97 protein-coding genes, 1 pseudogene and 1 riboswitch (2 of these 99 cut by a window edge) are annotated in these 115,343 nt (G+C 64.3%); of the genes and pseudogenes, 45 read left to right on the top strand and 53 right to left on the bottom strand.

The window, feature by feature from the left end; genetic code table 11:
* Positions 1-864: the 5' portion of a methionyl-tRNA formyltransferase gene (locus AABD04_RS11485; RefSeq protein WP_341441241.1), read on the bottom strand. Its footprint begins 81 nt before the window's first position; only the first 864 of its 945 coding nucleotides appear in the window; its start codon is at positions 862-864; the stop codon falls past the left edge of the window.
* A gap of 184 nt (positions 865-1,048) precedes the next feature.
* Here AABD04_RS11485 and AABD04_RS11490 point away from each other — a divergent pair, with 184 nt between their 5' ends.
* Positions 1,049-1,513, top strand: coding sequence for an SRPBCC family protein (locus AABD04_RS11490; RefSeq protein WP_243596124.1), 465 nt, complete (start codon positions 1,049-1,051; stop codon positions 1,511-1,513).
* A gap of 21 nt (positions 1,514-1,534) precedes the next feature.
* Here the strand turns inward: AABD04_RS11490 and AABD04_RS11495 are convergent, their stop codons facing one another.
* From AABD04_RS11495 to AABD04_RS11535, 9 genes are all read right to left on the bottom strand, one after another.
* The gene (locus tag AABD04_RS11495) at positions 1,535-2,107 is read right to left on the bottom strand and encodes a hypothetical protein (protein ID WP_341441242.1); all 573 of its coding nucleotides are present in this window, start codon (positions 2,105-2,107) and stop codon (positions 1,535-1,537) included.
* Complete coding sequence (locus AABD04_RS11500; protein ID WP_341441243.1) at positions 2,107-4,035, bottom strand: DEAD/DEAH box helicase; 1,929 nt, start codon at positions 4,033-4,035, stop codon at positions 2,107-2,109. Before AABD04_RS11500 ends, AABD04_RS11495 begins: the two co-directional genes overlap by 1 nt.
* A 74-nt stretch (positions 4,036-4,109) precedes the next feature.
* Positions 4,110-4,928, bottom strand: coding sequence for an Fpg/Nei family DNA glycosylase (locus tag AABD04_RS11505; RefSeq protein WP_341441244.1), 819 nt, complete (start codon positions 4,926-4,928; stop codon positions 4,110-4,112).
* 246 nt (positions 4,929-5,174) lie between these two features.
* Complete coding sequence (locus tag AABD04_RS11510; RefSeq protein WP_341441245.1) at positions 5,175-5,402, bottom strand: hypothetical protein; 228 nt, start codon at positions 5,400-5,402, stop codon at positions 5,175-5,177.
* A gap of 476 nt (positions 5,403-5,878) precedes the next feature.
* Positions 5,879-7,942: an AMP-binding protein gene (locus AABD04_RS11515; protein WP_341441246.1), complete on the bottom strand. Its 2,064-nt coding sequence runs from the start codon at positions 7,940-7,942 to the stop codon at positions 5,879-5,881.
* Between the two features lie 175 nt (positions 7,943-8,117).
* A complete protein-coding gene (locus tag AABD04_RS11520) occupies positions 8,118-9,722 on the bottom strand; it encodes an SLC13 family permease (protein ID WP_341441247.1) in 1,605 nt (534 codons plus the stop codon).
* Between the two features lie 74 nt (positions 9,723-9,796).
* Positions 9,797-11,263, bottom strand: coding sequence for an alanine/glycine:cation symporter family protein (locus AABD04_RS11525; RefSeq protein ID WP_243596131.1), 1,467 nt, complete (start codon positions 11,261-11,263; stop codon positions 9,797-9,799).
* A 111-nt stretch (positions 11,264-11,374) separates the two neighbouring features.
* Positions 11,375-12,709 carry a flavin monoamine oxidase family protein gene (locus tag AABD04_RS11530; protein WP_341441248.1) on the bottom strand — a complete coding sequence of 445 codons (1,335 nt, stop codon included), beginning with the start codon at positions 12,707-12,709 and terminating at the stop codon, positions 11,375-11,377.
* A 30-nt stretch (positions 12,710-12,739) separates the two neighbouring features.
* A complete protein-coding gene (locus AABD04_RS11535) occupies positions 12,740-14,083 on the bottom strand; it encodes a serine/threonine-protein kinase (protein ID WP_341441249.1) in 1,344 nt (447 codons plus the stop codon).
* A gap of 185 nt (positions 14,084-14,268) precedes the next feature.
* Between AABD04_RS11535 and AABD04_RS11540 the strand changes: the two genes are divergently transcribed.
* Both AABD04_RS11540 and AABD04_RS11545 read left to right on the top strand, forming a co-directional pair.
* Positions 14,269-15,486, top strand: coding sequence for an EAL domain-containing protein (locus AABD04_RS11540; RefSeq protein ID WP_341441250.1), 1,218 nt, complete (start codon positions 14,269-14,271; stop codon positions 15,484-15,486).
* Positions 15,487-15,575: 89 nt separating this feature from the next.
* The gene (locus AABD04_RS11545; RefSeq protein WP_341441251.1) at positions 15,576-17,120 is read left to right on the top strand and encodes an alanine/glycine:cation symporter family protein; all 1,545 of its coding nucleotides are present in this window, start codon (positions 15,576-15,578) and stop codon (positions 17,118-17,120) included.
* An 18-nt stretch (positions 17,121-17,138) separates the two neighbouring features.
* Here AABD04_RS11545 and AABD04_RS11550 read toward each other — a convergent pair whose 3' ends face one another.
* Positions 17,139-18,656 (bottom strand): PucR family transcriptional regulator, encoded by a 1,518-nt coding sequence (locus AABD04_RS11550; protein ID WP_341441252.1) that lies wholly within the window; start codon positions 18,654-18,656, stop codon positions 17,139-17,141.
* A 119-nt stretch (positions 18,657-18,775) separates the two neighbouring features.
* Between AABD04_RS11550 and AABD04_RS11555 the strand changes: the two genes are divergently transcribed.
* The 4 genes from AABD04_RS11555 (at position 18,776) to AABD04_RS11570 (ending at position 23,778) form a co-directional block, all read left to right on the top strand.
* On the top strand, positions 18,776-20,221 hold the full coding sequence (locus AABD04_RS11555) for a purine-cytosine permease family protein (RefSeq protein ID WP_341441253.1): 1,446 nt from the start codon (positions 18,776-18,778) through the stop codon (positions 20,219-20,221).
* 52 nt (positions 20,222-20,273) lie between these two features.
* A complete protein-coding gene (locus AABD04_RS11560; RefSeq protein ID WP_341441254.1) occupies positions 20,274-21,794 on the top strand; it encodes an amidohydrolase family protein in 1,521 nt (506 codons plus the stop codon).
* A 66-nt stretch (positions 21,795-21,860) separates the two neighbouring features.
* Positions 21,861-22,493: a GyrI-like domain-containing protein gene (locus AABD04_RS11565; protein WP_341441255.1), complete on the top strand. Its 633-nt coding sequence runs from the start codon at positions 21,861-21,863 to the stop codon at positions 22,491-22,493.
* 13 nt (positions 22,494-22,506) lie between these two features.
* Complete coding sequence (locus AABD04_RS11570; RefSeq protein ID WP_341441256.1) at positions 22,507-23,778, top strand: MFS transporter; 1,272 nt, start codon at positions 22,507-22,509, stop codon at positions 23,776-23,778.
* Positions 23,779-23,794: 16 nt separating this feature from the next.
* Here AABD04_RS11570 and AABD04_RS11575 read toward each other — a convergent pair whose 3' ends face one another.
* From AABD04_RS11575 to AABD04_RS11585, 3 genes are read right to left on the bottom strand one after another with little or no spacing between them, the layout of a single operon-like run.
* The gene (locus AABD04_RS11575; RefSeq protein WP_341441257.1) at positions 23,795-24,259 is read right to left on the bottom strand and encodes a VOC family protein; all 465 of its coding nucleotides are present in this window, start codon (positions 24,257-24,259) and stop codon (positions 23,795-23,797) included.
* A gap of 44 nt (positions 24,260-24,303) precedes the next feature.
* Positions 24,304-24,600, bottom strand: coding sequence for a hypothetical protein (locus AABD04_RS11580; RefSeq protein ID WP_341441258.1), 297 nt, complete (start codon positions 24,598-24,600; stop codon positions 24,304-24,306).
* 19 nt (positions 24,601-24,619) lie between these two features.
* Positions 24,620-25,771, bottom strand: a complete 1,152-nt coding sequence (locus tag AABD04_RS11585; RefSeq protein ID WP_341441259.1) for an NAD(P)/FAD-dependent oxidoreductase — start codon at positions 25,769-25,771, stop codon at positions 24,620-24,622.
* An 81-nt stretch (positions 25,772-25,852) separates the two neighbouring features.
* Between AABD04_RS11585 and AABD04_RS11590 the strand changes: the two genes are divergently transcribed.
* A complete protein-coding gene (locus AABD04_RS11590) occupies positions 25,853-26,416 on the top strand; it encodes a dihydrofolate reductase family protein (protein ID WP_341441260.1) in 564 nt (187 codons plus the stop codon).
* 16 nt (positions 26,417-26,432) lie between these two features.
* On the opposite strand, the gene AABD04_RS11595 is transcribed toward AABD04_RS11590, so the two are convergent.
* Positions 26,433-26,729 (bottom strand): DUF503 domain-containing protein, encoded by a 297-nt coding sequence (locus AABD04_RS11595; protein ID WP_341441261.1) that lies wholly within the window; start codon positions 26,727-26,729, stop codon positions 26,433-26,435.
* Between the two features lie 104 nt (positions 26,730-26,833).
* On the opposite strand from AABD04_RS11595, the gene AABD04_RS11600 reads away from it, so the two are divergent.
* From AABD04_RS11600 to AABD04_RS11615, 4 genes are read left to right on the top strand one after another with little or no spacing between them, the layout of a single operon-like run.
* The gene (locus tag AABD04_RS11600) at positions 26,834-27,508 is read left to right on the top strand and encodes a GntR family transcriptional regulator (RefSeq protein ID WP_243610246.1); all 675 of its coding nucleotides are present in this window, start codon (positions 26,834-26,836) and stop codon (positions 27,506-27,508) included.
* Between the two features lie 57 nt (positions 27,509-27,565).
* A complete protein-coding gene (gene atzF, locus AABD04_RS11605) occupies positions 27,566-29,398 on the top strand; it encodes an allophanate hydrolase (protein ID WP_341441262.1) in 1,833 nt (610 codons plus the stop codon).
* Positions 29,399-29,418: 20 nt separating this feature from the next.
* Positions 29,419-30,108, top strand: a complete 690-nt coding sequence (locus tag AABD04_RS11610) for a cysteine hydrolase family protein (RefSeq protein ID WP_423228225.1) — start codon at positions 29,419-29,421, stop codon at positions 30,106-30,108.
* Between the two features lie 8 nt (positions 30,109-30,116).
* Complete coding sequence (locus tag AABD04_RS11615) at positions 30,117-31,697, top strand: regulator (RefSeq protein WP_341441264.1); 1,581 nt, start codon at positions 30,117-30,119, stop codon at positions 31,695-31,697.
* A 42-nt stretch (positions 31,698-31,739) separates the two neighbouring features.
* Here AABD04_RS11615 and car read toward each other — a convergent pair whose 3' ends face one another.
* On the bottom strand, positions 31,740-35,267 hold the full coding sequence (gene car / locus AABD04_RS11620; protein ID WP_341441265.1) for a carboxylic acid reductase: 3,528 nt from the start codon (positions 35,265-35,267) through the stop codon (positions 31,740-31,742).
* A gap of 317 nt (positions 35,268-35,584) precedes the next feature.
* Between car and AABD04_RS11625 the strand changes: the two genes are divergently transcribed.
* Both AABD04_RS11625 and AABD04_RS11630 read left to right on the top strand, forming a co-directional pair.
* Positions 35,585-37,381: an acyl-CoA dehydrogenase gene (locus AABD04_RS11625; protein WP_341441266.1), complete on the top strand. Its 1,797-nt coding sequence runs from the start codon at positions 35,585-35,587 to the stop codon at positions 37,379-37,381.
* Between the two features lie 25 nt (positions 37,382-37,406).
* Positions 37,407-38,168: an SDR family NAD(P)-dependent oxidoreductase gene (locus AABD04_RS11630; protein WP_243596153.1), complete on the top strand. Its 762-nt coding sequence runs from the start codon at positions 37,407-37,409 to the stop codon at positions 38,166-38,168.
* 3 nt (positions 38,169-38,171) lie between these two features.
* Here the strand turns inward: AABD04_RS11630 and AABD04_RS11635 are convergent, their stop codons facing one another.
* The 3 genes from AABD04_RS11635 to AABD04_RS11645 form a co-directional block, all read right to left on the bottom strand.
* Entirely contained in the window at positions 38,172-39,428 is a 1,257-nt protein-coding gene (locus AABD04_RS11635) for a cupin domain-containing protein (protein ID WP_341443018.1), read from the bottom strand.
* Positions 39,429-39,433: 5 nt separating this feature from the next.
* The gene (locus AABD04_RS11640; RefSeq protein WP_243596154.1) at positions 39,434-39,691 is read right to left on the bottom strand and encodes a BatC protein; all 258 of its coding nucleotides are present in this window, start codon (positions 39,689-39,691) and stop codon (positions 39,434-39,436) included.
* A 103-nt stretch (positions 39,692-39,794) separates the two neighbouring features.
* A complete protein-coding gene (locus tag AABD04_RS11645) occupies positions 39,795-39,953 on the bottom strand; it encodes a hypothetical protein (RefSeq protein WP_243596155.1) in 159 nt (52 codons plus the stop codon).
* Between the two features lie 44 nt (positions 39,954-39,997).
* Between AABD04_RS11645 and idi the strand changes: the two genes are divergently transcribed.
* From idi to gcvP, 12 genes are all read left to right on the top strand, one after another.
* Positions 39,998-40,606 (top strand): isopentenyl-diphosphate Delta-isomerase, encoded by a 609-nt coding sequence (gene idi, locus AABD04_RS11650; protein WP_243596156.1) that lies wholly within the window; start codon positions 39,998-40,000, stop codon positions 40,604-40,606.
* Between the two features lie 27 nt (positions 40,607-40,633).
* Entirely contained in the window at positions 40,634-41,269 is a 636-nt protein-coding gene (locus AABD04_RS11655; protein WP_341441267.1) for an NUDIX hydrolase, read from the top strand.
* Between the two features lie 70 nt (positions 41,270-41,339).
* Positions 41,340-41,942, top strand: a complete 603-nt coding sequence (locus tag AABD04_RS11660; protein WP_341441268.1) for a CDP-alcohol phosphatidyltransferase family protein — start codon at positions 41,340-41,342, stop codon at positions 41,940-41,942.
* 2 nt (positions 41,943-41,944) lie between these two features.
* Positions 41,945-42,817, top strand: a complete 873-nt coding sequence (locus tag AABD04_RS11665) for a DUF881 domain-containing protein (protein WP_341441269.1) — start codon at positions 41,945-41,947, stop codon at positions 42,815-42,817.
* Positions 42,814-43,242, top strand: coding sequence for a small basic family protein (locus AABD04_RS11670; protein WP_341441270.1), 429 nt, complete (start codon positions 42,814-42,816; stop codon positions 43,240-43,242). The genes AABD04_RS11665 and AABD04_RS11670 overlap by 4 nt, the downstream gene beginning before the upstream one ends.
* Before the next feature lie 6 nt (positions 43,243-43,248).
* Positions 43,249-43,995 carry a DUF881 domain-containing protein gene (locus tag AABD04_RS11675; protein ID WP_341441271.1) on the top strand — a complete coding sequence of 249 codons (747 nt, stop codon included), beginning with the start codon at positions 43,249-43,251 and terminating at the stop codon, positions 43,993-43,995.
* 41 nt (positions 43,996-44,036) lie between these two features.
* Positions 44,037-44,441 (top strand): glycine cleavage system protein GcvH, encoded by a 405-nt coding sequence (gene gcvH, locus AABD04_RS11680; protein WP_243596162.1) that lies wholly within the window; start codon positions 44,037-44,039, stop codon positions 44,439-44,441.
* 213 nt (positions 44,442-44,654) lie between these two features.
* Positions 44,655-45,152, top strand: a complete 498-nt coding sequence (gene odhI / locus AABD04_RS11685; RefSeq protein ID WP_057479400.1) for an oxoglutarate dehydrogenase inhibitor Odhl — start codon at positions 44,655-44,657, stop codon at positions 45,150-45,152.
* Positions 45,149-45,886, top strand: a complete 738-nt coding sequence (gene ftsR / locus AABD04_RS11690) for a transcriptional regulator FtsR (RefSeq protein WP_243596163.1) — start codon at positions 45,149-45,151, stop codon at positions 45,884-45,886. The genes odhI and ftsR overlap by 4 nt, the downstream gene beginning before the upstream one ends.
* A 100-nt stretch (positions 45,887-45,986) precedes the next feature.
* Positions 45,987-46,460, top strand: a complete 474-nt coding sequence (locus AABD04_RS11695; protein WP_243596164.1) for a bifunctional nuclease family protein — start codon at positions 45,987-45,989, stop codon at positions 46,458-46,460.
* Between the two features lie 415 nt (positions 46,461-46,875).
* Positions 46,876-47,415 carry a MerR family transcriptional regulator gene (locus tag AABD04_RS11700; RefSeq protein ID WP_157226114.1) on the top strand — a complete coding sequence of 180 codons (540 nt, stop codon included), beginning with the start codon at positions 46,876-46,878 and terminating at the stop codon, positions 47,413-47,415.
* Positions 47,416-47,426: 11 nt separating this feature from the next.
* A riboswitch (glycine riboswitch) is annotated at positions 47,427-47,524 on the top strand.
* 193 nt (positions 47,525-47,717) lie between these two features.
* Positions 47,718-50,570, top strand: coding sequence for an aminomethyl-transferring glycine dehydrogenase (gene gcvP, locus AABD04_RS11705; RefSeq protein ID WP_341441272.1), 2,853 nt, complete (start codon positions 47,718-47,720; stop codon positions 50,568-50,570).
* A 62-nt stretch (positions 50,571-50,632) separates the two neighbouring features.
* Here the strand turns inward: gcvP and AABD04_RS11710 are convergent, their stop codons facing one another.
* The 9 genes and pseudogenes from AABD04_RS11710 to AABD04_RS11750 form a co-directional block, all read right to left on the bottom strand.
* The gene (locus tag AABD04_RS11710; RefSeq protein WP_341441273.1) at positions 50,633-51,772 is read right to left on the bottom strand and encodes a metallophosphoesterase; all 1,140 of its coding nucleotides are present in this window, start codon (positions 51,770-51,772) and stop codon (positions 50,633-50,635) included.
* 3 nt (positions 51,773-51,775) lie between these two features.
* Positions 51,776-53,440 carry a substrate-binding and VWA domain-containing protein gene (locus tag AABD04_RS11715; RefSeq protein ID WP_341441274.1) on the bottom strand — a complete coding sequence of 555 codons (1,665 nt, stop codon included), beginning with the start codon at positions 53,438-53,440 and terminating at the stop codon, positions 51,776-51,778.
* A 66-nt stretch (positions 53,441-53,506) separates the two neighbouring features.
* The gene (locus AABD04_RS11720; protein WP_341441275.1) at positions 53,507-55,681 is read right to left on the bottom strand and encodes a malate synthase G; all 2,175 of its coding nucleotides are present in this window, start codon (positions 55,679-55,681) and stop codon (positions 53,507-53,509) included.
* Between the two features lie 65 nt (positions 55,682-55,746).
* On the bottom strand, positions 55,747-56,661 hold the full coding sequence (locus AABD04_RS11725; RefSeq protein ID WP_341441276.1) for a 3-methyladenine DNA glycosylase: 915 nt from the start codon (positions 56,659-56,661) through the stop codon (positions 55,747-55,749).
* Entirely contained in the window at positions 56,662-57,798 is a 1,137-nt protein-coding gene (locus tag AABD04_RS11730; protein WP_341441277.1) for a hemolysin family protein, read from the bottom strand.
* The gene (locus tag AABD04_RS11735; protein ID WP_341441278.1) at positions 57,791-59,170 is read right to left on the bottom strand and encodes a hemolysin family protein; all 1,380 of its coding nucleotides are present in this window, start codon (positions 59,168-59,170) and stop codon (positions 57,791-57,793) included. The genes AABD04_RS11730 and AABD04_RS11735 overlap by 8 nt, the downstream gene beginning before the upstream one ends.
* A 330-nt stretch (positions 59,171-59,500) precedes the next feature.
* On the bottom strand, positions 59,501-60,937 hold the full coding sequence (gene guaB1 / locus AABD04_RS11740; protein WP_341441279.1) for a GMP reductase: 1,437 nt from the start codon (positions 60,935-60,937) through the stop codon (positions 59,501-59,503).
* A gap of 11 nt (positions 60,938-60,948) precedes the next feature.
* A pseudogene (locus tag AABD04_RS11745) lies at positions 60,949-61,847 on the bottom strand (DMT family transporter).
* Positions 61,844-63,148, bottom strand: coding sequence for a DEAD/DEAH box helicase (locus AABD04_RS11750; RefSeq protein ID WP_341441280.1), 1,305 nt, complete (start codon positions 63,146-63,148; stop codon positions 61,844-61,846). The pseudogene AABD04_RS11745 and the gene AABD04_RS11750 overlap by 4 nt, the downstream one beginning before the upstream one ends.
* 145 nt (positions 63,149-63,293) lie before the next feature.
* Between AABD04_RS11750 and AABD04_RS11755 the strand changes: the two genes are divergently transcribed.
* Positions 63,294-63,764, top strand: a complete 471-nt coding sequence (locus AABD04_RS11755; protein ID WP_243596175.1) for a DUF4262 domain-containing protein — start codon at positions 63,294-63,296, stop codon at positions 63,762-63,764.
* Positions 63,765-63,832: 68 nt separating this feature from the next.
* Here AABD04_RS11755 and gndA read toward each other — a convergent pair whose 3' ends face one another.
* From gndA to AABD04_RS11775, 4 genes are all read right to left on the bottom strand, one after another.
* Positions 63,833-65,284, bottom strand: coding sequence for an NADP-dependent phosphogluconate dehydrogenase (gndA, locus tag AABD04_RS11760; RefSeq protein WP_341441281.1), 1,452 nt, complete (start codon positions 65,282-65,284; stop codon positions 63,833-63,835).
* A 159-nt stretch (positions 65,285-65,443) separates the two neighbouring features.
* Positions 65,444-67,165: a DEAD/DEAH box helicase gene (locus AABD04_RS11765; protein ID WP_374230318.1), complete on the bottom strand. Its 1,722-nt coding sequence runs from the start codon at positions 67,163-67,165 to the stop codon at positions 65,444-65,446.
* A gap of 277 nt (positions 67,166-67,442) precedes the next feature.
* Entirely contained in the window at positions 67,443-68,399 is a 957-nt protein-coding gene (locus AABD04_RS11770) for a M56 family metallopeptidase (RefSeq protein WP_341441282.1), read from the bottom strand.
* 23 nt (positions 68,400-68,422) lie between these two features.
* The gene (locus tag AABD04_RS11775) at positions 68,423-68,839 is read right to left on the bottom strand and encodes a BlaI/MecI/CopY family transcriptional regulator (protein WP_243596178.1); all 417 of its coding nucleotides are present in this window, start codon (positions 68,837-68,839) and stop codon (positions 68,423-68,425) included.
* A 191-nt stretch (positions 68,840-69,030) separates the two neighbouring features.
* Between AABD04_RS11775 and AABD04_RS11780 the strand changes: the two genes are divergently transcribed.
* Entirely contained in the window at positions 69,031-70,332 is a 1,302-nt protein-coding gene (locus AABD04_RS11780; RefSeq protein ID WP_341441283.1) for an alpha/beta hydrolase, read from the top strand.
* A gap of 68 nt (positions 70,333-70,400) precedes the next feature.
* Positions 70,401-72,968, top strand: a complete 2,568-nt coding sequence (locus AABD04_RS11785; protein ID WP_341443019.1) for a bifunctional lysylphosphatidylglycerol flippase/synthetase MprF — start codon at positions 70,401-70,403, stop codon at positions 72,966-72,968.
* Between the two features lie 9 nt (positions 72,969-72,977).
* Here AABD04_RS11785 and AABD04_RS11790 read toward each other — a convergent pair whose 3' ends face one another.
* The 3 genes from AABD04_RS11790 to AABD04_RS11800 all read right to left on the bottom strand — a co-directional run bounded on the left by AABD04_RS11790 (position 72,978) and on the right by AABD04_RS11800 (position 76,416).
* The gene (locus AABD04_RS11790) at positions 72,978-73,847 is read right to left on the bottom strand and encodes an ABC transporter ATP-binding protein (protein ID WP_341441284.1); all 870 of its coding nucleotides are present in this window, start codon (positions 73,845-73,847) and stop codon (positions 72,978-72,980) included.
* Positions 73,844-74,839: a FecCD family ABC transporter permease gene (locus AABD04_RS11795; protein WP_341443020.1), complete on the bottom strand. Its 996-nt coding sequence runs from the start codon at positions 74,837-74,839 to the stop codon at positions 73,844-73,846. Before AABD04_RS11795 ends, AABD04_RS11790 begins: the two co-directional genes overlap by 4 nt.
* Before the next feature lie 101 nt (positions 74,840-74,940).
* A complete protein-coding gene (locus AABD04_RS11800) occupies positions 74,941-76,416 on the bottom strand; it encodes a FecCD family ABC transporter permease (protein ID WP_341441285.1) in 1,476 nt (491 codons plus the stop codon).
* Positions 76,417-76,598: 182 nt separating this feature from the next.
* Here AABD04_RS11800 and AABD04_RS11805 point away from each other — a divergent pair, with 182 nt between their 5' ends.
* The 8 genes from AABD04_RS11805 to AABD04_RS11840 all read left to right on the top strand — a co-directional run bounded on the left by AABD04_RS11805 (position 76,599) and on the right by AABD04_RS11840 (position 83,846).
* Positions 76,599-77,360, top strand: coding sequence for a hypothetical protein (locus AABD04_RS11805; RefSeq protein ID WP_423228139.1), 762 nt, complete (start codon positions 76,599-76,601; stop codon positions 77,358-77,360).
* A 223-nt stretch (positions 77,361-77,583) separates the two neighbouring features.
* Positions 77,584-78,045 (top strand): PaaI family thioesterase, encoded by a 462-nt coding sequence (locus tag AABD04_RS11810; protein ID WP_374230319.1) that lies wholly within the window; start codon positions 77,584-77,586, stop codon positions 78,043-78,045.
* Between the two features lie 5 nt (positions 78,046-78,050).
* Positions 78,051-79,331 (top strand): DUF6986 family protein, encoded by a 1,281-nt coding sequence (locus tag AABD04_RS11815; protein ID WP_341441286.1) that lies wholly within the window; start codon positions 78,051-78,053, stop codon positions 79,329-79,331.
* An 85-nt stretch (positions 79,332-79,416) separates the two neighbouring features.
* Positions 79,417-80,049: an urease subunit gamma gene (locus tag AABD04_RS11820; protein ID WP_341441287.1), complete on the top strand. Its 633-nt coding sequence runs from the start codon at positions 79,417-79,419 to the stop codon at positions 80,047-80,049.
* Positions 80,049-81,770: an urease subunit alpha gene (locus AABD04_RS11825; protein WP_341441288.1), complete on the top strand. Its 1,722-nt coding sequence runs from the start codon at positions 80,049-80,051 to the stop codon at positions 81,768-81,770. The genes AABD04_RS11820 and AABD04_RS11825 overlap by 1 nt, the downstream gene beginning before the upstream one ends.
* Positions 81,770-82,426, top strand: a complete 657-nt coding sequence (locus AABD04_RS11830; RefSeq protein WP_341441289.1) for an urease accessory protein UreF — start codon at positions 81,770-81,772, stop codon at positions 82,424-82,426. Before AABD04_RS11825 ends, AABD04_RS11830 begins: the two co-directional genes overlap by 1 nt.
* Positions 82,427-82,466: 40 nt before the next feature.
* Positions 82,467-83,171, top strand: coding sequence for an urease accessory protein UreG (gene ureG, locus AABD04_RS11835; RefSeq protein ID WP_094641747.1), 705 nt, complete (start codon positions 82,467-82,469; stop codon positions 83,169-83,171).
* A 6-nt stretch (positions 83,172-83,177) separates the two neighbouring features.
* A complete protein-coding gene (locus AABD04_RS11840) occupies positions 83,178-83,846 on the top strand; it encodes an urease accessory protein UreD (RefSeq protein WP_341441291.1) in 669 nt (222 codons plus the stop codon).
* Positions 83,847-83,934: 88 nt separating this feature from the next.
* On the opposite strand, the gene AABD04_RS11845 is transcribed toward AABD04_RS11840, so the two are convergent.
* The 6 genes from AABD04_RS11845 to dapA form a co-directional block, all read right to left on the bottom strand.
* Positions 83,935-85,338, bottom strand: a complete 1,404-nt coding sequence (locus AABD04_RS11845) for an NAD(P)/FAD-dependent oxidoreductase (RefSeq protein ID WP_341441292.1) — start codon at positions 85,336-85,338, stop codon at positions 83,935-83,937.
* Between the two features lie 97 nt (positions 85,339-85,435).
* Positions 85,436-86,236, bottom strand: coding sequence for a HugZ family pyridoxamine 5'-phosphate oxidase (locus tag AABD04_RS11850; RefSeq protein WP_341441293.1), 801 nt, complete (start codon positions 86,234-86,236; stop codon positions 85,436-85,438).
* Between the two features lie 23 nt (positions 86,237-86,259).
* The gene (locus tag AABD04_RS11855) at positions 86,260-86,937 is read right to left on the bottom strand and encodes a GAP family protein (RefSeq protein WP_341441294.1); all 678 of its coding nucleotides are present in this window, start codon (positions 86,935-86,937) and stop codon (positions 86,260-86,262) included.
* Positions 86,938-86,956: 19 nt separating this feature from the next.
* Entirely contained in the window at positions 86,957-87,511 is a 555-nt protein-coding gene (locus AABD04_RS11860) for an isochorismatase family protein (protein ID WP_341441295.1), read from the bottom strand.
* Positions 87,512-87,544: 33 nt separating this feature from the next.
* Positions 87,545-89,929, bottom strand: a complete 2,385-nt coding sequence (locus tag AABD04_RS11865; protein WP_341441296.1) for an excinuclease ABC subunit UvrA — start codon at positions 89,927-89,929, stop codon at positions 87,545-87,547.
* Positions 89,930-89,934: 5 nt separating this feature from the next.
* Positions 89,935-90,879 carry a 4-hydroxy-tetrahydrodipicolinate synthase gene (gene dapA / locus AABD04_RS11870; RefSeq protein WP_341441297.1) on the bottom strand — a complete coding sequence of 315 codons (945 nt, stop codon included), beginning with the start codon at positions 90,877-90,879 and terminating at the stop codon, positions 89,935-89,937.
* Positions 90,880-90,951: 72 nt separating this feature from the next.
* On the opposite strand from dapA, the gene AABD04_RS11875 reads away from it, so the two are divergent.
* On the top strand, positions 90,952-91,851 hold the full coding sequence (locus AABD04_RS11875) for a LysR family transcriptional regulator (protein ID WP_341441298.1): 900 nt from the start codon (positions 90,952-90,954) through the stop codon (positions 91,849-91,851).
* Here the strand turns inward: AABD04_RS11875 and helR are convergent.
* From helR to AABD04_RS11895, 4 genes are all read right to left on the bottom strand, one after another.
* Positions 91,812-94,025 carry an RNA polymerase recycling motor ATPase HelR gene (gene helR / locus AABD04_RS11880; RefSeq protein WP_341441299.1) on the bottom strand — a complete coding sequence of 738 codons (2,214 nt, stop codon included), beginning with the start codon at positions 94,023-94,025 and terminating at the stop codon, positions 91,812-91,814. The two genes, AABD04_RS11875 and helR, sit on opposite strands and share 40 nt — an antisense overlap.
* Positions 94,026-94,161: 136 nt before the next feature.
* Positions 94,162-94,578 (bottom strand): hypothetical protein, encoded by a 417-nt coding sequence (locus AABD04_RS11885; RefSeq protein WP_243596196.1) that lies wholly within the window; start codon positions 94,576-94,578, stop codon positions 94,162-94,164.
* Positions 94,579-94,802: 224 nt separating this feature from the next.
* Positions 94,803-96,998, bottom strand: a complete 2,196-nt coding sequence (locus tag AABD04_RS11890) for a sensor domain-containing protein (protein WP_341441300.1) — start codon at positions 96,996-96,998, stop codon at positions 94,803-94,805.
* Between the two features lie 132 nt (positions 96,999-97,130).
* On the bottom strand, positions 97,131-97,703 hold the full coding sequence (locus AABD04_RS11895) for a class I SAM-dependent methyltransferase (RefSeq protein WP_341441301.1): 573 nt from the start codon (positions 97,701-97,703) through the stop codon (positions 97,131-97,133).
* Between the two features lie 609 nt (positions 97,704-98,312).
* On the opposite strand from AABD04_RS11895, the gene AABD04_RS11900 reads away from it, so the two are divergent.
* Entirely contained in the window at positions 98,313-98,750 is a 438-nt protein-coding gene (locus tag AABD04_RS11900; protein WP_341441302.1) for a hypothetical protein, read from the top strand.
* A 48-nt stretch (positions 98,751-98,798) separates the two neighbouring features.
* Positions 98,799-99,983: a GNAT family N-acetyltransferase gene (locus AABD04_RS11905; protein ID WP_341441303.1), complete on the top strand. Its 1,185-nt coding sequence runs from the start codon at positions 98,799-98,801 to the stop codon at positions 99,981-99,983.
* Positions 99,984-100,070: 87 nt separating this feature from the next.
* Here the strand turns inward: AABD04_RS11905 and AABD04_RS11910 are convergent, their stop codons facing one another.
* Together AABD04_RS11910 and AABD04_RS11915 are read right to left on the bottom strand one after the other, a co-directional pair.
* Complete coding sequence (locus AABD04_RS11910) at positions 100,071-100,532, bottom strand: hypothetical protein (protein WP_341441304.1); 462 nt, start codon at positions 100,530-100,532, stop codon at positions 100,071-100,073.
* Positions 100,533-100,696: 164 nt separating this feature from the next.
* Positions 100,697-100,906, bottom strand: a complete 210-nt coding sequence (locus AABD04_RS11915) for a hypothetical protein (RefSeq protein WP_341441305.1) — start codon at positions 100,904-100,906, stop codon at positions 100,697-100,699.
* A 547-nt stretch (positions 100,907-101,453) separates the two neighbouring features.
* On the opposite strand from AABD04_RS11915, the gene AABD04_RS11920 reads away from it, so the two are divergent.
* On the top strand, positions 101,454-103,046 hold the full coding sequence (locus tag AABD04_RS11920) for a TPM domain-containing protein (protein ID WP_341441306.1): 1,593 nt from the start codon (positions 101,454-101,456) through the stop codon (positions 103,044-103,046).
* A gap of 144 nt (positions 103,047-103,190) precedes the next feature.
* Positions 103,191-104,285 (top strand): GGDEF domain-containing protein, encoded by a 1,095-nt coding sequence (locus tag AABD04_RS11925; RefSeq protein ID WP_341441307.1) that lies wholly within the window; start codon positions 103,191-103,193, stop codon positions 104,283-104,285.
* Positions 104,286-104,353: 68 nt separating this feature from the next.
* Here AABD04_RS11925 and AABD04_RS11930 read toward each other — a convergent pair whose 3' ends face one another.
* From AABD04_RS11930 to AABD04_RS11945, 4 genes are all read right to left on the bottom strand, one after another.
* On the bottom strand, positions 104,354-105,991 hold the full coding sequence (locus tag AABD04_RS11930) for a cation:proton antiporter family protein (RefSeq protein WP_341441308.1): 1,638 nt from the start codon (positions 105,989-105,991) through the stop codon (positions 104,354-104,356).
* 205 nt (positions 105,992-106,196) lie between these two features.
* The gene (locus AABD04_RS11935) at positions 106,197-106,652 is read right to left on the bottom strand and encodes a tellurite resistance TerB family protein (RefSeq protein ID WP_243596206.1); all 456 of its coding nucleotides are present in this window, start codon (positions 106,650-106,652) and stop codon (positions 106,197-106,199) included.
* Positions 106,653-106,738: 86 nt separating this feature from the next.
* The gene (locus AABD04_RS11940; protein ID WP_341441309.1) at positions 106,739-107,071 is read right to left on the bottom strand and encodes a hypothetical protein; all 333 of its coding nucleotides are present in this window, start codon (positions 107,069-107,071) and stop codon (positions 106,739-106,741) included.
* A 6-nt stretch (positions 107,072-107,077) separates the two neighbouring features.
* On the bottom strand, positions 107,078-107,233 hold the full coding sequence (locus AABD04_RS11945) for a hypothetical protein (RefSeq protein ID WP_341441310.1): 156 nt from the start codon (positions 107,231-107,233) through the stop codon (positions 107,078-107,080).
* Between the two features lie 30 nt (positions 107,234-107,263).
* On the opposite strand from AABD04_RS11945, the gene AABD04_RS11950 reads away from it, so the two are divergent.
* The 3 genes from AABD04_RS11950 (at position 107,264) to pabB (ending at position 110,358) form a co-directional block, all read left to right on the top strand.
* Complete coding sequence (locus tag AABD04_RS11950; protein ID WP_027497120.1) at positions 107,264-107,602, top strand: RNA polymerase-binding protein RbpA; 339 nt, start codon at positions 107,264-107,266, stop codon at positions 107,600-107,602.
* 278 nt (positions 107,603-107,880) lie between these two features.
* Complete coding sequence (locus AABD04_RS11955) at positions 107,881-108,276, top strand: chorismate mutase family protein (protein ID WP_243596208.1); 396 nt, start codon at positions 107,881-107,883, stop codon at positions 108,274-108,276.
* 9 nt (positions 108,277-108,285) lie between these two features.
* A complete protein-coding gene (gene pabB / locus AABD04_RS11960; protein ID WP_341441311.1) occupies positions 108,286-110,358 on the top strand; it encodes an aminodeoxychorismate synthase component I in 2,073 nt (690 codons plus the stop codon).
* Positions 110,359-110,412: 54 nt separating this feature from the next.
* On the opposite strand, the gene AABD04_RS11965 is transcribed toward pabB, so the two are convergent.
* On the bottom strand, positions 110,413-111,009 hold the full coding sequence (locus tag AABD04_RS11965; RefSeq protein WP_243596210.1) for a hypothetical protein: 597 nt from the start codon (positions 111,007-111,009) through the stop codon (positions 110,413-110,415).
* A 99-nt stretch (positions 111,010-111,108) separates the two neighbouring features.
* On the bottom strand, positions 111,109-115,343 hold the end of the coding sequence (locus tag AABD04_RS11970; RefSeq protein ID WP_341441312.1) for a non-ribosomal peptide synthase/polyketide synthase. The gene runs 22,540 nt beyond the window's last position; only the last 4,235 of its 26,775 coding nucleotides appear in the window; the start codon falls outside the window, past its right edge; the stop codon is at positions 111,109-111,111.

The raw sequence follows: 115,343 nt of genomic DNA on the forward strand, positions 1-115,343 counted from the left end.
TCGGTCGATGACGAGTCCGTGGTTGGTACCGCGATGGGCGTCGGGACCACAGACGATCACCATCCCCGTGCCTTCCTTGATGAATATCCGGCCCGGCGTTCCGCCGTAGATGCCGTCCGAGACATGAGCGGCGATGATCCGAATCCGCTGGCCTTTGTGGAAGGTGTACGCGTTGGGGTAGGGATCGGACATTGCCCGCACCAGCCTGTCCAGGTCCTCGGCGCACCAGGTCCAGTCGATGCAGCTGTCCGATTCGTGACGTTTGTGGAAGAAGGTTCGTTTCGACAGATCCTGCGGCGTCCACGTGGCCGTTCCGGTCTCGATGCGCTCGAGCGCATCCAGTAGCACCTCGGGAATCAGTTCGATCGTCGCCTCGACGAGGTCGGTGGAGGTGTCGGTCGGTCCGATCGGAACGGACCGCTGGGTGATGACGTCGCCGGTGTCGAGTTCTCCGTCCATTCGGTGTGCAGTCAGTCCGGTCTCGGCGGCGCCGCTGATCAATGCCCAGATGACAGGAGAGAACCCGGTGAACGCGGGCAGCAGCGAATCGTGCAGGTTCACCGTTCCGTACCTGGGCATCGCGAAAATCTCCGGAGGCAGCCAGGTCCGCCAGTTGTTGGCGACGATGATGTCCGGTGCCCACTGTCGAAGTCGGTCCACCAATGCCTCGTCGGGCCGCTTCGCCACATGCACCTCGATGCTGTGATCCCGTGCGAGATCCTCGACGGAGTCAGACCAAATGCTCTCGTACGCTTGCCCACTGACTGGATGTGTCACCACCGCGACCACGTCGTGGTGTGACTTCACCAGCGTCTCCAAAGTCTTGTGACCCCAGGTCTGAAAACCGAACAGCACTACCCGCATTGGCTCATCTCCGTGTCTTTGCTCCGGCGAGTGACATCTGCCTCACCTTGTTCCGGCCACCGAGGTCTTCCGTGCACAGCGAACCCCCGGCCAATGGTTAGGCTAACCTACCATCAACCGGCTCGGGTCGATCGTGTCGGCGGTGCCGTGATTGAAGGTGTCGAAGTCTGGGCACAGACAAGACATGACCGACAACGCAAAGCTCACAGTCGAACGGACCATCGAAGCTCCCGTCGACGCCGTATTCGATGTTCTCTCCAATCCCGAGCGGCACCAGGCGCTCGATGGGTCGGGCTTCGTACGCAGCGTGGATCACGCCGACCGGATTCAAAAGGTCGGCGAAAAATTCACGATGAACATGCAGGGCGATCACATGGGCGGCGAATACCAGACCGACAACCACGTCACCGGCTACATCAAGGACAAGCTGCTCGCCTGGAAGACCGCACCCGCCGGCAACGAGCCTCCCGGCTGGGAGTGGCTGTGGGAGTTGGAGTCTCAGGGCCCCAACGAGACGCTGGTCCGCCATACCTACGACTGGTCCAAGGTCACGGACAAGAAGCTGCTCGAGCAGATCAAGTTCCCCCTGGTCACCGAAGACCAACTGAACGACACACTCGCTCGATTGGCAGTCGAAGCGACGTCCTGATTTCGGGCCGCACTTCTCAGGTCAGCCGAAAAATGCTGTGGCGGAGAGGCTGTCGATCGGCATCCAGCGTCGAGGAACGTCTTTCGATGTAGTTGCGGCCGACAGATCGACTCCACGGACGGCCAACGCCGACGTCGGCATCCGATCGACGATCAGACTGATGGCGTAGGTAGCGGCCGTCACGTGGAGACAGGGGTCGATTCGGCCGGAGCAGCTGCATGACGCTTCGGTGCTGTCTGGAACCGGCGACAGCTTGCTCGCAACGAGTTTGGCGTGGACCTCGTCGGGGAGGTCACCGCTGGTTGCACTGTCACGCGTGTGGCGGGCGAGGATGCGCAGCACCGACTTCCGTTCGGCTGCCGTGTATCGGGGGAGTGCAAGCACGGCAATCTCGCTCCTCTTGCCCGCCGACACGACGCAGCGAAACTCGCCGATGTTGTCGTGGTCCACGGACACTGCATCATTGCGCACCAGGCTGCGTGCCCGCGGGAGCATCGGATTCGGCCGGGTGACAGTGATGGGCTCGACTCGGCGGACCCATTCTCTACCCCACGGCGTCGATCCGAAGCCCGCAAGTTGCGGTGCGGTTACCATCAGCGCGACACCGCCCTCAGCGACAGCGTCTCGCGCAGAGTCGCATCGTCGAGCGCGGCGAGAGCCACCTCGTTGTTGCTCTCGGTCAAACCAGCGATCGCCTTTTTCCGGGTATGGAGTGAAGCGATGTGTTCCTCCAGTGTTCCCTCCGTCGTGAGTGCCATGACCGTCACTCTCGACTTCTGCCCGATGCGATGAACCCGGTCGGTGGCCTGCGCTTCGACGGCGGGGTTCCACCATCGGTCGTAGTGAATCACCGTGCTGGCACGGGTGAGATTGAGACCGTACCCCGCCGCCCTCAGACTGAGAACCATCACGGGGGATCGATCCTTGTTCTGAAATTCGTCGACCATCCGGTCGCGCTCGTCCACGTCGAGACCGCCGTGAAAAAACGGAATCGGGACCCCGGTGAGGCTTTCGAGATGCTCCGCCAGGATCTCCCCGGTCCGACGGTACTGAGTGAACACGAGTGCAGCCTCCGAGGAATCGGCGAGTTCCTCGACGATGTCGGTGAGCCTGTCGAGTTTGCCGGAGCGATCGGCCAACCGAGACAGGTCACCGTTGACGAGCCCGGGGTGGTTGCAGATCAATTTGAGCGAGGTCAGCAGCGCCAGCACTGCCGACCCTCGGCCCCGGCTGGTGCCGAAGCCGGTATCGAATGCTTCCTCGACGGCCGAGTTGTACAGCGTCACTTGCTCGTTCGATATCGGGCACAGGACGTCCATGTGGTGTTTCGGTGGTAGGTCTGTCGCGACCTCGGCTTTCGTCCGGCGAAGGACGACCGGTGCGATCGCGCTCGACAATTGTGCGAGTGCGGCCGCCGAGCCTCTCTGCTCGACGGGTGCCGAGAATCGTCGGGTGAATCGAGCCCGGGTTCCGAGCAATCCGGGATTGGTGAGATCGAGCAGAGCCCATAGTTCGTCCATGCGGTTCTCGACGGGCGTGCCGGTCAGGGCGATGCGAGTGGTGGACTTCAGCCGACGCGCCGCTCTCGCTATTTTCGTCCGGGAGTTCTTCATGACGTGCGCCTCATCGAAGAACACTGTGTTCCAGGCTATTTCACTCAAACGGTCTGTGTCCGTGCGCAGGGTGGGGTACCCGGTGACGGTCACGGCGCCTGCGTGGGAGCACTGCTCGATTGTGCGGGACGGTCCGCGGTACACGTTGACGATCAATTCGCCGTCGGAGAACTTCTCGATCTCTCGTCGCCAGTTGCTGATCAACGACGTCGGGCACACAACCAGATAGCTGCCCTCGCCTCGCCGTGCTCCGACGATCATGTATGCAATGGCCTGGAGTGTCTTCCCCAGCCCCATGTCGTCGGCGAGGATTCCGCCGCCTCCGACCTCCTGAACGGTCGGCATCCAGGCCGCACCGTGCACCTGATACGGCCTCGACGTGAAGGCCGACGCCTGTTCGAGCAGACGGTTCTGCATGTGCAGACTGGCGCGGAGTGCGTCAACGGCGCCATGTGCCGTCACCACGCTGGAGCCGCCCGCGTTGGGAACTGCATGAGCGGCAGGCGGAAGTGCATCGACGAGAGCTCGCGGAACCCCACTCACGTCCGGGGTGTGCTCCAGGTGATCAAGGATTGCCAACCATCCGTGTGCCGACAGATCTACCGGAGGGCCGGCTGCCGTTCGGAGCTCGCGACTATTCGCTCCCACGAGGTGCGCGCCCACAGTGCGCACGGCGATGGTTCCGTCCGCGCCGGGAACCGCAAGCTCGATGGGAGTGGACTCTCCTACAGGCGTCGCCCCCGGTGTGCTGTGCCAGACGGCGAAACAATGACGGTGCGGTAGATAGGTGACGTGCGGAGCTGGGTCTGTGTCGGCGGTCGAAAGCATGCACCCTCCGGCGAAGTTCGCTGCCTCGGCCAGGTCCGAGGCTGCCAACACCGTACGCCGTCCGGTTGCTTCTCGCCGCATCCGATCGCGTTTGACAATTGTGAAAATTGCTGTCCTGCAGTGCTATCGAGCGCCATCCCGCATGATGGATCGGATCAGGATTGCTCTCGAGAACACCACCACGTCGTCCGGCCACCCACCGTTCCGCGCGTCATCGGCGCACCACATCGAGGGCAGGCCGCATCCGTTTTCCGGAACGGAATGATCTCCCCGGTGTGTACACCACCCTTCTTGATCGCCGATCTGACCGCGCGGCGCAGAACAACGCGCAGTTCGTCGAGCTCGTCCGTGGTGAGCGTCTTGGCCCGCCTGGACGGGGATTGTTCGCTCTGCCAGAGCACCTCGTCGGCCAGTAGATTGCCCACGCCCGCAATCGCCGCTTGGTCGAGCAGGCGTGCCTTGAGAGGCGCACCGCTGGAACCGATTCGGTGACGGAAGTCGTCGCGCGTGATCTCCGCCGCGTCCGGGCCGAGAGCGTCGATGTCGGGTTCGAGTCGAACCCGGCCGAGGCGGCGCTTGTCGAACAGTCGAAGCTGCCCGCCGTCGTCGAACGTCATGGAGAACCGTGTCCACTCCGGTTTGTCGGTCGGACGCTCACCGACATGAGGGTCGCCACCCCCGTACTGCGACGTCCGCTCCCCGTCGGGAGCGGTGACAATGACGCGTCCACCCATGCCGAGGTGAATGCCGAGGGTCGGACCGCTGGAGCCGTCGGCCGTGACGGTTTCGCACCACATCGCCTTGCCGCGCCGACGCGCCTCGGTGAGCTTCCCGCCCGTCAGTGCACGGGCGATATCACCCGGCATGTGCGGTCGGCACTCGAACGTGTCGGTGTCATCGATGTCGACGATGACGCGACCGAGAGCTTTTTCGACGACCTGTCGGGCGTTTTCGACTTCGGGTAGTTCCGGCATGGCTCCGGTGTACCCAATTCGTCGGCACTATGCGCGGGTACCATCATCGGTCATTCGACTCGTTCGTCGTCTCTCTCAGGCACCGCCAGAGGCCCCAGTTCCGCGTCGAGCACCTTCTGCACGACGCGCATCGCCGCCAGTGCGGCAGGCGCACCGCAGTATCCCGCCGTGTGGATGACGGTTTCGGCGGTGTCGACAGATCGTGGCAGGGGTTTTTAGCGGAACCGCAGGCGGAGGCGAACTCGGCTACGGATCGATCTGTTCGGTGTCCGAGCGCGGAGCATCGTGATCAGGTGGAGTGATCCCACGCTCGCGTGGTGAGCCCATGAAGGCCGATCCTCCGACAGCACTGTCGATTCCGTGAAAGCGACCGCGCCGCATCCGTGAGCGAAGTATGCGAGCAATGACGACGAAGACTCCCAGAACGACGGCGAAGCCGGCGACCACGGCAATCAGCGCCAACGATGTGTCCATGACGGCCTCCGATCCTGATCTTCGGTAACCCTATGGGTCGCTGACAGTTACCAGGCATGGGACCGGCTCTGGTGATGGAACCAGGACAGAGGTATCAGTCGATCTGCTCAGCGCAGAGAAGCCGGCCCGCCGTCACGGTCGTCGCGTGAAGGCTGTGTGCCGTCGGAGACTTGTTCTGTGCGAGTTGCTTCGAGGAACAACTGAAGAAAGGAAGAATGCGCGCCTCGTTCCTGGGCGGGCCGTCTCTCTCGGGGGTCTTCCGATGCCTTCGACATAGCGATTCGCGTTCCTCCCGTGTCGGCGAACAACAGTCTCAGATTCTGAATAGTTAAGCAACTGAGACAGTAAGTACAACGCGCGGCACAAAGTGGGCGACCCACGAGATGAGGCGTCGCCGAGGCAGCTCGAGAGCCAGCAACGGCATCGATGGCGACGTGGGCCCGATCGCTGTTCGCAGTCGATTCGCGGCCCGTTGGCTACATTCCCGCGGCGGTGGGCGGTTCGATCAGCATCCTTTTGATCACCTTGCCGGTCGCGGTTCGGGGCAGTTCGTCCAGGAATGTGATATCGCGGGGAACGCAGAAGCGGCTCAACCGATTTCGAATGTAGGCACGCACCATGTCCGCATCGAGGCCGGCCGCTCCGCGACCGACGACGAACGCGGCCAAACGCTGCCCGTATTCAGGGTCGGGCACGCCGACGACCGCGACCTCGCCGACCTGAGGAAGATTGGCGATGGCATCCTCGACGGGGCCGGGAAAGACGTTTTCGCCTCCGGAGATGATCATTTCGTCGTCCCTGCCGCAGACGAACAGCCGTCCGTTGCAATCGATGTAGCCGAGGTCGCCGGTATCCATCAGGGCAGCTCCGCGGGCGGACGCCGTGGGCGGCGGTTCGGCGTTGGTGTAGCCGTCGAACAGCATGTCGTTGCCGACGAATATTCGGCCGAGGATTCCCACCGGAACGGCAGTGCCGTTCGCGTCGAGTACCGCGACCGTCGTACCAAGAGGAGGGCGTCCGGCGGTGGCGGGGGCTGCGCGCAGGTCGTCAGGGGTAGCGATCGTGGCCCACGAGACCTCGGTGGAACCGTAGAAGTTGTACAGCACGTCACCGAAGACCTCCATGAAGCGGCTGACGGTCGATCCGGTCAACGCGGACCCACTGCACGCGACGACCCGCAGGCTCGAGGTGTCGTAGCGTGATCGAACCTCGTCGGGCAGGTCGAGAAGTCGCTGCAGCATGATCGGAACCGCAATCAACGAAGTGCAGCGGTGTGTTTCGATGGCGCGTAGGCATTCTTCGGGGTCGAATCGATCCTGGAGAACCACCGTCGCGCGGAGTGGTGTGCTGATCTGCAGCGCCGCCAATCCCCAGCTGTGGAACATCGGTGCCGCGATCAACATCCGCTCGTTCATCCGAAGGGGCATTCGGGACAGCATTGCCGCGACGGTTCCGAAGCCCTTCGGAGTGGGACGAACCGCCCCCTTCGGTGCCCCGCTGGTCCCTGAGGTCAACACGACCACCGAGCCGGGCCGATCCGGCCTGGTGAACGTGGCGGACGGCGCTGCGACGAAATGTTCGAGGGTGCGCCGACGCGGAACGGCGGTGTGAGACGACAGGCTGACGCGGGTGACGTCGTCCGGTAGGTAGCGCACCATCGAGTCGAACTCGTCGTCGACGAACAGTGCTCGAAGTTGATGGCGGGCGGCGATGGTTTCGATCTGGCGCGCCGCGAGACCGGTGTTGAGAAGGACCACCTCCACTCCGAGCATTCCGCATGCGACGGTGCACTCGATCATCGCGGAGTGATTGCGGGCCAGGATCCCCACGGTGCTTCCCGGACTGATTCCGGATGCGTCGAAACCTGCTGCGATGCGATGCGCTCGGTGGTGGATCTCGGCAAATGTGCGGGTTCCCCGGTCGTCGATCACGGCGATCTCGTTCGGTGACTTCGCAGCCGCGGCAGCGAAACCACCTCCCAGGGTGAAGCCCCACTTCGCCAGCGAGTTCAGCTGCCGATACGCGCGGTCGGGACGTGCGGCCCGGATGACGCCGGTCCCCACCATCGTCTTCATGATTGCCAGCGGTAGCGACCGAGAGTCTCCGGTGTTGGACACGAACGACGTCGGGGTACCGGACAGAGAGTTGTCCAGTCTGGCCAAACCACCCATCACCCACTCGATCACAGCGCGATTGTGTTCGGGTTGGGGTGAGTAGGACCCGGCAAGGCCCGCTCTGAACACCGTGACGTCGATCTTCGTCTCACCGGCCGAGCGGGCAGTGAGGGTGAACCTGATGAATCCACCGGACTCGACATGCTCGATGGTGATGATCGGCCGGTTTCGTCTGTTCACCACCAGGTCGAGGGCGTGCTCGACACCGCCGACTCCGCATCGGTAGCCGTCCGTGGCCTCGCGGAGAATGCAGTAGTCGAGCCCCGGGAAGTAGCGCGGGTACAACTCGACCGCGCTCAAGACCCCGCATACCTGCTCGATGTCGTGTGCGAAGACCGTGCTGCAGTCGATGACGTCCGAGACCATGCCCCAACCCCCGTGCCTTGCCGAGCCGACGGCAACGCCGACTCAGCACCGACCAGGGGATGGCGGCGCGCACCTGAAACGGGACATCCGCCTGGATGAAGTCGCCATCGTAAACCCAAATCACGGTTGTCGGGGCAAAATCAGCCGAACTCTTCCGGTCGGATGCGTGAAAGTTTCAGATTTGAATGCCCAGCGACCACGCGAACACCGTGTAGGCGGCGAGAGTGATCAATGCGATGGCGATCAGATTGAGCCAGAAACCGCCCCGCATCATCTGACCGATCGTGATGTAGCCACTGGCGTAGGACACCGCATTCGGCGGAGTCGCCACAGGCAACATGAACGCACAGGTTGCTGCCAGTGCGACGGGAACGGTCAGGACCAGAATATCGATGTTCATGCCCATCGCGACGCCACCTGCGACCGGTAGGAACGTCGCGGCCGTCGCGGTATTGCTGGTGATCTCGGTCAGGAAGATGATTGCGGCCGTGGCGATGATCACCAACATGACCAGCGGGATCGTGTCCAGACCGCCCGCAACGCTACCGATCCACTCCGTCAGGCCGCTGGACTCGAACTGGGCAGAAAGCGCGAGCCCGCCGCCGAACAGGAGCAATACGCCCCAGGGCAGCTTCACGGCGGTCTCCCAGTCGATGAGGCGCACGCCCTTGTTGCTGCCGCTGGGGAGCAGGAACAGAAGCAGCGCCGCAGTCATGGCTATTCCGGTATCGGAAATCGGCGCATCGTCGAAGATCAGTGGAACACCCACCCAGGACGCGGCCGCAAGGCAGAAAATGACCGCGACTCGGATTTCACCCTGCGACATTCTGCCGAGGCCGTCGAGTTCGCCTCTGATCAGCTGCTTGCCACCGGGTATGTCGTCGATTTCCGGCTTGAACATCACGTGGGTCAACAGGAACCACGCGATCACGAGAAGGATCACGGCGAGCGGAACACCGGCGATCATCCACTGCAGGAACCCGATCGTTATTCCCTGACCCTCCAGGTAGCCGACCAGCAAGGTGTTGGGCGGAGTGCCGATGATGGTTCCGAGCGAGCCGATCGATGCCGCGTAGGCAATACCGAGCATCAGTGCGGTGCCGAAATTGCTTTTGATGACGGCCTGAGTGATGGTCTCGGCGTCCGGGGTCGTGTCATCGTCGGAGCCGGGAACAGCTCCGGCCTTCTTGCCGATGTCGAGTACCAGTACGAGGACCGAGACACCGATCGGAATCATCATCACAGCGGTGGCCGTATTCGAAACCCACATCGACAGAAAGCCTGTTGCGATCATGAACCCGGCGATCACCATCGTGGGCTTCGTGCCCATCGCGTTGACCGTCAGCAGCGCGATGCGGCGATGCAGATTCCACCGTTGCATGGCCAGCGCCAACAGGAACCCGCCCATGAACAGAAAGATGATGTTGTTGCCGTACGAGGCACCGACATCGTTGACGGCGACGCCGGAATCGAACACCGGAAAGACCACGAGGGGTATCAGGGCGGTTGCAGGGATCGGAACGGCCTCGGTCATCCACCAGATGCCCATCAATACCGCAGTGCCCGCGGTCAACCGCGCCGGGTGAGCCACGTCCTCGGGAAGCACCAGATAGGCGAGAACTGCCAGCGCGATACCGGCACCGAGCCCGACCCACTGGCGGGTGCGGCGACCGGGTTGCACCTCGGCTTCTCGTTCGCCGGCCGATCTCCGATCGACTTCGTCGAACTCGTGGCCTTCGGGTGTGGGCCCGGCCTTCGCGTCGTCGCCGATCTGCGTCATGGGACCTCCTCGGTGTGGACGTCTCATCACCCTAACCAATGAATTGTCCAGAAAGTCCGAATCGGCGCGCGGCGCTACCGGGCGATGTCGGGCTTGTTCACCGCCGCATCGTTGTCCAGGACCGGATCCCACACGTCGCCGGGAAGATCGCCCGGCAGGTGACTGTTGCCGCGTCCGACGAACTTGTCGTCCCGACCTTCACGCCGCATGGCTTCGAAGTCCGCCAAGGCACCGAAGGCCCATTTGCCCAGCAGCGCAATGGCTACCAGATTCACGGTGGCCATCGCGGCCATGGCGACGTCCGCCAGCGCCCACACCGTCGTCAGCGCGGACAGTGAGCCGAAGCCGATGGCCGCAAGCACGATGGTGCGCAACAGATTCAGGAGCTTGCCCTCGACGCCGAGAAAGTTGAGGTTCACTTCCGCGTACGAGTAGTTCCCCAGGATCGACGAGAATGCGAATGTGAAGATCAGCAGCGTCATCGGAATCGTCGTCCACGTTCCCAGTTGAGCGGAGATCGAATCCTGGGTCAGGACCGCGCCGGCCACGCCACTCGGGTTGCCGATGTCGTAGACGCCCGAGACCAGGATGATGAATGCCGTTGCGCTACAAATGACGATGGTGTCGAAGAAAACTCCGAGCGACTGGATCAATCCCTGCTTCACCGGATGCGACACCGTCGCGGTCGCTGCGGCGTTGGGTGCACTTCCCATACCTGCCTCGTTGGAGAACAGTCCGCGCTTGACTCCGTTGAGCATGGCCGCCAAGATTCCGCCGGTCGTGCCGCCGATCGCTTCGTTCAGGCCGAATGCGCTGGACACGATTTGACCGAAGACCGTCGGAATCTCACCTAGGTTCATCGCAACGATCACGAGTGCGAGAAGTACGTAGACCACGGCCATGACAGGCAGAACGTACTCGGCCACCCGCGCGATTCGCCGGACACCACCGAAGAGGATCGGAGCGGACAGCACCACCAGGAACACTGCAATCCACCCCGCGTCGATGTTCATCGTGGACGAGAACGACTCGGTGATGGTGTTCGCCTGCACCATGTTGAATGCGAAGCCGAACGCGAAGATGAGCAGGCACGCGAAGACGATTCCCCAGCGACGCGAACCCAGGCCCAGTTGGATGTAGTAGGCGGGGCCGCCTCGGAAGCTGCCATCGGGATTACGCACCTTGTACATCTGCGCCAGAGTCGCCTCGATGAACGCCGTCGCCATACCGACCACCGCGACGAGCCACATCCAGAAGATTGCGCCGGGTCCACCGAGGGTGATCGCGATGGCGACACCGGCAATGTTTCCCGTACCCACCCGGGAAGCGAGACCGACGCAGAATGCCTGGAAAGCGGAGATGCCGCCTTCCGCGTCCGAACGAGATCCGCCGATTGCCTTGAACATCGACGGCAGCAGTCGAACCTGAACGAACTTGGTGCGGACGGTGAAATACAGTCCGACACCGATCAGCAAGTAGATGAGAAATACGCTGTACAGACGATCTGCCAAGAAGTCGATTACTGAACTGACGGTATCCACGGTGCCATCCTGTAGTGCTCGGTGTGTGGGTGCGTCGACAGCACATTACTCGCAGATGGACGGAAGTTTTCACCGAACAGAGCCGCACGGTGTCGAGTTCGACGGTCGACGTCAGTGCTCCGCAGGAGCCCAGATGTCGCCGAACGGAACCGAACGCGCCAAAATGCGTTCTGCCGCACGATGTCCCGACCTCAACGCGGCGGTAACGGTTGCAGGATCGTCGCTCCAGGTCGCCTCACCGGCGAGGTGAAGCACATCTCCTATCGGAGTCGCCATATCGTCGTGATCGCGTGAACGCGAACCCACCGTCATGTACGAGTACGAGCCGTGCGAGAACGGATCGTCCTGCCAGCGCGTGACATACACGCGGTCCGGCGTGACGACACGCTCGCCGTACAGGCCGCGCAGCGCCTCGAGAACCGAGTCCGCGATGCGCGCGTCCGACCAGTGCCGAGTCTGCTGTGCGCACGGTCCCGCCGCGAAAGTGAGCAAAGTGGGGTGCCCGTGCGGAAGAGTGACGTCGTACCAGGAGTGCCACCAGTGTCCGGCCTCGCCCTGCTGCCGTACGGCATAGACGTTTTCGTCCCAGAACGCGGTCGGGAATTGTAGAAACACTTTCTCGAAGGAATTCATGGCGAGACGACTCAACGCACCCGAAACAGGCTCCGGTAGAGGAGGTTCCACAACGAACGACGACGACTGAAGTACTCCGATCGGCACTGTCACCACGGCGCGTTTGGCCGAGAACATCCCGGCCCCGGTCTCGACGAGAACCCCGTCTCGGCCCCAACGGACGTGCGTCACCACGTGTTCGAGACGGACGTCGAGTCCTTCGGCCAGCCGAAGAGCGAGTTCGTCGTAGCCGTCGGGAAACACGACTTCGTCGCCCTCGATGGCGTCGTCGTCCAAACCGTGCGCGTCGAGGAGATCTCGGTCCACCCCCAATTGTTCTTCGGCTCGATGCCCGAGGAACTCGCGCACGCGATCGACTCGGTCGTTGTTCCAATCAAGTTGTCTCAGAGTCGTTTCGACCGCGTCACCGAACGACGTCCCCGGGGGCGACTGTGCAATCGTCGCGGCGAACCGTTCGTCGAAGTGACGAACGTCGTCGGCGAACCGTGCGACGGCCTCCTCGCTCAACCTGGTCCCGGTGGGGGAGTAGTACGCGATGGGTCTGCCGTCCGGTTGGTAGCTGCCGACGGTGAATTCGGATGTTCGTATCCCGAAAGCGTGAACGGCATCGGCGAGCGGATTGTTGTCCGTCCCGTGAATCCAGGACGCACCCACGTCGAGAATGTCGTCGTCCGTACGTACCGTCCACACTCGACCACCGACGCGGTCTCGGGCCTCGAGGACGATTACACGCTGACCGGCGCGATGCAGAAGTGACGCAGCGACCAAGCCGGAAATCCCTGCGCCGACCACGAGAGTATCGACGTGTGTCACCGTCACTCCTGTCTGCCGAAGGCCATGGGCTCAGTTCCCTCGTCCGGAATTGCCGTTCCCGTTCCCGGAGTTTCCGTTGCCGGAGTTGCCATTCCCGTTCCCGGAGTTTCCGTTAACGCCGTTGCCGTTTCCGTTGCCGTTGCTCGGCGGTAGCGGGGCAGGCACCGCAGGCTCGATCGGAACCGGATCGGCCGTGGGCACGGGTGCGGGCGCGGGTGGGTTCGAGAAGACCGGAATCGAGGTCGCAGGTGCAGATGCAGGAGTCGTGGGTTCGACGGTGGTCGACTGCACGAGTGTCGGTGTCGGTGCCGGTGTCAGCGGCGACATGGGCTCCGGCTCCTCGCCGGTGCCCACCGCAACCCAGGTGATCGCCGCTCCCAGCGTGACGAACAGCGCCGCCGCCGCGGGAATCATCCACCGACGGCGCGGAGACTCGGGAGCGGTCGACGCTGTGACATCCGAGGGCCCAACCACGTCGGTGAGTTCGACGGGCATGACGGTTGTCCGGGGAGGGGGTGTCGTGCTTCGCGCGAGTGCGCGCAATCGGTGTGCGACGGCCGCTGCGTCCGGTCGATCCTCGGGGCGCCGGGATGTCATCTCCGTCAACAGCGTGTGCCACTCGGGCCCGAGTCCCTCGGGTACGGCAGGATCGCGGTGCAGGCGCGCCACCGCTGCCGAGACGGCGCTCCCCTCGAACGCCATTGTGCCGGTGAGGCATTCGATCAGAACAAGGCCGAGCGTATAGATATCGGTTGGCGGGCCCGCGGATGTACCCGTCGCCTGCTCCGGGCTGAGATAGTGCGCAGTGCCGACAGTGGTGCCGTGCTCGGTGAGCCGTTCGGCGTCGACGATGCGGGCGATGCCGAAGTCCGCGAGTTTTGTGCACGGTCCGCCCCCGGCGTCCGGAGTCCGAGCAACGAGAATGTTGGCCGGTTTGATGTCGCGGTGCACCACACCTCTGGCGTGGATGTAGGCGAGCGCCTCCGCGATCTCGCATCCGATCTGCGCAACGTGGGACACCTGCATTCGTCGGCCCTCGCGATGAGCGCCGAGAGTCGAACCGTCGATCAGTTCCATCACCAGGTACGGCACCAGAACCCCGGTCGCATCGAGTGCGGTGCCCGCGTCGTACAGCGTCACCAGGCCCGGGTGTGAAAGCGATGCCAGAGTCCGAATTTCGGCATCGATGCGCTGGGCAGTATCCGGCGGCTCACCGCTGCGGAAGATCTTCACTGCTACGGATCTGCCGAGGACCTGGTCCTCGGCGTGGACGACGTCGGCCATTCCACCCCGCCCCAACACGGTGCCGAGTCGGTAGCGGCCCGCGAAGAGGTGATCGTGAGGAGTGCGAGGACGAGAGTCCGGTCCCACCATGATTCACCGCCGTTCGTCGACTCTTTCGAGCACCTTATAGCGAACGTATCGACGGGCAGACTGCAGTCCGGTGCCGCAATCACGGTCGGGTCGGGCATGATGTCCCCCGGGTGGGGACATATCGAGCAATATCGAGAGAGGGTCCACCCATGCGCCCACGTTCGTCGAACGCGGAGCTGTCGCCGATGACGATCGACATCACATCGGCGTACCAGCCGATCGTCACTCTGGACGGGCGCGCCGTGGTCGGATTCGAAGCGCTGGTGCGCACGTGTGGGGACGGTCCACCGATCGCTCCGACGGAGCTGTTGAGTGCCGCGCGTGAGCAGGGAGCCACCGCGGATTTCGATTGGCGGTGCAGACTCAGCGCCCTGGGAGGTGCCGTCGAGGCAGGCTATCCCGACGGTCTGGCGCTGTTCGTCAATGCCGAACCCAGCGCCCTCGATGCGGCACCTCCTCCGGACTGTCTACCGACCCTTGCCGCCGCGTCGCATCTGTCGATCATCGTCGAAATAACCGAGCGCGACCTGATGGGCGATCCGGCCGGGCTGCTCAGGGCGGCCGAGCACGCCCGAAACCTGGGGTGGCGTGTTGCCGTCGACGACGTGGGGGCAGATTCGTCCAGCCTGGCACTGATCCCGTTGCTGCGTCCCGACGTCATCAAGCTCGATATGGCACTCGTGCAGGGCCGTTCGAGCAACGAGACTGCTGCCATCGTCGCGGCCGTGGCCGCCGAGGCCGAGCGCACCGGGGCTCTGGTGCTGGCCGAAGGAATCGAAACCGAACTCCACGAGAGCTATGCCCGCGCGATGGGTGCGGTTCTGGGACAGGGCTATCTGTACGGCGCACCGGAAGCTCTGCCGGAATTCGGTCGAGTGTCCGAGCCTGGCCGTTCGCTCGACCTGGACGCGACGGTCACCGTGCGCGCTCCCGTGGCAGTGACACCGTACGGCCTCACCCATTCGCTCGGTGCTCGCAGGCATGCCGATTCGACCCTGCTCGACGCGATCGAGAACAGTCTGCTGCACAGTGCGTACGGAACCGGTTCGTCGACAGTGGTGTTGGCGACGGTGAGTGCGTCGACCGGACTGACGGCCGCGCGGGCTGCGATCTTCGACGACCTCTCGGCGCGTACGGCCCTCACGGCGGTCTTCGACTCACAGCCCGCACCGTCACCGCACGACTTTCGGACGGTGGTCGTGGGCACGGACGAACCGTTGGCGCTGGAACGTTCGATCGTGATCCTTGCTCCGATGTCGAGCGTGGCGCTCATCGCGGTCGAGCGAGGCGTGGCCGCGGATGGCACCGCCCTGTACGACTATCGCCTCACCTACGACCGCCATGTCGTACTCGATGCTGCAACAGTCCTTTTGCGACGAATACCGGCCAGATCTTCGATGTGACCCTCCGGCTCGGTCAAGATCACGTAAATTATCGCGCGAAATTCGGTAAATCGCGTCGCCTGCGGTCCGCGTGCTGTTGACTCGAAGTCATGAGCTCTCACTCCCTCGCACCCGATTTTCTGGCCGCGGACGGAGGCACACTCAAGTCGATCGAAACAGCGATCAACAACGCATTCGATCCGATCTCCGCCGCGGTGTCGAACTTCGTCTTCTTCACCGTGGACATCGGTGGTGCTGCCGTGCCCTTGATCGTGCTGTGGCTGATCCTCGGCGCCGTCATCTTCACTGTCACCTTCAAATTCATTCAGTTTCGCGGAATCAAGAGATCCTTGATCCTGGTGAGCGGCAAGGAAGACGAGGCCGACGCTCCCGGAGAAGTAAGCCACTTCAGAGCCCTCACCGCCGCGGTGTCGGGGACCGTCGGTCTCGGCAACATCGCGGGCGTCGCGGTTGCAGTGACGCTGGGCGGACCCGGTGCCACCCTGTGGATGATTCTCGCCGGCCTGCTGGGCATGGCATCGAAATTCGTCGAGTGCACCCTGGGTGTGAAATACCGGGACATCAACGAGGACGGCACCGTCTCCGGCGGACCGATGAAATACCTCACCAAGGGACTCGCGGAGCGGGGTCTTGCGAAGGTCGGCAAGGTCATGGCCGTCTTCTACGCCATCATCATCACCTTCTTCGCCATCAGTGGCGGCAACATGTTCCAGGCCAATCAGACGTACGCACAGGTCCGATCCGTCACCGGCGGCGAGGACGGGTTCCTCGGGTCCGACGGTGCCAAGGCCGTGTTCGGTATCGTCATCGCGCTCATCATCGGGCTGGTCATCATCGGCGGTATGAAGTCGATCTCGTCGGTGACCGCCAAGCTGGTCCCGACCATGGCGCTGGTCTACATCGTCGCGTGTGGCGTCGTCATCGCCGTCAACTTCCGCTCGGTTCCCACCGCGTTCACTGCGATCTTCGACGGTGCATTCTCGCCGGAGGGAGTGGCGGGCGGTGTACTCGGTGTGATGATCATCGGATTCCAGCGCGCCGCGTTCTCGAACGAGGCAGGGCTGGGCTCGGCGGCCATCGCACACTCGGCCGTCAAGACCAGGCATCCGGTCACCGAGGGCTTCGTGGCCATGCTCGAGCCCTTCATCGACACGGTCGTCATCTGCACCGCGACCGCTTTGACCATTGTCATCGCCAACACCGTCACGTGGCAGGACCAGCGGGCGATCGTCGCGGAGACCGGCGAGCTTCCCGCAGGCGGCGTGACACTCACCTCCGACGCTTTCGAGACGGTGCTGCCGTGGTTCCCGTACGTGTTGACGGTCGCGGTTGCGTTGTTCGCGCTGTCGACCGCAATCACCTGGGCCTATTACGGACTGCAGGCCTGGACCTCGTTGTTCGGACGCAGCCGCCTGTCGCGGACCTTCTTCAACGTCATGTTCTGCATGTTCACCGTCATCGGAACCGTGCTGTCGCTCGGCTCGGTGCTGGACTTCGCGGACGCAACGCTTTTCCTGCTCGCGCTGGTCAACATCACCGGCCTGTACCTGCTGCTGCCGGTGGTCAAGCGTGAACTCTCCGAGTACCTGGCGATGCGTCGAGGTGAGCCGAGCAAGGTCGATGCCGAGGCGTGACATGGATCGGTAGACGGGTCAGCCGCCGGGGCCGGTACAGCCTTGGCGGCGGGCCTGTTCGATGAACACCGCAGTCGCGATCCCCGGGAATCGAGGGGAGCCTGCCGGCAGTGGACCGAGAACGTCGAACAGCCTATCGAGCCGTTGATAGAGTGTCTGCCTCTGTATCCGAAGGCTTTTCGCGGTCTCGGTCTTGCTACCCCAATGGGTGATGTACGCCAGCAGCGTCGCGTACAACTCTCCGTGCCGCTCCCGATCGTGTGCGAGCAATGGTCCGATCTGATCGTGGACGAACTTCTCGATTGTGGATTTCTCCGACATCGACTCCACCAGGAGGGCAAGAGCGAAATCGCGCGCGTCGCGGATGCGGTCGTGAGGGCCGAGGTCCAGCGCGACTACTGCTGTGGCGGTGTTGAAACACTGGCGCAGACCGTGGCGATCGGAGGCTCCCGGACCGACACCGGCTCGTCGAATACGCAACTGCGGCGCCTGCAACATCGACAGTAGAACCGGCCGTCGGGCGTCGAGCATCTCCTGGCTGGCGAAACCAAGGACCGCGACGTGTCGGTCGCCGATCTTCTCGCACCAGTTGTTCGGCGACACCGACTCCACTGTGCGCTGCCACGTGCCGGCGGCCGGGTCGTGGTCGAATTCGACCGACACCGTCTGGTAGGCGTCGTGTTCGGGCATACCCATGCGCTCGGCGACCCCGTCGAGGTGGCCGTTGACATCGGAGGTGGGGTAATTCATCGCTGACAACAGTGAGAAGAAGCGGGTGCGCAGTCGGTCCTCCACCCTCGCCGGGCGCGCGCTGAGCAACGCGATCGACAGGATTTCCGGAGCTCTCTCCAGTCCGGCGTTGATCGAATAGATGTCGGCATCGGGTCCTGGAGCCACGGTCAACACCGCGACGTCGCGACCGCCACTGGTGACGGGCACCTCGAACGAGGTGAAATCCGATGGCTCGGTAACGAGTCCGGATCGTCCGATCAGATCTCCCGACGCCGAATGCAGCGTCACCGACGACCGAGTCTCGACACCGAGCACATCGAGAACGGCGTCCACCGCCCCGTCCGTTTCGATCGAGGCCGACAACAACCGCGACATACGGTTTGCCATCTGCAGCCGACGCAGAGCCGAGTCGGCAAGTTGACTGTTGATGCTCTCGCATACTTGTACGAACGGCACACGGCGTCGGAGATGCACCACTGGAAAGCCGATCCGTTCGGCATGCTCGACCAGAAATCGAGGAATGACGTCGAGGATTCCCCCCGTCTCCACCGCGATTCCGACGACTCCTGCGGCATCCATCGACTCGAGGTACGTCACCAGATCGGCGTCGGAACACGCGCCGAAGTACACACCCTCCATCAGAATCAGCTCCCCGCCACGCAAGAGCGGTGCGATGTCGAGTTGCTCGCTGGCATGAACCCACCGCAGAGACCGCGTCGAAGAACGCCTTCCCGCGACGAGTTCGGGTCGCGCCGCGGAAAAATAGACGTCATGGAAGGCGTCGATCACATTCACAGGTGACATTCTGTCCACCCGCTGTTACGAGTGGCTTACATTGCGTAAGGGTTCGGGAAACACACGGGCACGAGGCTTCTCACCAGGCCGACCGAACCGCCGGTCGACCGCATCCCGAGGAGCTCACGGTGACCACACATTCCCACGACGTCGAGGATTCGCTGCAACCGATTCCCGAGAGCCAGAGAACCACCGTGCTGTCCGGTCAGTTCTGGATATGGGCTGGTGCGAACATCGCACCGATCAACTGGGTCCTGGGCGCGCTCGGCATCAGCATGGGCCTCGGCCTGGCCGACACGCTGACAGTGCTCGTCCTCGGAAACCTCATCGGAATGGCGATCTTCGGATTCTTCGTTCTGCTCGGGCAACGAACGGGAACGACCGGAATGCTGTTGGGTCGGTCGGTCTTCGGCCGTCGAGGCAACTATGTCCCCTCCGCAGTCCAGGCCGTGGTGGTCGTCGGCTGGTGCGCGGTGAACACATGGATCGTCCTCGATCTGGTGATGGCTCTGTTCGGCGAACTCGGATGGGTCGACCCGGATGCCGCGAACGTCGGATGGAAGGTAGCGGTGGCTACAGCCATCATGGCGGTCCAGGTCGGTATCTCCATGGCCGGATATCGGGCGATCGCGGCTTTCGAGCGCTGGACGGTTCCGCCCACCGTCGTGGTGCTGGTTCTGATGTCGATCGTGGCCTGGTTTCACCTCGACATCGACTGGAGTTACTCCGGTCCGGACGGCGTCGCGTTGGCTGGCACCGAGCGCATCGTCGCCATGTCGGCCGTGATGACGGCCATCGGAATCGGCTGGGGCCTGACGTGGCTGACCTACGCCGCCGACTACTCCCGCTTCGTCAGTACGCGTGTTCCGCGACGCAAGCTGTACCTGGTCAGTGCACTGGGACAGTTGATCCCCGTCGTGTGGCTCGGTGTGCTCGGAGCGACGTTGGCCACCACCAACGGCTCCGTCGATCCGGGCAAGCTCATCGTCGAGAACTTCGGTGCGCTCGCCATCCCGGTGCTGCTGTTGGTTCTGCACGGCCCCATCGCCACGAACGTCCTCAACGTCTACAGCTTCGGTGTGACGGCGCAGGCCCTCGACATCGAGTTGAGTCGGCGGACGCTGAATCTCGTGGTCGGCGTTCTCGCACTGGCCGCGAGCGTGTTCTTCGTCTTCCAGGAAGATGCGGCGCAGACCCTCGACGCCTGGCTCGTCGGTGTGGTGGGGTGGGTGGCGACATGGGGCGCGATCATGCTGGTGCACTACTACGTCTTCGAGCGCGCCAGCACCCGCTACGGCCATCTGTTCGACGAGGTGGGCTCGACGAGGATGCAGGACGTCAACTGGCGTGCACTAGCGGCGTTCGCCGTGGGAATCTTCGGCACCTGGATGTTTCTCAACGGCATGGTCCCGCCATTGCAGGGATTCGGTTCGCAGGCGCTCGGCGGTCTCGACATCTCGTGGCTCGTCGGCGGTAGTGCTGCAGCGTTGACCTACTACCTTCTCGCACGAAAGTCGCATCGACAGTGGATGATTCGTCAGCAACAGTCCGAGGAGCAGGCTCCGGCACCATAGCCGGTCGAATAGCTACTCGCCGTCATCGCTCCGCACAGTCAAGGAAGGAAACATGGGAATCTTCATCAGGAACGCGCACGTCATCACCATGGACTCGTCCACCGGTTCCGAACCGATCGTTCGCAGCATCCGGATCGAGAACGACGTCGTCACTGCAGTCGCCGGTGATCTCGTGCCCGCCGAAGGCGATACGATCATCGACGGCCGCGACAGGCTGGTGACACCGGGTTTCGTCAACGCACATACACATTCCTGGGAGACGTTCTACAAGGGCAGATACGACAACTTGCCCCTCGAGATGTGGATGGCCATGGCCTATCCGATCCTCGGCGACAGTCGCGTCGAGCCCGATCTGGTTCGTCTGCGCAGCACGTTGTTCGCAATCGAGTCGCTCGAAGCGGGCGTGACGACGATCGTCGACGACGTTCTCGAAAACCCGACTCAGGATTGGGCGCAACTGTCGGCGGTGTTCGACGCCTACGAAGAGATCGGCATCCGAGCGAACATTTCCGGACACGTCATCAGCAAACCGTTCGTCGATACCGTGCCGTTCATCGCCGGCTACCTGTCGCCCGAGGTCACGTCCGAGATTCGGTCGCATCCGGTTCCCACCACGCAGGAGTACCTCGCATTCAGCAGGAGAGCATTCGAGCAGTATCACGGTCGAGGCAACGGTCGTCTGCGATACATGGTCGCGCCGTCCGCACCGCAGCGGTGCGGTGCGGACCTTCTGGTCGGTGCCACGCAGTTGGCGACCGAATTCGACGCCGAATGCCACATCCATGTCCTCGAGACCAAGACCCAGTTGGTCACGGGAACGGAGATGTACGGCGGCTCGCTGGTGGAATACATGGATCGGATCGGCGCACTGTCGCCCAATACCACCCTGGCGCATGGCATTTGGCTGACCGAAGACGATATGTCGATGATCGCCTCGGCGGGTACGTCGATTTCGCACAATCCGATCTCGAACCTCAAGCTCGGATCGGGAATCGCCCCGTGGCACGCCCTGCGTACCGCGGGCGTGAACCTCGGATTGGGAACCGACGGATGCTCGAGCAGTGATTCTCCCCGGATGCTCGACGTCGTGAAAGCTGCTGCGCTGCTGCACAAGGTGACGAATCCGGACTTCACCACCTGGCCCACGGTGGACGAGGTATTGCACGCAGGCACCGTCGGCGGGGCCCGCAGTGCGCTCCTTCAGGACACCGTGGGCACCGTGGAGGTGGGGATGCAGGCCGACCTGGTGATCTTCGACCTCGACACCATGGCTTTCACGCCTCGGCAGAAGCTCGACCGGCAACTGGTGTACTCCGAGAACGGCTCCTCGATCGATACCGTGATCGTGGCGGGCCGGATCGTCGTCGAGGGCGGACGCGTCACCACAGTCGACCGTTCGGCGGTGCTGGCCGAACTCGCCGAGCGCCTCGACGAGATCGTGGCACGCCAGAATGCACTCGATTCGTTGAACAGGCCCCTGCTGGATGTGCTGGCGACCATGTACGACAGGGCGATTGCGACCCGCGGCACCGTCAACCGATTCAGCGACGACGAACGCGCGTGGCTCGTCTGAACGGCGGTGCCGGAAAGCGCTGAACGTTCGGTACGCTGATCCCACGGTCGAATCGGAGCGGGTGTCATGATGGTCGATTTCAAGAAGACGCTCGACGCATATTCGGCACGGCACAACACCTTTCGTACCCTCGTCGTTCCGCCGCTGACCTACCTGATGATCGACGGACACGGCGATCCGAACACCGCGTCGGAGTACGCCGGAGCGATCGCGGCGCTCTACCCCGTGGCCTATGCTCTCAAGTTCGCGAGCAAGAACAATCTCGAACGGGACTACGTCGTCCCGCCGCTCGAGGCTCTGTGGTGGGCCGAGAACATGACGTCGTTCACCACCGAGAGGGACAAGAGCGAATGGAACTGGACCGCCATGATCATGGTGCCCGACTGGATCGACCGTCCGATGTTCGAGGCGGCGATGGCGACCGCCGCCTCGAAGAGCAACTCGGATGCGTCCAGCAGGGTTCGTTTGGAGACCCTCGACGAAGGATTGTGCGTGCAGACGTTGCACATCGGCTCCTACGACGACGAGGCATCGGTACTCGCCGAACTGCATGACCGATACATCCCGAGTTCCGGGTTGACGATGACGGGCAAGCATCACGAGATCTACCTGAGCGATGCGCGCCGGGTCGAGCCCGCGAAGCTGCGCACCATTCTTCGTCAGCCGGTTGCGCATTCGGCGGAGTCGGCGTCGCTCTGACACCATGACCGTCATGACCAACGCGGTGCGCCCGGCGTCGTTCACCGCCGGGACCCTCACTCTTCTGGGGGCGCTCTACTTCGCACAGGGACTACCGTTCGGATTCTTCACCCAGGCCCTGCCGGTGGTACTCCGGGAGTCGGGGTTCTCCCTGGTGAAGATCAGTGCGACCGGTGTGCTGTTCCTGCCGTGGGCGCTCAAGTTTCTCTGGGCACCGTACGTCGATCGCTACGGATCCAGGCGGCGGTGGCTGCTGACGCTGCAGTGCTCTGCCGCGGCGGTGGCACTGGCGTTGTCGTTCCTCGATCTGTCCTCGACATTGCGCTGGCTGTTCGTCGGCATCTTCGTCATGAATGCCCTCTCGGCAACGCAGGACATCGCGACCGACGGCATAGCGGTGCGCACGCTCACCGCGGCGCGGCGCGGGCTGGGCAACGGCTTACAGGTCGGTGCCTACCGGATCGGAATGGTGTGCGGTGGCGGCCTGCTGTTGTGGCTGTTCACCTTTGCCGGATGGCGCGTGCTGTTCGTCGCGATGGCGCTCCTGATCGTGCTCACGACGGTCCCCGTCTGGTGGATGCGCAGACAACTCGATGCAGCCGACGAAGACTCCGACCCGCATGCCGAGCGCCCGACGCCGGGGAAGCTTGCCGGTGCTTGGTGGTCACGGCTGCGCAGACCCGGCATGGTCGCATTCATTCTGCTGATCATCGGGTTCAAGTTCGGAAACTCGATGGGATCGGCGCTCGTGGGTCCGTTTCTGTCGGACAGTGGACTGTCACTACCGCAGATTGCTCTGGTCGAAGGCGGTCTGTCGTCGGTGGCCGCGCTCGGTGGAGCCGCTCTGGGGGCATGGTTGTCGTTCCGACACGGACGTCGCCGGGCCCTGCTGGTGGGCGGCGTGAGCCAAACACTGAGCCTTGCCCTGTATGTCGTTGCGTCCCTGGGCATCGGCGGCTTTCCGCTTCTGGTCACCGCCAACATCACCGAGCACGTGCTCGGTGGAGCGGCCACCGTGGCGGTGTTCGCCCTGATGATGGACGCCTCCGAGAAGCGCTTCGCAGGAAGCGATTACACGCTGATGGCGTGTGCGATCGTCTTCGCACAGGGCGCGGCCGGGATTGCCGCCGGTGTGGTCGGCGACCTGCTCGGCTACACGGCGATGTTCGGTTCCGCGCTCGTCCTGTCCGGTATCGGCTGTGCACTGTTGCTGGTGGCACTGGATCGGGGCTGGGGGCCCGAAGGCCTTCGGCAGGTGGTCCCGCCGAAGATCATCGTGAAGTAGAGGCCGGAGCGGGTGCTCAGCTCCCGGTGGAGGATCCGGCGATGTTGACCATCCACTGCGTGCCGAACTTGTCGGTCAACATACCGAAGGTGTCGCCCCACGGAGCCTTCTCGAGACCCATCGTGAACTGCGCGTCGACGGCCAACGCGTTCCAGTAGCCCGTCAGCTCGTCCTCCTCGTCGCCGCTGAGCGAGACACTCATGGTGTTGCCGGGGGTGTGCTCCATCGACGACGGAGTGTCCGCACCCATCAGAGTGAACCCATTCGGGGTGGTCAGCTGGCCGTGCATGATCTTGTCCTGATCGGCGGGATCCTCGCTGGCGTTGGCCTCGCCGAGCGTTGTGACGGTGAGCTCGCCCCCGAAGACCGAGCGATAGAACTCCATTGCCTCGCGGGCGTTGTCTCGGAACGACAGATAGGGATTGAGAATGGACATGAGCACGGTCTCCTTCTTCGCTGGACGAGCTTTGTTGAACTGCATCGACGACATCCGTCGAAACAATAGACACGACCCACGACGGAAAGTCACCGGTCGGCTTCGGCCGGCCGCGACACTTTCGCTTCCCATCGGGCCCGTCGCTCGTCGTCGGACTGCTCCCACCACGGTGTTCCCCGCTCGCCGAGAGCGACCTTGGCGGCCTGTACCCCCGCGCGAGATTCCGGTGCCCCCGACGTGCGTTTGACCTCCCTGCGCCACGCCATGAGGATCGACCTCAACTCGGCATTGCGATCCTCCGGTATGTCAGGATCCGTTGCGCGCCAGCGTCGACCCTTGATGACGAGGTAGCGACCGTCCTCGGTGCGTTCGGGTTCTTCGGCCATCGGTCCACCCTGCCATGAGTCAACTGCTCAGATACTGCGGCACGGCAATTGCGTCGAGTCCGAGCGCCACGGCGGCGCGAGCGGTGACCGGGCCGACCAGATTTCCCGTTCCGTTGTAGCCGCCGAACGCGACCACGCCGTCGTCGACGAACGTGCACAGCGGGCGTCCGTCGGCGGTGAACCCGACGGATGCGGCCCATCGTGCATCTACCGAGACGGGCTCTCCGGCGAACGATGTCGCGACAGATTCGATGTAGTTCTGCACCTGCGCGGTCGGTTCACCGGACGGTGTCCACTCGTCCTCGGCAAAGAGGTCACGACCGCCCCCGACATACAGCCGTCCCGACGCGTCCTGCTGCGCGTAGTCGTAGCCCCATCGTCCGTACACGGGGCACGGCAGTCGTCCCGGCGTGATGGACGAGGTGGCGAGCATCTGCAGACGTGCGGTCCTGACCCGTCCGTCGAGCTGGGGGAGTACCTGTTCGAGTCGGCCGTCGACGGCAACGAGAACCAGGCCGCACCGAACCGCTCCGTTCGGCGTCGTGACCGCTCCAGGCTCGATGGCGGTCGCAGGCGTGTGCTCGTACAGTCGGGCGCGGCCCGAGAACAGGGACGCCAACCCGAGCGCGCGACGCGCGGGATTCATCACCGCGTCGTCCGGCAGAAAGATGCCGTGCCCCAGATCGCTCGAGTACCGCTCGACGGCAATGCCGTTCTCGCGCAAACACTGTGCCAGCGCGTCGCAGTCCTCCGAATCGGCGAGTTCGATCGGCGCACCGGGGACTCCCGCGAGTCTGATGGATCCGGTGCGGCGGACGACGCCGGATCCGAGAAGCCCTTCCAGCGAGTCGATCTCGGCCAGAGTCCCTCGATACAGATCCACCGCACAGGGACCCCATGCCGCGAGCGCACTGTGCAGAAAGGTCGCGGGGCCACCGAGCAGGAAGCCGCCGTTTCGGCCTGCGGCTCCGGCAGCGATTCGTCCTCCGTCGATTCCGACGACATCGACACCACGGTCGAGGAGGTCGGCGACGGCGGCCAGACCGGACCCTCCGAGGCCGACGACGCAGACGTCCGCGGTGCTCTCACGCTCCAGGGCGGGAAACCCAGCCCAGTCGGACACGATCGGGTCGTCGTCCCACGCCGGGCGGAAGATGTCGCGGGGAATCATCGGTCGATCGTATCGACGGATTCGGCGGGCGGATGGTTTACGATTCCGGCACCCGCATCCCAGCACCGGTAAGGACCGTCCATGCGCACTGTGATCGTGACCGCGTTCGTTTCGCTCGACGGCGTGATGGAAGGACCGGGCGGCGAGGTGGGCTATCGCAACTCCGGTTGGACGTTTCAGGGCATCGAATTCGACCCGGCAGCCTACGAGATCAAGGGGCGCGAGCAAGAAGAGGCCGGTGCGCTGCTGTTGGGGCGCACCTCGTACGAGGCATTTGCGCCGATCTGGCCAACGATGGACGATTTCGCCGGGTACAACGCGATGCCGAGGTACGTGGTGTCGTCAACGCTCCAGCAGGACGACTCACGGTGGCCGGCAACCATTCTGCGCGGTGTCGACGACGTCGCCGAGCTCAGGAACTCCGATGGTGGGCCGATCTCGATACACGGCAGCGCCACCCTGGGACGAAGTCTCGCCGACGCCGGCCTCGTCGATAGATACCACCTGCTCGTATTTCCACTCCTGCTCGGGGCGGGAAAGCGACTGTTCAGTGCGGCCGACAAGGACACCACGCATCTCGAACTGGTCGAACACGAGGTCTACGGCAACGGAATTCAGAAGCAGGTGTTCGACGTACGTCGATGACCCGGTGGGGCGGGTCTCAGACGTCGTCGCTTCGGATGGTGCGCCGCCGAACGGAGACGAGTTGCAGCTCGGGACGTGAGGCCGCCACACGCTCGATTCGATCGAGGACATCGGTGACGTGGTCGCGATCGCCTGCGACGACGGACGCGCCGATGCCTGCTCGTCTGTGCAACTCGCGGTGGTCGGTCTCCGCGACCGACACCGCGAACTTGCGTTGCATTTCGGAGATCATCGGTCGGATCACTGAGCGCTTCTCTTTGAGTGAGTGAACATCGCCGAGAAGGAAGTCGAATTCTATCCATCCAATCCACATATGCCGTCCATTCTACCGCCGGAGGGATCCCCGAGCGCTCGGAATTCGACTGGGCGATGCATCGGATGCGCACCAATCGCCGAACATGTTCGTACACTGGCGTCATGGCTGCACCGGCGGAACACGGTTCCTTGCCGCAGAGTCTTGTCGAAATGGCGACGCGCCAGGTCCGATCCGAGGTGCTCAGCGGCGCGCTCGAACCCGGATCCCGCGTTGTCGAGGAGACCCTGTGCGCGCGCCTCGGGATCAGCCGAGCACCGGTACGTGAGGCATTGCGACTGCTGGCCGAGCAGGGTCTGGTCGAGCATCTCCCACGTCGCGGGTTCCGAGTGACGGTGTGGTCGGCAGAGGACATTCTCGAACTCTTCGAGTTGCGTCAGGTTCTCGAACGGCATGCGCTCGAGCGTGCGCTCCCGCTCGCGTCGTCTCGCGGCGGTGCGTTCGCACCGGTACGAAAGGCGCTCGACGAGATGCGTGACGCCGATGCGCGGGGCGACACCCTGGAGAAGGACGATGCCCACCGGCGTTTCCACGAGGCCATCGTGGCGTTGGCCGGCAGTCGCCAACTCGATCTGGCGTATGCACCGATCCTGCTGAAGTTGCAGCTACCGATGGCCCGCAATCTCCGAGAAGAAGCCCGAGTCGCCAATCCGGTCGACGGGATCCGGCGTCACGAGTGGTTGCTCGACGCCATCGAATCGAACGACGTGTCGGTGGCGCTCGCTGCGTTGAAGCAGCATGGCGAATTGACCTACCTGCATCTCGAGAGTATTTCCTAACAGACTCGAAACACGGCAACAACCTGCAGTAACAGAAAACTGTCGACAATCGACGGTATGAATTCAGACCTGGGACCGGCGCTCGGCTCGACCGTTGCCGAGATGCTCGCGGCGTACCGATCCCGCACGTCGACTCCCACGGCAACGGTGGAGGCGTTCTCGACCGCTGTGGCTGCACGCGGTGACGACGGAACGTGGATCACCGTCGTGGGCCGTGCGGACTTGCTCGCGGCCGCCGCGGCTCTCGAAGCGCGATCGGACGCAGTGTCGCTGCCCCTGTACGGAATTCCGTTCGGAGTCAAGGACAGCATCGACGTGGCCGGATACCCGACCACCCTCGCCTGTCCCGACTACGCCTACACACCGGATTCGACGGCCCCGGCAGTGCAGGCGTTGGTCGACGCCGGAGCCATTTTCGTCGGCAAGACCAGCCTCGACCCGTTTGCGACCGGGCTGAACGGAACTCGTACGCCGCACCCCATTCCGCGGAGCGTCTACGGCAACGACATGATCTCGGGTGGCTCGAGTTCCGGTTCGGCCCTGGCCGTGGCCCTCGGGCAGGTGCCGTTCTGTGTGGCCACCGACACCGCAGGATCGGGTCGAGTGCCTGCTGCGCTCAACGGCATCGTCGGCTACAAGCCGTCGCGCGGCCTGATCAGCACCGTCGGACTCGTCCCCGCGTGCAAGTCGCTGGACTGCATCACCCTGATGGCATCCACCGTCGAGGACCTCGACCTCGTGTTCGACGTCATGTGCGCCGAGGATCCAGCGGACGGTTGGGCACGTTCGCGCGGAGAGAAGTACGACGGGTGTGAGATCACCGTCGGACTGCCGGACCTGCAGCAGCTGGACTTCTTCGGCGACGCGGCCATGTTCGACGCCCATTCGGCCGCGCGCCGGACGCTCCCCGAGCACGGATTACGCACCGCCACAGTCGATCTCGCGCCGTTCCTCGATGCCGGTTCGCTACTGTACCAAGGGCCGTGGGTCGCCGAGCGATTGGTCGAGTTCGACGAATTCCTCAGCGCGAAGCCCGATTCGATCGTTCCCATGGTCCGCGAGATATTTCTGGGAGGTCGGAAGTACAGCGCCGCCGATGCCTTCCGTGCACTGCAGACACTGCAAGACCTTCGCGCTCGCGTCGCCCAGCTCTGGACGTCGATGGACGTGATGATCGTGCCGACCATCGGCACCACCTTCACCGTGCCGGAGGTTCTCGCAGACCCCATCGCGTGCAACACGAAACTCGGTCACTACACCCACTTCGGGAACCTTCTCGACCTGACGGCCGTGGCAGTTCCCGTAGGGCTCACCGAGGACGCTCGACCGGTCAGTCTCATGGTGATCGGGCCTGCGTTGGCCGACGATACTGTTCTTGCGGTCGCGGCCCGGTTACTCGGAGAAGGGCGCGCCGTCTCACCGCCTCCCGCAGTCGAAGGGTCGGCAGTCGAGACAATCGACATCGTCGTTGCCGGGCACCACCTGTCGGGGGAGCGGGCCAACCCGCAGTTGCTCGAGCTGGGCGGGTCCCTGGTCGAGGCCACCTCCACCGCGCCCACGTACACACTGCTTCGGATCGGATCCGCCGATCCGACACCCGGTCTGCTGCGAGTTCCATTCGGCGGCAGCGCAATCGACGTGGAGAGGTGGCGTCTGCCCGCCACTTCTCTTGCGGTACTCGCGGGCAGAATGCCGGCGGTACTCGCTCTGGGACGAGTACTGCTGGCCGACGGTTCCGACGTTCTCGGCTACGTCTGCGACGCCACTGTGCAGACCGGTGCGGAGGGGCACACCGTCGACGACATCAGCGAGTTCGGTGGCTGGCGGGCATATTCCCGGACGATCAGTTCTGCTCACGACACTTCCATTGCAGCACAGGAGATCTCATGACTTCAACACCCACGCCGGTGATGTCGATACCGTCGGCGTCACCATCGGAGTTCACCGTCGATGCCGCAACGACGGCACTGCTCGTCATCGACATGCAGAGGGACTTTCTGCTCCCCGGGGGTTTCGGTGAGAGCCTCGGCAACGATGTCGGCTTGCTCCGGACCGTGATCGAACCCCTCGCAGCTCTCATCGCTGTCGCACGAGAAGCCGGCATCCCCGTGATCCATACCAGGGAGGGGCATCGACCGGACCTGTCGGACTGCCCGCCGGCGAAGTTGCGCCGCGGCACGCCATCCCAGCGCATCGGTGATCCAGGGGCGTTCGGCCGCATCCTCGTTCGCGGTGAGTACGGTCACGACATCGTCGACGAGCTGGCACCGCTCGAGGGCGAGGCCGTCATCGACAAGCCCGGCAAAGGGGCGTTCTACGCCACCGAACTCGCCGAGGTTCTCACGAGCGCCGGAATCACCACGCTGCTCGTCACCGGTGTGACGACCGAGGTGTGCGTGCACACGACGGTGCGGGAAGCCAACGATCGGGGCTACGAGTGCCTCGTGGTGACGGACTGCGTCGGTTCGTACTTCCCGGAGTTCCAACGAGTGGGCCTCGAGATGATCTCGGCGCAGGGTGGAATCTTCGGTTGGACCGCGGCGTCGGAGGACGTCATGACTGCATTGGCTGCATTCGTCCCCACGTCGACGAGTCGATAGGACCGAACATGAGCATGGATGTCAAGGACTCACCCGCTGCAGGCTCCTCGTCCTCGTTCACTCTTTCGTGGTGGACGAAGGGCGACACCAACGCATTCTTCGGACTCGGCTTCAACATTTTGGTCAATGTGCTCACTCTGACGACGTTGAGCATCGCGGTGGTCGGAATTCCAGGAAGTGACGTCCTCGGGACGCTGCTGCCTGCCCTCGGGATCGCCCTGATCCTGGGGAACCTGTACTACATGGTTCTCGCTCGTCGACTTGCCAAGCGCGAGAATCGAACCGACGTGACGGCGCTACCGTACGGTCCGAGCGTTCCGCACATGTTCATCGTCGTGTTCGTGGTCATGCTCCCGGTCTACCTGGCGACAGGCGAGGCGCTTCAGGCGTGGGCGGCGGGGCTCGCGTGGGCCTTCATGATCGGCATCATCGTCATGATCGGAGCGTTCGTCGGGCCCTACATTCGCAGGATCACCCCGCGCGCGGCGATGCTCGGCACGTTGGCCGGCATCTCGATCACGTTCATCGCGATGCGCCCGGCCGCACAGATGTGGGAGGCCGCCTGGATCGGGTTGCCCGTTCTCGCAATCATTCTCATCGGCTTCTTCACCGATGTGAAGTTGCCCGGCAACATCCCGGTCGGGCTCGCCGCGCTCCTGGTGGGCACGGCGATCGGCTGGATCGGCGGATACATGTCCGTGCCGGACGTGACCGAGGCGGCGAGCAACATCGCCCTCGGCCTCCCCGATCTACGCCTCGACCTGCTCCTCGACGGTCTCGGCAATCTGGCACCGCTGCTCGCGACCGCAATTCCTCTTGGCGTCTACAACTTCACCGAGGCGATGAGCAACGTCGAGAGCGCATCTGCTGCTGGAGACAACTACAACCTGCGCAGTGTGCTGCTCGCCGACGGCTTCGGCGCAGTCGTCGGCTCGGCGTTCGGATCGCCGTTCCCGCCCGCGGTCTACATCGGCCATCCCGGCTGGAAGGACGCGGGTGGCCGAACCGGATACAGCGTCGCGTCGGGCGTCGCGATCGGGCTCATGTGCTTTCTCGGATTGTTCGGATTGCTGGCAACGTTGCTGCCGATTCCCGCGATCGTGCCGATTCTGCTGTATATCGGGCTGCTGATCGGTGCCCAGGCATTCCAGTCGGTGCCGAAGCTGCACGCCATCGCGGTGGTGGTGGCACTGCTACCCAACCTTGCGGAGTGGGCGGTGGGCCTGATCGACAACGCACTCAGCGCGGCAGGCACATCGGCCACGGAAGTGGGAAGCGAGGCACTGGGTCAGGCGGGTGTCGTGTACGACGGTCTGAAGACGTTCGGCTCGGGAGCCGTACTCGCCGGACTGATGCTGGGCACCATCGTCACGTTCGTTCTCGACAAACGGTTTCTTGCCGCCGCCGCGGCGGGTGGGGTGGCCGCAACACTGTCGTGGGTCGGTCTGATCCATTCGCACCAGGTGGGGTGGGCAGCCAATCCCCAGGTCGCCCTGGGCTACCTGTTCTTCGGGCTGGTGTGTCTGGCGTACTCCCGGCTGAACCCCGCCCCTAAGCCGACGGGCGAGCCACAACCGGTCGGAGAGTAGGGCTTCCCGATGCGGGCCGCACGGCCCGCATCGGGAACTTCTCTAGCGTGTGCCGACGAGGTCGAGCGCCACGAGATCCGACAGGTACTTCTCGATCAGTTCGCGTCCGAGGTGCGGAATATCCCCGACGGCCGAGGCGAACTCGTCAGCAGGCAGGATCGCCCCGGACGACGGGTGTTGCGGTTGTGCGTACGAGTGGATCAGGGGGAGCAGCGAGTGCGAACGCTGCTTCTCCGGGAGCTCCTCCACCGCAGCACTGAATCTCGCGAACCAGTCGTCGTAGTTCTCGACGATCTCGATGTGGCGACCGGCCTCGCGAAGCCAATCCACGAACGTGTCCAACGAGATGTTGTCGTCGTGCGGGTTGAGGATGTCGAAGGTTCGGTAGCCCGACAGATCATCGCCCGCGATCGACGTGATGGCCGACGCACTGAAATCGGCCGGCAGTCCGTCGTAGTGGGCCAGTGGTCGCCCCTTCTCGTCGGTCGGTGCCCCGGTGTCGGTCGCGTAGAACGTGTGCGGAGCCAGACCGGTTGCGACGACCGACAAGATCAGACGCGTGAACACGTCCGGCACGTTGAGCTGGCCAGTCCACGTGCTGTGCGCCAGGATCATGTCCGAGCGAAAGACCGAGACGGGTAGGCCGAACTCGTCGAACGCGTTGCGCAACAGCACTTCACCGGCCCACTTGGAGTTGCCGTACCCGTTGGCGTACGAATCGTCCACGGCCCGCGACGGACTGTCGACGCGGATGTCGCCATTCTCCCGGAAATTCTCGACGCCCGCTGCGACGGCCACCGTCGACAGGTAGGTCACCGGCTTGACATGGTCGGTCAGCGCCAGCCGAATCACCTCGGCCGTTCCGACGACGTTGGGTCCGAAGACGTGCTCGTACGGAAGTGCGTGATTGACCAGCGCTGCGGGGTGGACGATGCGATCCACCCGTTCGGCCAGCGCCTCGAATACCTCGTGGTCCACGCCGAAGTGGGGTGTCCCCAGATCGCCTGCCACGACCTCGAGCGCAGCGTCGGCCAAGGTTCGAAAACGCTCCGACAGTTCTGCGTCTCCACTGTCGAAGGCTGCGTCGAGTCGAGCCCGCGCGTCGGAATCGGAGCGTCCGCGCACCAGGCAGACCACCTTTCCGCCGACCTCGGCCATGCGCTCCAGCCATTCCAAGCAGAGGAAGCGACCGAGATAACCGTTGGCACCGGTCAGCAAGACCGTGCTGGTCTGTTCTCGTGGGCCAGGAACATGGTGTGCGGCGTCCAGGAGAGCGTCGTCGAGAAATGCCGACAGACGCAGATCGGAGGCGCGTGCAACGACGGCGCCGCGTCCGTGCACCGAGGCGAATGTGGCCGTGTCGGAATCGTTGTCGCGAGCCGAGGAAATGTACTCGGCCAGCGCTGCCAGGTCCATGGCGGGCCCGGTGATCACTCCGACCGGAACATCGACATCGTAGATTTCACGCAGGAGCGTCGAGAACGTCAACGCCGACAACGAATCTCCGCCCAAGTCGCTGAAGTGTGCGTCGGGACGCACATCGGATCCGGCGCATCCCAGCAGGGCCTGTGCGGCATCACCGACGGTGGTCAGCACCGGGGCGTCGGCACCGCTGCGTCGAAGCTCGCGCAGGCGTTCGTTCTGACCCGACTCGAGTTCCGCGTAGCGACGCTCGAGTTCGTCACCGTAACGCTCGACGAGTTTGGGCCGCAGTTGCTTGCCTGCACCGGACAGCAATCCGTTGTCCTGTGTGAACGGTACGTCTTCCAGCACGACCTCGCGCGGAATCTCGTACGAATTCAGCGCTTCCGCGCGGGCGATGTGCTGCAACGATTCGATGATCGAACCCGCAGTCGTATCCGGATGAGACGGTACGACAACTGCCAGGAGATACGCCCGTTGGCCGTTGCCGTACAGAAAGATCTGATCGACCAGCTCGCTGGTACCGAACAAGGCTTCGAGGCGCGCCAGTGCCACGAATTCGCCCTGAGCCAGTTTCAGAACGTTCTTGCGGCGGTCGACGTAGACGAGTCGGTCCGGCTCGATCTCGGCGACGACGTCACCGGTGCGATAGAAGCCCTCGGAGTCGAAGACGTCGGCCGTGACGTCCGGGCGCTTGTAGTAGCCGGGAATGATCGACGCCGTCTTGAGGAGGAGCTCACCGCGCGGATGCGGGGTGTCGGTGGAGAAATAGCCGAGTTCGGGCACATCGTCGAGCTTGTATTCGATCACCGGCGGGCGTTGAACGACGCCGTCGTGCAACACCATTCCGGCTTCGGTGGAGCCGTAGTTGTCGCGGACCTCGATGTCGAGCAGCTCCGTGACGAAGTCCTTGACCTCATCGGCGATCGGTGCGGTGCCCACCATTGCTGCAAGGACACGACCGCCGAATTGTTCGATCCTGTTGCGCTCGAGGACCTCTCGACGCGTCCTGTCGGCATCGCCACCGGCAGAGCGTTCGACCTCCCGGTCGATCTCGGCGAGGACGTTGTGCCGAATCATCTCGCATACCCGGGGGATCAACAGTGCCATGGTGGGCCGAGCGATCGCGAAATCCTCGAACAGGGTGGACAGGTCGCTCGCCCCGGCGAAGTGGACTGTTCCGCCGGCCGCCAGCGTGGAAAAGACGAGGCCACGGCCGGCCAGGTGACTCATCGGAAGATAGTCGAGAGTGATGACCGGGAAGGCCGGCCGGTCCGTGGACTCGGAGGACGCTCCGGTGTGGTGCCAGGCCCCGGTCCAGGCTCCGCACACGATCCGTTCTGTGTGCATCGCCCCCTTGGGGGTTCCGGTGCTGCCGGAGGTGTAGATCAGCGTCGCGAGTCGGTCGGGTTCCTCGGCATCGGGTATCGGAACCTCCGGGAGTTGCGCGCCGTCGCGAACCAGCTCGGTGAGCGGCCTGACGACGAGTCCCACCTGTTCGGCATCACTGCGCGCGGACTTCATGATCCGTGTGTGCGCGTCGATCGCGTCGTCGTAGTCGAGAACGACGATGCGCCGAATGGACCGACAATGCGTGGCGACCTGGACCGCGACGGACAGGTTGTCGACATCGGCTGCGAGGACGACGGGTTCGACCTCGTCGGCGATGGCCGAGAGCTGGCCCGCGGTGGCACCGGCCTGCAGCGGAACGGCAATCGCGCCGAGGCGGATCGTGGCCAATTCCGCGATGACATAGTCGGCACTCGCGAATCCCAGGGTTGCGAAGAAGTCTCCTGGAGCGATACCGAGTGCGTCGTGGCTCAGCGCCGAGGCCAGTGCACCGGCGTCGTGCCACGCTCGGCCGTAGGTGACGGTGTCGAAGCGCGGGAGCAGGCGAACGGCGTTCTTGTCGTCGATTCGGGCGATCTCGCGAGCCCGGCGGCCGAGGGCCGGTCGATCGGAGTAACGCGTCATGATCTCGGCAACCACGCGGGCCAGGTTGGGCGACAACTCCTGGGCGGCGTCGGCCACCGCACTGTCCGGTTCGGCAGCTCGAAACTCCTGGTCGGACTCGTGCAGCTCCTGGAAACGACCGCGTTGCCTGCTCCGACGATCCTGTCGGCTGTCGACGGCCAGTGTGTGCGTCATCCTCGACTCCCTCCGACGAAGCGCACCCAGCGTTCGGGGCACCTCGCGATTGTCCGCTCAATATCGTTATCAAAGGTAAGTATATGCCGGCGAGTACTGCTGCAATCGTGACGCTCCTCATAGTCCGATAAGTCGTAAAAGTCTGGCTGCCTGCGCTTTTGGAGCCCTGATTGCGAATGTGGACCGGTGGCCGCGGCTCACGTGGGTACTCGATGAGAGCGGAAGGCCCCGACTTGTATGGTGAATCCACAGTCATGTGCGTCACAGTGCTCGTCACCATCGTGCGCACGTGTCACCCCTCGCGATCGGAGAAGTGAATGTCGGACGTCCTCTCGCGGCGCGACCTGGATTTTCTGCTGTACGAATGGTTGGACGTGGCGGCACTGACTGCTCGACCTCGCTTCGCGGAGCACTCGAAGGAGACCTTCGACGCGGTCCTCGACCTCAGTGCCGACATCGCCCGCAAGCATTTCGCGCCGCACAACAAGAAGGCGGACGCGCAGGAACCGACGATGAACGCGGACGGTTCGGTCGAGCTGATACCGGAAATCAAGGAAGCACTCGATGTCTATGCGTCGGCGGGACTGATCGCCGGGCAGTTCGACGAGGCGATCGGCGGCATGCAACTGCCCGCGACCGTCTCCAGAGCGGCGATGGCGTTCTTCCAGGCCGCCAACGCCGGGACCTCGTCGTACCCGTTCCTCACGATGGCGAACGCCAACCTGATCGCGACGTACGGCACGCCGGATCAGGTGCGAGATTACGTCCGGCCCATGCTGGAGGGCCGCTGGTTCGGAACCATGTGTCTGTCGGAACCGCAGGCCGGATCGTCACTGGCGGACATCACGACCAAGGCGGTGCCGCAGGACGACGGTAGCTTCCGTATCACCGGTACCAAGATGTGGATCTCGGGTGGAGATCACGAACTCACCGAGAACATCGTCCACCTGGTGCTGGCCAAGACTCCGGGCGGACCGGCGGGGGTGAAGGGGATCTCTCTGTTCATCGTTCCCAAATTCCTTCCGAATGGCGACGGCGGCACAGGCGAGCGCAACGACATCGTGTTGACCGGCCTCAATCACAAGATGGGCAACCGCGGCACCACCAACACCCTGCTGGCGTTCGGCGACGGAACCCACTCGCCCGGTGGGCAGCCCGGCGCAGTCGGCTTCCTCGTCGCCGAGGAGAACCGCGGTTTGTCGTACATGTTCCACATGATGAACGAGGCCCGGATCGGTGTCGGATTCCTCGCGATCGCCCTCGGCTACGTCGGCTACCTGAAGTCGGTGGAGTATGCGAAGACCCGTACTCAGGGCCGACCGCTCGGTGCCAAGGATCCGGCCTCACCTCCGGTCGCGCTGATCGAGCACGCCGACGTCCGTCGAATGTTGTTGGCGCAGAAGTCCTACGTCGAAGGGGCGCTGGCGCTCGGGCTCTACTGTTCGCGTCTGGTCGATCATCAGGACTCGGCGTCCGACGATGCCGAAGCAGCGCGATCGACTCTGCTGCTCGACGTACTGACGCCCATCGCCAAGAGCTGGCCGTCGCAGTGGTGCCTCGAAGCCAACAGTCTGGCCATTCAGGTGCACGGCGGCTACGGTTACACCCGCGACTACGACGTCGAGCAGCACTATCGCGACAATCGCCTCAACCCGATTCACGAAGGTACTCACGGTATTCAAGGTTTGGATCTGCTCGGGCGCAAGGTGATCATGCAGGGCGGTGCGGGATTGGCTCTGCTGGCCGAACACATCGGGGAGACGGTCGAGCGGGCGCACGCAGCCGGCGGTGACGCTGCTCGGTACGCGGCCGAACTGCACGCACGCGTCGGCAGAATCGTCGAGGTGACCGCGGCAGTGTGGGGGACCGGCGATGCCGCCGTGGCGCTGGCCAACTCCACGGCCTACCTCGAGGCGATGGGTCACACGGTCATCGCCTGGATGTGGCTGGAGCAATTGCTGGCCGTCGGCACGAAAGCCGGAGACTTCTACGACGGAAAGCGTTCTGCAGCACAATACTTCTACGTCTACGAATTGCCGAAGGTGGACGTTCAGCTCGATCTGTTGGCGAGACTGGACCGCACCACCCTCGATATGTCACCCGCTTGGTTCTGAGTCGAGTACAAGGAGATTCATCAACATGTCGATCTTGGACAAATTTCGCCTGGACGGTCGCGTCGTCATCGTCACCGGTGCATCCTCCGGACTGGGCGTGGCATTCGCGAAAGCGGCCGCCGAGGCGGGAGCGGACGTGGTGCTCGCCGCACGCCGAGTGGACAAGTTGGCGCAGACCGCCGAGTTGATCGACAGCGTCGGAGGGCGTTCGATCACGGTCGCCACCGACGTGGTCGACCCGGATCAGTGCACCGCAATGGTCGAGGCCGCGGTGACGGAGTTCGGAAAGGTCGACATTCTGATCAACAATGCCGGAGTCGGCACAGCCTTCCCGGCGACCCGAGAAACACCCGAGCAGTTTCGCTCGGTGATCGATATCAACTTGAACGGGTCGTACTGGGCAGCGCAGGCCTGTGGGCGGGTGATGGCACCCGGCAGTTCGATCGTGAACATCTCGAGCATTCTCGGGCTGACCACCGCAGGCCTCCCACAGGCGGCCTACAGCGCGAGCAAGGCAGCGATCATCGGCCTCACCCGCGATCTCGCACAGCAGTGGGGCGCGCGAAAAGGCATCAGGGTCAACGCCATTGCGCCAGGGTTCTTCCAGAGCGAGATGACGGACTCGTACCAGCCGGGATACCTCGACTCGATGGCTCCGCGAATGATCCTCGGACGCAAGGGCGATCCCGAAGAACTGGCCGCAACCGCGATCTGGCTCGCCTCGGACGCCGGGGGATACGTGACGGGTCAGACCATCGCGGTCGACGGCGGGATCACGATCACCTGACGGTCATCCTTCGACGGCAGGCACGGCGATTCCCTCGCGGATCAGTCTGCGCGCAACCACCACTGCGTCGTCGGTGTCGAGTCCGGGCAGCGCATCCAGGCGGCACGAAGCGCCCTTCATCAGGGTCTCGATCGCGTCGGCGCACTGAGACGGCAGCGTGACCGTCTTGTTCCGAAGCACCATCGAGACGCCGTTCTTCGTGTGCATGATCCGCGCGAAGGTGCCGAGCCGCAATCGAATCGAATCCTCACCTCGCAGCCCGCCCATCGCGGCGACGCTCGCCAGTGGGCGCACCGGTTCCGGTCGGACGAGGTCGTCGTGACGATCTGCGAGGCGTTCGGCGAGTCGACGTACCGCGTCGGGGTCTCGGTCGATCTCGTCGAGCGCGGCGCGCATGGCGTCCACAACTCGGTGTACGTGCGGAACCAGGGACTCCGAGTCGGAGTGGTCGAGGCCGGCAGGGAGGGGAGCACGCAGACTCTCGATGTCGCCGAGCGACTTCAGTACGTGGTGGGCCAGGTCGTAGTCGTTGTACGACGCGACGCCGATGGTGAGGTGCACCGTGGTGTCGCCGAGCGCTTGCGCCGAGTGGATCCACCCGCGCGGCAGGTAGAGCACATCGCCGGGTTCGAGAACGATGTCCAGTTCGGGAGTGTTCGATGCGTGGTCTTCGACGGCCGACCGCCGGTCCGACCACGGTTGATTGTTGAGCGGATGCACGTGCACCGGCGAGTGAATGCTCCACCGCTTGGTCCCCGCGATCTGCACGACGAACACATCGTGCACGTCGTAGTGCGGTGAAAAGCCCTGCGACGCAGCCGGTGTGACATACGAATTCACCTGCACGGGATGGCCCAGCTCGCGAACGAGATCACCGACGAAATGAATCAGCGGGGGCCAAAGTCGATGCAGGCCCTGAAGTACCAGCGTATTTCCGGCCGCGAAGGCTGCCAGCACCGCTGCGGAGTCGACCTGGTCCGTCACCTCGGCACCGAACCCGCCGGACGACGTGAACTGCGACTTGTCCAGCAACCGACCGTCTTTGGCCATCCGCACGAACGGAGTGCGGACTCCGCGTTCGGAGATCAGCTCGTCGACCGCGTCGAGCGTCATCAGATCGTCGAACGAGTCCGAGAGATCAGCTGATCGGGTCAGCTTGGGAGCAACGCCCCAGAACCGATCTGCGAAAGTCCCGAGATCGATACCGGTGAGACGACGGAGCGCGGACCGGTTACCCGATCCGCGCTCGCCGCTCGACACAGTGCTCAAGCGGTGCCGTCCGCACCGCCGTCGTGCCCGTTGGGGTTGGAACCGCCGTCGGCGGGGCCTTCGCCTGCGCCGGCCGGGCCGTCTGCTCCGCCGTCATGTCCGTCGGGGTTCGATCCGCCGTCGGCCGGTCCTTCGCCTGCGCCGGCTGAGCCGTCTGCTCCGCCGTCGTGACCGCCGGGGTTCGATCCGCCGTCAGCGGGTCCTTCGCCTGCGGCTCCGCCCGTGGTGGTGATGTCGTCGTCGTTGATGCTCATCGAGGTCCTTCCGATTGTGGAGGTTCGTGTGTCCTTGCGGCGCGAGAACACCGGAGGTATTGACGCAAACTCAGCTTCTCAAACAGCGGTGGCGTCGTGAATCTCAGGCAGAATCGTCAGCGATCTCGGGTGCGTTCTCCCGCGTTGCCATCCCGCCACCGCCTCCGCCGTCGACCGGTCCTGGGCGGCCGCCCTTCGGTGTGTCCGACGCCTTCTCGGAGTCTTTCGGGTTCTCGTTCTCGGTGTTCTCGTCACGTCCCATGGTTCGACAGTAGACCGCCGAGCAGGCCGTGGGACGATGGAACAATGGATCGATCCCCAGCGCAGCACGTGGTGCTGCTCGACGACGAAGGCCGCGCTGTCGGTTCACAGGACAAGACGACCGTGCACACGCTGAACACACCACTGCACTTGGCTTTTTCCAGCTACGTGGTCAGATCGGACGGCGCGGTACTTCTCACGCGCAGAGCGTCGAGCAAGAAGACGTGGCCAGGGGTGCTGACCAATACGTGCTGCGGGCACCCCGCCCCCGGTGAGCGGCTCGACGATGCCGTGGTGCGCAGGATCGGTGAAGAACTGGGACTGCGGGTCGATTCGGCGGAGTTGGTTCTGCCGCACTTTCGGTACCGAGCCGTCATGGACAACGGAATCGTGGAGAACGAGATCTGCCCCGTGTATCGCGTGCTGGTGGACGAGCAGGCGACACTCGACCCGGATCCACTCGAGGTGGACGAGACTCGGTGGGTGACGTGGCGGGAATTCTCCGAAGGGGTGCTCGGTGGCAGTATCGACGTATCACCCTGGTGTCGAACGCAAGTGGAGCAACTGACCGCGCTCGCCGAAGAGCCACTGGCCTGGCCGGTGTCGCCGGAAAGTCTGCTTCCTCCCGCCGCCCGCCCTACCGATACCCGCTGATCTGGCCTGGCCTCTAGGGTTCGTGTTGTGAGTATCGACGCTTTCGGTCAGCCGAACCAAGACTTTCTCGATCGGGATTCCGTCGCGCGCGAACTCGCACGCTTCTCCTCTCGCACTGTCGAATCCGCCGGACTGCGCGCCGCTGCGGTGGCCGTTGCGATCGGCGGAGCGCCAGGGGACCGGCGCATGCTCCTGACGAGGAGGCCGGACCGATTGCGAGCACATCCGGGCCAGTACGCCCTACCAGGCGGCGGTGTGGATTCCGGTGAATCCGCACTGCAGGCATGTCTGCGGGAATTGGCCGAGGAGTTGGGGATTCGCGCCGAGGAAACAGACGTGCTCGGCAGGTTGGACGACTACGTCACCAGGTCCGGGTATGTCATCACCCCGTTCGTGGTGTGGGTCGGTGATTACTCGTCCACCTTGCTGCCCAGCGAGGACGAGGTTGCCGAGGTGTTCGAGGTGACCGTCGACGAGCTCGACGTGGACGCCCAATTCGTGTCGATTCCCGAATCGACGCGGCCGGTGATTCGGTGGCCGTACCGGACCGGGGCAATTCACGCTCCGACCGGCGCGATCGTCCATCAATTTCGCGAAGTGGCACTGCACGGTCGACACACCCGAGTCGCGGACTTCGAGCAGCCCGTGTTCGCGTGGCGCTAACGTGACCGAACGACCCGAGTCCGGAGAACGGCCGACCGCGACGAGCAGGACGAGAAGAAGGTGATCGCCGATGACCGACAATCGTGAGCTCGAGGTGACGGACCGCATCGCGACCGTCCCCAATCTGCTCAGCGCCATCCGGCTGCTGGGCGTTCCCCTGTTCCTGTACCTCCTGCTCGGCCCTCGGGCCGATGGATGGGCGCTGGTGATTCTGCTCGTCAGCGGTGGAACCGATTGGTTGGACGGCAAACTCGCTCGCATGCTCGGTCAGGCATCGAAACTGGGTGCCGTTCTGGATCCGCTGGTCGACCGGCTCTACGTCGTCAGCACTCTGGTTGCCTTCGTTCTTCGCGACATCATTCCGTGGTGGGTCGCAGCGATCCTGATCGGACGCGATGTCGTCCTCGGATTGACGATGTTCGTCTACCGCCGCAGGTCCTTGCCACCTCCGGACGTCATCTACCTCGGTAAGGCCGCCACCTTCGTGGTGATGATCGCGCTGCCGGTGTTACTGGTGTCCGCCGGTAGCAGCGCGGTGGCCGACGCCGCAGGTCCACTCGGCTACGCATTGCTGATCTGGGGCACGGTGCTCTACACCTGGACCGGCCTGTTGTATCTCGGCAAAGCGATCGCTGTCGCCAGGGCCGTCGATCCGACCGTGGCCGGCCCCTGACGGTGGAGCCTGCAGAACGACCGGAGGCCAGGCCGGCACCGAAGAGAAATCCCGTTCCGTCACTGCTGACGTCCTTGCTGACCGACCATCTCGACCCGGGATACGGTGCCGCGACCGCCGAACGAACTGCGCAGCACACCCGGAAGCCGCGGGTACCTGCGGCGGCCTGGCTGCTGACCGGTGCCGTTGTCGTGGGGGTGATCTTCGGCGTCGCGTTCTCCCAGCTGGCGTCCGGTGCCGACGTGGATCGCGCAGGTGCCGACGCCTCGGCTGCGGTCCGCGCTGCCCAGGACCGCAGCGCCGAACTGGAGGCCACGCGAGAGGAACTTGCCGAGCAGGTGTCCTCGGAGCGAGACCGAGCTCTGCAGTCCGATGCCTCGGGTAGTGCCTTGTCGGACAGGCTGAGCGCCGTCGAATCCGCCGCGGGCATCGACACGGTCTCGGGCCCGGGGCTCTCGGTCGTCGTCACCGAACCGGTGGCCGACGACGACACGCCGGATGGCTCGGTTCGCCGTGGTTCGGGCGCGGCCGTACTCGATCGAGACATCGCTGCGATCGTCAACTCGTTGTGGGCGAGCGGCGCAGAGGCGGTCTCGGTGGACGGAATCAGAGTCGGACCCAACGTGACCATCAGGCAGGCGGGCGGGGCGATGCTGCTGGACAATCGCCCGATCGGCTCGCCCTACGAGATCGACGCGATCGGCCCGCCGCAGCGCATTCAGGTGCAGTTCGTCGTCAGCGATGCGTATCTGCGGATGAGCACGGTGGCGCAGTTGTACGGTGTCGGGTTCGCGGTGCGAGCGGCCGACGATCTCGAACTCGGTCCCGCGGTTGTGAGAGAGTCGTTCGAGGCAGAGGAGGCAGGCCCACGATGACGGAGCACGACCCACCGAGCGCCCCACCGGCAGAGTCCGGCGTTCCGGCATCCACAGATGCACCGATCACCCCTTCCCACGGCTTCTACGCCCTTGCCGCGCTCGCCGCGTTGATCGTGGGGGTCGTGATCGGCACCGTCGCGGGGCCGCAGGTTCCCGCCGTGGTCGCGCCCTACCTGCCGATCGCTGTCGTAGCGGCGATAGACGCGGTGTTCGGCGGTGTACGAGCCTTTCTCGACGGCATTTTCGACGCCAAGGTGTTCGTCGTCTCGTTCGTCTTCAACGTCCTCGTCGCAGCCTTGATCGTGTGGCTCGGCGACCAGCTCGGGGTGGGCACTCAGCTGTCCACCGCAATCGTCGTGGTGCTCGGTATCCGGATATTCGGCAACGCGGCCGCAGTGCGTCGCCGACTGTTCGGTGCCTAGGCCGTGATGGCAGGCACCGGACGACACGGCTGGCGCGCTCGACGTCCCCGTGCAAACGATCGAAGGCGCGGAACGGCGTTCGGCGTTCTCGCTCTTGCGCTGCTCTGCGTCCTGGGAGTCGGCATCGCCACGCAGGTACGGGAGACGAGCACATCGGACAATCTGGAGAATTCACGGCCCGAGGACCTTCTTGTCGTGTTGGACACCCTGACCCGACGTGAAGCGTCGATCCGAGACGAGATCAGCACCCTGCAGGCCACTCTGGCCACCTTGCGTCAGTCCGGGTCGGGATCGGAGGCGGCCGTGGCGGAGGCGCAGGAACGATTGTCCGCGTTGTCGATTCAAGTCGGCACCGTCGCCGCCGAGGGGCCGGGCGTCGCGTTGGTGATCGAGGACCCGAACTCGGGCGTCGGATCCGAGGTGCTGCTCGACGCCATGCAGGAGTTGCGTGCAGCCGGTGCCGAAGCCCTCCAGATAGAGGGCGGCGATGCTGCCGTCCGTATCGGTGTCGATTCATGGATCGCGGGACCTGCCGGTCGAGTGGTGGTCGACGGTCGAGAGCTGCGAGCTCCGTACACCTTCACGGCCATCGGTGATCCACCGACGCTCGCGTCGGCGCTGAACATTCCCGGCGGTGTCGTCGACACGGTCACCCGCAACGGAGCGACATCGAATGTCACTCGGTCGGACCAGGTCACGGTGTCCGCCTTGCGGGATCCGCGCCCGCGTCAATACGCTCAGCCCGGTAATTGAACGCCCGATCGCCCCGGGCCACGATCGAAGGGAATGCCGCGTTGAGCGACATCGATGCACCAGCTGATCTGTACTACACGCCCGAGCACGAGTGGGTGCAGCGCACGGGGCCCGCGACGGTGCGCATCGGCATCACCGATTACGCGCAGGCTCAGTTGGGCGACGTGGTGTTCGTTCAGCTTCCCGCGGTCGGCGACACCGTCACTGCGGGCGAGTCCCTCGGCGAGGTGGAATCGACCAAGAGCGTGTCCGACGTGTTCAGCCCTCTGACTGCGAAAGTGATTGCCGTGAACCAGGATCTGGACGGCGAACCGGAGAAGGTGAACTCGGGTCCGTACACCGCGGGCTGGTTGATCGACCTCGAGGTTTCGACACCGGAGGAGTTGGACGCGGCAGTGGCACAGATGCTCGATGCCGCCGGATATGCTCTCATCACGACCGAGTGATCGGCCGGCCGTCGACACCAGCCAACCGGCCACACGGTCCCCACTGCGCAGGGTACGGTCGACACCGAGCGAATACCCTGTCGGGGCGAAGGTCCAGGATGCTGTACGACAGCTACGCAACACCGAACGCCATGCAACACCTGATGTGAAGACCATGTACTGCGTTACCCGCGGCGTTCGCTGCCCGGGTGAACGGACTGAGAAGGAGTAACGGTGAGCCAGAACGACAACGACAGCAACTACGGGGAGTCGCCGGCAGAGACCACCTCGGTCTTCCGTGCTGATTTCCTCCAGGAGCTGGACAACTCCGCGGCCGCCCAGAGCACCGAAGCTCCGGTATCGGGTGTCGAGGGATTGCCTGTCGGTGCTGCTCTGCTCGTCGTCAAGCGCGGACCCAACGCCGGATCGCGGTTCCTGCTCGATCAGCCCACCACCTCGGCCGGTCGGCACCCAGACAGCGACATCTTCCTGGACGACGTGACAGTCAGCCGTCGGCACGCCGAGTTCCGGCAGGACGAGGACGACTTCCAGGTCGTCGACGTCGGCAGCCTCAACGGCACCTACGTGAATCGGGAGCCGGTCGACTCCGCAGTTCTGGCCAACGGCGACGAGGTGCAGATCGGTAAGTTCCGGTTGGTGTTCCTGACGGGACCGCGGGGCGGCAACGGATCTCAGGTCGGCGACACGTCTGCGGGTGCAGGAAGCCAGTGACCGCCGTCGGGCAGCAGTCCAACGGGGGGATGTCGATTGGCTCCGTCCTCGATCGACTTCGGCCCGACTTTCCCGATGTCACCATTTCGAAGATCAGATTCCTCGAGGCTGAGGGCCTGATTTCTCCGGAGCGTACGCCGTCGGGCTACCGGCGGTTCTCGATCGCGGACTGTGAACGTCTGCGATTCGTGCTGACCGCTCAGCGGGATCAGTACCTTCCGCTCAAGGTGATCAAGGAGCAACTCGAAGCGATCGATCACGGGGTCGCCACGGTGGAACGGGCGGACGCTTCGGTGAAACGGCCGCGGTCGTTGACGGTGGCCGCGGGCGAAGTGTCTCCCGAGGAGTTCCTGCCGGATCGGGAGGTTCGGATCAGCAAGGCCGATCTTCTCGCTCAGGCGGGTATCGACGACGGATTCCTGACCGAGCTGTTGCGGGCCGGTCTGATCACTCCCGGGCAAGCCGGTTTCTACGACGACGGTGCAGTGACGCTCGCGCGAACGGCACACGCGATGTTGCAGTTCGGTCTCGAAGTTCGCCACCTGCGCGCATTCAAACTCGCGGCGGATCGCGAAGCGGGGCTGGTGGCGCAGATTGCCGGGCCGGTCGCGAAGGGCCGAGACGCCGGTGCGCGTGATCGCGCAGAGGAAATGATTCGTGAATTGGCCGCGTTGTCGTTGACCTTGCACACCTGTCTTGTCAAAGCAGCCGTGCGCGGTGCCCTCGACCGGTGACGCGCCCTCGTGTCCTTTCGAATTCCAATAGACTCGGCTGCGACGGGCCGAGCCAGTAGTCGATGCAGCCCGGAATTTCTCGAAGTGAGAGGCAGACACGATGAGTGAGATGCGTGTGGTCGGTATCCGTGTCGAACAGCCGCAGAATCAGCCCGTGCTCTTGTTGCGCGAGGCCGACGGTGACCGGTACCTCCCGATCTGGATCGGTCAAACCGAAGCTGCCGCAATCGCTTTGGAGCAGCAGGGTGTGCAGCCCGCTCGTCCGCTCACCCATGATCTCGTCAAGAACCTGATTTCGGCTCTGGGGCATCAGCTCAAGGAAGTGCGGATCGTGGACCTTCAGGAGGGCACGTTCTACGCCGATCTCGTGTTCGACAAGGACATCAGAGTCTCGGCTCGGCCGTCGGATTCGGTCGCGATCGCACTTCGGGCCGGGGTGCCGATCTTCGCGGACGAGCCCGTGCTCGCCGAAGCCGGCTTGATCATGCCCGACGAGCGTGAAGACGAGGTCGAGAAGTTCAAGGAGTTCCTCGAATCGGTGTCACCGGACGACTTCAAAGCCACCGACGGGTAACAGAAGAGTCTCAACCTCAACTTTAGGTTCAGGTTTACGGCGCGTTGCGTTGAATCTGCCCGATCGTCCCCATAACGTTCGTGCCAGTGAAGTTCATCGCCGCTGCTGGTCGGATCCGGTGCAGTTCACGCCTCGTCGGTACCTGCCGGGGCGTACTCTGGCCTGGTACACGGTATGACTTCACGCGAGTACACCGGGACATAGTCGGTGTCTCGGACGGATCGCAGTACTGACTCGATCCGAACGCAGTGAGACATCCGAGAGGGAGCAGTCAGTGGGAGATCAGCCGCAGCAGCATCACGGCAGTCGAGAGTCCGAAGCCGCAGGCCGGACCGAGGACACGCCTGTCGGTGCCGATGCTCGGGTCGACACCCCCGACCAGCCGTCGAACGCCCGAGTCGATTCGCCCCAGGACATCCAACCCGGATTGTTCCCGGACGACTCCGTCCCCGACGAACTCGTGGGCTATCGCGTGCCGAGTGCCTGCCAGATCGCCGGCATCACCTACCGCCAACTCGATTACTGGGCCCGCACCGGGCTCGTCGTGCCGTCCATTCGCGGCGCGGCCGGGTCGGGAAGCCAGCGGCTGTATTCGTTCAAGGACATGCTGGTCCTCAAGATCGTCAAGCGGTTGCTCGATACCGGTATCTCCTTGCAGAACATTCGCGTCGCAGTCGATCACCTGCGCCAGCGCGGTGTGGGCGATCTCGCCAACATCACGCTGTTCTCCGACGGCACCACCGTCTACGAGTGCACCTCGGCAGAAGAAGTGGTCGACTTGCTTCAGGGCGGTCAAGGTGTGTTCGGCATTGCCGTGAACGGCGCAATGCGCGAGCTCACCGGCACCATCGCCGACTTCCCGGCCGAACGAGCGGACGGCGGCGAGAGTCAGCCGAGCCCCGAGGACGAGCTCGCGTCGCGCCGCAAGAATCGCGCGAGCCGCAAGACCGGCTAGACTTTCACCGTCGCGCCCACGCGGGAGAGTTCCGAGGCATCCAGTCTCGGACGCCGAAGGAGCAATACCTCCCCGTCAATCTCTCAGGCACACGGACCGTGTGGACATCGACAACTCTGGAAAGTGGTGGGAGCACCCATCCGCCCAAGGGGAAAGGTGCCGACGAGCCGCACTGGCGCGTCGTGTTCGACCGAATCTCTCAGGCGCACGCGTCAGCGGGCACACGACAGAGGGGGAGGAGCGGCCGTCGCCCATGCCTCGGTCGTCCGACGCCTCGTCTTTCCGGCACCTGGGAGCTCAACGTGACCGATCGAACCACCTCGCCCGCATACACTTTCGTCGATCGACACATCGGTCCCGACGCAACCGAGTTGGTCCGCATCCTCGACTCCATCGGCGTCGACAGTCTCGACGAGTTGGCCCGCAAGGCAGTTCCCTCGTCGATCCTCGACACCGTGGTCGACGGCGTGCCCGACGGCTTGGCGGCGCTCCCGCCTGCCCTGAGCGAACACGAGGTGCTTGGCGCACTGGCCGACCTCGCCGGGCAGAACACCGTGGCGACGTCCATGATCGGGCTCGGCTACTACGACACCCTGACCCCGCCGGTGCTGACGCGCGGGATTCTCGAGAATCCGGCCTGGTACACCGCCTACACGCCCTATCAGCCCGAAATCAGCCAGGGTCGACTCGAAGCGTTGCTGAACTTCCAGACCATGGTCGCCGATCTCACCGGCATGGACGTGGCGAATGCGTCGATGCTCGACGAGTCGACCGCGGCGGCCGAATCCATGACCTTGATGCGCCGCGCCAACAGAGCGTCGAAGTCGCCTCGGCTTCTGGTCGATTCCGACATCTTGCCGCAAACCGAGGCCGTACTGGCCACTCGCGCCGAGCCGCTGGGGATCGAACTGGTCTACGCCGATCTTTCCGAGGGCCTGCCCGAGGGGGACTTCTTCGGAGTGTTGGCGCAGGTGCCGGGAGCGTCGGGGCGGCTCGTCGACCTGACCGCGACCATCGAGGCCGCGCACGCCCGCGGCGCACTGGTCGCCGTGGGCGTGGACCTGTTGGCCGCCACCCTGGTGACTCCGCCCGGCGAGATCGGCGCGGACGTCTGCTTCGGAACCACGCAGCGATTCGGCGTCCCGATGGGATACGGCGGACCGCATGCCGGGTATCTCGCAGTGAGGTCCGGTCATTCCCGTCAGCTACCCGGCCGTCTCGTCGGAGTGTCGCTCGACGCGGACGGCCAGCGCGCCTACCGATTGGCGCTGCAGACACGCGAGCAGCACATTCGCCGCGAGAAGGCGACCTCGAACATCTGTACCGCTCAGGTCCTGCTGGCCATCGTCGCCGCGATGTACGCCAGCTACCACGGTGCAGACGGACTGCGCGCCATCGCAACTCGAGTGAACGCGCAGGCTCGGACCGTCGCGGCAGGGCTGCGGGAGGCAGGCATCGAGGTGGTGCACACCGAGTTCTTCGACACCGTCCTCGCAGCGGTCCCGGGTAGGGCTCAGGCGGTTGTCGACGATGCCAAGGAGCGCGGCATCAATGTGCGACTGGTCGATGCCGGCCACGTGGCCATCGCATGCGACGAGGCCACGACGTCCGAGCACGTCGCGAGCGTGCTCGCCGCATTCGGTGCAGAACTCGCGGGTATCGGGGCAGAGTCGCTGCCGGCGACCATGACCCGGACCTCGGAGTACCTCACCCACCCGGCGTTCACCCGGTACCGCACCGAGACGGCCATGCTTCGTTACCTGCGTGCGCTGTCCGACAAGGACATCGCGCTCGATCGCAGCATGATTCCGTTGGGTTCGTGCACGATGAAGCTGAACGCCACCGCGGAGATGGAGTCCATCACCTGGCCGCAGTTCGCCCGTCAACACCCCTTCGCTCCGTCCTCGGACGTGCCCGGTCTGCTGCGGGTGATCGCCGACCTGGAACGGTGGCTCGTCGACATCACCGGTTACGACGCTGTCAGCCTGCAGCCGAACGCGGGAAGCCAGGGTGAGTACGCGGGACTTCTCGCCATTCGCCGATACCACATCGGCAACGGCGATACCGAACGCACCGTGTGCCTGATCCCGTCGAGCGCGCACGGCACCAACGCGGCCTCGGCCGTGATGGTGGGCATGCGCGTGGTGGTCGTGGCGTGCCGCCCCAACGGTGACGTCGATGTCGACGACCTGCGCGCCAAGATCGCCCAGCACGCCGACACCCTCGCCGCGATCATGATCACCTACCCCTCCACCCATGGCGTCTACGAGCACGAGATCTCCGAGATCTGTGCAGCGGTTCACGACGCAGGTGGTCAGGTGTACGTCGACGGTGCCAACCTCAACGCTCTCGTCGGACTGGCACGTCCGGGCCGGTTCGGTGGCGACGTCAGCCATCTCAATCTGCACAAGACGTTCTGCATCCCACACGGCGGCGGCGGACCAGGCGTGGGGCCCATCGGTGTTCGGTCGCACCTGCAGCCCTACCTACCCGGTCACCCACTGGCCCCACAACTCGGTTCGGGACCGACCGTGTCCGGAGCCCCGTACGGCAGCGCGTCGATCCTGACGATCACCTGGGCGTACATCGCCATGATGGGCGCGACGGGACTCCGGCAGGCGACGCTGACGGCCATCGCGTCGGCCAACTACATCGCCCGTCGCCTCGACGAGTACTTCCCGGTGCTGTACACCGGCGACAACGGCATGGTTGCCCACGAGTGCATTCTCGATCTGCGAGGTTTGACCAAGGACACCGGAGTCACCGTCGACGACGTTGCGAAACGGTTGGCGGACTACGGCTTCCACGCGCCGACGATGAGCTTTCCGGTGCCGGGAACTCTGATGGTCGAGCCGACCGAGAGCGAGAACCTCGAGGAGATCGACGCGTTCTGCGATGCGATGATCGCCATCAGGGGAGAGATCGATCGCGTCGGATCGGGCGAATGGACGGCCGAAGACAATCCGCTGCGCGGGGCGCCCCACACGGCGCGATGCCTGGTTGCCGAGTGGGATCACCCGTATTCACGGGAACTCGCTGCTTACCCGGCGGGGTACGACCGTCCGAAGGTATGGCCCGCGGTGCGACGCATCGACGGTGCGCACGGTGATCGCAATCTGGTGTGCTCGTGCCCGCCGATCGAGGCGTTCGCCTGAGCCGAGAACAGAGCCCGCCACGTCGACGTGGCGGGCTCTGCCGTACTCGCGTCGGAGGCCTTCTAGCCCCGGGTGAGTTCGAGCATCGCGATCTCGGGCGGAGCAGCGACGCGGACCGGTGGACCCCACGCGCCCGCACCCCTGGTGGTGTACAGAGTGGTGTTGCCGATCGTGTCCAGCCCTTCGACACTGGGCTGTTGTAGCGGCACCAGATAACGGATCGGCCAGATCTGACCCCCATGCGTGTGCCCGGACACCTGCATGTCGACTCCGAGGTCCGATGCCTCCACCGCCTGCAACGGCTGATGTGCCATCAACAGCACGAATCGATCGGGGTCGATCCCGTCCAATGCCGCGGCGAGATCGGGTTCGTACGGTGCCGGTGCCGTGGCGTCGTTGATGCCGGCGATATCGATGGCAGCGTCGCCACGCGTGATCGTCGTGCGTTCGTTGCGCAGCACATCGATGCCGAGCGTCGACCAGAAGTCGAGCCATTCGCCGCCGTCGCCCGCGTAGAACTCGTGGTTGCCGCTGACGGCGAACACACCGAGCGGGGCGTCGAGGTCGCGGAGCGGCTCGAGGTCTTCGCCCACCAGAGCAACCGTGCCGTCGATGAGATCGCCGTCGAGCAGCACGACATCCGGATTCTGGGCGTTGATCGAATCGACGACCTTCCGCACGAACCCCGCACCGCGGGAGGGGCCGGCGTGAAGGTCGGATACCAATGCCACTCGGACGCCGTCGAATTCGGTCGGTAGCCGGTCGAGTGCGACGTCGGTGTTCGTCGCACGCGGAGTTGCCGCCTCGACGAGTCCGTACCCCACTGCGATCACACTGACGAGTGCCACCACAGCGGAGCCGATCCTCGACACACGCAGACGGACCGCGGACGAATCGCGGTGCCTCGCAGCGAAGACGACTCTCACGACGGTGCAGATCACGGCCACCAGCAGAGTTCCCAGGAACAGGTAGAGCACTACGGCGAGCCAACTGAGTCCGACGAACGCCGGACCTCGTGCCCAGGACGGATCGAACTCCGAGCCGCTGCCGAAGCCGATGACCGCGCCCAGCCAGAGGAGCACCAGCACGGCATCGACAGCCAGTTTGGGACGTGTCGGCATCCTGGTGACGGACAGAAATCGCCAGTGGAGAAACAGAGTGAGGAGGAGTAAGAAGACGCCGACAAAAAGTACACGAGACATGTTCTAGTACAGCAACTTTCCGAGTCGATCGATGAGGTCTGGCGAATCCGATGTCGACACTGCTTCCACAGTGCCGCCGGTTCGGGCGGCGATGTCGTCGAACGCGGAGGCATCGGAGTTGTCCCCGATCCGCACGATGTTCACCGCGACCGGACGCGCCGGATCGGCCGCGGCGGTCAGGTCGGTGAGCAGGTCCTGCGTGGACAGGGACGAGTCGTCCGGGCCGTCGGTTATCAGCACGACGGAATTGACGCGGCCGGGAACGTATCCGGCCACGGCGTCGAGATACGCGACCAGTACGGACGCGTAGGTGAACGACCCGGTTGCCGGGGTCAACGTCGCCGCGGTGGTGGAGAGTGCAGCTCGTCTGGGAGTAGTTCCGACCGGAACCGTCATCGGACCGGTCGAGACATCCACACGGAAGGGCAGCGAGTTGCCCAGGTCCTCGCTGAAGCTCCACAGACCCAGCTCGGTGGCGTCGGGCACTCGCTGGAACTGCTCGTCGAGGGCGCGAACAGTGTTCTGCAGCCGAGTTGCACCACCTTCGGTCGTGCCCATCGACTCGGACACGTCGAGCAGTACCGTGGCGCGGCGCGGCAGGACCGGATTTCGCAGCACGGCCAGCAGTGCGTCGGCAACCGGTCCGGAAGGGGCAGCGACGACGTCCGGGTTCACCGTCTCGCCGACGCCGAAGCCCGTATCCGTGAGCAATTGCGCGCCATCCGGCTGCCGGACGAAATCGACGAACGCGGCGGCAGCCCGGGTCGATGTCTCGTCACCGGAGAGGACAGCCGCGGGATGATCGGCAACGGGAGTGGGACCCTGAAGATCGACGGCGGTCAACGTCGACGAATCGGTCGATGCCAGCTGCTGCTGGGTGACCGGAACCGCGTGGATGGGGGCGTCGGGGCCGGACGCGTTCTCCAGGGCCGCGAGTGCGTCGTAGGTGGTGGACGTGGACGTTGCGGAGGCTCCGGTGTCGGTCAGAGCCAGCTCCGATACAGCCGAGATCAGTTCTCTCGACGAGACCTGCTCGACGGTCAGAGCGGTGGCCGGATCGCCGCGTACCCCGGCAGCGATCGCGGTTACCGCGAGTGTGGTTGCGCCGGTATCGGATCCGGTCGGCAGCGCGAGGCGGAGTGCGCCCCATTCTCCGAGTCCGAGGGCCTGCGGGTCACGTTGCAGTCGGACCAGATCCGCCCAGCTCGCTCCGGCAGCGGTCAGAGCGTCGGCCACGGCGGGCGGTGCCGCGAGTACGACCGGGCTCGTCGCGAGTGGCCGCGGGGTGCCGTCGATGGTTCCGCGGTCTGTCACGGCTTCGACGTCGCCCGACGACTGAGGTATCCAGAGTCCGGGCCGAGCACCGAGTGCTCCGACGTTCCAGTTGTCGATACCGGCATTCAAGGCCGTCCGCACGGCATCGGAGGCGGTGGCTCGAACCTGCACTGTCACACAGTGATCCCGCACGACCGGTGCGGTGTCGTTGAACCGAGCAGCCAGCTGTTCGACAGGTCCGGAGATGTCGGGATCGGCGGCGACAGTGAGCACCGCCGGTCCCTCCACACATGTGTCGGCAGCTTCGATCCCCTGATCGGAAATGCGATCACGCAGTTGGAACCACCCGAACACGGCCGCAACGACGACCGCGATCGTGATAACGACGATCACGGGTCCGGCGGCTATCGAACGCCCGCGCCCTGTGTTCCGATGTTCTCCCACGTGATCGCAAGACCGTCAGGCGTTGACGGCCTTGTACTCCCGTCGGCGACGATGCAGGATCGGCTCGGTGTAGCCGTTGGGCTGGCTGGTGCCCTGAAAGATCAGGTCACTGGCAGCTTGGAAGGCGATGTTGGTGTCGAATTCGGGAGCCAACGGCTTGTACGTCGGGTCGGATTCGTTCTGGCGGTCCACCACCGGGGCCATCCGCTTCAACGACTCGCGCACCTGGTCTTCGGTGACGACGCCGTGACGCAGCCAGTTCGCGATGAACTGGCTCGAAATGCGCAGCGTCGCACGGTCTTCCATCAACGCGATGTCGTTGATGTCGGGAACCTTCGAACACCCGACGCCGTGGTCGATCCACCGCACCACGTAGCCGAGGATCGACTGCGAGTTGTTGTCGAGCTCGTTCTGCTTCTCCTCGTCGGTCCAATCCGTGGACGGCGCGAGAGGGATTTCGAGGATGTCGTCGACGGTGGCGCGCTTGGCCTGTGCGATCTCGTGCTGACGGGCGAACACATCGACCTTGTGATAGTGCAAGGCGTGCAAGGTCGCTGCGGTGGGCGAGGGAACCCATGCGGTGTTGGCACCGGCCTTGGGGTGGCCGATCTTCTGCTCGAGCATGTCGTGCATCAGGTCCGGCATGGCCCACATGCCCTTACCGATCTGCGCCTTGCCCTCGAGGCCTGCGGCGAGGCCGGTGTCGACGTTGAAGTCCTCGTAGGCAGCGATCCACTTCTCGCCCTTCATCGCTCCCTTACGGACGACGGGACCAGCCTCCATCGAGGTGTGGATCTCGTCGCCGGTGCGGTCGAGGAAGCCGGTGTTGATGAACACGACCCGCTCCGAGGCGGCCTGGATGCACGCCTTGAGGTTGACCGTCGTGCGGCGTTCCTCGTCCATGATGCCGACCTTGAGCGTGTTGGTCGGCAGTCCCAGAACCTGCTCGACACGGCCGAACAGCTCCGCGGTGAACGCGACCTCGTCCGGTCCGTGCATCTTGGGCTTGACGATGTACAGCGAACCGGTGCGCGAGTTGGACAGCACGTTGTCAGAGGTCAGCGAGTGCATGCCGGCCAACGAGGTGAACAGAGCGTCGAGAATCCCCTCCGGCACCTCGTTGCCGTCGGCGTCGAGAATCGCGTCGGACGTCATCAGGTGGCCGACGTTGCGGACGAACAGCAGCGAGCGTCCGTGCAGCGTCAGTTCCGAACCGTCGACCGAGGTGTAGGTGCGGTCCTTGTTCATCGCGCGAGTGAAGGTCTTGCCGCCCTTGGCGACTTCCTCGGTGAGATCGCCCTTCATCAGACCGAGCCAGTTGCGGTAACCCAGCACTTTGTCGTCCGCATCGACTGCGGCGACGGAGTCCTCGAAGTCCATGATGGTGGTGACAGCCGACTCGAGCAGGACGTCCTTGACACCTGCGCCGTCGGTCTTGCCGATCGGGCTCTCGGGATCGATCTGGATCTCGAAGTGCAAGCCGTTGTGCACGAACAGGATTGCCGACGGCGCGTCCGGGGTGCCCTGGTAACCGAGCAGTTGCGACGGTTCCTTCAGGCCGACCGTGTTTCCGTCGGCCAAGGTCACCGTCAACGACGCCGCGTCGACGACATATCCGGTGGTACCGACGTGTGAGCCGGAGCTCAGGGGCAGCGCCTCGTCCAGGAAGTCACGCGCGAACGCGATGACCTTGTCGCCGCGGACCCTGTTGTAACTCGAGCCTTTCTCGGCTCCGTCGGTCTCGGGAATGGCATCGGTTCCGTAGAGCGCGTCGTACAGCGAGCCCCACCGGGCGTTGGAGGCGTTGATGGCGAACCGAGCGTTGAGCACCGGCACCACGAGCTGCGGACCGGCCGTCGTGGTGATCTCGGTGTCGACACCGGAGGTGCTGATCTGGAAGTCGGCCGGCTCGTCGAGCAGGTAGCCGATCTCCTTCAGGAATGCTTTGTAGGCGGCGCGGTCGTAGTTCGGGCCCGCGTGCTCACCGTGCCAGGCATCCACCTTGCCCTGGATCTCGTCGCGGACAGCCAACAGCGACTTGTTCTTGGGAGCGAGATCGGCGATCACCGACGCGGCACCGGTCCAGAAGGCATCCGAATCTACGTCGGTACCCGGCAGCGCCTCCTTCTCGACGAAATCGAATAGGACCTTGGCGACCTGAAGTCCACCAGCCTGCACACGATCGGTCATGAATTCCTCACTCTTTCCGGTCACGGACACCGGTCACCGGTGTCCCCACGACAACGCTGTCGATGTTACTCGGCGGTAGGTCCGACGCCGAACTCGCCGCCGATCAGTAAATTCTGGCATCGAGCGATCAACGCCGAGCGTAGAGGTGCCGCTTCGCTGGACAATTCCCCCTGCGCGCGCACGTATTCTGCTCGACCGGCCGCGGTCTCGATCCGAATGGGTTCGAGGTCGTAGCCGCTCAAGTCGTACGGACTCGCCCGCATGTCGATCGTTCGGGCATGCAGAGCGAGCTCGAAGCAATCGGTCAGGAACTCGGAATCGATCAGCGGCCCCAACTTGTAGCACCACTTGTACAAATCCATCGACGCATGAATGCAGCCGGGTTGTTCGGATGTCAGACGCGACTCCGAGGACAGCGCGAGAGCATTGCGCGGCGCGGCATCGGGGGTGAAGAACCGAAAGGCGTCGTAGTGGGTGCACCGCAACGTCATCGAATCGACCACGGCATCGGTCCCGTCGTGTCCGAGCCGCAGCGGCACCTGCTCGTGCCGTTGCGCCGAGGTGCCCCCGCGGTAGACCATCGCCCACTCGTGCAGTCCGAAGCAGCCGAGAACGGGTGGTCGCTCTCGGGTGGCAGCGAGCAGTCCGAGGGTGAATTCGATGCTCGATCGGCGTCGCTCCACCAGGTCGGATCGCACTCGGTAGCCCGGTCCGTCGTCGGTGTCCACATGTTCGTAGGACGCGAACTCCGCGAAATCTCGCGCACGTTCACCGGTGAGGACGATGCCGTGACCGGGATTCCACCGGCGCAGCTGGCCCGGGCGGTGACTGTAGTAGGTGAACAGGAAATCGAGCACAGGATGAACGCCGCCGTGACCCCGATCGGTCAGATAGTCGCCGACGAGGTTCTCCACCCGTGCCGCGTGCGCGGCCCGCCGAGCGGTCCACTCCGCCTCGGTCAGAAACGTCGAGCCGCGCATTCACACGTTCCGTGGGGGAGCGGTCACGGACTCGACGCTCGGCGAGGATTGACCCGGGCGAGGACCGGCCACCCGGTGCGTACCGTCGCGAACCGTGCCGACGAATTCCTCGACCAGGTCCTCGAGCGCGACGATGCCGACCGTGGCACCCGTCGCGTCGTGTACGGCACCCAGATGGCTGCTGGCACGACGCAACTTGGTGAGGGCGTCGTCGAGCACCGTGTCGATGGAGACCACCGGCAGGGCCCGCACATCGCTGCGGGGAATGACCGTGTCCGGTCCCGCCGACTCGTCGGCCATGTCGTCGAGTACGTCCTTGAGATGCAGGTAGCCGACCAGCGCGCCCGAGGCGTCGCGCACTGGATAACGGGAGAATCCGGTTTCGATGACAGCGCGTTCGACGGAGCCGAGAGTGGGTCCGAGGGTGTGATCGGGTCCGGACAACTCGATGCTGCGAACCTGCTGCGAGGGAATCAGAACCTCACCCACCGTTCGCCCGGACGTCTCGAGCGCCTGCCTCAGCCTGCGATGCTCCTCGGCATCGATCAATCCCTCGGATCGCGATTCACCGATCATCTGCGACAACTCGACCGCCGAGACCGAAGAACTCAGCTCGTCCTTCGGCTCGATACGCAGCAGCCGAAGGGTCAGGTTGGCGCACAGGTTGTAGAACGAGATCAGCGGCCGCGCCACCTTGATGAACAGGAGATGGATCGGCACCAGAATCATGGCGGTGCTCTCCGGACCCGCGATCGCGATGTTCTTGGGCACCATCTCGCCGACCAGAATGTGCAGAACGACCACGAGGGTCAACGCGATGGCGAAGGCGATCGGGTGCAGGAACGACTCGGGAATGCCGACTGCTTCGAGCGGAACCTCGATCAAGTGTGCCACCGCAGGCTCGGCCACCCGACCGAGAAGAATCGAGCAGATCGTGATGCCGAGCTGGGCGGCGGCAAGCATCTGCGAGAGGTTCTGACCGGCCTCGATGACGCTCTGGGCACGCTTCTTGCCCTGTGCAAGTAGCGCCTCGAGGCGATCGCGGCGGGCCGAGATCAGGGCGAACTCGGCACCGACGAAGAACGCGTTGCCGGCGAGCAGCAGAACGGCGAGAGCGACTCCGAAGACATCACCCATCGATCTCACCGTCCGATCTCATTCGAGCCACAGCTGCCGCGTCGACGGGCAGGAGCACCACCCGGTCGATGCGACGACCGTCCATCCGAATCACTCGTGCCACCCATCCGCCGTCCCGTTCCAGCGGATCCTCGTTCGCGGGGGGAGGCAGCAGAACTGCGTCCCCCTCGCTCGGGATCCGACCCAACTCCGTCAGGACCAATCCACCGATGGTTTCGTACTCGCCCTCGGGCGCGGAATATCCGGTGGCCGACGCGACCTCGTCGATGCGCAGCAGTCCGGCGCAGTCCCAGCCGTCTCCCGAGCGGGCGACATCGAGCTCCGGCTCGTCGTGTTCGTCGCGCACATCACCGACGATCTCCTCGATCAGATCCTCCATCGTGACCATGCCCGCCGTGCCGCCGTACTCGTCGACGACGAGCGCGACCTGCATACCGTCGGCGCGTACCCGTTCCATCACCGCGTCACCGTCGAGGCTGGACGGTACGACAGGAACGTCGCGCGCCAGGGACTCGACCGTCGTCGTGCGACGGTGCGCTCCCGCAACGGTGAACGCATGCTTGATGTGGACGACGCCGACGGTGTCGTCCAGGTCGCCGTCGACCACCGGAAAACGCGAGAATCCGGTGCGTGCAGCCGTTTCGATCAGATCGGCCACGGTTGCGTCCGTGGCGAGCGTTTCGATCTTGACTCGCGGCGTCATCAGCTCCTCCGCCGTGCGGTCGCCGAACTGCAACGACCGATCCACCAGTCGGGCGGTGTTCTCGTCGATCGATCCCTGCCTCGCCGACGTGCGAACCAACGAACCCAGTTCCTGCGGAGAACGCGCGGATCTCAGCTCCTCGGCCGGCTCGATGCCGAGTCGGCGTACCAGCCAGTTGGCCGAGCCGTTGAGACCGTTGATGGCCCACTTGAAGATCAGCGAGAACCCGGCCATCGCACCGGCGGTGACACGAGCGGTCGACATCGGTTTCGCGATGGCGATGTTCTTCGGCACCAGCTCACCGAAAATCATCGAGAACGACGTGGCCAGGATCAGCGCCACCGCCAGAGAGATGCCGGCCGACAGGGTCTCGGAGGCACCGAGCGCGTCGGCCACCGGCCGAATGAAGCCGGCCAGTACCGGTTCGGCCAGATATCCGGTGATCAGTGTCGTGATGGTGATGCCGAGCTGCGCGCCGGACAGCTGAAAGGACAGCGTCTTGTGGGCGTGTAGAACCTGGCGCGAGCGCAGGTCCCCGTTCTCGGCCTGTGACTCGACCGCGCTGCGTTCGAGAGCAGTGAGGGAGAACTCGGCAGCGACGAACAGCGCGGTACCTGCAGTCAGGGCGACGAAACCCAGCAGGCTCACGATGGTGATGATGGTTGCCACGGCTCAGCGCCGCCGAAGTTGAGACAGGAGCACGGCACCGCCGGAATGCACGTGGCTGTCGAATCTGGTGTCGCCGGGTTTCTCTCCCGGCTCGATAGAGGATCCCTCCGAAGAGGAACCGTCGTCGTGCTGCTCTGCAGTTGCCGAAACGGCAACCGAAATAGTGGGTGCCTCGGGCACCTGATTCCCTTCTGTCGGTTCGCGTTGCGGTCCCACTCGCCGTGGAGCCGACCGCTCGGCCGGCCATGAAGAATCCAATGCTCGATTTTTCATGGCCGGCCCGCGCGAACTGCTGTGTCTGCTGTAGGAGAGTCTAACCGTGCGTGCCCGTCACCACCCGGAGGGCAGGGGCCGTCCCTCGGCGAATCCGGCCGCGGATTGAACTCCCAGAACTGCTCGTTCGGCCAACTCCGGCAGGGAACGGGCTCCGGCATACGTGCAGGTGCTGCGAACTCCGGCGCAGATGTGGTCGATCAGATCCTCGACACCGGGCCGATCGGGATCGAGGCGCATCCGAGAACTGGAGATTCCTTCCTCGAACAAGGCCTTGCGAGCCCGGTCGAACGCTCCGTCGGTGGCGGTACGCGCGGCAACGGCTCGCTTGGACGCCATGCCGAAGCTCTCTTTGTACCGATTGCCGGACGCGTCGACACGCAGGTCGCCGGGGGACTCGTAGGTGCCGGCGAACCACGACCCGATCATGACGTTCGCAGCACCGGCAGCCAGTGCCAACGCAACGTCACGCGGGTGGCGCACACCGCCGTCGGCCCACACCGAAGCACCGAGTTCGGCTGCAGCAGCGGAACAATCGGCGACAGCCGAGAACTGCGGGCGTCCGACGCCGGTCATCATTCGCGTCGTGCACATCGCTCCTGGACCGACGCCGACCTTGACGATGTCCGCGCCCGCCTGCACCAGATCGCGCGTGCCCTGCGCAGACACCACGTTGCCGGCCGCCAGGGGAACGCCGAGATCGAGGGAGCGTACAGCAGCGAGGGCTTCGAGCATCTTCTCCTGATGCCCGTGCGCGGTGTCCATCACGAGCACGTCGGCACCGGCCTCGACCAGCGCAGTCGCCTTCTCCGCCACGTTGCCGTTGATGCCGACGGCCGCCGCGATTCTCAGCCGCCCCGACGCATCGACTGCAGGTGCGTAGATACCGGTCCGAACCGCGCCGGTCCTGGTCACGACACCCGCCAGCGTGCCGTCGTCCTCGACGACGACGGCGAGGTGTGCATGTGCTGCCTCGATCTGCTCGAACACTTCCTTGGGGGACGCATGGCGGGGGACGCGGACGAAGTCGTCGGACGCCACGGAACTGAGCCGGGCGAATCGGTCGACGTCGGTGCAGGCGCTCTCGGTGACGACTCCGATGGGCTTGCCGTGTTCGACGATCACGACCGATCCGTGTGCGCGCTTGTGCACCAGCGCCAGGGCGTCGGACACGGACGCGTTGGGGCCGAGGACGACAGGTGTGTCCGCGATCAGGTCACGACTCTTGACGAATGCGACGGTCTCGGCCACGGCCTCGGTGGGGAGGTCCTGCGGGATCACGGCGATCGCTCCGCGGCGTGCGACGGTCTCGGCCATCCGTCGGCCCGACACAGCGGTCATGTTGGACACCACGATCGGGATCGTCGTTCCCGAGCCGTCGACCGTACCGAGGTCGACATCGAACCGCGACGTGACGTCGGTTCGGCTGGGGACGAGGAAGACATCGTCGTAGGTGAGGTCGTAGGGCGGATGATGACCATCGAGGAACTGCACGTTGATCGAGACTACCGGTCGGGCGCAGCCGACGGTGCCGACGCCCCGGCCACCGACTCCGATTCGATGCGCGTCGACGCCTGGGTCCGCGACAGCAGAATCGTCGTGACGAGCATGACGGACACCGCCACGGCAATGGTGGGGAGTGCAGCCCCTCGGTTCTGATTCGCTCGTCCAGGACCGTGATGCCGATGAACGCCGCACCGAGAGGCTCGCCGATCGTGACGGCCGGCAGTGACGCCGACAGCGGCCCGACCTGAAATGCGCGCTGTTGCAGATAGAACCCGAGAACTCCTGATCCCACCAGCGCGTAGGTCTGCCAGGCAGCCAGTGCTCCGAGCAGGTCGCTCTCGACGAGATCGGTGACGAACTTCGTCAGAGCCGCAGCCAGACCGAACAGCAGACCTCCCGCAGCCCCGAGCAGCAGGGCTCGCGCGCCGGGATTGCTCACCAGCAGGCCGACCACGGCAGCGCTGCCGATCACGACAGCGGCGCCGATCAGCGGCACGATCCAGTCGGAGAGAGGGGCGTCGGTAGTGCCCTCGCTGGGATCACCGACGACGATGAACACCGCAAGGGCGGCGGCCAGCAGGACAGCGAGCGCCCATGTGGAACCAGGCAATGCACGGCCCGCCAGTTTCGCCGACATCGGGAGTGCGAACAGCAGGGCAGTCACGAGCAAGGGCTGCACGACGAGAACCGAACCGACCCAGAGCGCAGCGATCTGCACCGCAAAGCCGCCGCCGTCACCGAGTACGCCCACCCACCATCGCGGACTCCGTATCAGCGCCGAGAACAACGACGTCCCCTCGGGAACCGAGGCTGCGGCGCTCTGCTGTGCCACCGACGCGCAGGCGAACAGGAATGCCGACACCAGGGCGAGCGCGACAGACAGCCACGAGGCGGTCACCCGCGCCGTCCTCTGTTTCCGCCCCGCCTACCCCCGGCCCGGCCGCTCCGCTCGTGGCGGACGGGGCCTGCGCCGCGTCGTGAACCACGCGGCGGCGGTGGTTCCGCTGCCTGAGGTGGCAGCGGCCTGCCGATGGGGGTGCGCGCGCCGGTCAATCGACGCCAGGAGGTGGGATCGGTCTCGGTATCGACCACCGTTGCCGAGACACCGGCATCGTCGGCCATGGTGCGCACGTGATCGACCTGTTCGTCGGTTGCCAGCGTCACGACGATTCCGCTGGCACCGGCGCGTGCAGTGCGGCCTGCGCGATGCACGTAGTCCTTGGAGTCCAGCGGAGGGTCGACGTGCACCACGAGGGTGACGTCGTCGACGTGTACCCCCCGGGCTGCGACGTCGGTCGCGATCAGCGCAGTCGATTCGCCGTCCCCGAAAGTGGCGAGCGAACGGGTTCGATGCGCCTGAGTCTTGTTGCCGTGCAACGACGATACCGATACACCCAACCGTCGACACTCGTCGGTGAGCCGATCGACCGCATGGGTCGTGCGGACGAACAACAACGTGCGACCGTCTCTGTTGGCAAGTGCGGCCGCTACGTCGGTCTTGCGTGCAGCGTCGATCCTCAACACGTAGTGCGCAATGTCGGGCTCACTGATCGACTCCGCTGTGGAATGCTCGGCCGGATCGGTCAGGAACTTCTCGACCAGACGGTCGATGTCCTCGTCCAGGGTCGCCGAGAACAGCAACCGCTGGCCGACGGCCGGTGTCGCGCCGAGAAGCGACTCGATCTGAGGCAGAAATCCCATGTCGACCATGCGATCCGCCTCGTCGATTACCGTCACCTCCACGCGATCCAGAGCGATCGAACGTCGCTCGAGCAGGTCGTTGAGACGACCGGGGGTGGCGACCACGATGTCGATTCCGCGCTGAATCTCCCGGACGTTGCGCTCGAGCGGAACCCCGCCGACCACACCGACGCTGCGCAGGCCGAACGTCGCACCGTGGACGTCGAGGACTTCGTGGATCTGGAGCGCCAATTCACGAGTGGGTGCCAATACCAGTCCGCGCGGTGCACCGGGCTCGCTGCGACGGCCGGCAAGCCGAACGAGAAGCGGGAGCCCGAACGCCAGCGTTTTCCCCGACCCGGTCGGAGCACGTCCGAGTACGTCGCGACCGGCAAGCGCATCGGGCAGGGTTGCGGACTGAATCGGAAACGGCTCGGCGACACCCGCTTTCCTGAGCGAGTGGACGAGAACCACAGGCAGTCCCAGGTCTGCGAACGATCGAACGGATTGACCCGGCATGGCTGTGACCCTACCGCTGCGTCGATCACGCGTCGGAATTTTCTTGTCGGTACCCGACGCGATACTCCGTGTAGAACGCACGTTCGAGTCGCGTTCGACATCGCGATTGCCGAGGGGGCGATCGCACGCAGAGGGTGGGGGAACTATGTGCAAGATGTGTCAAGGCTTCGGCGTCGACGAGTACATCGGTGACGTCAGGCGCACCATGGAGCAATTCGGGTGGGCTCTGCAGTACGTGGAATCCGAGGTCGACCGGGAGGGTATCCACCCGGCGTTCTGTTACACCGTCGGCCTCACCGACTTCGGGAGTCCGGAAATAGTCCTGACGGGGCGTGGGCCGACCGAGTCCTCTCGGATACTGAACGCGCTCGGCGCGTCGGTGGCTTCGGGGATGCTGGAACTCGAAGCCGGAATCGGTTGCTCAGCAGCAGGATTCGAGTTGTTCACGATCGATGTACCGGAATGTGCCGACATCCTGTACACGGCATCCGACGTGTACGGCAAGGGCTGCTTCAGCGCCGTGCAGGCGGTGTGGATGGATCTGGAAGGTTCGTTGCCCTGGGAGGGCATCCCGTCGACGGTGGTCCAACCGGTCCTCGGGCCGGTGCCCATCTGACCGAATTCCCGGTCGTGCATCGGGGGCGCTGCGTACTGCACGCAGCGCCCCCGATGGACAACGGTGGGTCAGGCTTCGACCTCGGAACGATCGCCACTCCACAGAGTGTGGAACTTGCCTTCCGAGTCGGTTCGCTCGTAGGTGTGCGCCCCGAAGAAGTCCCGCTGTCCCTGCGTCAGAGCGGCCGGTAGACGCTCTGCCCGCAATGCGTCGTAGTAGGAGAGCGAGGACGCGAACGCCGGCACCGGAATGCCCAGCGAGGCCGCGGTGATGACGACCCGGCGCCAGCTGTCGATGGCGTTCTCGATGGCATCACGAAAGTACGGAGCCAGGATCAAGCTGGGAAGTTCGGCGTTGTCCTCGTATGCATCCTTGATGCGATCGAGGAACCGAGCGCGGATGATGCACCCACCACGCCAGATGGTGGCGAGGTCACCGGGGTGCAAGTTCCAGTCGTATTCCGCACTGCCCGCCGCGATCTGGTCGAAGCCCTGCGCGTAGGCGACGATCTTCGATGCGTACAGAGCCCGGCTGATGTCGTGTGTGAACTGCTCCGCGTCGGTGGGCTTGTCGGCAAGCGATCCCGAAGCGAGTCCGACGGCTGCCTTGCGCTGAGCCCGTGACCCCGACAGCGCCCGAGCGAACACCGCCTCGGCGATACCGGTGACGGGAACACCCAGATCCAGGGCCGCCTTGACGGTCCACCGGCCGGTGCCCTTCTGTTCCGCAGCGTCGACGATCACATCGACGAGAGGCTGACCGGTCTTGGCGTCGACCTGGCGGAGCACCTCGGCGGTGATCTCGACGAGGTAGCTCTCGAGGTCCCCGTCGTTCCACTCGGTGAACACGTCCGCCACCTGGGCAGGCGTGTAGCCGAGGGCGTCGCGGAACAGGTTGTACGCCTCGCCGATCAACTGCATGTCGGCGTACTCGATGCCGTTGTGGACCATCTTGACGAAGTGGCCGGAGCCGTCGGGTCCGATGTGGGTGCAGCACGGTGTGCCGTCGACCTGTGCCGCGATGGATTCCAGCAGCGGCCCGAGTGCCTTGTAGGACTCGGCCGGACCACCCGGCATGATCGACGGGCCGTTGAGCGCGCCTTCTTCACCGCCCGAGATGCCGGCACCGACGAAGAGCAGCCCGCGCTCCTTCATGGCCGCCTCGCGGCGAATGGTGTCGGTGTAGAGAGCGTTGCCACCGTCGATGATGATGTCGCCCTCCTCCATCGCGCCTGCAAGCTCCTCGATGACCGCGTCGGTGGGGTCGCCTGCCTTGACCATGATGAGCACTCGGCGCGGCTTCGCGAGGGCGGCGACGAACTCTTCGATGGTTTCGGTGCGGATGAAGGTGCCTTCGGAGCCGTGCTCGGAAATCAATGCATCGGTCTTGGCGACACTGCGGTTGTGCAATGCGACGGTGTGGCCGTGGTTCGCGAAGTTGCGGGCGATGTTGGAGCCCATGACGGCGAGTCCGGTGACTCCGATCTGAGCCAGTTCTGTCGGTTCTGCTGCTGAGGTCATACAGACAGCTTTCCCTGCCGAGCAATTTCGCGCGAGCCAACCCCCCGGGTCTGCGTCGAACCCAGTTCGACAGAACGACAACGGGTGCCGCATTCGCGAAGAATGCGGCACCCGTTGTTGCAGTTCCGGTCGGATCACGACCTCACGGTGACGAACCGATCAGTGGCTGCGAGCCGGACCGTCGAAACCGTCGTACGAACGGCGTTCCGTGCGGCTGCGGAAGCCTCCGGAGCGGTGCTCGTCCTGGCGGGGACCGGACGCGGGACGACGGTTGTCGGAGCCACGGTACGAGCTCGAGTCCGAGCGACGCGGACGGTCTCCCTGGTAGCCCTCGCCGCTGCGCGGGTTGGAGCCCTGGTAGCCGCCGCCGCTGCGGGGATTGGAACCCTGGTAGCCCTCGCCACGCGGGTTCGAACCCTGGTAGCCGGTGCGGGGACGGTCTCCTTGGTAGCCCTCGCCGCTGCGCGGATTGGAGCCTTGGTAGCCGCCACTGCTGCGGGGGTTCGAGCCCTGGTACCCGCCACTGCTGCGCGGGTTGGAGCCCTGGTATCCGCCGCCGCTGCGTGGGTTCGATCCCTGGTAGCCGGGACGGCTGTTCCGGTCACGGGGAGCGGACTCGGCGCGCAGGGGCTCACCGGTCGGCTTCTTCGCCCCGGTGATGCTGTTCAGCTCGGCCGAACCGGGCGAGACGTTGACGGCGGTGGCCTTGACGCCGGCCATACCGGTCAGACGCAGAACCTGACGACGCTGGTTGGGGAGCACGATCGCGACAACGGTGCCCTTTTCTCCGGCGCGTGCTGTGCGTCCTGCGCGGTGCAGGTAGTCCTTGTGGTCTGCGGGCGGGTCGACGTGAACGACCAGGTCGATACCGTCGACGTGGATTCCGCGAGCAGCGACGTCGGTGGCGACGAGAACGGGGGTACGGCCGTTCTTGAAGCGCTCGAGAACGCGGGTGCGCTGATTCTGTGCCTTGCCACCGTGCAGTGACTCCGCGGCGATACCGAGCGCACGAAGACGGTCGGTGATTCCGTCGCAGCCCAGCTTGGTACGCGCGAACATGATGGTGCGGCCGCCTTCGCGGGCACCGATCTCGGAGAGAACAAGATCCTTCTGACCCCGGTCGACCATGAGTACGTAGTGATCCATGGTCCGGACGCTGGCTTTGCCGTCCTGGGTGGAGTGCTCGACGTGATCGGGCAGGAACTGGCGAACCAGCGACTGAACCTCACGGTCGAGGGTTGCCGAGAACAGCATGCGCTGTCCGTCTGCCGGAGTGTCGGCGAGGACGGCACGCACCTCGGGCAGGAAGCCCATGTCGGCCATCTGATCGGCCTCGTCGAGAGCGGTGATCTCGATGGAGTCCAGGATGCAGGTGCCCTGACGAAGGTGATCGGCGAGGCGGCCCGGGGTGGCGACGAGAACGTCGACTCCGCGTCGGAGCTGCTCGACCTGCTTGTTGAACGGGGTGCCGCCGACGGCGGGCATGACTCGCAGGCCCTGCGCATTGGCGTAGGGAGCGAGAGATTCGACGACCTGGAAGGCGAGCTCGCGGGTGGGAACCAGCACCAGTGAACGCGGGCGCTTCGCGGCCGGTCGGTCGGTGTGCAGCGACAGGCGTTGCAGAATCGGCAGGCCGAAGGCGAGGGTCTTGCCCGAACCTGTCTGCGCGCGACCGAGGACGTTCTTGCCGGCGATCGCGTCGGGGAGCGCCTTCTCCTGGATGGGGGAGGGCACGGTGATCGAGTTGCGCGCCAATGCGGCGACGACTGCCTCGGGCAGTCCGAGATCGGCGAAGGTGAAAGCCGGTGCCGCTACGGGCGTCGGGACTGCCGTGGCGTCGGAAGTGGTGGAAACGGGTGTGTTGGAAACAGCGTGGGTCACGCAGTAAAGCCTCTCCGGATTACGGGCACGCCAATAAGCCCGAAGCTGAGAGCACCCGAAGAACCGGGAAACACGAAAAACAGCCAGAACACATTGATACGAGCCAGGGCACTGTCACCTGGCCATCAGAATGCAGCTGAGAACTGCATAAAGTGGGGCTGTTTGTGCCATTTCGATTGCTAGGTCGCGATGGCGACCGGTCTCTACTGTACGGGACGTATCGCGAATTGTTCGACTCGATTCGATGTGACCTGTGCGACCCCGATCGCGTGCAGACTCACCCGACGAGCTTGCTCAGTTCTTCCAGCCACGGCATGGCGACGTAGATCGTGGGGAGAACGAGGATCACCACGGCCGCTGCGTAGGCAGCCGCGGCGATGCGCACATCGCTGCCCGGTCCGCTCAAGCGTTGAACACGGATCAGGGTGTGCGGTCCACCGGCCGCCATCGCACCACGCGGTGCGGTGGACCCGGCACACGTGACCAGTGCCCTGGCCAGCGGAGTGGGGCCGGTCACCTTGACCGCCGAATCGTCTGCGAGCAGCTCGACCAGCAATTGCACGCTGCCGAGGGCGGATTTGCTTCGGACGATCCGCGGAAACGCTTCGTTGACCGCGGTGAACGCCTCGAGGACCAGGTCGTGGCGGGCCCGAAGATGGGACCGCTCGTGACTGAGTATGGCGGTCACTTCTGCCTCGGAGAGGCTGGCCAGTGTTCCTCGACTGAGGACCACCCGCTGGCGCAGACCGGGCAAGCAGTACGCAATCGGTTCGGCCGCGTCGATCACTCGAATGTCGGCATCCCGAAGACCACGAAAAGGGTTCTCGCCCAAGTCACTTCGATCCAGAAGATCTACGAGTACGCGGTGCCTGGACCGGCGGCGGCGAGTTCTGATCGCTACCTGAACGACAGAGAACACCAGTTTGGCGCCGATACCGAGCGTGATCGCGAGGACGACGACGTAGAGGATCCACAGAGGGAGACCCAGTGCGTCGATCTCGTCGGTCGGGGCCGTCGTCGGACGGCCGTCCGGACCGGGAACCAACAGCAGTCCGCCGATGGCGAGGCCGGAGCTGAATGCAGAGAGAACAGCAGCGAGAGCAATTGCCTGCCACAGCACGAGGGCGGCGCGGGGTGACCGGTACGGCCACGTAGCCCGAGCGAGCACCGCTGGAACCGGCCCCGCCAGAATCAGCGCGAGTACCGCAAAAACCAGGGCAGTCGTCGAGTTCATGTCCTCACTTACTACGGCGAGCGTCAGTCCCTCGGACGGCTATCTCCAGCCGAAGGGGACTCTGTAGTCGATTGTGCCACTTCCAACGCGGCAAGTGCCTCACGGAGTGCGGCGGCCTCGTCGGCCCCCACCTGCCCGACGAAGTGCACGAGAGCCGCTGCGCGTCCACCCGATGCCGGTGCCTGCGACAGAGCGTCGACCATGAGGCTTGCTACCAACTCGTCGCGGCCGTGCAACGGCGCGTACCGGTGCGCTCTGTCGTCGCGTTGCTGGACGACCAACTTCTTCTTCGCCAGCCGCTGCAGGACGGTCATCACCGTCGTGTACGCGAGTTCGCGATGCGTCGCGAGCGCCTCGTGGACCTGTCGAACGGTCTGGGGATCCGACGACTCCCACAGATGGTCCATCACTGCGCGCTCTAGTTCACCAAGACCAGCCATTCGTCCGAGTCTACGGCTACTCCGACGCCGATGCGTACTACTCGTAGTAGTAAGGATGGTGTGGTTTCGGTCATAGATGGCGCATCATCGAATCGGCGGGCCTGGACCGAAGGGCTCTCGAGGTGAATATTCTGTGCAGTGATCGTGCCGCCCTCGGCTCGACTCTCGACGAGTGAAGCGGAGACGACAGCGTGGACTGGTTCGATTCCCTGTCGTTGATCGACGGCCCGGTACCGGTGATCGTGTCGGTGCTCGGGGCTCTCGGCGGCGTCTGGTTGGTCGTCTCGTCGTCGCGGCGATTCTCGAGACGTGCGCTGCCGATCGCCGCGACGGTTGCAATCGTGGTCACGGCCGTCGGGTACGTGGTGGTCGAGAAGGTGTGGCGACCGTTCCCGGATCCGATAGCCACCACGATCTACGTGTGGATCGGAGTGGGTCTCGCCGCGCTGTTCGTGGTGGTGCCCCGGCTGTTCGCGGCCCGTGGGATCGCGGGCAAGTCGACGACTGTGGCGGCAGCGGTGCTCGTGGTGGCAGCTGCCGCCCTGCACGTCAACCTCGAGTTCGACGCCTACCCCACAGTGGGAAACGCCCTCGGAGTCGAATCCGCGGCCCGCATTCAGTTCTCGGACGTTCCGGCCGAAGTAGCGCAGACCGTCACCGGCACGCCGCTGGACTCCGTCTGGACCGCACCCCGGGATCTGCAGGTGGCCGGAAGGATCACGTCGGCGTCCATCCCGGCCACCGCGTCGAACTTCTCGGCCCGAGACGCCGAGATCTACCTGCCGCCCGCGTACTTCGCCGATCCTCGTCCGCTACTGCCGGTTCTGGTGCTGCTGGCCGGGCAGCCGGGTGCGCCCGAGGACTGGCTCAACGGTGGAAAGCTCGCCGAGACCATGGACGATTTCGCCCGCGACCATGCAGGCCTGGCGCCGGTCGTCGTGGTCGCGGACGGAACCGGGTCCTCGATCGCGAATCCGCTCTGCGTCGATTCACCCCTCGGCAACGTGGACACCTACCTCTCCCGCGACGTTCCCGACTGGATCGACAACGCGCTTCAGGTGGATCGCAATCGCGCTCACTGGGCGATCGGTGGATTGTCGTACGGCGGAACGTGCTCGATTCAGATGGCGACCAATCATCCCGACATCTATCCCACGTTTCTCGACCTCTCCGGTCAGCGTGAGCCCACCCTCGGTGACCGAGATCGGACGGTGCAGGAGGCCTTCGGTGGTAATTCCGCTGCGTTCACCGCCGTCAACCCGCTCGACCTGCTGAAATCACGTCGGTACCCCGACTCTGCCGGTATTTTCGTCGTGGGGTCGGACGACAAGGACTACAAACCGGGCCAACAGGAGATGTACGCCGCGGCGAAGGCCGCCGGGATGGACGTGCAGTACGTGGAGGTACCGGGCGGGCACAGCTTCGCGGTGTGGTCGGAAGGCCTCCGGCGTGAGCTCCCATGGCTGGCAACGAGAACAGGGTTGATGTCGTGAATGTGACCGATCCGGAACGACCGTCTGCGGCGGACGCCGAACCACCCACGCCCGCCGAACCGTCGTGGATGTCCGAGCGCACGGAATCCCTGAGGTCGGGTGTGTCTGCAGTCGTGCGCCAGCTTCGGCGGGTGTGGGCGCTCATCGTGTTCGGTGCCGTGGGAGCACCGGTGAGTTTCACCTTGCTCGCCGTCGTCTGGGTGATGGGCATCGTCGCTGCGGTCGTGGACAACCGGGGCGAGATGGACAAGTACTTCGCCGTGGGCATCATGCCGTTCGAGCACTGGCACCTGTGGACCCCGCTCACCTCGGGTCTGGCGGCACCCAACATCGCCGGGTGTGTGGTGGCCACAGTCGGGGTGCTGCTCGCCGCCGCACCGATCGAGCGTCGTATCGGATCTCGTCGCTTCGCCGTCGCAGCATTGGTGACACAGGTGGCCGGCTCGCTGCTCGGTCTCGGTCTCGCGGCCCTGGCCAAGACCTTCGACGCGGACTGGGGCTTCCGGTTGCACGTCGGAACCGCGGTGGGCCCGACAACATGGATCTTCGGTGTGGTCCTGGTCGCGACCTCGCGCATGGACACCCTGTGGCGCAGGCGAATCCGGGTCGGCGTCCTCGCATTGTTGGTGACGCTGGCTCTGTTCGGTGGGCACCTGCAGGACGTCGTTCGGCTCTCCGCGGCGGTGATCGGTCTGATTGTCGGACCATGGATCGTCGGGCGATCGGCCCGCGGCCCTCGATTGGCGGGTACCCAACGCGAAGGTCGGGTGTTGGTTGCGCTGATCGTCGCCGCGAGTGCCCTCGGCCCGGTGCTGGCTGCCCTGAGTCCCAACGCTGTCGGGCCGTTCGCGGTACTTCGTGATGTAGTGCGGGGGGTGCCGTACACGGCGGCCGAGGTGCGCGAAATCTGCGCCGACGCGACCACCGACCCGGTCGAATGCCGTCGTGGTCTGCTCGAGCTCAGACTCGGGGGAGTCGGACCGACCATCCTGAGCATCATGCCGTCGCTGTTCTTGCTGGTGGTCAGTGACGGACTCCGCCGGGGCAGACGCTTCGCGTGGGCACTGGCGGTGGTTTCCCAACTGATACTGCTCGCACTGTCGTTGGCCAACTTCGCAGTTCGGTTTCTCGATGCGGGCGATGACCAGTCGCTGTTCTACGGTCTCGAATCGCCGACCGCATATCGCACCGTGGTTCCGTTCCTCCTGCCGCTGATCGTATTGGTGGTCCTGGGCGTCACCCGAAAGTTCTTCGACGTGTCGGCGCCATCGGGCACCTATCGTCGATGGGCAGCCTCGGTGATCGGGGTGTCGGTGGGGCTCGCCCTGATCTACTCGATCGGTGGGTATCTGGCCCGAGCCGGCTTCGCCGATTCGGCGTCCTTCGGCGGGTTACTGGCGGACTTCCCGCAACGATTGATTCCCCCGGTCTATCTGCAGTGGCTCGAACCCGCCCTGCTTCCGCAGAGCGTCCCGACGACCTTGCTCTTCGAGTGGACCGGCGTGGTGTTCTGGGTGGTGGTCTGCGTGCTTGCGGCCAGTACCTTCCTCACCCCGGTGTACGGCGCCGAGACCGACGCCGTCGAACGGGCGCGCGGATTGCTCATGTCCAGCAGCGGGTCGGCTCTGTCGTGGATGACGACCTGGCGCGGAAACAAGTACTGGTTCGGCCCGGACGGCGCCAGCTATGTCGCCTACCGAGTCATTTCCGGCGTAGCTCTGACCACCGGTGATCCCGTCGGGCCACGGGAGTCCCTGCGGGACAACGTCGTCGACTTCGCGGAGTTCGCGTCGAAGAACGGTTGGATTCCATGCTTCTACTCCGTCACCCCCGACGTCCGCCGCATCACCGATTCCCTCGGCTGGGGCGGAATCCAGGTCGGTGAGGAAACGGTTCTCGACCTGGACGGAATTGCCTTCACCGGCAAACGATTCCAGGATGTGCGGACTGCACTGAACAGAGCGAAAAAAGCCGGCGTCGTCGCAGAATGGATTCGTTTTCCTTCTGCTCCGCTGGCGATCACAGACCAGATCACTGCTATCTCGGAGGAGTGGGTCGCGGACAAGGGCATGCCCGAGATGGGCTTCACCCTCGGCGGTCTCGAGGAGGTCGACGACGAGAACGTGCGGTGCCTGATCGCGGTCGACGAGCAACGGACCGTGCACGGCGTGACCTCGTGGATGCCGGTATACGAGGACGGAGCCATCGTCGGATGGACGCTCGATTTCATGAGACGGCGATCCGAAGGGTTTCGACCCACGATGGAATTCCTCATCGCATCGGCCGCTCTGCTGCTCGAGCAGGAGGGCGCCAGATTCCTCAGTCTCTCGGGCGCACCCCTGGCCAAAGTCGACGAGAAACAACCCGAACACGTGGCCAGTGCCGAGCAATCGACGCTCTCGGGACTGTTGGAGCGGCTGCTCGACGTCCTCGGACGCACTCTCGAACCCGTCTATGGATTCCGTTCCTTGTTGGCGTTCAAATCGAAGTTCCAGCCTCGCTACGAACCGATGCACATGACCTTCGCGGATCCGGCCGCATTGCCCAGTATCGGCAACGCGATCGGCCGCGCATATCTGCCGGACGTGTCGATCGGTCAGGGCTTCAAGCTGGTGCGCACCATGATCGAGCGGTGACGCCGCTCGTCAGTTGGTGGTGAACGGTTCTGCAGCAGAACGGTGCAGTGACTTCACCGGCCCGCCGACCGACCCGTACACGTGCCGGGTGCCGATCGGAACGACGAGTGGGCGATCGGACATCGGGTCCTCGATCACGGCGGCTTCGAGGCCGAAGACGTCGAGCAGAAGCTGCTCGGAAATGACGTCCTGCGGCCGACCCGAGGTGACGATCTGTCCCTGCTTCATCACGATCAACCGGTCGCTGTAGCGAATTGCCAAGTTGAGGTCGTGCAGCACCATCACGATGGTGCGGCCGAGTTCGTCGTGCAGCCGGTCGACGAGGTCCAGGACTTCGATGGAGTGCGCCAGATCGAGGTAGGTGGTCGGCTCGTCGAGGAGCAGAATGTCGGTGCCCTGGGCCAGCGCCATCGAGATCCATGCGCGCTGCCGTTGGCCGCCGGACAGTTCGTCGACGGGTCGGTCGGCGAGATCTGCGACCCCGGTCAGTTCCAACGCGTTCGCCACCTCGGCCTCGTCGTCCGAGCTCCACTGCCGGATCCACGACTGGTGCGGATGGCGACCGCGCGACACCAGATCGGCGACAGTGAGCCCCTCGGGAGCGGTCGGTGCCTGAGGCAGCATTCCCAGGGTGCGAGCCACCTCCTTGGTCTTCATCGACGAGATCGCCCGGCCGTCGAGCGTGACGCTTCCGGCCTTGGGCTTGAGCAGGCGGCCGAGCGAACGAAGCAGGGTCGATTTTCCGCAGCCGTTGGGACCGATGACCGTGGTGATGACACCGGTGTGAATTTCGAGATCGAGGTGCTCGACGATGATGCGATCGCCGTAACCGAGGCTGAGGTCTTCCGCGATCAGGCGCGAGGTGTGGCTGGTTGTCATACGGAAGCCTTTCGATTACTGCGAACGAGAAGGTAGAGCAGGAAGGGCCCACCGAGGGCGGAGGTGACGATTCCGACCGGGAGCTCCACCGGCAGAATGGTGCGCGCGATGAGATCGCTTGCCACCACCAACAATCCACCCAGGAGTGCCGAGGCGATGATCGGCGGGCCCGGCGTTCGCAGAATCCTCAGCGCGATCTGGGGGGCGGCCAGCGCTACGAATCCGATGGGTCCGGCCGCGGCGGTGGCGATCGCCGCGAGCGCGACAGCAGCGAGCAGCATCATGGCTTGGCTGTGTTGGAGGCGCACGCCGAGCGATCGCGCGTTGTCGTCACCCAGGCGTAGCGCGCCGAGGGTGAACGTCGCGATGACGGTGCCACCGCCGACGAGTACGACAGCCGCCGCGACCGGCCAGACCGACGCCCAGTTGGCACCGTTGAGCGAGCCGTTGAGCCAGACCTGAGCGCGCGAGACGTCGTTGATGTCGGCGCTGATCAGTAGCCAGCCGATCACGGCCGTGAGCATGGCGTTGACGGCAATTCCCACCAGAATGAGCCGGAAGCCGTCGACACCTTTTCGCCAGGCGAGGGTGTAGATCGCGATTGCGGTGAGCAGACCGCCGATCAGGGCTGCGAGTGGCAGGCCAAGAGTAGCGAGCAGACCGCTGAAGCTGCCGCCTCCGCCGAGCACGATCAATGCGACGGCTGCGGCACTGGAACCGGCGGTGATACCGAGGATGTCGGGGCTGGCGAGCGCGTTGCGGGAAATCGACTGGGTGATGGCCCCGGATATACCGAGTGCGGCTCCGACCAGCAGACCGGTCAGAGATCGCGGCAGGCGCAGGTCCATCACGATGAAGCGCTCGATCCTCGAGCCACCACCGAGCAGCACGTCGAGGACCTGAGCTATCGACAGCGGAAAGTCGCCGCGGCCGATGTTGACGCACATGACCAGCACCAGGGCCACGGCCAGCAGGGCGGTGGTCAGAACCATCAGCGGCCGTCGAACGGTCGAGATCGGGCCGAGGCGAAACGGAGGCCGAGTGCGAACCGCGCCGGTACCGGACGGGGGTGCGGGGGACCGTACGTCGGCGGTCACAGGCCGACCAGCTTTCTGCGTCGAACGAGGGCGATGAAGAAGGGCGCTCCGATCAGGGCCAGAACGATGCCCACCTGTAGCTCGCCCGGGCGCACCACGACGCGACCGATGACGTCGGCGATCATCAGCATCACTCCGCCCATGAGTCCTGCGTAGGGGACCAGCCAGCGGTAGTCGGGTCCCGTCACCGCCCGAGCGATGTGGGGCACGACCAGGCCGACGAACGCAATGGGTCCGCACGCGGCAGTCGCTGCGCCGGTCAACAGAGTGATGGCGAGGATTCCGACGGTTCGGGTGATCGCGATGTTGGTCCCGAGCGAGCGTGCGACGTCCTCGCCGAGGCTCATGACATTCAGGCCGGGAGTGCTCGCGAGTGCGATCAGAACGCCGATCACCAGGAAGGGCAATACCTGCCACAGCACATCGAGGCCGCGTCCTGCGACCGATCCGACCACCCAGAAGCGGTAGCCGTCGAGGCTGGTCTGATCGAGCAATACGACGGCGTTGGTCATCGCCGAGAGAAAGAACGCGACGCCCGCTCCGGCCAGGGCCAGATTGATCGGACTGGATCTGCCCGATCCGATCGACGACAGTCCGAACACGACGACGCTCGCCACCGCAGAGCCGGCGAACGCGAACCACAGGTACTGACTCGGTGAGGTGAACCGAAACAGGTAGATGGCCATCACCACGAAGAACGCCGCTCCGGCATTGAGGCCGAGCAGGCTGGCGTCGGCCAACGGATTGCGCGTGTGGCCCTGGATGAGGGCACCTGCGATACCGAGCGCGATGCCGACGACCAGCGCGAGCACCGTGCGCGGAATCCGCAACGTGCGCACGATGATGTCGGTGTCGGTGCCCGTCGAATTCAGCAGGGCGTGCGCGATCTCGGCGAACGTCAGTGGCCGGGCACCGATGGCGATGCTCGCGAGTATCCCGGCCACGAGAGCTGCGACCAGGACGGCCAAGCCGAGCAATCTCCGCCGTCGAATGGCTGCGACCGAACCGTCTTTGGGGATGGGCTCGAACCCGTCCGCGACAGCCGCCTTGTCACGCACCACCTCGGACGATGCAGCACCTATGCGGAACTGGCGTCCGAGGGCACGCCGCGCGCCGATCGGGCCGTGCGTGGTGCTGTCACGCAGCGTCAGGCCCATCCAACGTCGACCGGTGCTCTGGCCTTCGTTGCCGTCGCGGTATCCGCGGTTCCAGACGAACAGAGCCAGCGCGACGCACACGGCGATCGTGCCGAACACGAATCGGTCCGCCTGGCCGCCACCGTTGTCGTCGCGGAGCGCGCCGACGATCGACCAGCCGACGAAGAGCGGGAGCAGCACGATAAGGGCATCGATCGCGGCAGCGGCGATGCGAGAACTCCGCGGCGGCGGTCCCGCGGGCACGTCCTGGGTCCCGTACTGCTCGTCGGGAGACCGGCGAGCGCCGTGGGGGCCGAGTAGCGGAGCTGTTGTCACTGTGGTCGTGACTCCTCGCTGTATCGAAGGGACTCGGTTTAGGTTACGGAACCCTTGCTCGCCGCGTGAGGCGAGGTAAGGATAGCGGTACCTGTCCCGGCCGAAGATCTGGTTAGGCTAACCTACATGCATGGGTCGAGGTGCGATGCGTGCACCCGCCACGAACTGCGAGGAGATTTCAGGTGTCAGTTGCAACCGCGGAATTCACGGGCTGGGCCGATGTGCATCGATTCTCGAATCGATCCGGCGCGGCGACGTTGTTGGCCGACTCGTGTGCAACCCTGCGTGCGCTGAATCCCGATTATCCGCGGATGTACGCGGTGGCAGCGATGGCGAACGAGGGAAAGCGACGCTGGTGGCAGTTGGCCGTGGGCCTCGACGACGGCCGCGTGGAGCAGATGTACCGACGGTCGCTCGAGGATCTCGATGTCCCGGAGGCCGCGGCAGTGCAGGTCGCGACGGCCTTGATCCACGCCGTTGTCGGCCGCGTGACCGCGCTGCTGGTTCTGGAGGCACGCGCCTGGGATCCGGGCATCGACAATCTGTGGATCCACATGGACAGCGACGGCGGGATCGATTGGGCGGGAGTAGCGTCGCCGATCCTGAGAGTCCTGCCGGAGGACCCGGCTGCGGGTGAGCCCGGCACGGTCACGCTCCCATGCGAACAGGCCTTGTTGGTCTGGACAGCGCACCGCTGCACGACGTCGCTCGGTGCGGTCCACCGCGCGGTGTCGGAGCGCGCACCGCTGGACGCGCGAGTCTTCTGGGCTCTGGTGGGCGACGCCATCCTCGGGGCCTCGACGTACGTGCCGATTCTTGCGGGGGCGGGCGCATCTGCCGGTGCGCGCAGGGGTCAGATGCTGCTCGACGCGATGGTCACTGCGGGCGCTCCCGTCCGGTCACGCGTCGGGGTGCCTGGCCGGGTGCGGCTGCGGGCGTCGTGACGCCCTTGCGCATGAACTAAGGTTTGCCTATGCTGACTTGGTACCAACGGACCGCGCCGGAGTCCTGAGGGCTGCAGTGACTCCCGGTCCTTGCCACGGTGGGCCTCTCGTTCTCAGCGAACGAGAGGCCCACCGATTTTCGTGGGTCGATCGTCGTGTATCTCTGAGTCGGAGTCGACAGTCGAGTCGGCCGGACCATTTCGACGCCACCGGAGGCAGAGCTATGACGGACTCGAACGGCATTACTGGGGAGAGCACCTTCGACACCATGACGCCGGAGCAGCTCACAGAACTGTGTGCACGAGGATTCGACGGGGTCGTCGGCCTGCGATACCTCGAGGTGTCCGGCGACGAGGTGCGCGCGGAATGGACCGTGACCCCGCAGCTTCATCAACCGGCCGGAATCATGCACGGGGGCGTGCTGTGCTCGGTGGTCGAATCGGTGGCCAGTATCGGTGGATCGGCGTGGTTCGGCGCGCGCGGACACGTGGTCGGAACCAACAACAACACCGATTTCCTGCGCGCAACGCGCTCGGGAACCCTGACCGCGCACGGACATCCGATTCATCGGGGTCGCACCCAACAGCTCTGGCAGGTCGACATGACGGACGAGAACGGACGCCTTGTCGCCCAGGGCAAGGTCCGGCTCGCGAATGTCGAAAACACCGCGCATCTGGGACAGTGAGGCCCATGACCGGACACAGCGACAACGCCGAATCCTCCTCCGAGTCCAGGGGCACCGCATTGACCCCCGACGCGTTCGATCGCCTGGAGTCACTGTTCGGTCCCATCGATGACGAACTAACACAGCACTATCCGGGTGACCGAATCGGCGGTCAGCCTTCGCACACCGTCTACGTATCGGCCGCGGACGCTTCGGCTGCCGTGCCGGACGAATGGGGCGCGGCCGCCCTGGCCATCCTGGACGCCAATCCCGAGGCATTCGCGGGACTCGACACCGCCGACGCACTGCCCCTCGTGCGTGACCGGCTCGGCGGTGCCCCTGTGCAAGATCTCAGATTCGACTTCGAGGACGGCTACGGGTGGCGGTCGGACGCCGTCGAGGACGGTCATGCGCGCGCAGCCGGTGCCGCGCTGTCGGCGTTGGCGCTGGATACAGCGGGCCCGACATGGCTCGGAGTGCGCGCCAAAGGGCTTGCTGCACATGAGCGTCGGCGTGGTATTCGCACCCTCGAGCTCGTTCTGGAGGGAGCCGGGGGAGTGCCCGACGGCTTCGTGTTCACCGTACCCAAGCTGCGCGCCGTCCAGCAGGTGGCCGCAGTAGTGGCCGTGTGCGAGGAACTCGAGCGGGCCCATGGTCTACCGGATCGCGCGCTTCGGTTCGAGTTGCAGATCGAGAGCCCACAGGCGGTGATCGGGGCCGATGGCACGACGACGCTCGCGCGGGCGATCACTCGGGCGGACGGCCGCTGCACCGCCCTGCACTACGGGACCTACGACTACAGCGCCGCCTGCGGAATCACTTCTGCGCAGCAATCATTGGCGCATCCGGTGGCAGACCATGCGAAGAACGTCATGTTGGTGGCGGCGGCGCAGACCGGGGTATGGTTGTGTGACGGCTCGACCCAGGTGGTGCCGACCGGCGATCCCGATCAGGTCGCGTCATCCGCTCGGCGGCATTTCGATCTGGTCACCAGATCCCTCGAGCGGGGCTTCTATCAGGGCTGGGACATGCATCCCGGTCATCTGGTGACACGGTGGCTCGCCACCTTCGGCTTCTTCCGTCAGGCCATGCTGGTCGCTGCTGCTCGATTGGGCAGCTACCTCGATCGCCAGGGTGGTGAGGTGATGGACGAGCCGGCGACGGCGCAGGCGTTGGCAGGCGTTCTGGTGCGGGGTCTGGATTCGGGCGCGTTCGGCATCGCCGAGCTGCAGAACGTTGCTGCCGGCATCGACCGAGACGTGCTGCGGGGACTGCTCGATCGATCGGTGACCGTGCCGCTCGGATGAGGTGCGTCGGCGCACTCCGCTGCCGACGGGTCGCAAGCGTGTCAGAATTGCCGGGCACCATCACCGATCGGGACGGAGAACTCCAATGCGGTTGTCTCCGCACGAGCAGGACCGACTGCTCGTCAGTTACGCGGCCGGACTCGCTCGCCGTCGTCAGGCACGCGGCCTGAAGCTCAACCACCCCGAGGCGATCGCGGTCATCACCGATCACCTCCTCGAGGGTGCCCGCGACGGCCGATCGGTCGCAGACCTGATGTCCTCGGGTCGTGAGGTTCTCGGTGCCGACGACGTGCTCGACGGGGTGCCCGAGTTGCTCCCCGAGGTGATGGTGGAAGCGACTTTTCCGGACGGTACGAAGCTGATCACGGTGCACGAGCCGATCTCGCCGACGCGGGGTGACGGCCACCTGATCCCGGGCGAGATCATCACTGTCGCAGGCGACATCGAGATCAACGAGGGTGCCGAGGTGATCTCGATGATCGTCGTGAACGCGGGAGATCGACCGGTACAGGTGGGTAGCCACGTGCATTTCCCGCAGTCCAATGCGGCTCTGCAGTTCGACCGTGAGCGGGCATACGGTTGCCGGCTCGACATCCCTGCGGGCACAGCGGTGCGTTTCGAGCCCGGCATCGAACAGACGATTCGGCTCGTGCCCCTCGGTGGCACGCGCGAGGTACACGGATTGAGCATGACACCTCCCGGAAAGTTGGACAGCTGATGGCGCGCATGAGTCGCAGTCGATACGCCCAGTTGTTCGGCCCCACCACGGGTGATCGAATCCGTTTGGCAGACACCGATCTTCTGATCGAGGTCACCGAGGACCGCAGTGGCGGACCCGGCAACGCCGGTGAGGAGGCCGTGTTCGGCGGCGGGAAGGTGATCCGTGAATCGATGGGTCAGTCCCGAGCCACCCGCGCCGACGGTGCTCCCGACACGGTGATCACCGGGGTGGTGGTTGTCGATTACTGGGGAATCATCAAGGCCGATCTCGGTATTCGCGACGGACGCATCGTGGCGCTCGGCAAGGCGGGCAACCCCGACACCATGACCGGGGTACATCCCGATCTCGTCATCGGCCCGTCCACCGAGATCATCGCGGGCAACGGGAAGATCGTCACAGCAGGCGGCATCGACTGCCACGTCCACCTGATCTGCCCTCAGATCAAGGAAGAAGCTCTCGGCGGCGGCATCACCACCGTCATCGCAGGAGGAACCGGCCCCGCCGAGGGCAGCAAGGCCACCACCGTCACTCCTGGCGCGTGGCACCTCTCCCGAATGCTGGAATCGCTGGACGACTGGCCGATGAACATCGTGCTCCTCGGCAAGGGCAACACGGTCAATCCGGACTCGATGTGGGAGCAATTACGAGCGGGCGCATCGGGTTTCAAACTGCACGAGGACTGGGGATCGACTCCGGCCGCGATCGACGCGTGCCTGCGAGTGTGCGAGGACGCAGGCGTTCAGGCAGCACTGCACTCGGACACCCTGAACGAGGCCGGCTTCGTCGAGACCACCCTCGATGCGATCAAGGGACGCGGAATTCACGCGTACCACACCGAGGGTGCGGGCGGTGGGCACGCGCCAGACATCATCACCGTTGCGGCGCAGCCACATGTGTTGCCCAGCTCGACCAACCCGACGCGTCCCCACACCGTCAACACCCTGGACGAACATCTCGACATGCTGATGGTGTGCCACCACCTCAGTCCTTCGATTCCGGAGGATCTCGCCTTCGCCGAGAGTCGAATCCGGCCGTCGACCATCGCGGCCGAGGATCTACTGCACGACATGGGTGCTATCTCGATGATCGGCAGTGACGCTCAGGCGATGGGCCGGATCGGTGAGGTGGTTCTGCGAACCTGGCAGACGGCACACGTGATGAAATCGCGCCGTGGCTTCCTGACCGGTGACAACGGAGCCGACAACAACCGTGTCATGCGCTACGTCGCGAAGTACACCATCTGCCCGGCCGTCGCACACGGCTTGGACGACGAGATCGGTTCGATCGAACCGGGGAAGCTCGCCGACCTCGTACTGTGGGATCCGGCGTTCTTCGGCGTACGTCCCCACATGGTGATCAAAGGCGGCATGATCGCCTGGGCTGCCATGGGCGATGCCAACGCGTCCATCCCGACCCCGCAGCCCGAACTGCCGCGTCCGATGTTCGGGGCGTCGCCGAAGGCGGCCGCCGCGACCTCACTGCATTTCGTTGCCCCACAGGCGATCGAGGACGGACTCGCTGGACGTCTGAACTGTGATCGACGGCTGGTTCCGGTCAAGAACGTGCGCGGCGTCAGGAAGTCGGACATGGCACACAACGACGCTCTGCCCGATATCCGAGTGGATCCCGACACCTTCACCGTGCGGATCGACGGTGACGTGTGGACAGAGCAACCGGCCACCGAACTGCCGATGGCGCAGCGATATTTCCTCTTCTGATGTCCGATGCCCGACTGCAGGTGACGACGCTTCTCTCGCTTGCCGATTCACGCCTGCCCACCGGCGGACACGTGCACTCCGGCGGAGTGGAGGAAGCCATCGCCTCGGGGTTCGTTCGAGACATCACCTCGCTCGAGGCGTTTCTGCGACGCCGTATCCGAACCTCCGGTGCCACGACTGCGTCCATTGCCGCATCGTTGGTGCACGGGTCGTCGAGCACGGACGAGGCCGATGCCGAATGCGACGCCCGAACTCCGTCCCCGGCAGCCAGGTCTGCCTCCCGTGCTCAGGGCCGTGGATTGCTTCGGTTGGCCAAATCTGCTTGGCCGCATCATGATTGGGCGTCGATCGGGCGGAGGCCACACCTGGCGGTTGCCGCTGGGCACGTCGGACTCGCGGCGGGCCTGTCGGTTGCCGACACGGCCGCGGTACAGGTGTACATCACCATGACCGGGTCGGCGATCGCAGCGCAGCGTCTCCTCGCGCTCGATCCGGCCGAGGTCGCGGCGTGCACCATCCGGTTGGGCGAGTTCTGCGACGACGTGACGGCCGCGGTGTGTCGATGTTTGCCGGAGCTGATGGAGTTGTCGGATCCGTTGCTGGACATGTTCGCCGAAGCCCACGCCGTCCGCGATCGTCCGTTGTTCGTATCCTGATTACGGTTCCATTTTTTTCTCTAGTGACAAGGAGTTCGACATGCCCCCGCACCTGATCGACGGTGAGCCCCACGACCACGGTTTGGATCGGCCCAAGCGCGCACGGGTGGCAGGCGATGCGCTGCGCGTCGGGATCGGTGGTCCCGTCGGGTCCGGCAAGACGGCGTTGGTGGCTGCGCTGTGCCGCGAGCTGCGCGACGAACTCTCACTGGCCGTACTCACCAACGACATCTACACCACCGAGGATGCGGACTTCCTGCGTCGGCACGCAGTGTTGCCCGACGAGCGCATCACCGCGGTGCAGACCGGTGGCTGCCCGCACACCGCGATTCGAGACGACATCACGGCCAATCTCGACGCCATCGACGATCTGATCGAGAACAACCCGCCCCTGGATCTGATTCTCGTGGAATCCGGTGGCGACAATCTGACGGCGACATTCTCGTCCGGTCTGATCGATGTACAGATCTTCGTCGTCGACGTGGCCGGGGGAGACAAGGTGCCGCGCAAGGGCGGTCCCGGTGTCACGTTCTCCGACCTGCTGGTCGTCAACAAGACGGACCTGGCCCCGTACGTCGGAGCCGACCTCGGTGTCATGGAGCGCGACGCGGCCCAGGTGCGCGAGGGACGACCGACTGCGCTGATCTCCCTCACCGACGATCCGGCGGCGACCATGGTGCTCGAGTGGGTGCGGGAGCAGCTGAAGGTGATCGCCGACGCCGACGCGCATGCCCACACGCACTGAGCGTCGATGCACACCGAGCTCTGCATCGACGCGAGCCGCACCCGGAGCCCACGCATCACCTCTGTGGGAGGGCTGGCCGGTAGACAGACGGGACCGGACACGGTTCACCTGATCGGAACGGCGGCAACGCCTCTGGGCGGTGACACCATCACCGTGAGAATATCGGTGGCGGCCGGCGCCCACCTGGAGGTGCGCAGTGTCGCTGCCTCGTTGGCGATGCCCGGTGGGCTGCAGCGTCATTCGTCCGCGCAGTGGCACTTCGAGGTCGGAGCGGGCGCGTCGTTGATCTTCGATCCCGAACCAATGGTCGTGGTATCCGACGCCTCGCACTCGGTGGTCAATACCGTTGCACTGCACGAAGATTCAACGTTGTGGCTACGTGAGAGGACGCAGATCGGACGATTCGAGGAAGCATCGGGTCGGTGGAGCAGTGCGATGCGATGCGACGTCGGCAACAGCCCGTTGTTGCGTCACCGAGTGGAACTGGGTGCGGGATCGGTTGCGCACGACGCGCTGTCGGCTCCGCTGTCGATGTCCAGCACCTTGCAGTATCCCGATGACCGTTCGTCCGAAGTCGATCTCGCCGACGGGACCGTCCGGCTGTCGCTGGCAGGAGGCGGTTCGCTCAGCACCTCGGTGGGACGCCGACTGCAGCCCGCCGGAGCCGATCTGTGAGACCCGCACACTTCGAAACGAACAACGCATCGGCCGACGGTGTCCCGTCGGCCGATGCGTATTCTCGAACACTTCGGTCGGTGGCCGATCAGCCCGCTGCGTCCTCGCGTTGCCGTTCCACGTCGGCGGTGCGCTTGTCCACGTCACCGGCGCGTTCGATGGAGTTGAGTTGCTCGATGGCCAGTCGCGCGAACACCTGCTGCTCGGTCGACGCCATCTGAGCCCGACCGCGGCCGAGGAACGTCACGAACCACGAGATGACGGTCGTGATGCGGCTGCGGTAGCCCACCAGGTAGTAGAGGTGTAGAGCGAGCCACATGAGCCAGGCGATGAAACCGCCGAATTCGAGTTTCCCGACCTTGGCGACCGCGTTGAAGCGCGACACCGTTGCCATCGAACCCTTGTCGAAGTACTTGAACGGGGCCCGCTGGGCGGGATCGTCCTGGCCCTTGACCGACGCCTTGATCAGTTTGGCCGCGTAGGTCGCTCCCTGGATGGCGCCCTGCGCCATGCCGGGAACGTCCTTGACCGACATCAGGTCGCCGATCACGAACACGTTCGGATGGCCCTTGACGGTGAGGTCCGGTTCGACCAGCACGCGTCCGGCGCGATCGGTTTCCGATCCGGATTGGTCGGCGAGCTGCTTGCCGAGGGGGCTGCCCTGCACGCCTGCAGACCAGACCTTGCACTGCGACTCGATGCGACGCGTCGTGCCGTCCTTCTCCTTGACGGTCAGGCCGTCGTTGTCGACGTCGGTGACCATCGCGTTGAGCTGGATTTCGACGCCGAGCTTCTCGAGGCGCTCGGCGGCCTTGCGGCCCAGCTTCTCGCCCATCGGCGGCAGCACGGCGGGCGCGGCGTCGAGCAGGATGACGCGGGCGTCACGCGGATCGATGTTACGGAAAGCTCCGTCGAGGGTGCGATCGGCGAGCTCGGCGATCTGCCCGGCGAGCTCCACGCCGGTGGGACCTGCGCCGACGACCACGAAGGTCATGAGGCGGTCTTTCTCCTCTTGATCGTCGGAGAGTTCGGCCTGCTCGAACGCACCGAGGATGCGTCCGCGCAGTTCGAGCGCGTCGTCGATGGTCTTCATGCCGGGCGCGAACTCGGCGAAGTGATCGTTGCCGAAGTAGGACTGTTGTGCGCCCGCCGCGACGATCAGGCTGTCGAACGGAGTGACGGTGATGCGTTCGAGGAGCTTGGACGTGACCGTCTTGGCCTCGAGATCGATGTTCAGCACGTCTCCGAGCAGCACCTCGGCGTTCTTCTGCTTGCGCAGAATGACGCGGGTGGTGGGGGCGATCTCGCCGACGGACAGAATTCCGGTGGCGACCTGGTAGAGGAGAGGCTGGAAGAGGTGGTGTGTCGTCTTGGCGACGAGGGTGATGTCGACGTCGGCTTTCTTGAGCGCCTTGACGCCGAACAGACCTCCGAACCCGGAACCGATGACGACGACGCGGTGACGCTTCGATTCGAGCGGTTGGATGCTCATTACCTGCTCCCTAACGATTGCTGTGTGAGGTCAACGGTAGTCGCCATCCATCGCGACGTCTCGGCGAGGTCGTCGTGTCTGTGGTTGCATCTCACACCTATCGGCCGGCTGCGGCGCGCTTCGCCAGTTCCACGGTCGCGGCCCGCAGTTCGGCAGCCGAGTCGATCGGAGTCGCATAGCCGACCCTTGTGTACGCGATCCCGCGTGGCGTGAGCACTTTCAGATCCAGTCCATAACGGTCCGCGGCCGTGCACTCGGCGGACGTGGCGTCGGGAAAGCCGCCCAATTCGCGAGCCATCGCGTTCAGCGACGACGCGTGGTCGGCGTTGAGGTGCTCGATCGCGTACGCCGAGGTCGGCGACACCGGATCGGGCGCGGCCTCGGAATACGCTTCGGCAGTTGCCGAATCCATCCGGCCGTATCCGCCGACCCAGCGGACTCGATGCACGCGCATGATCCAGAGCGTGAAGTCGCTGTAGTCCAGGTAGTGCTTCGCTGCTGGTACGCCGTCGAGATGCGCCGCGCGTGCTGCGGCCAACTCGTCCCCGTCGGGCCGTTCCACCACGCCGGCCAGCGTGATGCGTCCCGACGCCAGTGGATCGGTCTGCGATTGCGGTGCCACGATCGACAGGCTCATCCGTTGATCGCCTGCGAGGTTCCGTCCGTGCTCGGCCATCCGGGAGACACACAGAACCGGAGCGCCGTCGAGCAATCCGTAGGTGACGAACGATGCCCAGGGATCGCCGTCCGCGGTCAGGCTCGCGAGGGTTGCGGTGTTGGTGGACGCAGCGATCGTGCGCGCTTCCTCGGCCGCGGAGGGACGACGGTCGTGGACCACCGGTGCCAGGGGAGGAGGGACGGACGGGGCGTCACCGGGATCGCCGTGATCGAGTGCCATGCGGAGAAGCTTACGGCGACGATCTAGACGAGGTCTCCGGCATGAATCAGCGCGTCGGCGACGAGTGCGACACCGAGCACGACGAAGATGACGCGCACCGTCGGCGGGCCGTACCGCATCAGCGCCCGCACGGTTGCCGTGAACGCGCGTCTGGAACGTCGACTCTTCCTCGACGCCAGAATCAGAACGAGCATGGGCGGTAGTAGCCCGATCAAGCAGTAGACGACGACGATGGCCGGCCACCACGGCGGACGGGGATCGTAGGTCGAGAGCATCGTCAGCCCGGCGAGATAAGGCACGGCCGTCGGGCCCTGCACCAAACCGATCGTGAGTCCGGTCAGGGCGACGACGGGAATGCTCGAGCCGGCTCGGGCTGCCCACGCCGGTGGGTGCCGTTCGGCGGTGCGCAGAGCACCGAGAGTGATCAGCACCAGCCCGATCACCAGCTCGGTGCGATACCGGAGCGTGGGAGTGATGGTGATGTCGAACAGATCGGTGAAGAAGTCGATGCCGAGAACGGTGAGTATGCCGAACGTGGTCGTCGCTGTGAACACTCCGCCGACGAAGGCCAGCCCGGCTCGGAAAGGAGACCGGCGGGTGGTTCTCGCGTGCACCGCGATGGCAGCGGTCACGCCGATCAGCAGCACGTCGAGCGAATCGAGCAGCGCGAATCCGACGAGCGCAAGCAGCAAGGTCACCATGGAGTGTCCAGGATATCGGTCAGCCGAAGGTGACCTTCTCGGTGACGACGGCCACGGCAGTCCGGCCGGGAGCGGTCTGGTTGTCCCAGTACATGTTCGTGTGCGCGATGACCTGCGCAGGTGGCGGCGCACCCCAGTCGGACAGATCCTCGGCAGTGTGTGCGTCGCTCACCAGTGTCACGTCGTATCCGCGGACGAGGGCTCCGTGCAGCGTGGACCTGATGCAGAAATCCGTGTGCGCCCCGGCGATGACGACATGCCCCACGCCCGAGGCGGCGAGCTCGGTTTCGAGACCGGTGTCCTCGAAGGCATCGCCGTGCTTCTTGTGGACGAGCGGATCGCGCGGATCCATCGGCAACTCGTCGAGAAGTTTCCAGCCGTCCGTTCCGAAAGGCAGCTCCTTCTGGGATGAGTGCTGCACCCAGATCACCGGAGTACTGGTGTACCGGGCGCGGGACACCAGGGTGACGATGTTGTCGATGACGCGCTGCCGGTCGTGCACGCCGACCATCACGTCGTTCTGCACGTCGATGATCACCAGTGCGGTTGCGGGCCGGTGAAGCAGGGTGGTCACGGCATCTCCCTTGTTCTCGGGTTCGGTTGCACGTCAGCTCCCGACGTACGCAGCCAGGTGCTGGCCGGTCAGAGTCGAACCGTCCGCGACCAGATCGGAGGGCGTTCCCTCGAACACGACGAGTCCGCCGTCATTGCCGGCACCAGGACCTAGATCGATGATCCAGTCGGCGTGTGCCATCACGGCCTGGTGATGCTCGATCACGATCACCGACTTGCCCGAGTCGACCAGGCGGTCCAGCAGCCCGAGGAGTTTGTCGACATCTGCAAGGTGCAGTCCGGTGGTGGGTTCGTCGAGCACGTAGATCCCGCCCTTGTCGGCCATGTGCGTCGCCAGTTTGAGGCGCTGCCGTTCTCCACCCGACAGAGTCGTCAACGGCTGGCCTATCTTGAGGTAGCCCAACCCGACATCGTTCAGGCGCTGCAGAATCTTGTGCGCCGGGAGCAATTTCGCTGCGCCGTAGGAGAAGAACTCCTCGGCCTCGGCGACCGACATCGACAACACCTCGTCGATGTTGCGACCGCCGAAGTGGTACTCGAGTACCGAAGCCTGGAACCGCTTGCCCTCGCACTCCTCGCACATCGTGGCGACCCCGGCCATCATCGCGAGGTCGCTGTAGATGACGCCCGCGCCGTTGCACGTCGGGCACGCGCCCTCCGAATTGGAGCTGAACAGCGCAGGTTTGACGGCATTCTCCTTGGCGAACGCCTTCCGTATCGGTTCCAGCAAGCCGGTGTACGTCGCGGGATTGCTTCGCCGCGACCCGCGTATCGCTCCCTGATCTACCGACACCACATCGTCCGTCCCCGAGAGTGATCCGTGAATGAGCGAGCTCTTGCCCGAGCCTGCGACGCCGGTGACGACTACCAACACACCGAGTGGAACGTCGACGTCGACGTTGCGCAGATTGTGGGAGTTCGCACCGCGAATTTCGAGCACTTCCGAGAACCCGCGCACCGATTGTTTGAGCGACGCGCGGTCGTCGAAGTGACGGCCGGTGACGGTAGCGCTGCGGCGTAATTCGTCGACGGTGCCCTCGAAACAGACATGTCCGCCTGCACTGCCGGCACCGGGGCCGAGATCGACGACGTGGTCGGCGATGGAGATCGTCTCGGGCTTGTGCTCGACGACGAGCACGGTGTTTCCCTTGTCCCGCAGCTGAAGCAGCAGATTGTTCATTCGCTCGATGTCGTGGGGGTGCAGACCGATCGTCGGCTCGTCGAACACGTAGGTCACGTCGGTCAGCGACGATCCGAGGTGACGAATCATTTTGGTGCGCTGAGCCTCTCCACCGGACAACGTCCCCGACGGACGATCGAGACTCAGATAGCCGAGCCCGATCTCCACGAACGAGTTCAGGGCGTCGCACAGAGTCGTGAGCAGCGGTGCCACCGACGGTTCTTTCAGTGCGCCGACCCACCTGGCGAGGTCGCTGATCTGCATCGAACAGGCGTCGGCGATGTTGACGCCATTGATCTTCGACGACCGAGCGCCTTCGTTGAGCCGGGTGCCGTGGCAGTCCGGGCAGGTGGTGAACGTGATCGCGCGTTCGACGAAGGCGCGGATGTGGGGCTGCATCGCCTCGACGTCCTTGGACAGAAACGACTTCTGGATTTGGGGCACGAGCCCCGAGTAGGTCACATTGATGCCCTCGACCTTGACCTTCGTCGGCTCGCGATAGAGCAGATCGTCGAGTTCCTTCTTCGTGTACTTCGAGATCGGCTTGTCCGGGTCGAAATACCCGCAGCCGCGGAAGATGCGGCCGTACCAACCTTCCATGCTGTAGCCGGGGATCGTGATGGCGTTCTCGTTGAGTGACTTGCTCGCGTCGTACAGGGCGGTGAGATCGAAGTCGCTCACCGAGCCTCGGCCCTCACAACGCGGGCACATGCCACCGGTCACGGAGAAGGTCCTTTTCTCGGTTGTCTGTCTACCGCCCTTGGCCACCTTGACCGCACCCGCGCCCGAGACCGATGCGACGTTGAACGAGAACGCTTGCGCCGAACCGATATACGGCTTTCCGACTCGGCTGAACAGGATGCGGAGCATGGCGTTGGCGTCGGTGGCGGTGCCGACGGTGGAGTGGGGATTGGCACCCATTCGCTGCTGATCGACGATGATGGCCGTGGTGAGCCCGTCCATGACGTCGACGTCGGGTCGGGCAAGAGTCGGCATGAATCCCTGGACGAAGGCGCTGTAGGTCTCGTTGATCATCCGCTGTGATTCCGCGGCGATCGTGCTGAAGACCAGTGAGCTCTTGCCGGAGCCGGAGACACCGGTGAACACGGTGAGCCGCCGCTTGGGCAGAGTGACACTGATGTCCTGAAGATTGTTCTGCCGCGCGCCCTGCACACGAATCAGATCGTGACTGTCGGCGGCGTGTGGTGCCGAGTCGTGCGTGACCTTCGTCGTAGCCATGCGCGTCACGCTAGTCGCACCGGAACGTGCACGCCTGTCGATTCCTGATCGATTCCGGTGGCCGACAAAGCGGCGTACAGCCGTTCCAGATCACCCACCGATGACTCGAGCAGAGGGCGTCGCACGGTCGGGTCGGAGATGACGCCGATTTTGACGAGCGCGGCCTTGGCCATGATGGCACCCTGCGTCGTACGCATGATCGCGTCGGTCAACGGCAGGAGCGATCGCTGTACTGCGATCGCCCGATCCAGGTTGCCGACGCGGACTGCCGCGATCAGTTCGGCGTAGCGGTCTGCCACCACGTTGCCGGTGACACTGACCAATCCTGTTGCACCAGAGGCAAGGTAGGGGAGCGCAAGTTCGTCGATTCCGCAGTAGTAGGCGAGGTCCGTCGATGACATGACGGTCATGGCCTCGTACAGATCACCCTTCGCGTCCTTGACGGCACCGATGAGGGGGTGGCGGGAGAGTTCGATGAGCGTCGACGCCTCGACCGCCACACCTGTCCGCGCAGGGACGTCGTACACCATGACGGGCAGCCCACCTGCCTCGGCGATCGCGACGATGTGCTCCGTGATTCCGGCCTGGGTGGGCCGCGAATAGTAGGGAGCGGTGATCAACAGTGCGTCGGCTCCGGCTGCTGCTGCGGACCGGGCCATCTCGATCCCTGTCGAGGTGTCGTTCGTGCCTACTCCCGCGATCACTCGAACAGCGTGATCCGAGTGCCTTCGAGCCCGAGCGATCAGCTGCGAGGTCTCGTGGCCCGTCAGGGTAGGTGCTTCACCGGTCGTTCCGGCGACGACGACGCCATTGCATCGTGTTGCCATCAGGTGCGTGAGAAGCGCATCGACGCCCGCTCGGTCGAGCGATCCATCGAGGTGCAAGGGGGTCGCCATGGCGACGAGGTTCGTGCCGAAGATCGTCGAGGCCGGCGACGGAGTGTTGGTCATGGTCCGAGTGTGGACCGCTCTATAGATGAGGTCCAGCGATGCATTTTCCGCATTACTGCGTACTGTTGCTTCATGATCGACGTGAGTGCTTTGCATGCCCTGCGCGCTGTGGCAGCCCTCGGCACTCTTGCCCGGGCCGCCGATGAACTCGGCTACACCTCATCGGCGATCTCTCAACAGATGAAACGACTCGAACGGCAGATCGGCACCTCGGTACTGGCACAGGCCGGTCGGGGCGTCGTGCTCACCCCCGCAGGTCGGGCGGTAGTCGAGTCCGCGGGGGAGGTGTTCGACGCTCTCGAACGGTGCGTCGAGTCGGCCCGATCCGCCGACGAGGGCGTCGCACGTGGGGTCGTTCGGCTGGTCGGCTTCTCGACCGCGGTACGGGGTTTGCTGGCACCCGCGCTGATCGAGCTGAACCGACGGTATCCCGACCTGACGGTGCACATCAGCGAGGAGGACCCGGACCGTGCACTGCACAGCGTGTATTCCGGGACCGCAGACCTTGCGCTGGTGCACGACGCCGACGGAGTATCGGTGCCCGCTCCTCCCTCGGTCGTCCGGCAACCGATTCACACGGATTTCGGCGACGTGATCATGAAGCGAACCCACCCACTCGCCCGACGCGAGACCGCTTTGGCCCACGCCGAACTCGCGCAATACCCGTGGGTGACGAGCCCGGCCGGGACGGTGTGTCACCAGTGGTTTCGTCGGCTGTTTGCCGAAACGTCCGCCGAGGTCGACGTTCGCCATCTCGTGGACGACTTCTCTACGCAACTCGCGCTGGTCGAAGCGGACGATGTGCTCGCTCTCGTGCCTCGTCTCGCGCGTCCGTTGCTCGGTGCCGGTCTCGTGGCGGTTCCGCTCGAGCGCGCTCCCGCTCGTGAGGTGCAGGCCGCGTGGCGGCGCAGCGCCGACGCCAGCCCGGCAATTCATGCTGTGCTGGACGTTCTCGATTCGGCGTCGCGCTGAATGGTCAGAACCACCAGCTGTCCGGTTGCTCGGGTCATCGCCACGTAAGTGTCGACGGCACCGGCGATTCCCGATCCGAACGAATCCGGGTCGATCAGGACGACCAGATCGAATTCGAGTCCTTTCGTCAACTGTGGTGTCAGTGAGCGGATGCGCTCCGAAGACGGGAACGCAGGATCGCCTACGACGCAAGCGATTCCGTTGACGTTCGAGTCCAGCCATCGATCGAGAATCGACAACAGATCTGCCGCGTCGCCGTACTCGACGGGCACACCGGTGCTGCGGATGGAGACCGGAACATTGGCGTCAGGCAGCGCCGCGCGGATCACCGGCTCGGCTTCGGCCATCACTTCTCGTGGGGTGCGGTAGTTGACGCCGAGGGTGGCGACGTTCATGTGGTCGAATCCCACTCTTCCGAGGCGTTCGAGCCAGGACTCCGCGAATCCCCGCCGCGCTTGTGCGCGGTCTCCGACTATCGTGATGCTGCCCGACGGGCATCGGCGCAGGACCATCTGCCACTCCGCGTCGGTCAACTCCTGTGCCTCGTCCACGACGATGTGTGCGAACGGCCCGGCCAAGGGATCCGAGGGGACCTCGTCGAAGCCAGCCGAATCGACGAGCGCATCGCGAATTCCGTCCTGCCGCAACTGGGCGGCCATCATCTCGTCGTCATCGGCGGCCATGAGTTCGTCGACGACGCGGTCCATTCGCGAGCGTTCGTGTACAGCTGCGAGCTCCCGACGCCGAGTGCGCCGCGCATGCTCTGGATCTCCGAGCCGCATCCGTGCGGTGTCGAGCAGCGGTAGATCGGCCACCGTCCACTGTGCCGAGTCGGGTCGCTGCAGCGCACGTACCTCCTCGGAGCCGAGCCAGGGAGCGCACCTACGGAGATATGCCGGCACGCTCCACAGATCGGCCACGAGGTCGGCCGCGTCGATGATGGTCCACGATCTGTCGAGCTCCTTTCGTAGATCTACGTTGCGCTGCAAAGACGTTCGAACTTCGACGGGATTGTCGCCGTCGTACCGGTCCGTCAGAATCGTCAACAGCAGATCCCAGATCTGCTCCCGGGCCTCGTTGTGCGGCGTGTCGGGCGCGGGTGCCGAGAATGCCTCGATCCAATCGTCGGGAGTGAGCGTCAGATCGGCCCAGTCCGTTTCCACGATGATGTTCCGGGTCGGCGGCTGCTCGTAGAACGCGACAGCGGCCTCGATCGCCGTATGCATGTCGGTTGCCGCCTTGAGCAGCGCTAACGCCGGATCGGCTTCCTCCAGTGCGTTCGCTCCCTCGTCGACGAGGTCTCTCAGAGTGCAGGTCTGCACACCGTCCTCACCCAAACTCGGTAGAACATCTGCCACGTAGGCGAGGTACGGCTCGTGTGGGCCGACGAACAACACTCCACCGCGGTTGTATCCGAGTCGCGATTGTGTGTACAGCAAGTACGCGGTGCGGTGCAGAGCAACGACAGTCTTTCCGGTTCCAGGCCCACCGTCGACGACCAGTGCGCCGCGGGCATCCGCTCGGATGATCGCGTCCTGATCTGCCTGGACGGTGCCCAACACGTCTCGCATTCGCGGTGAACGTGCGGTGCCCAGACTGGCGATGAAGGCCGACTGATCGTCCAGCGCAGCGTCGGTGATCGGTCCGGTCAGGTCGAACACCTCGTCCCAGTAGTCGGTGATGGAGCCGTTCGTCCAGCGATATCGACGACGACTCCGCAGCCCCGTTGGATTTGCGTGAGTGGCACCGAAGAAGGGTTCGGCTGCGGGGGAGCGCCAGTCGACGAGGAGTTGCTCGCCCGAGGTTCCCAGCAGTCCGAGTCGTCCGATGTACACCGGCTCGACCGAGTCGGCGACGACCATGCGGCCCAGACACAGATCGACCCCGTAACGATGTAGGGAGCGAAGGCGTGCGTTCAGTCGATGGATCTCGAAGTCACGCTCCATCACTTCCTGCCCCATCCGACCCATCGACTTCTGCACGATCGTCAGACGTTCCGCCGTATCTGATCGAGACTTCTCGATACTCGACTGTATTTCCGAAAAGTGTTGCTGATCAACCCCTATCGCATCAGCGGTGTTCTTGTGAGTGAGGCTTTCCGGGAGCGCGAAGATGGGTGGGCGCTCAGGTTTCACAGGACTCCGATCGATGACTACGTGGTTGCAGCGAGCCATTCTGAGCCCTGTACGGGGTCTTGCCGCAAGCCCCGGGGTGCGCTATACCTTGAAAGTGGAAAGAGGGGACAGCCCCTTTCCGAACCCATCCCGCACTGGTGACACCAGGCGACGCAATCTCTGATCCGATATCGGATCAGGCCGTCAGCCCCATGCCGCGGTGAAGTTCGAGTCGATAGATCACGCCGCCGAACAGAAGCAGTTGCAGTGCCTCGTCGGCGAAGTAACTGTCGATATCGTTCGGCTTCAGTCCCGGATGGTCGTCGAGGTGGTCCCGAAGAGTTGGTAGAACGGTGTCGACACCGACGACAAATCGTTCGCCACCGACGTCCGTGATCACCGCGCGGCCGAGGCCGTCCCATTCGTCGACTCGAGCCCAATGCCGAATTCCGCATCCCTCGACGGCCTCGATCAGAAGACGCTCTGCGAAGGGCAACAACGACTTTCGATCGGCGTGGGCGGCGCGTACCGACGCGAGAGCCTGACGATAGGGGAGTGTATGCGCTCTCGCATAGGTCCGCGCTGCGCGCTTGTCTGCGTGGTTCTTTGTCATGAGAGTTCCAATCCCTGTGTGCACCAGTCCCGCGCACTGCTGCACCGGTCGGAAACCATGAACACGGCGTGCAGATAGAAACCAGCATTGTCGATCGCAGATCCGTGAAGGACCTTGCCCGTGGAACGCTGACGGAGGCGACGCGGGTGCCTGCTGCAGCTGGGGTGGCTATGCGAGTAGCTCTGGTTGGGCACGGTATCACGACCGTCGGGACGGCCCGGGATTCATCGATTGCCGAGAAGCAGATCGGCAATGGCACCGGCCCCGACCGGTCGGCCCAAGAGATATCCCTGCGCGAAGTCGCAGCCGGTGGCGGCCAGTGCGTCCAGTTGCTCCTCGGTTTCGACGCCCTCGCCGACGACGGTGACGTCGAATGCGCGAGCGAGCGCAACGATGGCCGAGATAATCGCGCGAGCCCGAGGGGCAGGCAGCCGGGCAATGTACGACTTGTCGATCTTGAAGCACTCGAACATGGGGTAGCGGTCGAGATACGACATGGAGCTGTGGCCCTTGCCCATGTCGTCGAGTAGTAGAGCCACCCCCATGGCGTGCAGGGCCGAGACGGTGTCGGCGACCCGCTCGGTGTCCGCGACCCACACGGTTTCGGTCACCTCGAGTCCGAGAGCGAAGGGAGGCAGTCCAGTCTCTGCCAGTACCGACGCGACCTCGGTGGGAAAGTCGGGATCGCGGAGTTGAAGCGCACTGACGTTGACGCGGACCACGATGTCGGAGAACGTTCGCCACCGCGCCGCGGCCGTGCATGCGGTACGTAGCGCCCACGCGCCCAACGGTGTTGCAAGACCGGTTCTTTCGGCTACGCCGACGAACTCGCTCGGTTCGATGGGCCCGAGTTCGCGGTGATTCCAGCGGGCGAGTGCCTCCACCGCAACGATTTTCCGTGTGGCGATGTCCACCAACGGTTGATAGGCGAGAGTGAGCTCGTCGGCTCGCAGCGCCGCTCGCAGATCGATCGACAGTGACCTGATGCGGTCCGCGTCGTAGAGATCGGTGGGATCGAACACTGCATGCCCACCGGTCCCACTGTCCTTCGCGCGGTACATGGCCAAGTCGGCGCGGTGGATCAGCTCGTGCCGGGTCGAATTCGGTTCGGACACCGCAATACCGATGCTGGCGCTCAAGGGGATGGGCACGTCCTCGGCCGAGAAGGGAACGGCGATGGAACTCGTGATGTGTCGTGCGAGATCTTCCGCATGAGCAACGCTGTCCACGCCTTCGCACACGATCAAGAATTCATCTCCACCCAGGCGCGCGATGGTGTCGGCGTCTCGGATTGCCGACGCCAACCGTTCGACGAACTTGACCAACGCCCTGTCTCCGGCGTCGTGTCCCAGGCTGTCGTTGATGATCTTGAAGTCGTCGATGTCGAGCAGCAGGAGCGCGACGGTGCCCGACTGTTGTCTGGCTCGGTCCAGTGCCGAATCGATGACCTCATATGCAAGGGTGCGGTTGGGCAGACCGGTCAGGGCGTCGTGCGTACTCCGTCTTCGCAGTTGGCGTTCGAGGTCGATGCGCCGTATCGCTGCGGATACGATGCCGGCCACCGAGCTAAGGAACGACACTTCTTCATCGCGGTAGAGACGGGCCTCGACGCTGTGGATGGAGAGAACTCCCCACGGTTTTCCGGCGGCGGTGTAGATGGGAACTCCGACGCCGCTGCGGAGGCCTAGCGAGATCATCGTGTCGGTACGAAAACGCTTCTCGGCATGGCTGTCGTTGCACACGACAGGCTCCGAGAGTGTCAGGACGAATCCCACCAACGAACCGTTGCCGGACGGAATGTCCTGACGCATGCCGAGTGCACCGCTGGCGGCGTCCATGGTCAAGTACTGGTCGGTCGGGTGTTCGAGATGGGCGATGGCGGAGTTTCCCACGCCGATCAAGGTGGCTGCAGTGTCGGTTGCTGCAGTGAGCAATCTGGGTAGCTCGGCGATGACGGCGAATCGGCTCAGATCGGCGAGAGCCTTCTGTTCCTGCGCGTGACGACCCGCGATCACTGCGTCGGCCGCAATTCTGGCGCTGCGTTGCTCGACCGTATGTCGGTGCCGAATCGTGGATGCGACCACGTCGGGCCCTCCGTCGTCACGACTGATCACGTAGGCAGACACCACCACCGGTATGCCGGTACCGGTCTCGTGATGGCGAAGCTCGCAGTACCCCTCCCACTTGCCTTCGGCGAGCAGACCGGCGGCTATGTCGTCGGTGAGGTCGCGTCCGTCGGAGGTCAGCAGTTCCAGAGCAGACAACATGCCGAGATCGGCCACATCCGTGACACCGATCAGTTCCGAACCCGCCGGATTGATGTACAGGATCTTTCCCGTGAAATCGGACAACGCGACGAAGTCCGGAGAACGTTCCAGGAAGGATCGAAGACTTACCGGATCGTCCGGAAGATCGAACACTCGGCCCTCCGATCCGTTGAGCTCGGGATACGAGCGGCACCGGGCCCATGGTATTCGGCGTCCGCGGTCCTCGTGCTCGAATAGTGGTTGAACTGCATGTGCGGGACGGGCTGAATCGCTTTCAGCCGCACATCAGTCGGTCTGTTGCTGGGCGTCAAGGGGATTCTTGGCGACGAAGAGCGCCACATTGCCCACCATCGTGATGTCGACGTGTTCGAATCTGTCGGACAGGAGTTGTCGTAAGCCGGGCAGATCGTCGTCCCGATTGCCGAACGCACCGATTCTGTTGTAAACGAACATCAGTGCCGCACCGAGTGTCGTGTACTTCTGATCGACGCCGATCACGGTCGATCCGAACAACACTTCATCGGGGGCCAGCGCATCGGCCAGGTTCGTCAACGCTGCGGACTTGGTCGACCAGTCCCCAGGGAGGCAATGGAGGACGTAGTTGATCGAGACCGAATCGAAGCTGTCGACGTTCTCGGGCAGCGGCAGCATCACATCGTGTTCGATCAGCGTCGGTGAGACGTCGAGACGCGAGGCGGTGTGCTCGAGTGAGCTGGCATTGAGGTCGACGAGGGTGAGGTCGATATCGGAGGGTAGGTCGATGTTGGCGAGGACCCAGCCCGATCCGGGACTTCGAGGTGGTGCCGACCGATGTGCTCGCGATACAGGTCGACGAAATGTTTTCTGTTGCAACGCCACCCGTAGTGGTCGAGAGTCTGATCACCCACAGGTCGTAGATGGCGAGGAAGAGCTTGCTGTACGGGGCAGCGCCGGGTCGGGTGGATGGCGCGGTCATCGAATCGTTGCCTCGGAGCCGTTGGGTTCGGCCACATCTTGCTCCGAGGTGCCCGTGCGAGGGGGATCGATCAACGCCTGCAGCCGGGACACTCGGACGGCGGGATCGGTGGGCATGGTGGGCAGAGTATCGCGTCGACTGTACCGCCAGGCACCTACGCTGAGCTGATGATGATGCCGCTGTGCGCGGGGCGAAAGGACCTGCGGCTGGGCGGTGCAAACACTGTCCGGTGACGTCGGGGCCCACATCGACTCTCGCGGAGAAAAGGAAACGTGATGATTGCTCGCAAGTCTGTTGTTCTGGTCGCGACTGTGTGCGGGTTGGCTCTCGGCGGTTGTGCGAGTGGCGATTCGGACACCAGTGCCGCGCCGGACACGACGTCCGTGCCCGTAGGGACGACAACGTCGCCTGTTGGGACGACAACTGAGTCGCCAACTCGGCTGGAGGTCGAATCGCCACAGGAATCGGCAGTTGCTCAGCCGACGCGAACGCCGGATGAAGCAGCGGACCTGGTGCCGGGTGGTGGCGGTGCAATTTTGCAGCCGTCGGGCGACGAACCAGGCAACGTCGATCCTGCGACGTTCCGGACGGGGAGTGATAAATACAACTTCACGTCGCCGACGGGCAACATTCTCTGCGGCATCTGGGACGCCGATGGACCCGAGGGGCGAGTGGGATGTCAGGCCGTGGACGGCAGGAATCCTTTCGAGGGACCCCAATGCTCGAATGCCGAGAACGTCAAGGTCGCTGTTCGCGTGACCGCCGCGGGTTCGGAAAGCATGTGCACGACGCAGGGCATCTATGTGGATGCGAACGCGCCGGTGCTCGAGTTCGGCCAGGTGCTGTCGGTCGAGGACGTGGTGTGCCGGTCCGGGCCCGACGACATAATCGGCTGCACCGCAGCAACGGGCGGATTCACGTTCTCCCGAGGTATCAACTACACCTACTGATTCGGACGTTTGCGGGGTGTCAGCCAACAGTCCACACTTGGACCCACCATGACGAACTACGATCTGCGCGCGAATCCACGGAAATTGCGGCCGCGGCCGGCGGTCCCGCGCGAGGTGGCGGTCGAGTTGACGCCCAGTGGGGTGCCTGTTGCCGAGCGCGACTTCTTCATCGAGGAGTTTCGAGGGGTCACGATCGTGATTGCCCTTCCCATGATGAGCATCGCGGCGCTGGCAGCAGCGGAACGTACGGTCGGCGAGTTCGTCACGGGCGACACGCGGTTCATCTTCGTGGTTCCGGCCGATTCCGTTCCGGAGGTCATCACTGCGGTCGGAGGTGTGGCCATCGACGGCGTGACGGTCTGGAACGACGAATCCGTCGCCCGTCTGTGGCTCGCAATCGCAGACTCGGAATGTGTCGTGATCGGTGCGAAGGCAACCGCAGTCGCACGAACTGCCGGCACTGTGTCTGCGAGCGTCCGGGCCTCGAAGATGGTCCTGACCGATCCGGGCGGGGGTTGGGGCGATCCTCCCCGCAGCTTCGCCGACATCGACCTGCACCGCGAGCGCCTGGTCACCCACCTGGCCGAACGGGGGCTCGACGATTTCCCGCCCGCGGCCGAGGCGGCACTTGCCGGCGGTGCATACAGCGTAAATCTATGTCGTGCCGAGGATCTCGAATTCGAGTTGTTCACATTCGACGGCCGGGGGACCGTTCTGACTCAAGGGCGCTACCTTCACTTGGCCTCGCTGCAGGTGGACGATTTCTCTGCAATCGAGGCGCTGGTCGCACAGGGAGTACGAGAAGGGGTTCTCAAGCAGCGCAGCCGGATCGAGATTGCCAGGATGGCGGTCGGAGGGCTCGGCGCACGAGTGCTACGAACCGGGCACCTTGCCGGCATTGTCGGACTCGAGGTGGACCGTTATGCCGGAACAGGATTCGCCGAAGTATCGGGTCTGATCACAGTCGCCCAGTTTTCCGGACTTGGAGCGGGTGGCTTACTGATGGACGGATTGTTGGAGGTCTGCCGCACCAGGGGTATCGCGAATCTCTTCGCGGTGACCGTCAGTGGTGAGGCCGCAGAATTCTTCGGCAAGCGCGGCTTCGTCGAGGTTGAGCGCAAGGCCGTGCCTGCAGCGAAATGGGAAGACTACGACGCTGATCGATTCGAGTCTGCTCGTTGTTTTCTGCGATCAGTAACAACCACCGAGATGACCAGACAGCCGGCACCGTAGCGGACGCTTCCGAACCAGCCTTGGAAGAGTCGGTCATCGATCACGATGCTCCACAAGGAAGTTGAGCACGGGCCGGGGGACAGGAACCTAGACCTCTCCGAGGCGTTCCTGTGTCCGGGCGGTGCAGGCTGTCGCAGGAGCGAGAAGGTAGGCGAAGAGGTAGCCCGACGCTGTCACGGCCGCCTGTGCGATCCACCAAGGCGGGAATTCGTCAGTATCATTGGAGATTTCACCGGCGGTGACGGCCAGCCAGCACAAGGCCGCAGCGGTCACCAGCGTGACCGCTGCCGCTGTGCACGTGGCGAATCGGTGTCGCCAGCTGCGGTGCGATCGAGCGGGCCACACGCGATTCGACCACAACGCGTAGCGGCCCCCGCCGACCGCGATCACGCCGACCAACAGCCCGGCCAGAGCACCACAGAACGCAGGAATCAGCAGCAGCGCCAACCAGGACATGGACCCTTCCAGAGCCCAGGGGAGCATGACAGCCACACCTGTGCAGGCACCGGTGAGAGCAGCGACCCTCAGTTCCTTCTCGACCCAGTCCACTGTTCCACTAGAACACGTCGGCAGTCGCTTCGGCCTCGAAGTCGCTGTCTCGCCGCTCACGTTCATACATAGACCAGTTCACGCCGGACAGTGCATATTGCCTCGACTCGAACTGTCGATCAGGACTGCCGCTCGACGCCCCTTGCAAGTCCCTCGTACGTCTCCTACGGGTTCATGCGTCCATAATCGCTGTCACTTGTGCGGCGAAATGTACGAAGCCCGGTCAGGATTGCGGCCGCAGCAAGCAAACAAGCAGCCACCCATGACCAGGCCGAAAACTCACCGTCCTGAGTTCGAATCACCGAAATAACGGCCCACAGCAACGCCTGCGCCGACCAGAAGAGAACCCACCATTTTCCGCTCGGAAAATTCACCCTCGACTCCTCGCATTCTTGAAGAGATCCCATGCACTGTTCACAGAGAATTGTGGTCGTTCCATCACAACAAGCAAACGGCGATGCGAGGCCGCTCCGCAGGAGATTACGAGACGAAATCCGCGAGCCCGGGGGGCACCTGCAAAAATACAAGCTAGCCGCCATCCAGCGTCGACCTGACATAATGTTGATTATCGGCAAAACGATTGACCTGCAGGTTGATGACCTCTGGTCTCGAGGTCATCGATTCGACTGCAGCGCTACACAGTTGAGTTTTCGAGTCGATGTGACGCGGCTCGGCGGTGTTGGAATCCTCGAGAGGAATGTGTCGCGCATCCGGTGATCGGCTCTCGCAGCAGGTCCGTGTCCGTCCGATGCGATGCGATGACGCACACTCGAATCGGGTTGTTCGCCCCACCCTTCCTGTCCCTGCTTGTCGATGTTTCGTCACTGTGACGAAATCTAGTAATCAACGGGTTTCGATGTTTACCGTCGCGTTGGCCGAATGTGCTGGCTACCGCACACTTACTCTGGTTAACATTCGTCGATGGTCGTATTTGCTGAGACATCCCGTCGCCGGAGCTCGAACCGCCGAGTTGCTGCCGTGTCGATCGGGCTGTTCGCCGTTCTCGGCCTCGTCGGTTGCTCCGACGGCTCGTCCGCAGACGCCAATTTCGAGGGTCTGACATCGGTTCAGCGCGTCTACGACCGAACTGGCTACTCGCTGGATCCAGCGCAGACCGCGGACATCCAACGTCAGTTGGAGAACTTGAAATCCGAAACCGGTGCGGATGTGATCACGTACGTGCGTGAACTCGACGCGGATTCGGATGACACGTTGGATCAGGTCGAAGCCCTTCAGCAACAATGGGTGTCCACGGCAGGTATCGACCAGAACACCGCGGGCGCGATCCTGATAAACCGGGAGCCTGGACAACTCGACGAGGCTCGTGCGGGCATCTTCCTCGGCAGCACGTACGACGACGGCAACGTTCCACGGGACGAACAAGAGGCAATCGTCGAGGATGTGCTGATTCCGCCGCTGCGAGATGGTGACGTCGCGGGCAGCCTGACCTCAGGGATCGACCGCCTGAGGTCCGACATTCGCAACGGTCCGCCGGTCACGGCGCTGGACAGGTTCGCCGACGGTCCCGGTTCGACCTGGCTGCCGTGGGCCGGGTCGGTGATCTCGATTGTGGGACTGCTCCTGGTGGCAGCGGTGTTCCGCGGTCGCGCGAAATCGACTGTCTCTGAACAATCTCCGACCACAGTGCGACCGGACCAGGCCACCGATGCCGCGTACGCGACCGCCCTCGTGCACCGCAGCGCGCAGCCCAGCGGGGTACCTGGAACGGTACTGGCACTCGCCGCCGCCGACGCGCTCACCTTCGAGCCAGACAAGAAGCCGGGAAAGTTCGACAAAGGGACCGTCAGGATCAGGCTTCTGGATCGAACACGTGCCCGCGGAGAGGTTCAAGAGGCGGTCTGGTCGATGCTTGCAGATCGTGCCGCGGACGATGTCGTACCCGGCGACGAGTTGAAGAAGGTCGCGCGGGGCCCCGGCGTGACGAAAGATCTCGTGGACGCAAGACTGGGGGCCGGCGGATTCGTTGCCGATGGCACGGGCCGACGCCGGGTAGTTCTGGCCGGTCTGGGCGTACTCGGTGGCGCCGTCGCCGTCGGAGGAATCGCCGTTGCCACCTCGGGAGCCCCGGCAATGTGGTTCGCAGTAGTGGCATCGGCCGTCCTGCTCGTTGCAGGACTGTCGACGGCGATCGCGTACTCCCGGTTCTCGGTCGCCGGACTGGACGCCGCTCGCCCGTGGGAGGCCTACCGCGACGGATTGAAGCAGGCCGCCAAGGACGACGACGAGTCGGTCGATTTGAACGCCGCCCTACCGGATATCGTCGCGCTCGGCCTGGCCCCGGTTTTTCGGAAACGGCTCGAGGCCGCAACCGACCCCGGGAGTGACACGCCGCTGCGAGCCTTCACCTCACCCGCGGGTGCCAACTACGCGGCGGGAGACCCGGTGGTCCTCCCCTGGGCTGCGTTCTCCGGGGTGTTCGTCTCCAGCGGTAGCGGATCCGTTGCTTCGGGTGGAGGTGCAGGTGGAGGAGGCGGAGCGGCAGGCAGTACCTGATCGATCGGTCGACGGACCACCTCGTTCGGCTCGATCACGGTTCGGTGGGCCGCGAACCAGGAACTGAACATCGGGAAAGTCCGATCCTGGTCCCCGCTTCCAGCTACCGTGCTCGGAGGCGCACAATCTCTACCAGGGGTTCTCATGATCGCGGTACGCGCACTCTTCGCTGAGTCGGTTCACCCGTCCGAATCTCGACGGGACAATCCGGTCGTGCTCGACCTCGATGCCGGTCGAGTCAAGATCACGCAATTCTTCATCGGTACGGCCACAGTCGTCATCGGGCTGATCGGACTGCTCAGTGCGCCCAGCGAAGAATACGACGGGATCGGTGTCGCAGTCGTGGTGCTCGTCAGCCTCACGACGTTTCCCGTGTCACTCCGATGGTTCATCGGTGGGTGGCCGACGCCGAAAGCGCTCGTTGCCTACGTGGTCTATGCCGACGTATCGATCGGTGCCTGCCTGCTGCTCAAACAAGATCTACTCACCGCAATCGGCGGCACCGTGCTGTTCGCAGTGGTCACCATGTTCGCAGTCATCGCCGTGCGGCCGCTCGTGTATTGGATGCACATGGCCGCAACCGTCCTCGTTCTCGCGATCGTGTGCGTCAGGGCCGCCCTGAACGATGCCGCCAGTGGGTGGGTCGTGATTGCTCACTCACTCACCATGCTGCTCATGTTCGGAGCACCGATGATCCTGGTCATCTACGTCAGTGAATTGCGCTCCCGTGCCCAGCAGTCGTTGGTCGACCCGCTGACCGGCCTGCGTAATCGTCGTGGGCTCTTCGCCGCGGTCGAAACAATTCTCCTGACTTCGCACAAAGATCGATCTGCCCAGATGAGTGCTGTGGTACTCGACGTGGACGGCATGAAGCACGTGAACGACACGTTCGGTCATCACACCGGCGACGCTGTTCTGGTCGATCTGGCGCAACATCTGCGGGCAGTCACCTCACACAGCTGGGTGGTTGCCCGTCTCGGCGGCGATGAGTTCGCCTGTGTATCCGTGGCGGAACCGGGGACCACGGAGCCGCGGATCGAGGCCCTGGTGGCTGCCTTGTCCGACACACGAGTGATGTCGGGCCTCTCGGTCAGCGTGGGCTCGGCTAGCACCGAAGTGGGCGTCGGCGATTCGGAACAGGCCATACTGCTCCTGCTCCGAACCGCCGACGCCGAGATGTACCGCGCGAAGAGCGCCAGAAAACAGAGTGGCGACTACCGCGGTTCTGTGCAGGGCTGACTACTCCCCTGCGGCGTTGTACGGCGTGCGCAATCACTGGGTGCAGATGTAGGACTTGCCCCGCAGGCTCATCTGGTGTTGTCCGGCAGGTGCGGCTCGTCGGACTCGGGGTCGACGGCGTCGCCTACGGGACCTGGTGCACCTTGTCCAACTTGATCCGCGAGCTCCAATCCCGCGCCTGCGTACACGTTGAATGCGATGTCCACACCGTGCTCCTTGGCCCACTGCACTTCGTCGTCGTAGCGAGCCACAGCTGCAACGGTTCCACTGAACCCGGATTCGCGCAGACAGGCGAGTGCCGTGACATTGGCTCCGTGACGCGGCATCGCGAGTACCGCGATCCGCACGGACTCCGAGTGCCGCAGTTGATGCCAGAAATCGAGGTCGGTGGCGTCTCCTTCGATGACGCGGAAGCCCTGAGCGGCGAGGCGTCGAATACGAGGCCCGTCGTAGTCGACCCCCACCACGTCGAGACGATAGTGATCCGTGAGCCGCTCGTACGCCGCGAACCCCACACGCCCCATTCCGATCACGACCACCTCGGCGTCACCGGCATCACCGGAACGTTCCTCTGGGTGCAGGCTGCGCTCGTCCTGCTCGGGCAGACGTGTCGCGATCTTCTCGACCATCAGGTGCCCGCGACCGTTGACCAGAGCCGACGCAACGAAACTCAGCGCCACTGCGATCGACATCTCGACCAGCCAAGCCGGGGCCAGAAGGCCGGTCGTCACTCCGACGGAGACGACGATCAGGCCGAATTCGGAGTAGTTCATCAGGCTCAGTCCGGCAAGGAGAGCGGTGCGATACCGCAACTTCATCATCGCGAACAGCGCCACGTACAGCACAGATTTGAGTGGCAGTAGAAGCACCATGAGCAGGGCGACGCCAAGACTGGGCAGGTCCGGTAACCCGGACAGACCGATCGAGACGAAGAAGCCCACGAGCAGCAGTTCCTTGATGTGGAACAGCGATCGCGACAGTTCCGACGAAGCCGAGTGCGATGCCAGCAACACGCCGATGACGAGTGCGCCCAGGTCCCCCTTCAGCCCCAGGGCGGAGAACAACGCGTAACCGGGGACCAGCGCCATCACGATGCCGAACAGCGATTGCATCTCGCCGTGGCCGAGCCCACTCCATATCCTTCGAAGGACCCGCGTCAGTGGCCACAGAAGTACGAGCAGCAGCGCCCAGGGGCTCGGCAGTGTTCCACTGGTGACGGTCAGGAACACCACGGCAACGATGTCCTGCATCACCAGGACGCCGATCGCTACGCGCCCGTACAGGGCGTGCGACTCCCCTCGCTCCTCGAGAACCTTCACCACGAAGACAGTGCTCGAGAAGGACATGGCGAAGGCAAGCAATGCGATCGTCGTCAGGCTCTGCCCGGACAACATGACCAGTCCTGCGACGGCAGCCAGCCACAGGACGGTGGTGCCGACCACGATGCTGACCACCAGATGGACCGAGGTCGTCAACCACACTTCTCGGCGCAACAGGATACGGACGTCGAGCTTGAGGCCGATGGCGAACAACAACAGGGTGACGCCCAGATCTGCCATCAGCTCGAGCTGGGGCAGCTCACCGACGTCGAGGGCATTGATGACGAATCCGGCAGCGAGAAATCCGACGAGAGGAGGTAGACGAACCACCATGGCGAGTCCGCCCAAACCGAAGGCGATGACGAGGTAGATCGCGGCAACTGTCATGCACGGTCCCTTGGCTGGTGGACGGCAACCGGACCTCCAACGGATCGACGACATCGGCGGATGCCGTCGGAGTTGTCACCAGTATCCCGGCAATCCGGATATTTCACAGCGAACGGCACCGAACAGGAACGGCGATCGACGAAGTGCGTGCTTCGTCGATCGCCGTTCCGAGATCAGCTGCTGCCGAACCCCGGTCGGGGCGGTATCAGAGCTCGAACTCGGCCGGATCGATTCCGACCGCGAAGCACGCGTTGCGCACGGCTGCCTTTTCGTGATCGTCGAAATGACCGTCTGCGCCGCCGATGATGATCCCGATCTGGATGACGGCCCGCGCCTGATCGGGCTTCGCTTTCAACTTGCCGATCGTCGCTGTCGCCTCGACCTTTCCGAAGTCGAAATCTCCCTGCAGCTTGTCGCAGTACCAGTCGAATTTCTGCCGAAGTTCGTCGGGCTCGAACACCCGCAGAGCCTCGTTGCCGGCGATCAGAGATGCTGTCTTCTGACGCTCGGCAGGATCGATGGTGCCGTCCGCCGCCGCGATCAGCGCACACATCGCCATGCTGCCGTTGGCGAACTCCTTGTTCTTGAACTGGCTGGTCTTGGTCTGCAGCTGCCCGTTCAGTTCCTGTGCCTTGGACTTGAGTTGATCCCAGAACGCCATGGAGCTCCTCACTTGTCGAAGCCCGCGCAGTCGCGCGGACCTCGACCATTGTCCATGGAGTCGGTGAACGGTTGGGCAACCCCAGTTCAGCGCAGTCGTTCCGCGTCGCGCGCTTTGGCCAACAGTTCGACACACAGCCGGTGCAACTCGGTGGCGTCGGCCCCTTCGACAACTGCGGTGCTGACGTCCTCGGCTGCACATCGCACCTCGAACGCACGGTCGGCTGCCGCGGACGCCTCCTCGGCGGTCAGTACGACGGCGTCGTCCGGAATCGAGGTCCCTTTGGTTGCGCTGCGCTGTTCGTACGCGCGTTGGCGGCAGGATTGACGGCAGTATCGCCGTTTACGGCCGGTACCGGTGTCGGCAACCGGGCGCCCGCACCAGGCGCACGTCTGCTCGCGGCGGGTTCTGACGGACATGGTCGTTCAGCCTACTGCGACCCCGAGGTAAGATTCGTCGACAAGCTGCGCCGATGAGACCGCACAGAAGCTCATCGGCTCGGGAACGAACCGACGCGCGGCGACGTTGAAGATCAGTGGGTAGACGGTGTAGTTCGATGTCGACGGATGACCTCGATGCACCGACCTACTATCGATGGAGAGGACTTCACCATGGCAGATCGTGTACTTCGAGGTAGTCGACTGGGAGCGGTCAGCTACGAGACCGATCGTGATCACGACCTGGCACCCCGGCGCGTTGCACGGTATCGGTGCGACAACGGCGAGGAGTTCGACGTACCGTTCGCCGACGATGCCGAAATTCCCGGAACCTGGGCGTGCCGCAACGGTCTCGAAGGGTCGCTGATCGAGGGCACCGCCCCCGAGGCCAAGAAAGTCAAGCCCCCGCGCACTCACTGGGACATGCTGCTCGAGCGTCGATCGGTCGACGAGCTGGAGGAGCTACTCAAGGAGCGCTTGGACCTGCTGAAGGTAAAGCGCCGCGGCGCATGATCACCCTCGACTGCACCGCCTGATCGGAAACAATCCGGCGGTGCAGTTTTTTCATTCTTTTCGGGCTCTCTGGATGTTTTCGATCGCTTTGTTGCATTGATTGTCGCTCGGTCACGAGTTCCAATACGATCGAGTGGCGGTGTCACAGGCCCGGTGTCATCATCGTGTATCGATTTGTCACAAGTGTGGCGATTCGCGCATGGGTCGCCGTAACAGTTGTAGGAAAATACCGATAAACCCCAGCAACTGAAGACGAAAACATCAGGGGGCATTAACTCGTGAGCCAGGATTCTGATCAACGCTCCTCCGACGCTCTGCGCACGGCTGCCTCCGAAGCAGAATCGGAAGGTCATCGCGCAGTCGGCGAGCAGAAGCTTGCGGAGTTGCGCCGCGAGTTGGACGGAATCGACGAAGTGCTCCGCGCTGCAATTCGAGATCGCATCGATGTGTGTGTACGCGTTGCACACGTAAAACGTGACCATTCCATTCCGATGATGCAACCCGGCCGCGTCGGACTCGTGACCGAGCGAGCCCGCGAATTCGCGTCGGCCAACGGTCTCTCCCCCGACTTTCTCGAGGAGTTGTACCGATCGATGATCGCCGAGGCGTGCCGAGTCGAGGATTTGATCATCGATTCTCCCAAGTCCGGGCTCGGCCTCGACAGTGAACGGTAGAGGCACGCGATGACGCTCAACACGCTCCTGGTGGACAATTACGATTCCTTCACCTACAACCTGTACAGCCTCCTCGCGGAGGTGAACGGTCGTCCGCCCACGGTGGTCAAGAACGACGTCGAGTGGAGTTCTCTGGACTTCGACGCCTATGACAACATCGTCGTTTCTCCCGGTCCCGGTCGCCCGGATCTGGAGCAGGACTTCGGCATCAGCGCACGTGTGATCCTCGAATCCGATCTACCGATACTCGGCGTGTGTCTCGGGCATCAGGGCCTGTGTCATCTGTTCGGAGGCAGCGTCGACCTCGCGCCTGCCCCGATGCACGGCAGGATCACCGACATCACTCATACCGGGGTCGATCTGTTCGCCGGAATTCCATCGCCGTACTCGGTGGTGCGGTATCACTCACTGGTGGTGACACGAACCCCTGCCGAGTTCGAGGAAGTTGCGTGGACACCCGACGGCCTGGTCATGGCGGTTCGGCATCGCAGCAAGCCGATGTGGGGCGTTCAGTTTCATCCCGAGTCGATCAGTACCGAATACGGACGCGAGTTGCTCGCCAACTTCCGCGACCTGACGCTCGCGCAGTCGAGCGCGCCGAGTGCGGTGGGTACCCAGGACTCGATGTTCACCATCGAAACACGCTCGCTCGACGAGGCTTTCGATTCCGAGGAGGTATTCGGTGCGCTCTTCGCGAACGGCTCGAAGAGCTTCTGGCTGGACGGAAGCGCTGCACTGGAGCCCGAATGCAGGTTCACCGTCATGGGTGACTGTTCGGGTCCGCACGCGGAGTACGTGACCTACTCGGTTGCCGAGACCACGGTGACCGTGCAGGGTGCCGATGGAAGAACCGAGCACATCCACTCCACCTTCTTCGATTACATCGATGCTCAGCTGCGCGAGCGGGCTACTCCCCCTCGCCACGACCTGCCGTTTGCCTTCGGACTCGGATACGTCGGGTACCTGGGATACGAACTCAAGGCCGATACCGGTGGGCAGCTGGTACACACAGCTGCGACACCCGACGCTTCGATGGTCTTCGCCGACCGCGCGCTGGTGTTCGACCATGAGGCGGGCACCCTCTATCTGATGGGGTTGGCCACCACCCCCGGGGACCCGGTGCTGGCTCGGTGGTTCGATTCGGTCACCGCCACCCTGCGCGGGCTGTCCGGACGAACTCCCGCGAGCGACCGTTCGGGTGCGCCGTCGTCCGGGACTCCGCTGCTCGGGGCCGATCGATCGCTCGGACCCCGCCTCCGCCACGATCGCGACCACTACCTGGATCTGATTTCCCAGTGTCTGGCGGAGATTCGGTCCGGTGAGACCTACGAGGTCTGCTTGACCAACACAGCGACGGTTGCCGGTTCCATCGACGCAGCAGCCACGTACTCGTACATGCGCGAGATCAACCCCACTCCCTACAGCGCCCTGCTGCAGTTTCCCGAGGTGTCGGTGTTGAGCGCGTCCCCGGAGCGCTTCCTGCGCATCGACGCCGACCGTATCGTGGAGTCCAAGCCGATCAAGGGAACACGTCCCCGTGGAGGCACCGCGGAGGAAGACAACGCTCTCAAGGCCGATCTCGTCGCGAACGAGAAGGACAAGGCCGAGAACCTGATGATCGTCGACCTCGTACGCAACGACCTGGCACAGGTCTGCGTGCCGGGGTCGGTACACGTTCCCAAACTGTTCGACGTCGAGACCTACGCTCCCGTACACCAATTGGTCTCGACGGTTCGCGGCCGCCTGCGTGAGGACGCGTCCGCGGCGGATTGTATTCGCGCCGCGTTTCCTGGCGGATCGATGACCGGTGCGCCGAAGATCCGCACCATGGCGATCATCGACAAGCTCGAAGACGGTCCGCGCGGTGTGTACTCGGGTGCCATCGGCTACTTCTCGATCACCGGTACCGCTGATTTCTCCATCGTGATCCGCACGATCGTGGCCACCGAACACGAAGTGACGTACGGGGTCGGTGGCGCGATCGTCGCGCTGTCGGATCCCGACGAAGAGTTCGAGGAGACAATGGTCAAGGCTGTGTCGATGCGCCGTGCACTGACCGGTAGAACGGCGAAGAGCGAGTAAGGCGCACGCGCCTCACCCGCTCTTCGTCGTGCATCGGCTCGACGCCGACGTGTCTTACGGAGTAGCGAAGTACTCGAAGACGGCAGGCTGCGCCTGCGGATTTCCGTTGGACGTTCCGATGACTGCGCCTGCGACCGTACCGATCACGGTTCCGATGATGCACCCCGAGATGAAGTTCGGGAAGATCGAGACACAGCCGATGGCGAAGCCCAGGCCCGCGCCGATCGCTGTTCCGACGCCGCCGCCGTTGTTCCAGCCGATAGCGAGCTGGTTGACCATGTTGTCGAATGCCTGCTGCTTGGTCTGCGGGCCCGCGACCTCGGCGACGGGAACCGTCTGCGGCGTCAACGTCAACTCTCGACCCTCGGCCCCGATCAGCGGTGCGATCGAGTAGACGGTGCCGTTGACGGTGTACTCCAGCGGAACAGAGGCGATCGTTGCACCGGCCTGGTCGATGATCGACACGGTCTCGCTCGTGGCGTCGACCCGGAAAAGTCCGGCGTCGAGGATGGTGGTGACCGTTCCGTCCGGGTTGACCGACGTCTCGTAGTTCACCGGATCCGACGACGGGTCTGCTACGGCGTGGCCCGCTCCGGTGGCTACCGCAGCGGTCAACGCCACCGCGACCGTTGCTGTTCTGATCAGTTTCACTGTGTCCCCTGGTAGTAGTGATTCGCGTTCGACAGCATTTGCATCGAATGCCGATGTTATTCGTACTCGTGCTCTTCGAGGTGAAGAACACACCAAACGTTATTCGGGTGTATTGCCGAGATGTGAATCGACTACCGGACCGATCACCGTGGCAGCATCGCCATTGGTCATCTCGTTGTGGAAAACGTCGACATCGTGGATGACGATATCTCCTGTCACATACGGACGCCATTCTTGCGGGGATCGAACAATTCCATCGCTTGCGCCCTTAGTTGCGGAAAAGAACAAGACATCTCCGTCGAACACGTCGGGGATGAACTCGGCCATTATCCGAGTCGAGTTCTCGAATCCCGCACTGATACGCCGGAGGTGGTCGGCGGAAACTCCGGTCGTCTGGCCCAGCGACTCGTCGAGTAGCTCGACACCTCGCTCGTAGGTCAACGGCTCGGTCGACGGCAGACCCGTCAGGTCGAGCCCCAACCCGGCAAGCAAGTTCTCGACGCTCAATCCCCCATCGGCGATGTCGTCACCGTGGCCTTCGACGTAGCTGTCCAGCAGCGCGAGAGTGCCGACGTCGCTGCCGGTGCTGCGCAGTTCCACTGCTATCGCATGAGCGAGCGAGCCGCCGAGCGACCATCCGAGTAGGTGATAGGGACCCACCGGCTGGACCGCGCGAATCTCGTCGGCGTACCGGTGTGCCAGGTCGCGAATCGAGCCGAAGCTCGACCCTTCCACGATGGACGGCAGTTGCAGCCCGTACACGGGACGGTCATCGCTCAGGTGCGAGACGAGCCCGGCGTATCCCCACGACAAACCGATTCCGGGGTGAACGCAGAACAACGGAGCCTTTGCCCCCGTCCCGCGCAACGGAATCACCACGCCGAACACCGAATCGAGATCGGCACCGCCGGCGTCCGCATCCGCGGCGACCCGTGCGGCCAACCCGGCAGGCGTCGGATCGACGAACAACGCTTGCAGCGGGACCCGGACTCCGATGGCGTTCTCGATGGCGGGCACGATCTTCGTGGCCACCAGCGACGTTCCGCCCAGCTCGAAGAAGTTGTCGTCCATGCCGACCCGATCGACCCCGAGAACCTGAGCGAACGCGTCGGCGATCGCAGACTCCACGTCGCTGGTCGGTGCCCGATACGGAGTTGTCGACGTCGTCAGCTCGGGAACCGGCAGTGCCCGGCGATCGAGCTTGCCTACCGGAGTCAATGGAATGTCGTCGAGCTCGATGATCGCCGACGGAACCATGTGGCGTGGAAGCACTTTGGCGACGCGATCGCGCAGCGCCTCGGTGTCGAGCGATTCGCCCTCCGCTGCGAGAACGTAGGACACCAGCACCGTGTCACCGGATGCGGCCGTATGTCCGATCGTGGCGGCGAATCCGACCTGCTCGTGCTCGGTGAGGGCGGAGTCGATCTCACCGAGTTCGATACGGAAGCCGCGCACCTTGACCTGGAAATCGCTGCGTCCGACGAACTCGACGACCCCTGCGCTCCCCCAGCGTACGACGTCGCCGGTTCGGTACATCCGGTCTCCCGGGGTACCGAACGGGTCGGCGACGAATCGCTCGGACGTGAGTCCGAATCTGCGCAGGTAGCCGCGTGCAGTGCCGGGTCCGGCAATGTACAACTCGCCCGAGACGCCCGCCGGTACCGGCCGCAGGCGTGCGTCGAGCACCATGAACCGGAAACCGGTTCCCGGCCTGCCCACGTCCACCGTGCCACCGGGGACCAACGGTCCGCCGACACTTGCCTGAATGGTGGTCTCGGTAGGACCGTAGCCGTTGAACATCTTGCGGCCCGGCGCCCATTTCGCCACCAGTTCCGGAGTGCATGCCTCACCACCGACAGCAAGGACGCGAACGGTACCGAGTCGTGACTCGTCGATCGACGACAATGCCGCGGGTGTCAGGAACGCATGCGTGACGTGTTCTGCTTCGAGCAGGTCGGCCAACTCGCCGCCGCCGAAGACCCCCGGCGGAACGATCACCACGGTAGCTCCCACTCCGAATGCCATCGTCAGCTCGTAGATCGACGCGTCGAAGCTCGGCGACGCGATGTGCGAGACACGTGAATCCCGGGTGGGACGGAATCGCTCGAGCACCTCGGCCTGGAGGTTGGCCAGGCCACGGTGTCGTACTGCGACGCCCTTCGGCCGCCCCGTCGAACCCGAGGTGTAGATCAGGTACGCGGGGTGGTCGACATGCAGCGTCGCCGTCCGATTCGCGTCGGTCACCGCATCGGCCGGGTAGCGAGACAACTCGGCCGATATCTCCGGATCGTCCAGAACCAGCCACGGGACGGTGTCGGGCAGCGATCGGCTGCTGTCGATATCGGTGAGACCCATTGCCGCACGGGAGTCCTCGAGCATGTGCTCGATTCGGTCTGTCGGGTAGTTCGGATCGACAGGCAGGAATGCTGCGCCGGTCTTGGCCACTGCCCACACCGACAGCACCGACTCGATCGATCGAGGCAGCGCCAACGCGACGAAGGTCTCGGGTCCGACGCCGTAGTCGATCAGCATCCGAGCGATCCGGTTGGACCAGCTGTCGAGGTCGGCATAGGACAGGCTGACGCCTCGGTAGGTGATGGCAACCGCATACGGGTCGAGAGCGACCGACGCCGCGAGCATTTCCGGCCATGTCCGGACTGCCGCATCGGCGTTTCCTCGCGCCGGTGCCAACGCGTGCTGCTCGTCGGTGCCCAGAATCTCGATGTCCCCGACCACCGTGCGAGGATCGCGCCCGACGGCAGCGAGAACGCGGATCAGTCGAGCCGCAATGGCCTCGACGCTGGCTGCATCGAACAGTGACGTGGCGTAGTCGAACGCGGCCTCGAAGCCGGACGGACGTCCCTCGTCGTCGAAGTTCTCGGACAGCAGCAACTGAAGATCCTGCTTGGCCACTGGTACGTCGAAGTCGAAGCCCTCCACCCTCAGATTCGGAAGCTCGAGCGAGGCCTTCTCGTTGTTCTGGAACGACAGCGCGACCTGGGACAGCGGAGCGTACGCCGTCGAGCGCGTGGGATTGAGAACCTCGACGATTCTCTCGAAGGGCATTTCGGTGTGATCGAATGCGTCGAGATCGTGTGCCTTGACCTGGCTCAGCAGTTGATCGAACGACGAGGATTCGTCCACTCGGCTCCGGAGCACGAGCGTGTTGACGAACATGCCGACAAGATCGTCGAGCGCCGCGTCACCGCGCCCGGCGACCGGGGTGGTGATCGCGATGTCGTCCGTGCCGCTCAAACGAGCCAGTACCACAGCGAACGCCGCGTGCAGAACCATGAACATACTGACGTTCTGTTCGCGGGTGATGTCGACGAGGGCCCGATGGATGTCGGCATCGACGGTGAAGCGAACTCGGCCACCGCGGAAATCCTGCGTGGTCGGCCTCGGCCGGTCCGTCGGCAACGGCAGCAGGTCGGGAAGCCCGGCGAGCGCAGTGGACCAGTGCTCGAGCTGAGCCGCGGCCACGCTCGAGGCGTCCTGCTCGTCTCCGAGCAGCGACCGCTGCCAGATCGTGTAGTCGGCGTACTGGACGGGAAGCGGCTCCCAATTCGGGGCCTGTCCTGCACTGCGCGCCGAGTACGCGACAACGACGTCGCGAGCCAACGGTGCCATCGACGCGCCGTCGGCGGCGATGTGATGTACGACCATCGCGAGCACGAAGACGGGATCCTTCGATGCCTCGTCGGTGGGGTCGAGTACCTCGAACAGCTCGACATGCACCGGGATCTCGGTGGTCACGTCGAATCCTCGACCGGCCAACAGAGCCACGCGATCGGTCAGCACAGCGGCATCGATCCGTTCGGACTCCACCGCGGGTGCAACCTCGGCAGCCGGATGCACGAGCTGCACCGGGAACTGTGGCCCGTCGGGGAAGGTCGTCCGCAGAGACTCGTGGCGCTGCAGCACATCGACCACCGCGGCAGCCAGCGCGGCAGTATCCAACTGTCCGGTCAGTTTGACGACCAACGGCACGTTGTATGCCGCCGACGACGTGTCGAACTGGTTGATGAACCACATCCGCTGCTGAGCAAGCGACAGAGGTATGTGCTCCGGACGCGACACCGCCACGAGAGCCGGCCGCCGGGTTCGAGTGTTCGCGGCACCGACAGCGGTCGCCAGACCCGACACCGTCGGGGTCTCGAAGATCGTCCGAACACCGATCGAGCTGCCGAATTCCGCGTTGATGCGCGCGATGACCCGCGTTGCGCTGAGCGAGTCGCCACCGAGCTCGAAGAAGCCGTCGTCTGCACCGACACGACTCACTTCGAGGATCTCGGCGAAGATCGCCGCGACAGTGAGCTCGCCGGGCGTTCCCG

It is taken from the genome of Rhodococcoides navarretei (genome assembly GCF_038069675.1).
Lineage (GTDB): Bacteria > Actinomycetota > Actinomycetes > Mycobacteriales > Mycobacteriaceae > Rhodococcoides > Rhodococcoides navarretei.

Bases quoted from the DNA above. Each gene is read 5' to 3' on its own strand.
- AABD04_RS11490 (WP_243596124.1), top strand. From the start codon at position 1,049: ATGACCGACAACGCAAAGCTCACAGTCGAACGGACCATCGAAGCTCCC.
- AABD04_RS11495 (WP_341441242.1), bottom strand. From the start codon at position 2,107: ATGGTAACCGCACCGCAACTTGCGGGCTTCGGATCGACGCCGTGGGGT.
- AABD04_RS11500 (WP_341441243.1), bottom strand. From the start codon at position 4,035: ATGCGGCGAGAAGCAACCGGACGGCGTACGGTGTTGGCAGCCTCGGAC.
- AABD04_RS11505 (WP_341441244.1), bottom strand. From the start codon at position 4,928: ATGCCGGAACTACCCGAAGTCGAAAACGCCCGACAGGTCGTCGAAAAA.
- AABD04_RS11510 (WP_341441245.1), bottom strand. From the start codon at position 5,402: ATGGACACATCGTTGGCGCTGATTGCCGTGGTCGCCGGCTTCGCCGTC.
- AABD04_RS11515 (WP_341441246.1), bottom strand. From the start codon at position 7,942: ATGGTCTCGGACGTCATCGACTGCAGCACGGTCTTCGCACACGACATC.
- AABD04_RS11520 (WP_341441247.1), bottom strand. From the start codon at position 9,722: ATGACGCAGATCGGCGACGACGCGAAGGCCGGGCCCACACCCGAAGGC.
- AABD04_RS11535 (WP_341441249.1), bottom strand. From the start codon at position 14,083: ATGGTGGGACCGGACTCTCGTCCTCGCACTCCTCACGATCACCTCTTC.
- AABD04_RS11540 (WP_341441250.1), top strand. From the start codon at position 14,269: ATGACGATCGACATCACATCGGCGTACCAGCCGATCGTCACTCTGGAC.
- AABD04_RS11545 (WP_341441251.1), top strand. From the start codon at position 15,576: ATGAGCTCTCACTCCCTCGCACCCGATTTTCTGGCCGCGGACGGAGGC.
- AABD04_RS11550 (WP_341441252.1), bottom strand. From the start codon at position 18,656: ATGTCACCTGTGAATGTGATCGACGCCTTCCATGACGTCTATTTTTCC.
- AABD04_RS11560 (WP_341441254.1), top strand. From the start codon at position 20,274: ATGGGAATCTTCATCAGGAACGCGCACGTCATCACCATGGACTCGTCC.
- AABD04_RS11565 (WP_341441255.1), top strand. From the start codon at position 21,861: ATGATGGTCGATTTCAAGAAGACGCTCGACGCATATTCGGCACGGCAC.
- AABD04_RS11570 (WP_341441256.1), top strand. From the start codon at position 22,507: ATGACCAACGCGGTGCGCCCGGCGTCGTTCACCGCCGGGACCCTCACT.
- AABD04_RS11575 (WP_341441257.1), bottom strand. From the start codon at position 24,259: ATGCAGTTCAACAAAGCTCGTCCAGCGAAGAAGGAGACCGTGCTCATG.
- AABD04_RS11580 (WP_341441258.1), bottom strand. From the start codon at position 24,600: ATGGCCGAAGAACCCGAACGCACCGAGGACGGTCGCTACCTCGTCATC.
- AABD04_RS11585 (WP_341441259.1), bottom strand. From the start codon at position 25,771: ATGATTCCCCGCGACATCTTCCGCCCGGCGTGGGACGACGACCCGATC.
- AABD04_RS11590 (WP_341441260.1), top strand. From the start codon at position 25,853: ATGCGCACTGTGATCGTGACCGCGTTCGTTTCGCTCGACGGCGTGATG.
- AABD04_RS11595 (WP_341441261.1), bottom strand. From the start codon at position 26,729: ATGTGGATTGGATGGATAGAATTCGACTTCCTTCTCGGCGATGTTCAC.
- AABD04_RS11600 (WP_243610246.1), top strand. From the start codon at position 26,834: ATGGCTGCACCGGCGGAACACGGTTCCTTGCCGCAGAGTCTTGTCGAA.
- atzF (WP_341441262.1), top strand. From the start codon at position 27,566: ATGAATTCAGACCTGGGACCGGCGCTCGGCTCGACCGTTGCCGAGATG.
- AABD04_RS11610 (WP_423228225.1), top strand. From the start codon at position 29,419: ATGTCGATACCGTCGGCGTCACCATCGGAGTTCACCGTCGATGCCGCA.
- AABD04_RS11615 (WP_341441264.1), top strand. From the start codon at position 30,117: ATGAGCATGGATGTCAAGGACTCACCCGCTGCAGGCTCCTCGTCCTCG.
- car (WP_341441265.1), bottom strand. From the start codon at position 35,267: ATGACGCACACACTGGCCGTCGACAGCCGACAGGATCGTCGGAGCAGG.
- AABD04_RS11625 (WP_341441266.1), top strand. From the start codon at position 35,585: ATGTCGGACGTCCTCTCGCGGCGCGACCTGGATTTTCTGCTGTACGAA.
- AABD04_RS11630 (WP_243596153.1), top strand. From the start codon at position 37,407: ATGTCGATCTTGGACAAATTTCGCCTGGACGGTCGCGTCGTCATCGTC.
- AABD04_RS11640 (WP_243596154.1), bottom strand. From the start codon at position 39,691: ATGAGCATCAACGACGACGACATCACCACCACGGGCGGAGCCGCAGGC.
- AABD04_RS11645 (WP_243596155.1), bottom strand. From the start codon at position 39,953: ATGGGACGTGACGAGAACACCGAGAACGAGAACCCGAAAGACTCCGAG.
- idi (WP_243596156.1), top strand. From the start codon at position 39,998: ATGGATCGATCCCCAGCGCAGCACGTGGTGCTGCTCGACGACGAAGGC.
- AABD04_RS11660 (WP_341441268.1), top strand. From the start codon at position 41,340: ATGACCGACAATCGTGAGCTCGAGGTGACGGACCGCATCGCGACCGTC.
- AABD04_RS11670 (WP_341441270.1), top strand. From the start codon at position 42,814: ATGACGGAGCACGACCCACCGAGCGCCCCACCGGCAGAGTCCGGCGTT.
- AABD04_RS11675 (WP_341441271.1), top strand. From the start codon at position 43,249: ATGGCAGGCACCGGACGACACGGCTGGCGCGCTCGACGTCCCCGTGCA.
- AABD04_RS11695 (WP_243596164.1), top strand. From the start codon at position 45,987: ATGAGTGAGATGCGTGTGGTCGGTATCCGTGTCGAACAGCCGCAGAAT.
- AABD04_RS11710 (WP_341441273.1), bottom strand. From the start codon at position 51,772: ATGTCTCGTGTACTTTTTGTCGGCGTCTTCTTACTCCTCCTCACTCTG.
- AABD04_RS11720 (WP_341441275.1), bottom strand. From the start codon at position 55,681: ATGACCGATCGTGTGCAGGCTGGTGGACTTCAGGTCGCCAAGGTCCTA.
- AABD04_RS11725 (WP_341441276.1), bottom strand. From the start codon at position 56,661: ATGCGCGGCTCGACGTTTCTGACCGAGGCGGAGTGGACCGCTCGGCGG.
- AABD04_RS11730 (WP_341441277.1), bottom strand. From the start codon at position 57,798: ATGGGTGATGTCTTCGGAGTCGCTCTCGCCGTTCTGCTGCTCGCCGGC.
- AABD04_RS11750 (WP_341441280.1), bottom strand. From the start codon at position 63,148: ATGCCGGGTCAATCCGTTCGATCGTTCGCAGACCTGGGACTGCCTGTG.
- AABD04_RS11755 (WP_243596175.1), top strand. From the start codon at position 63,294: ATGTGCAAGATGTGTCAAGGCTTCGGCGTCGACGAGTACATCGGTGAC.
- gndA (WP_341441281.1), bottom strand. From the start codon at position 65,284: ATGACCTCAGCAGCAGAACCGACAGAACTGGCTCAGATCGGAGTCACC.
- AABD04_RS11770 (WP_341441282.1), bottom strand. From the start codon at position 68,399: ATGAACTCGACGACTGCCCTGGTTTTTGCGGTACTCGCGCTGATTCTG.
- AABD04_RS11775 (WP_243596178.1), bottom strand. From the start codon at position 68,839: ATGGCTGGTCTTGGTGAACTAGAGCGCGCAGTGATGGACCATCTGTGG.
- AABD04_RS11785 (WP_341443019.1), top strand. From the start codon at position 70,401: ATGTCCGAGCGCACGGAATCCCTGAGGTCGGGTGTGTCTGCAGTCGTG.
- AABD04_RS11790 (WP_341441284.1), bottom strand. From the start codon at position 73,847: ATGACAACCAGCCACACCTCGCGCCTGATCGCGGAAGACCTCAGCCTC.
- AABD04_RS11795 (WP_341443020.1), bottom strand. From the start codon at position 74,839: ATGGTTCTGACCACCGCCCTGCTGGCCGTGGCCCTGGTGCTGGTCATG.
- AABD04_RS11810 (WP_374230319.1), top strand. From the start codon at position 77,584: ATGACGGACTCGAACGGCATTACTGGGGAGAGCACCTTCGACACCATG.
- AABD04_RS11815 (WP_341441286.1), top strand. From the start codon at position 78,051: ATGACCGGACACAGCGACAACGCCGAATCCTCCTCCGAGTCCAGGGGC.
- AABD04_RS11820 (WP_341441287.1), top strand. From the start codon at position 79,417: ATGCGGTTGTCTCCGCACGAGCAGGACCGACTGCTCGTCAGTTACGCG.
- AABD04_RS11825 (WP_341441288.1), top strand. From the start codon at position 80,049: ATGGCGCGCATGAGTCGCAGTCGATACGCCCAGTTGTTCGGCCCCACC.
- AABD04_RS11830 (WP_341441289.1), top strand. From the start codon at position 81,770: ATGTCCGATGCCCGACTGCAGGTGACGACGCTTCTCTCGCTTGCCGAT.
- ureG (WP_094641747.1), top strand. From the start codon at position 82,467: ATGCCCCCGCACCTGATCGACGGTGAGCCCCACGACCACGGTTTGGAT.
- AABD04_RS11840 (WP_341441291.1), top strand. From the start codon at position 83,178: ATGCACACCGAGCTCTGCATCGACGCGAGCCGCACCCGGAGCCCACGC.
- AABD04_RS11845 (WP_341441292.1), bottom strand. From the start codon at position 85,338: ATGAGCATCCAACCGCTCGAATCGAAGCGTCACCGCGTCGTCGTCATC.
- AABD04_RS11850 (WP_341441293.1), bottom strand. From the start codon at position 86,236: ATGGCACTCGATCACGGCGATCCCGGTGACGCCCCGTCCGTCCCTCCT.
- AABD04_RS11855 (WP_341441294.1), bottom strand. From the start codon at position 86,937: ATGGTGACCTTGCTGCTTGCGCTCGTCGGATTCGCGCTGCTCGATTCG.
- AABD04_RS11865 (WP_341441296.1), bottom strand. From the start codon at position 89,929: ATGGCTACGACGAAGGTCACGCACGACTCGGCACCACACGCCGCCGAC.
- dapA (WP_341441297.1), bottom strand. From the start codon at position 90,879: ATGACCAACACTCCGTCGCCGGCCTCGACGATCTTCGGCACGAACCTC.
- AABD04_RS11875 (WP_341441298.1), top strand. From the start codon at position 90,952: ATGATCGACGTGAGTGCTTTGCATGCCCTGCGCGCTGTGGCAGCCCTC.
- helR (WP_341441299.1), bottom strand. From the start codon at position 94,025: ATGGCTCGCTGCAACCACGTAGTCATCGATCGGAGTCCTGTGAAACCT.
- AABD04_RS11885 (WP_243596196.1), bottom strand. From the start codon at position 94,578: ATGACAAAGAACCACGCAGACAAGCGCGCAGCGCGGACCTATGCGAGA.
- AABD04_RS11905 (WP_341441303.1), top strand. From the start codon at position 98,799: ATGACGAACTACGATCTGCGCGCGAATCCACGGAAATTGCGGCCGCGG.
- AABD04_RS11920 (WP_341441306.1), top strand. From the start codon at position 101,454: ATGGTCGTATTTGCTGAGACATCCCGTCGCCGGAGCTCGAACCGCCGA.
- AABD04_RS11925 (WP_341441307.1), top strand. From the start codon at position 103,191: ATGATCGCGGTACGCGCACTCTTCGCTGAGTCGGTTCACCCGTCCGAA.
- AABD04_RS11930 (WP_341441308.1), bottom strand. From the start codon at position 105,991: ATGACAGTTGCCGCGATCTACCTCGTCATCGCCTTCGGTTTGGGCGGA.
- AABD04_RS11935 (WP_243596206.1), bottom strand. From the start codon at position 106,652: ATGGCGTTCTGGGATCAACTCAAGTCCAAGGCACAGGAACTGAACGGG.
- AABD04_RS11940 (WP_341441309.1), bottom strand. From the start codon at position 107,071: ATGTCCGTCAGAACCCGCCGCGAGCAGACGTGCGCCTGGTGCGGGCGC.
- AABD04_RS11950 (WP_027497120.1), top strand. From the start codon at position 107,264: ATGGCAGATCGTGTACTTCGAGGTAGTCGACTGGGAGCGGTCAGCTAC.
- pabB (WP_341441311.1), top strand. From the start codon at position 108,286: ATGACGCTCAACACGCTCCTGGTGGACAATTACGATTCCTTCACCTAC.